Source organism: Ruegeria sp. BC7 (assembly GCF_056539165.1).
Genome location: NZ_JBQFUL010000004.1, coordinates 1 through 113,683, shown reverse-complemented (window position 1 = coordinate 113,683; position 113,683 = coordinate 1). Strand labels below are relative to the sequence as shown.

116 protein-coding genes and 1 tRNA gene (1 of these 117 cut by a window edge) are annotated in these 113,683 nt (G+C 55.6%); 39 read left to right on the top strand and 78 right to left on the bottom strand.

Annotated features, from left to right (window positions below; genetic code table 11):
* On the bottom strand, positions 1-1,087 hold the 5' portion of the coding sequence (locus tag ACR0KS_RS12970; RefSeq protein ID WP_170566179.1) for a tetratricopeptide repeat protein. Its footprint begins 659 nt before the window's first position; the window shows 1,087 of its 1,746 coding nt (coding positions 1-1,087); its start codon is at positions 1,085-1,087; its stop codon lies off the left edge, out of view.
* A gap of 373 nt (positions 1,088-1,460) precedes the next feature.
* Between ACR0KS_RS12970 and ACR0KS_RS12965 the strand changes: the two genes are divergently transcribed.
* On the top strand, positions 1,461-2,129 hold the full coding sequence (locus ACR0KS_RS12965; RefSeq protein ID WP_170566177.1) for a DUF1326 domain-containing protein: 669 nt from the start codon (positions 1,461-1,463) through the stop codon (positions 2,127-2,129).
* Positions 2,130-2,634: 505 nt separating this feature from the next.
* Here ACR0KS_RS12965 and ACR0KS_RS12960 read toward each other — a convergent pair.
* The 14 genes from ACR0KS_RS12960 to ACR0KS_RS12895 all read right to left on the bottom strand — a co-directional run bounded on the left by ACR0KS_RS12960 (position 2,635) and on the right by ACR0KS_RS12895 (position 19,452).
* The gene (locus tag ACR0KS_RS12960; protein WP_170566175.1) at positions 2,635-4,104 is read right to left on the bottom strand and encodes a hypothetical protein; all 1,470 of its coding nucleotides are present in this window, start codon (positions 4,102-4,104) and stop codon (positions 2,635-2,637) included.
* A gap of 420 nt (positions 4,105-4,524) precedes the next feature.
* Positions 4,525-6,195, bottom strand: coding sequence for an amidohydrolase (locus ACR0KS_RS12955; RefSeq protein WP_170418123.1), 1,671 nt, complete (start codon positions 6,193-6,195; stop codon positions 4,525-4,527).
* 29 nt (positions 6,196-6,224) lie between these two features.
* On the bottom strand, positions 6,225-7,445 hold the full coding sequence (locus ACR0KS_RS12950) for a serine hydrolase domain-containing protein (protein WP_170389184.1): 1,221 nt from the start codon (positions 7,443-7,445) through the stop codon (positions 6,225-6,227).
* A gap of 110 nt (positions 7,446-7,555) precedes the next feature.
* Entirely contained in the window at positions 7,556-8,587 is a 1,032-nt protein-coding gene (locus ACR0KS_RS12945; RefSeq protein WP_170389183.1) for an extracellular solute-binding protein, read from the bottom strand.
* 50 nt (positions 8,588-8,637) lie between these two features.
* The gene (locus tag ACR0KS_RS12940) at positions 8,638-9,468 is read right to left on the bottom strand and encodes an ABC transporter permease (protein ID WP_170389182.1); all 831 of its coding nucleotides are present in this window, start codon (positions 9,466-9,468) and stop codon (positions 8,638-8,640) included.
* Positions 9,461-10,417 (bottom strand): ABC transporter permease, encoded by a 957-nt coding sequence (locus ACR0KS_RS12935; RefSeq protein ID WP_170566172.1) that lies wholly within the window; start codon positions 10,415-10,417, stop codon positions 9,461-9,463. Before ACR0KS_RS12935 ends, ACR0KS_RS12940 begins: the two co-directional genes overlap by 8 nt.
* Positions 10,417-11,478: an ABC transporter ATP-binding protein gene (locus tag ACR0KS_RS12930; protein WP_170418116.1), complete on the bottom strand. Its 1,062-nt coding sequence runs from the start codon at positions 11,476-11,478 to the stop codon at positions 10,417-10,419. Before ACR0KS_RS12930 ends, ACR0KS_RS12935 begins: the two co-directional genes overlap by 1 nt.
* Before the next feature lie 114 nt (positions 11,479-11,592).
* Positions 11,593-12,369 carry a helix-turn-helix domain-containing protein gene (locus ACR0KS_RS12925; RefSeq protein WP_170389179.1) on the bottom strand — a complete coding sequence of 259 codons (777 nt, stop codon included), beginning with the start codon at positions 12,367-12,369 and terminating at the stop codon, positions 11,593-11,595.
* 879 nt (positions 12,370-13,248) lie between these two features.
* The gene (locus tag ACR0KS_RS12920) at positions 13,249-14,532 is read right to left on the bottom strand and encodes a HupE/UreJ family protein (protein WP_170566169.1); all 1,284 of its coding nucleotides are present in this window, start codon (positions 14,530-14,532) and stop codon (positions 13,249-13,251) included.
* On the bottom strand, positions 14,525-16,189 hold the full coding sequence (locus tag ACR0KS_RS12915; RefSeq protein WP_170566167.1) for a hypothetical protein: 1,665 nt from the start codon (positions 16,187-16,189) through the stop codon (positions 14,525-14,527). The genes ACR0KS_RS12920 and ACR0KS_RS12915 overlap by 8 nt, the downstream gene beginning before the upstream one ends.
* 157 nt (positions 16,190-16,346) lie before the next feature.
* Positions 16,347-17,108 carry a transporter gene (locus ACR0KS_RS12910; RefSeq protein WP_480693241.1) on the bottom strand — a complete coding sequence of 254 codons (762 nt, stop codon included), beginning with the start codon at positions 17,106-17,108 and terminating at the stop codon, positions 16,347-16,349.
* 162 nt (positions 17,109-17,270) lie between these two features.
* Positions 17,271-18,419 carry a guanitoxin biosynthesis MBL fold metallo-hydrolase GntH gene (gene gntH / locus ACR0KS_RS12905; RefSeq protein WP_170566164.1) on the bottom strand — a complete coding sequence of 383 codons (1,149 nt, stop codon included), beginning with the start codon at positions 18,417-18,419 and terminating at the stop codon, positions 17,271-17,273.
* A gap of 85 nt (positions 18,420-18,504) precedes the next feature.
* Entirely contained in the window at positions 18,505-19,098 is a 594-nt protein-coding gene (locus tag ACR0KS_RS12900) for a hypothetical protein (RefSeq protein WP_170566161.1), read from the bottom strand.
* Between the two features lie 75 nt (positions 19,099-19,173).
* Complete coding sequence (locus ACR0KS_RS12895) at positions 19,174-19,452, bottom strand: hypothetical protein (RefSeq protein ID WP_170385044.1); 279 nt, start codon at positions 19,450-19,452, stop codon at positions 19,174-19,176.
* 218 nt (positions 19,453-19,670) lie between these two features.
* On the opposite strand from ACR0KS_RS12895, the gene ACR0KS_RS12890 reads away from it, so the two are divergent.
* Complete coding sequence (locus tag ACR0KS_RS12890; protein ID WP_170566158.1) at positions 19,671-21,467, top strand: hypothetical protein; 1,797 nt, start codon at positions 19,671-19,673, stop codon at positions 21,465-21,467.
* Positions 21,468-22,069: 602 nt separating this feature from the next.
* Here ACR0KS_RS12890 and ACR0KS_RS12885 read toward each other — a convergent pair.
* From ACR0KS_RS12885 to ACR0KS_RS12855, 7 genes are all read right to left on the bottom strand, one after another.
* Complete coding sequence (locus tag ACR0KS_RS12885; RefSeq protein WP_170566155.1) at positions 22,070-22,942, bottom strand: NAD(P)-dependent oxidoreductase; 873 nt, start codon at positions 22,940-22,942, stop codon at positions 22,070-22,072.
* 14 nt (positions 22,943-22,956) lie between these two features.
* A complete protein-coding gene (locus tag ACR0KS_RS12880) occupies positions 22,957-23,919 on the bottom strand; it encodes a 2-hydroxyacid dehydrogenase (protein ID WP_170566152.1) in 963 nt (320 codons plus the stop codon).
* Between the two features lie 4 nt (positions 23,920-23,923).
* Complete coding sequence (locus tag ACR0KS_RS12875) at positions 23,924-24,118, bottom strand: hypothetical protein (protein WP_170566149.1); 195 nt, start codon at positions 24,116-24,118, stop codon at positions 23,924-23,926.
* Between the two features lie 5 nt (positions 24,119-24,123).
* Positions 24,124-25,479, bottom strand: a complete 1,356-nt coding sequence (locus tag ACR0KS_RS12870; RefSeq protein ID WP_170566146.1) for an amidase — start codon at positions 25,477-25,479, stop codon at positions 24,124-24,126.
* Positions 25,476-26,840 (bottom strand): TRAP transporter large permease, encoded by a 1,365-nt coding sequence (locus ACR0KS_RS12865; protein ID WP_170486367.1) that lies wholly within the window; start codon positions 26,838-26,840, stop codon positions 25,476-25,478. Before ACR0KS_RS12865 ends, ACR0KS_RS12870 begins: the two co-directional genes overlap by 4 nt.
* Positions 26,833-27,441, bottom strand: a complete 609-nt coding sequence (locus ACR0KS_RS12860; RefSeq protein WP_170486366.1) for a TRAP transporter small permease subunit — start codon at positions 27,439-27,441, stop codon at positions 26,833-26,835. The genes ACR0KS_RS12865 and ACR0KS_RS12860 overlap by 8 nt, the downstream gene beginning before the upstream one ends.
* An 81-nt stretch (positions 27,442-27,522) precedes the next feature.
* A complete protein-coding gene (locus ACR0KS_RS12855) occupies positions 27,523-28,617 on the bottom strand; it encodes a TRAP transporter substrate-binding protein (protein WP_170486365.1) in 1,095 nt (364 codons plus the stop codon).
* A 231-nt stretch (positions 28,618-28,848) separates the two neighbouring features.
* Between ACR0KS_RS12855 and ACR0KS_RS12850 the strand changes: the two genes are divergently transcribed.
* Positions 28,849-29,682: an IclR family transcriptional regulator gene (locus tag ACR0KS_RS12850; protein ID WP_170486364.1), complete on the top strand. Its 834-nt coding sequence runs from the start codon at positions 28,849-28,851 to the stop codon at positions 29,680-29,682.
* Positions 29,683-29,800: 118 nt separating this feature from the next.
* Here ACR0KS_RS12850 and ACR0KS_RS12845 read toward each other — a convergent pair whose 3' ends face one another.
* Positions 29,801-30,601, bottom strand: coding sequence for a glutathione S-transferase family protein (locus ACR0KS_RS12845; RefSeq protein ID WP_170566143.1), 801 nt, complete (start codon positions 30,599-30,601; stop codon positions 29,801-29,803).
* A 4-nt stretch (positions 30,602-30,605) separates the two neighbouring features.
* Positions 30,606-31,049, bottom strand: coding sequence for a cupin domain-containing protein (locus ACR0KS_RS12840; protein ID WP_170566140.1), 444 nt, complete (start codon positions 31,047-31,049; stop codon positions 30,606-30,608).
* A 43-nt stretch (positions 31,050-31,092) separates the two neighbouring features.
* Between ACR0KS_RS12840 and ACR0KS_RS12835 the strand changes: the two genes are divergently transcribed.
* Entirely contained in the window at positions 31,093-32,094 is a 1,002-nt protein-coding gene (locus tag ACR0KS_RS12835; protein WP_480693233.1) for a LysR family transcriptional regulator, read from the top strand.
* 349 nt (positions 32,095-32,443) lie between these two features.
* Here ACR0KS_RS12835 and ACR0KS_RS12830 read toward each other — a convergent pair whose 3' ends face one another.
* Genes ACR0KS_RS12830 through ACR0KS_RS12820 form a run of 3 tightly spaced genes read right to left on the bottom strand, consistent with a single transcriptional unit; the run spans position 32,444 to position 40,802 of the window.
* Complete coding sequence (locus ACR0KS_RS12830; protein WP_170566137.1) at positions 32,444-33,469, bottom strand: adenylate/guanylate cyclase domain-containing protein; 1,026 nt, start codon at positions 33,467-33,469, stop codon at positions 32,444-32,446.
* A complete protein-coding gene (locus ACR0KS_RS12825) occupies positions 33,462-33,803 on the bottom strand; it encodes an Hpt domain-containing protein (RefSeq protein ID WP_170566134.1) in 342 nt (113 codons plus the stop codon). The genes ACR0KS_RS12830 and ACR0KS_RS12825 overlap by 8 nt, the downstream gene beginning before the upstream one ends.
* A 3-nt stretch (positions 33,804-33,806) precedes the next feature.
* Positions 33,807-40,802, bottom strand: coding sequence for a GAF domain-containing protein (locus ACR0KS_RS12820; RefSeq protein WP_170566131.1), 6,996 nt, complete (start codon positions 40,800-40,802; stop codon positions 33,807-33,809).
* Between the two features lie 655 nt (positions 40,803-41,457).
* Between ACR0KS_RS12820 and ACR0KS_RS12815 the strand changes: the two genes are divergently transcribed.
* Genes ACR0KS_RS12815 through ACR0KS_RS12795 form a run of 5 tightly spaced genes read left to right on the top strand, consistent with a single transcriptional unit; the run spans position 41,458 to position 45,965 of the window.
* A complete protein-coding gene (locus ACR0KS_RS12815) occupies positions 41,458-42,591 on the top strand; it encodes an ABC transporter substrate-binding protein (protein ID WP_170389854.1) in 1,134 nt (377 codons plus the stop codon).
* A gap of 50 nt (positions 42,592-42,641) precedes the next feature.
* On the top strand, positions 42,642-43,562 hold the full coding sequence (locus tag ACR0KS_RS12810; protein ID WP_170389852.1) for a branched-chain amino acid ABC transporter permease: 921 nt from the start codon (positions 42,642-42,644) through the stop codon (positions 43,560-43,562).
* Entirely contained in the window at positions 43,559-44,536 is a 978-nt protein-coding gene (locus ACR0KS_RS12805; RefSeq protein ID WP_170566127.1) for a branched-chain amino acid ABC transporter permease, read from the top strand. Before ACR0KS_RS12810 ends, ACR0KS_RS12805 begins: the two co-directional genes overlap by 4 nt.
* Entirely contained in the window at positions 44,533-45,282 is a 750-nt protein-coding gene (locus ACR0KS_RS12800) for an ABC transporter ATP-binding protein (RefSeq protein ID WP_170566124.1), read from the top strand. The genes ACR0KS_RS12805 and ACR0KS_RS12800 overlap by 4 nt, the downstream gene beginning before the upstream one ends.
* Positions 45,279-45,965, top strand: coding sequence for a branched-chain amino acid ABC transporter ATP-binding protein (locus ACR0KS_RS12795; protein WP_170566121.1), 687 nt, complete (start codon positions 45,279-45,281; stop codon positions 45,963-45,965). The genes ACR0KS_RS12800 and ACR0KS_RS12795 overlap by 4 nt, the downstream gene beginning before the upstream one ends.
* Before the next feature lie 247 nt (positions 45,966-46,212).
* Here ACR0KS_RS12795 and ACR0KS_RS12790 read toward each other — a convergent pair whose 3' ends face one another.
* Both ACR0KS_RS12790 and ACR0KS_RS12785 read right to left on the bottom strand, forming a co-directional pair.
* The gene (locus ACR0KS_RS12790) at positions 46,213-46,566 is read right to left on the bottom strand and encodes a putative quinol monooxygenase (protein WP_010437910.1); all 354 of its coding nucleotides are present in this window, start codon (positions 46,564-46,566) and stop codon (positions 46,213-46,215) included.
* A gap of 96 nt (positions 46,567-46,662) precedes the next feature.
* The gene (locus ACR0KS_RS12785) at positions 46,663-47,424 is read right to left on the bottom strand and encodes an IclR family transcriptional regulator (protein WP_170389915.1); all 762 of its coding nucleotides are present in this window, start codon (positions 47,422-47,424) and stop codon (positions 46,663-46,665) included.
* A 70-nt stretch (positions 47,425-47,494) separates the two neighbouring features.
* On the opposite strand from ACR0KS_RS12785, the gene ACR0KS_RS12780 reads away from it, so the two are divergent.
* The 4 genes from ACR0KS_RS12780 (at position 47,495) to ACR0KS_RS12765 (ending at position 51,888) form a co-directional block, all read left to right on the top strand.
* Positions 47,495-48,850 (top strand): selenium-binding family protein, encoded by a 1,356-nt coding sequence (locus ACR0KS_RS12780; protein WP_170412919.1) that lies wholly within the window; start codon positions 47,495-47,497, stop codon positions 48,848-48,850.
* The gene (locus ACR0KS_RS12775; RefSeq protein ID WP_170412916.1) at positions 48,847-49,212 is read left to right on the top strand and encodes a 2Fe-2S iron-sulfur cluster-binding protein; all 366 of its coding nucleotides are present in this window, start codon (positions 48,847-48,849) and stop codon (positions 49,210-49,212) included. The genes ACR0KS_RS12780 and ACR0KS_RS12775 overlap by 4 nt, the downstream gene beginning before the upstream one ends.
* 3 nt (positions 49,213-49,215) lie before the next feature.
* Positions 49,216-49,680: a CoA-binding protein gene (locus ACR0KS_RS12770; protein ID WP_170389882.1), complete on the top strand. Its 465-nt coding sequence runs from the start codon at positions 49,216-49,218 to the stop codon at positions 49,678-49,680.
* A 498-nt stretch (positions 49,681-50,178) separates the two neighbouring features.
* The gene (locus ACR0KS_RS12765; protein ID WP_170566118.1) at positions 50,179-51,888 is read left to right on the top strand and encodes an adenylate/guanylate cyclase domain-containing protein; all 1,710 of its coding nucleotides are present in this window, start codon (positions 50,179-50,181) and stop codon (positions 51,886-51,888) included.
* 383 nt (positions 51,889-52,271) lie between these two features.
* Here ACR0KS_RS12765 and ACR0KS_RS12760 read toward each other — a convergent pair whose 3' ends face one another.
* Complete coding sequence (locus ACR0KS_RS12760) at positions 52,272-53,141, bottom strand: helix-turn-helix transcriptional regulator (RefSeq protein ID WP_170422160.1); 870 nt, start codon at positions 53,139-53,141, stop codon at positions 52,272-52,274.
* Positions 53,142-53,543: 402 nt separating this feature from the next.
* Here ACR0KS_RS12760 and ACR0KS_RS12755 point away from each other — a divergent pair, with 402 nt between their 5' ends.
* From ACR0KS_RS12755 to ACR0KS_RS12705, 11 genes are all read left to right on the top strand, one after another.
* The gene (locus tag ACR0KS_RS12755; protein ID WP_480693232.1) at positions 53,544-55,895 is read left to right on the top strand and encodes an arylsulfatase; all 2,352 of its coding nucleotides are present in this window, start codon (positions 53,544-53,546) and stop codon (positions 55,893-55,895) included.
* A gap of 96 nt (positions 55,896-55,991) precedes the next feature.
* Positions 55,992-57,629, top strand: a complete 1,638-nt coding sequence (locus ACR0KS_RS12750) for a DUF1254 domain-containing protein (protein WP_170566115.1) — start codon at positions 55,992-55,994, stop codon at positions 57,627-57,629.
* A 326-nt stretch (positions 57,630-57,955) separates the two neighbouring features.
* Entirely contained in the window at positions 57,956-58,468 is a 513-nt protein-coding gene (locus ACR0KS_RS12745) for a DUF1269 domain-containing protein (protein ID WP_170422155.1), read from the top strand.
* 116 nt (positions 58,469-58,584) lie between these two features.
* Positions 58,585-58,884 (top strand): DUF3302 domain-containing protein, encoded by a 300-nt coding sequence (locus ACR0KS_RS12740; protein WP_209509495.1) that lies wholly within the window; start codon positions 58,585-58,587, stop codon positions 58,882-58,884.
* On the top strand, positions 58,881-60,008 hold the full coding sequence (locus tag ACR0KS_RS12735) for an HlyD family secretion protein (RefSeq protein ID WP_170566112.1): 1,128 nt from the start codon (positions 58,881-58,883) through the stop codon (positions 60,006-60,008). Before ACR0KS_RS12740 ends, ACR0KS_RS12735 begins: the two co-directional genes overlap by 4 nt.
* Before the next feature lie 572 nt (positions 60,009-60,580).
* A complete protein-coding gene (locus ACR0KS_RS12730; protein WP_170566108.1) occupies positions 60,581-60,964 on the top strand; it encodes a nuclear transport factor 2 family protein in 384 nt (127 codons plus the stop codon).
* 136 nt (positions 60,965-61,100) lie between these two features.
* Positions 61,101-61,604, top strand: a complete 504-nt coding sequence (locus ACR0KS_RS12725) for an aggregation factor core (protein WP_170566105.1) — start codon at positions 61,101-61,103, stop codon at positions 61,602-61,604.
* 13 nt (positions 61,605-61,617) lie between these two features.
* A complete protein-coding gene (locus ACR0KS_RS12720) occupies positions 61,618-62,070 on the top strand; it encodes a TspO/MBR family protein (protein ID WP_170566102.1) in 453 nt (150 codons plus the stop codon).
* 11 nt (positions 62,071-62,081) lie between these two features.
* Positions 62,082-62,636, top strand: coding sequence for a CIA30 family protein (locus ACR0KS_RS12715; RefSeq protein ID WP_170566099.1), 555 nt, complete (start codon positions 62,082-62,084; stop codon positions 62,634-62,636).
* 263 nt (positions 62,637-62,899) lie between these two features.
* Positions 62,900-63,070: a hypothetical protein gene (locus ACR0KS_RS12710; RefSeq protein WP_170566096.1), complete on the top strand. Its 171-nt coding sequence runs from the start codon at positions 62,900-62,902 to the stop codon at positions 63,068-63,070.
* Between the two features lie 367 nt (positions 63,071-63,437).
* On the top strand, positions 63,438-64,205 hold the full coding sequence (locus tag ACR0KS_RS12705; protein ID WP_480693231.1) for a hypothetical protein: 768 nt from the start codon (positions 63,438-63,440) through the stop codon (positions 64,203-64,205).
* Between the two features lie 307 nt (positions 64,206-64,512).
* Here the strand turns inward: ACR0KS_RS12705 and ACR0KS_RS12700 are convergent, their stop codons facing one another.
* Positions 64,513-65,412, bottom strand: coding sequence for a LysR family transcriptional regulator (locus ACR0KS_RS12700; RefSeq protein WP_170566094.1), 900 nt, complete (start codon positions 65,410-65,412; stop codon positions 64,513-64,515).
* 96 nt (positions 65,413-65,508) lie between these two features.
* On the opposite strand from ACR0KS_RS12700, the gene ACR0KS_RS12695 reads away from it, so the two are divergent.
* Positions 65,509-66,156 (top strand): class I SAM-dependent methyltransferase, encoded by a 648-nt coding sequence (locus tag ACR0KS_RS12695; protein WP_170566091.1) that lies wholly within the window; start codon positions 65,509-65,511, stop codon positions 66,154-66,156.
* Positions 66,157-66,284: 128 nt separating this feature from the next.
* Here ACR0KS_RS12695 and ACR0KS_RS12690 read toward each other — a convergent pair whose 3' ends face one another.
* From ACR0KS_RS12690 to ACR0KS_RS12670, 5 genes are all read right to left on the bottom strand, one after another.
* Positions 66,285-66,488 (bottom strand): type I restriction-modification system subunit M N-terminal domain-containing protein, encoded by a 204-nt coding sequence (locus ACR0KS_RS12690; protein WP_480693230.1) that lies wholly within the window; start codon positions 66,486-66,488, stop codon positions 66,285-66,287.
* A 546-nt stretch (positions 66,489-67,034) separates the two neighbouring features.
* A tRNA-Arg gene (locus ACR0KS_RS12685) sits at positions 67,035-67,111 on the bottom strand.
* Positions 67,112-67,175: 64 nt separating this feature from the next.
* Positions 67,176-68,558, bottom strand: coding sequence for a sensor histidine kinase (locus ACR0KS_RS12680; RefSeq protein ID WP_480693229.1), 1,383 nt, complete (start codon positions 68,556-68,558; stop codon positions 67,176-67,178).
* Between the two features lie 18 nt (positions 68,559-68,576).
* Complete coding sequence (locus tag ACR0KS_RS12675) at positions 68,577-69,995, bottom strand: FAD-dependent oxidoreductase (protein ID WP_170566087.1); 1,419 nt, start codon at positions 69,993-69,995, stop codon at positions 68,577-68,579.
* A 4-nt stretch (positions 69,996-69,999) separates the two neighbouring features.
* Positions 70,000-70,731 (bottom strand): TVP38/TMEM64 family protein, encoded by a 732-nt coding sequence (locus ACR0KS_RS12670; RefSeq protein WP_170566464.1) that lies wholly within the window; start codon positions 70,729-70,731, stop codon positions 70,000-70,002.
* A gap of 297 nt (positions 70,732-71,028) precedes the next feature.
* On the opposite strand from ACR0KS_RS12670, the gene rpmH reads away from it, so the two are divergent.
* The 12 genes from rpmH (at position 71,029) to ACR0KS_RS12610 (ending at position 81,558) form a co-directional block, all read left to right on the top strand.
* Positions 71,029-71,163 carry a 50S ribosomal protein L34 gene (gene rpmH / locus ACR0KS_RS12665; protein ID WP_005980833.1) on the top strand — a complete coding sequence of 45 codons (135 nt, stop codon included), beginning with the start codon at positions 71,029-71,031 and terminating at the stop codon, positions 71,161-71,163.
* 25 nt (positions 71,164-71,188) lie between these two features.
* Entirely contained in the window at positions 71,189-71,614 is a 426-nt protein-coding gene (gene rnpA / locus ACR0KS_RS12660) for a ribonuclease P protein component (protein ID WP_170566084.1), read from the top strand.
* Positions 71,611-71,868, top strand: coding sequence for a membrane protein insertion efficiency factor YidD (yidD, locus tag ACR0KS_RS12655; RefSeq protein ID WP_480693228.1), 258 nt, complete (start codon positions 71,611-71,613; stop codon positions 71,866-71,868). The genes rnpA and yidD overlap by 4 nt, the downstream gene beginning before the upstream one ends.
* 56 nt (positions 71,869-71,924) lie before the next feature.
* Positions 71,925-73,541, top strand: coding sequence for an acyl-CoA dehydrogenase family protein (locus tag ACR0KS_RS12650; RefSeq protein WP_170566081.1), 1,617 nt, complete (start codon positions 71,925-71,927; stop codon positions 73,539-73,541).
* A 44-nt stretch (positions 73,542-73,585) separates the two neighbouring features.
* A complete protein-coding gene (gene ttcA, locus ACR0KS_RS12645; protein WP_170485560.1) occupies positions 73,586-74,479 on the top strand; it encodes a tRNA 2-thiocytidine(32) synthetase TtcA in 894 nt (297 codons plus the stop codon).
* 71 nt (positions 74,480-74,550) lie between these two features.
* Complete coding sequence (locus ACR0KS_RS12640) at positions 74,551-76,095, top strand: bifunctional diguanylate cyclase/phosphodiesterase (RefSeq protein ID WP_170566078.1); 1,545 nt, start codon at positions 74,551-74,553, stop codon at positions 76,093-76,095.
* A 123-nt stretch (positions 76,096-76,218) separates the two neighbouring features.
* A complete protein-coding gene (gene yidC, locus ACR0KS_RS12635; RefSeq protein ID WP_170566075.1) occupies positions 76,219-78,048 on the top strand; it encodes a membrane protein insertase YidC in 1,830 nt (609 codons plus the stop codon).
* On the top strand, positions 78,045-78,782 hold the full coding sequence (locus ACR0KS_RS12630; protein ID WP_170566072.1) for an MOSC domain-containing protein: 738 nt from the start codon (positions 78,045-78,047) through the stop codon (positions 78,780-78,782). Before yidC ends, ACR0KS_RS12630 begins: the two co-directional genes overlap by 4 nt.
* The gene (gene yihA / locus ACR0KS_RS12625; RefSeq protein WP_170566069.1) at positions 78,779-79,432 is read left to right on the top strand and encodes a ribosome biogenesis GTP-binding protein YihA/YsxC; all 654 of its coding nucleotides are present in this window, start codon (positions 78,779-78,781) and stop codon (positions 79,430-79,432) included. Before ACR0KS_RS12630 ends, yihA begins: the two co-directional genes overlap by 4 nt.
* Before the next feature lie 60 nt (positions 79,433-79,492).
* Complete coding sequence (argB, locus tag ACR0KS_RS12620; protein WP_170389968.1) at positions 79,493-80,356, top strand: acetylglutamate kinase; 864 nt, start codon at positions 79,493-79,495, stop codon at positions 80,354-80,356.
* 21 nt (positions 80,357-80,377) lie between these two features.
* The gene (locus tag ACR0KS_RS12615) at positions 80,378-81,064 is read left to right on the top strand and encodes a ferredoxin (RefSeq protein WP_170566067.1); all 687 of its coding nucleotides are present in this window, start codon (positions 80,378-80,380) and stop codon (positions 81,062-81,064) included.
* Positions 81,061-81,558, top strand: coding sequence for a SixA phosphatase family protein (locus tag ACR0KS_RS12610; RefSeq protein WP_170566064.1), 498 nt, complete (start codon positions 81,061-81,063; stop codon positions 81,556-81,558). Before ACR0KS_RS12615 ends, ACR0KS_RS12610 begins: the two co-directional genes overlap by 4 nt.
* Before the next feature lie 46 nt (positions 81,559-81,604).
* On the opposite strand, the gene ACR0KS_RS12605 is transcribed toward ACR0KS_RS12610, so the two are convergent.
* The 37 genes from ACR0KS_RS12605 to rplB form a co-directional block, all read right to left on the bottom strand.
* Complete coding sequence (locus ACR0KS_RS12605; protein ID WP_480534637.1) at positions 81,605-82,396, bottom strand: amino acid ABC transporter ATP-binding protein; 792 nt, start codon at positions 82,394-82,396, stop codon at positions 81,605-81,607.
* 12 nt (positions 82,397-82,408) lie between these two features.
* On the bottom strand, positions 82,409-83,713 hold the full coding sequence (locus tag ACR0KS_RS12600) for an amino acid ABC transporter permease (RefSeq protein WP_170566062.1): 1,305 nt from the start codon (positions 83,711-83,713) through the stop codon (positions 82,409-82,411).
* A gap of 1 nt (position 83,714) precedes the next feature.
* Complete coding sequence (locus ACR0KS_RS12595; RefSeq protein WP_170389960.1) at positions 83,715-84,983, bottom strand: ABC transporter permease subunit; 1,269 nt, start codon at positions 84,981-84,983, stop codon at positions 83,715-83,717.
* A 125-nt stretch (positions 84,984-85,108) separates the two neighbouring features.
* A complete protein-coding gene (locus tag ACR0KS_RS12590; RefSeq protein WP_170389958.1) occupies positions 85,109-86,125 on the bottom strand; it encodes an amino acid ABC transporter substrate-binding protein in 1,017 nt (338 codons plus the stop codon).
* A 207-nt stretch (positions 86,126-86,332) separates the two neighbouring features.
* A complete protein-coding gene (locus ACR0KS_RS12585; protein WP_170566059.1) occupies positions 86,333-87,040 on the bottom strand; it encodes an ATP12 family protein in 708 nt (235 codons plus the stop codon).
* A gap of 4 nt (positions 87,041-87,044) precedes the next feature.
* On the bottom strand, positions 87,045-87,716 hold the full coding sequence (locus tag ACR0KS_RS12580; RefSeq protein WP_170803202.1) for an HAD-IA family hydrolase: 672 nt from the start codon (positions 87,714-87,716) through the stop codon (positions 87,045-87,047).
* Positions 87,713-88,756, bottom strand: a complete 1,044-nt coding sequence (locus ACR0KS_RS12575; RefSeq protein WP_170566053.1) for an RluA family pseudouridine synthase — start codon at positions 88,754-88,756, stop codon at positions 87,713-87,715. Before ACR0KS_RS12575 ends, ACR0KS_RS12580 begins: the two co-directional genes overlap by 4 nt.
* 109 nt (positions 88,757-88,865) lie before the next feature.
* Positions 88,866-90,176: a replication-associated recombination protein A gene (locus tag ACR0KS_RS12570; protein ID WP_170566050.1), complete on the bottom strand. Its 1,311-nt coding sequence runs from the start codon at positions 90,174-90,176 to the stop codon at positions 88,866-88,868.
* A gap of 4 nt (positions 90,177-90,180) precedes the next feature.
* Positions 90,181-91,566, bottom strand: a complete 1,386-nt coding sequence (locus ACR0KS_RS12565; protein ID WP_170566047.1) for a trypsin-like peptidase domain-containing protein — start codon at positions 91,564-91,566, stop codon at positions 90,181-90,183.
* A gap of 145 nt (positions 91,567-91,711) precedes the next feature.
* The gene (locus tag ACR0KS_RS12560) at positions 91,712-92,602 is read right to left on the bottom strand and encodes a DUF2950 family protein (protein WP_170566044.1); all 891 of its coding nucleotides are present in this window, start codon (positions 92,600-92,602) and stop codon (positions 91,712-91,714) included.
* 1 nt (position 92,603) lies between these two features.
* Positions 92,604-93,917: a DUF3300 domain-containing protein gene (locus tag ACR0KS_RS12555; RefSeq protein WP_170566041.1), complete on the bottom strand. Its 1,314-nt coding sequence runs from the start codon at positions 93,915-93,917 to the stop codon at positions 92,604-92,606.
* A 133-nt stretch (positions 93,918-94,050) separates the two neighbouring features.
* Complete coding sequence (rplQ, locus tag ACR0KS_RS12550) at positions 94,051-94,473, bottom strand: 50S ribosomal protein L17 (protein ID WP_170389941.1); 423 nt, start codon at positions 94,471-94,473, stop codon at positions 94,051-94,053.
* Positions 94,474-94,591: 118 nt separating this feature from the next.
* On the bottom strand, positions 94,592-95,608 hold the full coding sequence (locus ACR0KS_RS12545; protein ID WP_058276312.1) for a DNA-directed RNA polymerase subunit alpha: 1,017 nt from the start codon (positions 95,606-95,608) through the stop codon (positions 94,592-94,594).
* Positions 95,609-95,722: 114 nt separating this feature from the next.
* Positions 95,723-96,112, bottom strand: a complete 390-nt coding sequence (gene rpsK / locus ACR0KS_RS12540; protein WP_008757289.1) for a 30S ribosomal protein S11 — start codon at positions 96,110-96,112, stop codon at positions 95,723-95,725.
* Positions 96,113-96,127: 15 nt separating this feature from the next.
* A complete protein-coding gene (gene rpsM, locus ACR0KS_RS12535) occupies positions 96,128-96,496 on the bottom strand; it encodes a 30S ribosomal protein S13 (RefSeq protein WP_170377641.1) in 369 nt (122 codons plus the stop codon).
* Between the two features lie 200 nt (positions 96,497-96,696).
* Positions 96,697-97,341 carry an adenylate kinase gene (locus ACR0KS_RS12530; RefSeq protein WP_170389939.1) on the bottom strand — a complete coding sequence of 215 codons (645 nt, stop codon included), beginning with the start codon at positions 97,339-97,341 and terminating at the stop codon, positions 96,697-96,699.
* On the bottom strand, positions 97,338-98,702 hold the full coding sequence (secY, locus tag ACR0KS_RS12525) for a preprotein translocase subunit SecY (protein ID WP_170389937.1): 1,365 nt from the start codon (positions 98,700-98,702) through the stop codon (positions 97,338-97,340). Before secY ends, ACR0KS_RS12530 begins: the two co-directional genes overlap by 4 nt.
* 109 nt (positions 98,703-98,811) lie before the next feature.
* The gene (gene rplO / locus ACR0KS_RS12520) at positions 98,812-99,285 is read right to left on the bottom strand and encodes a 50S ribosomal protein L15 (RefSeq protein WP_170389935.1); all 474 of its coding nucleotides are present in this window, start codon (positions 99,283-99,285) and stop codon (positions 98,812-98,814) included.
* Positions 99,286-99,428: 143 nt separating this feature from the next.
* The gene (locus tag ACR0KS_RS12515; RefSeq protein ID WP_480693227.1) at positions 99,429-100,289 is read right to left on the bottom strand and encodes a hypothetical protein; all 861 of its coding nucleotides are present in this window, start codon (positions 100,287-100,289) and stop codon (positions 99,429-99,431) included.
* 177 nt (positions 100,290-100,466) lie between these two features.
* Complete coding sequence (locus ACR0KS_RS12510) at positions 100,467-100,682, bottom strand: DUF1127 domain-containing protein (protein ID WP_170389933.1); 216 nt, start codon at positions 100,680-100,682, stop codon at positions 100,467-100,469.
* A 297-nt stretch (positions 100,683-100,979) separates the two neighbouring features.
* Positions 100,980-101,168 carry a 50S ribosomal protein L30 gene (gene rpmD, locus ACR0KS_RS12505; RefSeq protein WP_008757946.1) on the bottom strand — a complete coding sequence of 63 codons (189 nt, stop codon included), beginning with the start codon at positions 101,166-101,168 and terminating at the stop codon, positions 100,980-100,982.
* A 12-nt stretch (positions 101,169-101,180) separates the two neighbouring features.
* Complete coding sequence (rpsE, locus tag ACR0KS_RS12500) at positions 101,181-101,744, bottom strand: 30S ribosomal protein S5 (RefSeq protein ID WP_170356677.1); 564 nt, start codon at positions 101,742-101,744, stop codon at positions 101,181-101,183.
* Positions 101,745-101,916: 172 nt separating this feature from the next.
* The gene (gene rplR, locus ACR0KS_RS12495) at positions 101,917-102,276 is read right to left on the bottom strand and encodes a 50S ribosomal protein L18 (protein ID WP_170356678.1); all 360 of its coding nucleotides are present in this window, start codon (positions 102,274-102,276) and stop codon (positions 101,917-101,919) included.
* An 11-nt stretch (positions 102,277-102,287) separates the two neighbouring features.
* On the bottom strand, positions 102,288-102,821 hold the full coding sequence (rplF, locus tag ACR0KS_RS12490; protein WP_170389931.1) for a 50S ribosomal protein L6: 534 nt from the start codon (positions 102,819-102,821) through the stop codon (positions 102,288-102,290).
* Between the two features lie 11 nt (positions 102,822-102,832).
* Positions 102,833-103,225, bottom strand: a complete 393-nt coding sequence (rpsH, locus tag ACR0KS_RS12485) for a 30S ribosomal protein S8 (protein ID WP_155148687.1) — start codon at positions 103,223-103,225, stop codon at positions 102,833-102,835.
* A 13-nt stretch (positions 103,226-103,238) separates the two neighbouring features.
* Positions 103,239-103,544: a 30S ribosomal protein S14 gene (gene rpsN, locus ACR0KS_RS12480; protein WP_068340744.1), complete on the bottom strand. Its 306-nt coding sequence runs from the start codon at positions 103,542-103,544 to the stop codon at positions 103,239-103,241.
* A gap of 19 nt (positions 103,545-103,563) precedes the next feature.
* A complete protein-coding gene (gene rplE, locus ACR0KS_RS12475; protein WP_170389929.1) occupies positions 103,564-104,124 on the bottom strand; it encodes a 50S ribosomal protein L5 in 561 nt (186 codons plus the stop codon).
* Positions 104,117-104,428 carry a 50S ribosomal protein L24 gene (gene rplX / locus ACR0KS_RS12470; RefSeq protein ID WP_170389927.1) on the bottom strand — a complete coding sequence of 104 codons (312 nt, stop codon included), beginning with the start codon at positions 104,426-104,428 and terminating at the stop codon, positions 104,117-104,119. The genes rplE and rplX overlap by 8 nt, the downstream gene beginning before the upstream one ends.
* Positions 104,429-104,430: 2 nt before the next feature.
* Entirely contained in the window at positions 104,431-104,799 is a 369-nt protein-coding gene (rplN, locus tag ACR0KS_RS12465) for a 50S ribosomal protein L14 (RefSeq protein ID WP_008757934.1), read from the bottom strand.
* Between the two features lie 76 nt (positions 104,800-104,875).
* Complete coding sequence (rpsQ, locus tag ACR0KS_RS12460) at positions 104,876-105,106, bottom strand: 30S ribosomal protein S17 (protein WP_068340771.1); 231 nt, start codon at positions 105,104-105,106, stop codon at positions 104,876-104,878.
* A gap of 4 nt (positions 105,107-105,110) precedes the next feature.
* On the bottom strand, positions 105,111-105,317 hold the full coding sequence (rpmC, locus tag ACR0KS_RS12455) for a 50S ribosomal protein L29 (protein ID WP_010437082.1): 207 nt from the start codon (positions 105,315-105,317) through the stop codon (positions 105,111-105,113).
* Between the two features lie 287 nt (positions 105,318-105,604).
* Entirely contained in the window at positions 105,605-106,225 is a 621-nt protein-coding gene (locus ACR0KS_RS12450; RefSeq protein ID WP_170566038.1) for a 2OG-Fe(II) oxygenase family protein, read from the bottom strand.
* Positions 106,226-106,460: 235 nt separating this feature from the next.
* Positions 106,461-106,874 (bottom strand): 50S ribosomal protein L16, encoded by a 414-nt coding sequence (gene rplP / locus ACR0KS_RS12445; protein WP_170485545.1) that lies wholly within the window; start codon positions 106,872-106,874, stop codon positions 106,461-106,463.
* 12 nt (positions 106,875-106,886) lie between these two features.
* On the bottom strand, positions 106,887-107,597 hold the full coding sequence (rpsC, locus tag ACR0KS_RS12440) for a 30S ribosomal protein S3 (RefSeq protein ID WP_008758042.1): 711 nt from the start codon (positions 107,595-107,597) through the stop codon (positions 106,887-106,889).
* A complete protein-coding gene (rplV, locus tag ACR0KS_RS12435; RefSeq protein WP_039538267.1) occupies positions 107,597-107,977 on the bottom strand; it encodes a 50S ribosomal protein L22 in 381 nt (126 codons plus the stop codon). Before rplV ends, rpsC begins: the two co-directional genes overlap by 1 nt.
* 3 nt (positions 107,978-107,980) lie before the next feature.
* Positions 107,981-108,259 carry a 30S ribosomal protein S19 gene (gene rpsS / locus ACR0KS_RS12430; RefSeq protein ID WP_005980699.1) on the bottom strand — a complete coding sequence of 93 codons (279 nt, stop codon included), beginning with the start codon at positions 108,257-108,259 and terminating at the stop codon, positions 107,981-107,983.
* Positions 108,260-108,262: 3 nt separating this feature from the next.
* Entirely contained in the window at positions 108,263-109,105 is an 843-nt protein-coding gene (rplB, locus tag ACR0KS_RS12425; RefSeq protein WP_170389924.1) for a 50S ribosomal protein L2, read from the bottom strand.
* 304 nt (positions 109,106-109,409) lie between these two features.
* Between rplB and ACR0KS_RS12420 the strand changes: the two genes are divergently transcribed.
* Together ACR0KS_RS12420 and ACR0KS_RS12415 are read left to right on the top strand one after the other, a co-directional pair.
* Positions 109,410-110,249 (top strand): phage minor head protein, encoded by an 840-nt coding sequence (locus tag ACR0KS_RS12420; RefSeq protein WP_170566035.1) that lies wholly within the window; start codon positions 109,410-109,412, stop codon positions 110,247-110,249.
* Positions 110,250-110,759, top strand: coding sequence for a hypothetical protein (locus ACR0KS_RS12415; protein WP_170566032.1), 510 nt, complete (start codon positions 110,250-110,252; stop codon positions 110,757-110,759).
* A 66-nt stretch (positions 110,760-110,825) separates the two neighbouring features.
* Here the strand turns inward: ACR0KS_RS12415 and ACR0KS_RS12410 are convergent, their stop codons facing one another.
* The 5 genes from ACR0KS_RS12410 to ACR0KS_RS12390 form a co-directional block, all read right to left on the bottom strand.
* Positions 110,826-111,122, bottom strand: a complete 297-nt coding sequence (locus ACR0KS_RS12410; RefSeq protein ID WP_008757532.1) for a 50S ribosomal protein L23 — start codon at positions 111,120-111,122, stop codon at positions 110,826-110,828.
* The gene (gene rplD, locus ACR0KS_RS12405) at positions 111,119-111,736 is read right to left on the bottom strand and encodes a 50S ribosomal protein L4 (protein WP_010437039.1); all 618 of its coding nucleotides are present in this window, start codon (positions 111,734-111,736) and stop codon (positions 111,119-111,121) included. Before rplD ends, ACR0KS_RS12410 begins: the two co-directional genes overlap by 4 nt.
* On the bottom strand, positions 111,733-112,458 hold the full coding sequence (gene rplC / locus ACR0KS_RS12400; RefSeq protein ID WP_170389921.1) for a 50S ribosomal protein L3: 726 nt from the start codon (positions 112,456-112,458) through the stop codon (positions 111,733-111,735). Before rplC ends, rplD begins: the two co-directional genes overlap by 4 nt.
* An 18-nt stretch (positions 112,459-112,476) precedes the next feature.
* The gene (rpsJ, locus tag ACR0KS_RS12395; RefSeq protein WP_008756422.1) at positions 112,477-112,791 is read right to left on the bottom strand and encodes a 30S ribosomal protein S10; all 315 of its coding nucleotides are present in this window, start codon (positions 112,789-112,791) and stop codon (positions 112,477-112,479) included.
* A 184-nt stretch (positions 112,792-112,975) separates the two neighbouring features.
* Positions 112,976-113,533: a hypothetical protein gene (locus tag ACR0KS_RS12390; protein ID WP_170566029.1), complete on the bottom strand. Its 558-nt coding sequence runs from the start codon at positions 113,531-113,533 to the stop codon at positions 112,976-112,978.
* Positions 113,534-113,683: the final 150 nt, after the last annotated feature.

The following is a 113,683-nucleotide window of genomic DNA, read 5'->3' as shown; positions in this document are numbered from 1 at the left end:
TAGCGCGGGAGAAATGATCCCTTGCAGTGGAATTCCCTTCCGCGGTGCGTTGCCGTACTGCGGAAATCCCGCGGAGGTAGTAATCCCAAGCTGTCAGATTTTCGGTCTGGCGACTTACAGAGCGCTCTAATTCTGCTTTCGTCAGCTCCGGTGCTATAAGAGCTGAAATGCGTTGAACTAGATCATCCTGTACTTCAAAAATGTCGCTTAAGTCCCCATCGTATTTGTTCGCCCAGATTTGATGGCCATCAGTGCCGTCCACCAGTTGAGCAGAGATGCGCACCCGGTTACCACTTTTTCTTACGCTTCCCTCCAGAATATAGCGAGCACCAAGCTCTGACGCGACTTGCCTGATGTCCATGTTCTTGCCCTTGAAGGAGAAACTCGAGTTTCTTGCGATCACCTGAAATGATCGCCACTGCGTCAATGCCGTGATAATGTCTTCTGCTAGCCCATCCGAAAAGTACTCTTGTTCGGGGTCTGCGCTCATATTGTCGAAGGGAAGTACGGCAATAGCCGAGCGATACGTTCCAGGGTCGGCTAAAAAGGTGCGTTTTTCTACACCTTCGAGCTTGCCGTTGATATCCACTACGTAGACTTCCACAGGTTTGGTAATATTTTTGAGTTTTTTTGTCCCTTCCGAAACAAGTGCTTCGTCTATTTTCCCAGAAACAAAATCAAACACTGTTTTGCTTATAAGTACACCACCCGGCTCTGCGAGAGACTCAAGTCGCGCGGCAACGTTAACGCCGTCGCCGAGAAGGTTCTGGTCGTCAACAACAACATCACCAGTGTTGATTCCTATCCGAAACACCAGTTGGCCAGTCCGGTCGAGTCCGTGGTCTCGCTTAGAGCATTCCCGTTGAATCTCAACAGCACATCGAACAGCATCAACCGGGCTACTAAACTCAGCCAGAACACTATCCCCTGCATTTCCGAATACCCTACCGTGGTGGCCAGAAATACTAGCTTCGACGGAAACTCGGCTCTGACATAGACGCTCCAAAGTGCCTTCCTCGTCGTTTTCTACCAGACGGGAGTACCCAACAATATCTGCAACAAAAACTGTTGTAAGGCGACGCTCCAATGACAAGCTCCTTGTTCAACGGCTCCTGCAATACTGATAAGATCGGAGGACCACGCAAATGCCCTTTTCCCCAAGGTTAGGTAATCACAATCAGTTCCAACTTGACAAATCAGAAATTAAAAAAAGCGTCGACCAAACAAGTATTCGTCGTCCGGATTATCCGCACAGCGGTTGTTCAATCGGAGCAAACACCCAGCAGCGCAGTGAGCGGCAGCAATGTCCGTAAATTAGACGCTCGCTGCTATTGCGCGAATGACCGCATCGGGCCCATAACACCCGTTCCGCCTTAGCACCTTCGTCATGGCCGGTATGAACTTCCTGGATGTGCTATACTCGTGGAACCTTCGGATCGGTAACCAGGGGGGAGAGACCGATGACCGACAAATGGCTTTTCAAAAGCGAGACCTATGACAATTGCAATTGCGCCATAAATTGCGGTTGCCAATTCAACCTGCCGACGACCTATGGGACATGCGAATCCGCCTATGTTGGCGAAATCGTTGAGGGCCACTTTAACGAAACGCCGCTGCAAGGGCTCCGCTGGTCTGCGATATACAAATGGCCGGGCGAAATTGCCGAAGGTAACGGAAAGGCGCTGATCGTCATCGACGAACGCGCCACTGCTGCACAGCGGGCAGCGTTGGAGACGATCCTGCGCGGCGAAGGCTGCGCGCCTTTGAGCAACGTCTTCGCCGTTTTCGCCTCGACGTGCTCGGAATTCTGCGAGACGCAGTTCCTGCCGATACGACTGGAAAAGGATCTGGATGCCCGAACAGCCAAAGCCGAGATTCCGGGAATACTGACCAGCCGTGGGTACCCGCATATCAACGAGTTCACTGGCGAGACATTCGACATCGCGCTTGCCCGCAAGGCCGGCAGTATCGAGTTCACTTATGCAGAACTTGGCCTTGGCACGACCAAGGTCACGGGTGAGATGGAAATGTCGTTTGAGGACACGTGGGCTCTCTTTGTTGTCCACCAGTTCGACCAAGACGGGCTGGTGCGCGAACGGCCGCGCCTAACGGCCTGGCTTGGGGCGTAGGATGCTCACTTGCACGCTCTGACGGGCTGACAAGACCGTTGAGGAGTCGCTGCAGTGTCTGCAACAGGCAGAGTGTTTGCGTTGGTTTTAGGCTATATCGAAACAGGAAATGCCTGAAGCTTTTTGAAGCAGATCGGGTAAGGTAACACGTCAAACGAGGGCTCTTATGGTTTGCAATCCAGTCCCGCCGAAAGTCACTCATGTTCCTGATTTTTTCGCGCTCGTCACGTGCCCCTTCTGCCGCGAGCAGAGGATCGTTTCGCACCACGACTTACAGAAGGCCGGTCGTCCGATTGATGGAACCGCCGAATGGGCTTGTTCGCTGTGCAAAGGAATTAATCCGGTAGCGACGTCCGACTGACTTGACCTACACGCAAGCGTGTCGACGGCGTCTTTGTCCGCATGGCAGTCGTTCGGGCCATGATCGTTATGCGGCTGCTTTTGCCCAAATCGGTCGATGCTGCTGCAAAAACTACAAAGCACCGACCAAGTGTGTTGTTGCCACTTATTGAAGTGCCGCGAGGCTTCTTGCTCTGTTTGGAGAAAGATCCAGCGTCGCCTGATAAGCGACCGCAGCTTCATTGGGTTTTCCAAGCTCCATCAGCATGTCCCCGAGAAGTTCTCGTGCCGGAAGGACGTGGCCGGGTGTGACCGGGCTTTTGCCAATCTTATCCTCGAGATCAGCCGCGGCCGCCTGCTTAGCAACTGCGGTCTCAGAGCCCCCACCCGCCAGTTCAATCCAGGCTTCCACCGACATGATCTGTGCTTCGGTCAACTGCGCCCAATAGCCCTGCCCACGCTCCTTCATCACGGCGTGCAAAGACTTGAGCTCGGCAAGCGCGCTCTGCGCTGTATCGACATCACCGCTACGGGCCGCGCCGATACCGATCGCGAACCACCGCATGGCTACAGTTTGTGGAAATTTCTCCCACGGAATGACCGGATGCATCTCAGGTGACAGTGCCGCCGCGACGTCCCATTGTCCCTGCTCAAGAGGCAGCCGAACGGGTGCAGCCGCTAACGCATAAGCGCTTCCGAAACTGGCCTGATGATTTTGAATTGCGAGCATCTTGTCGACCAGTCCTGCAGCTTCCTCTGTATTCCCAAGTTGTAGGTGGCCGTAAACCATGTAGTCGATCGCATGCGCATAGTGGCTTTGTACCACGTCTTTTGATTGCTCAAGAGCTGCTTCAGCGGACCGGCTGTTCAGATCAATTGATTTTTCCCATTCTCCCGTTCGTGTAAAGATATGAGCGGGCATATGCAGCGCATGTGGAGCGCTTGGAGCCGTTTTATCGTAAATCTCGGCGTACGGCCTGCCTCGCTCCTTGAGTGGCGGATTGTCATATGCGTGGATCGCGTAGTGAATGACGCCAGGATGTTCTGGTGCCTTTTGATGAAGCGCGTCGAGCGTATCTCCCACCTGCGACTTTACTTTGATTCCGTCGGCCCCTCGCGGCGCCGTTGCAAGGCGCGCCAGCGCCGCAAACGCCGCGGTGTCCAAGTCGTCTGCATGTTGGTCCGCAGCTGCCACCTGTTTCTCCGCCCACGATTTAAGCTGAGCGCGGTAGCCTTCCTGGCTTGAGGCGTAGAAAGCCACGGCGGCGTCGATCAATGTTTGTTCAACGGCGTTTTCGGAGGACATTGACGCGAGTTTTTCCGCTGCAGCAGAGCCTCTCTCTGTTTCGGCTTCACTGGGAGTGCCCGGCCAAAGAGGATGAAAGTTCGACATCGCGATGCCCCACTGTGCCATGGCACAAGTTGGATCCGCAGACGCTGCTTTGTTGAACGCTTCTTCGGCTTGAATGTACATCATGTTGTGAATTAGATTCAGACCTTCGTTGAAAGCCTGGTCCGCTTTTGGGTTGCATGTCGTCTGGAAATTAGCATCCGCTGAGACTGCGGGCACGAAAACAAAGAACGAGCTAATACAGGCGACAAAAGTATTGCGGGCTTTGGTATGCAAATGCTGCATCTATCGTCTCCACATTAAATTTTGTCCGAAATTGTTTGAGCGTATGGCTCGGCGGCATCATACACAAAGTTGTACGATATGTCCGAACTGTCATCTGAGCGGCGATGCGCTCCGTTCGATCGAATATTTTCTTCCGCGGCGTGTCCGCGTTATCCGCTGAGCAGTCGTTCAAGCAAAGCAAACGTGCCGCAGCGCAGCTAAGGGCAGCTTAGTCCGCATTGCAGTCATTGAGTGGAATTGAGCGAGCGTCTGCCTCGAGCCCAAAGGCGACTTCGGCAATGACCGCAACATCCGTCGAAAAGGGCGGGAAGCGGTCATTCGCTGCGCTCGAGCCCAAGGTCTGCTTTGCTGCGCAATGCCGACAATCGTCGCGGCCTGAAAGAAGTTCTCTAAGCACCGATACAATCGATGCTTAGCATTTCAAGCTGTATGCGAAACGGCGCCTCCACAAACGGTCACAGCAATGCGCGCATTTGCTAATTGGTTTTCCTCAATCGAAAACAGGTCCTGTTCGAGAATGGCAATGTCGGCCAGATATCCCGACTTCAGACGGCCCTTTTGATCCTCGTTGAACTCCAGCCACGCATTGTCATGCGAATAAGCGGAAAGCGTGGCCATAAGGCTTTGACGGTTGTCCTGCCAGGGCGATGGCAGCTCATTGCAGTTTACCGCTCCGGCAATCGTCATCATTGTGTCGACGGGAACGACTGGCCAATCCGTCGAGAAGCAAATCTTGGCGCCACTCTCGCGTATTTTGTTCCACGCGAACGCAAAAGGGATTTGCTCGGTTGTCAGAATGTCTCCGGCCGAATAGGGAGAAAACAATCCTCCTGCGGGTGAATGCAATGGTTGAAGAGAGGCAACGACGTCGAGGGCTGCCAGACGGGGCAGATCCAAGGGGTCTATCACCTCGATATGCTCGATCCGGTGTCTGGAATCCCGTGCGCCGTTGGCACTGCGCGCTGCCTCGTAACCGTCCAGCGTGCGCCGAACGGCACCGTCGCCAATTGCGTGCGTGCTGAGTTGCAACCCCATTGCATCAGCGCGAATGCAGGCTTCGTTAAAGTGTTCGGCACTGAATACAGCATCGCCGAGGCTTTCCGGCTTGCCCGGATAAGGCGCGAGCATCAGTGCTGTGTAGCTGTCCAGCACGCCATCCATGAACATCTTTACGCGCCCTGACCAAACCATATCCGACGCAAAGCGTCGGCGCATTTCATCGGCCTCTTCCAAACGATCCAGAGGGTCGGTGTTCTTGAGGTGCATGGGCACCTGAACACGGATCGGAAGGCGCCCCTCGGCCTCAAGTTCACTCAGCAGCTCAAGTTGATAGAAGTTGCCGTCCATATTATGCAACCCCGTGATCCCGTGGGAAGCGCAGTGCTTCAGACCACGCAGTATGACTTCCTTATCAAAGGCGCGTTCCTCTGGTGTTGCGGGTGGCACGGGGTCCGCTCCTGTAACATACCCCAGAAGATCGCGCCCTCCCAGTCGCGACAGGCGCAGGACAGGGCCAAAAGCACCGGTTTCGTTCAGTTGACCTTGTGCGGTACCATCCCCAGCCATCACGATTTCCGAACCGGGGGGAACGAGGCCGCCGTGAAGAATGCCCGCCTTTTCCAAGGCAATTGTGTTTGCCCAGACGGTGTGGTGGTCAGCCGACATTAACGCAACCGGGCGCTCGGACAGGATGCGATCCAGATCTTGCCGTGTCGTTGTGACGCCGGGGCCAAGAATTTCGTAGTCGGCGGCGACCCCCATAAGCAAAGGTTCGTCGGGGTGCTCGGCCGCAAAGGCTCGCAATGCGTTTGTCAGAACATCCGAGCCCGTCGTTTCGCGCAGGTCCAACATGCCCAACTCGGCCGCTCCACCGAAAAGGTGGACATGGCTATCAATAAAGCCAGGCATGACGGTGCCGCCCGCAGCGTCGATGATTTTGGTTCCATTCCCAGCCAGAGTACGGATGTCGTCGGTGTTTCCAACAGCCACAATTATGCCGCCCTGAATTGCCAGGGCCGAAGCCTTCGGCGTGGCGTCGTCAAAGGTCAGGAGAGAACCGTTGAGGATGATCAGATCAGGTTTTGGCGACATGCGGCCTCTTGTGTCTGTGATGGTTTGAACTATTCAAGTGCGCGAATGATTGCCTCGCAGGCACGCACGGCATCGTGGCTAAAGGACTGGATCAGATAGTCGGGCCAGCTGGAAAGCTTGACGATAACCACGTCCGCGGTCAGGTCAATGAAGATCAGTTGACCAAAAACTCCGCGCGCCATGAACACGCCGCGCCTCGGGTCATGAACCCACCAGAACCTTCGGTATGCCCCTTGAGGGGACAGCACGTCATACGGGTCACCGTGCTTTGAAGGGTCCGATCCCGAACAAATCCCTGAAACCCAGCTTTCCGGCACCACTTGTCGGTCACCAACCTTGCCACCATCAGCCATCATGCGGCCAAAGCGGGCATAGTCCCGAAGAGTTGCGTTGAACCCGCCGTCAGCGAGTGCTGTCTTGGCTTCGTCTACGGTAAAAAAACCCGAATGCACGCAGCCAATCTTTTGCCAGATCCGGTTGGACAAGAGCGAAGCAAGGTCTTCGCCGCTCACACGTTCCAAGGCCCAGGCGATGACATCCGTCTCAATCGAGCGGTAAGAAAACGCCTGCCCATGGGGTCTTTCCCGGGGCAAAGTTAGAATAACATCCCGAATGGTAGGTTTGATTTCTCCCTTGCGAACCGGGCGCCAGCCCGACGCCACATCAACGCGTGTCATGTCACTATCTGGAAAGCCATAATCCTCGGTAAAGCGCACGCCGGATTGCATATCGAGCGCCTGATCCACAGTGCATCCGGCATAGCCGGTCCCAGCAAGCTCCGGTACGATATTGTCAAGCGGCTCCGAGAGGTCCAACTTGCCTTCACCGTGAAGCACACCGGCCAGAGAGCCGATCAGGGATTTGGAGACAGATTGCCCCAAATGTGCGGTGTCCGGAGTAAAGTCGTTGGCATATATCTCGGTTAAAAGCCGGTTACCTTTCAACACTAGGAAGCCATCCGTGTAGCTCTCAGTCAGCCAGTTCCCGACCGATAGTTGGCGATCATCAAAGGTCTGAAACTCCGTATCCAGCAGGTCACGAGGCGCCTGTATCAGTTCTCGGGTATTTGGGCCCGGACGAACATCGACCGTGGGAAACAGACTACGCATGTTCTGGAAGGTCCAGCGGTTGAAAGGGGCGAGGTCCCAGTTCTCGAGAGACGGACGTTTCTCAGGCGGGGGCGGGAAACCCTGCATGATGCCGATCTCACGCGCTGTTTTGGGCCTGGTGCCGGATTTGCTGTTTTGCATTTTCCATGCTCCCGCAAGGCGACCCAAACAGGGGCCGCAGTCAGGTTAAAAAAAACTTTGGAAGGGGTCGGCCCGACCAGAGATGGGCCGACCACAGGTGACTTTTAAGTTTATTGCTTAAGGCGGGTCCAAACCTTGTTGTACAGGTCCACAACGTCTTGGTCGCAAGGCTTCACAAAGTCGGGTACCGGTGCCCCTGCAGGCATCACGATTTCAGGCGCGTCGAGCATCTCGGCATCCATGAATGCCTCGGAACCTTTGATCCCGTTGGCATAACGCGCAAAGTTCGAGGTCATTGCAGCGTTTTCCGGGTCCATCATGAAGTTCACGAAGAGCTTTGCGTTTTCCATGTTGGGCGCGTCGGCAAGAACCGCGACGTTATCCATCCATCCGGTGAACCCCTCCTTTGGATAGGCGTACTGCAATGTCGGGCGATCCGCCCGGGCGCGCATGGCCGCGCCGTTCCAGCTTTGCGACAGGTCCACATCTTTCGACGTCAGCTTTTCGATCACCGCATAGTCCATGGTGCGCCAGTCACCCTTGGCATTTTCGAGCAGTGCCATCAGCTCTTTCATCTGATCGGGATTGGAGTTGCAGCGCGGATAGCCTAGGTAGCGCAGGCCGGCGTTGATCACATCATTCATGTCATTCAGCATGTTGATACGGCCCTTAAGCTCTTCGGGCGTATCGAAGATCAGGCCAAGCGTGTCTATGTCACCGCTGTAGACCGCGCTGTCGACCGTAAAGCTGGTCGTACCCCACTGATATGGGACCGAATACTTGCGACCCGGATCCCAGTATACATCGACCCAGTTCGGGTCCATGTTCTTGAAGTTGTCCATTTCGGAAGCGTTGATCTCGGCCAGTAAGCTTTCGCCTACCATGATCGCGATCATGTAGTCGCCAGGAACAACAACATCATAGCCGGTGTTGCCCTCTTTGACCTTGGCCAGCATGGTTTCATTGCTGTCATAGCTGTCCAGCGTGACCTCAATATCGTATTGGGCTTCGAATTTCTCGATCATCTCTGGGTTGGTGTAGTTCCCCCAGTTAAAAATGTTCAGTTTGCCTTCGGCATGCGCTCCTGCCGCGCTGAACGCCAGGGCCGAGATGGCTGCGGATTTGAGAAGAGTGTATTTCATTTTGTCCTCCGTTGAGATTGATGGCGTCCCGCAGCAGCGCGGGCTTCTTGTTATTTTCGTTTGCGTTGCAGAAAGAAGGTCAGGGCGACCATGGCTATGGTCACTCCGATCAGGATGGTCGAAACGGCGTTGACCTCTGGCGTTACGCCGCGACGGATTTGGCCCAGAATATAGATGGGCAAGGTGGTTTCACCCGGTCCGGCCACCAGAAGCGTGATGATGACGTCGTCAAGAGAGACTACAAAGGCCAGCATCGCCCCCGCCATAACACCGGGCATCAAAAGAGGCAGCGTCACATAGCGGAATGTCTGCCAGGGCGTCGCGTACAAATCGGCGGCGGCTGCTTCGTAAGTCACGGACAAATCTGACAAACGTGCGCGGATCGGCATGTAAGCAAAGGGCACGCAGAAAACTGTGTGGGCGAGGATCAGCCAGCCGATCCCGGTAACACCCGTGAGCTGGCGCAGGATCGAAAAGAAGGCCAGCGTCGCAATCGCCGTGACGATCTCGGGGATCATCAGGGGCTGGTTTATGAGCGCAATAGCCGCAGAACGGCCGCGATAAAAATCGCCACGCGTTGTCGCCAGTGCAGCCATTGTGGCAATGATGGTGGAAAACACGGTCGCGGTGAGAGCGACCTGTACCGAGATCATTGCCGACCGTCGGATGTCATCGTTTTCCAAGGCCGCCGCGTACCAGCGCAAGCTGAACTCGGTCCAGCGCACAACAGAACGGTTATCGTTGAACGAGAACACGACCAGGACGGCAATCGGTGCGTAGAGGAACAACAGAACCAGCCAGGACACGCCGGTGAACAGGGGTTGCCGGCGTAGTTCGCGCGCGTCTGTCGACGGCCGGAAGAGCGACGACAGTTTAGCCATGTCCACTCTCCTTCGAAGCACCTGCCCGCAAGCTGACAAGAAGTGCGATTAACACGACTGCCATCAGGATCAGTGCAGCAGCGGCGCCAAAGGGCCAGTTGCGGCCCGAACCGAACTGCAGGGCAATCAGGTTGCCGATCATCAGTTTCTTACCACCGCCGAGCAGTTCCGGCGTGATGTAGGCCCCAAGCGCCGGGATCAGCACTAGAACGCAGCCAGCGACAATGCCCGGACGGGTAATCGGTATAATGATGTGGCGGAACACCTGCGTGCGTGTGGCATAGAGATCATGCCCTGCCTCAAGCAGTGAAAAGTCGAACTTCTCCAGCGAGGCATAGATCGGAAGGATCATGAAAGGCAGGTAGCTGTAGACCAGCCCGGCCAGTACCGCGCCATCAGTGTACAACATCTCTATCGGCTCGCTGATCAGGCCGATGTTCATCAGCGTCAGGTTCACAAAACCCTCGTCCCGTACGATCAGAAGCATTGAGTACGTACGGATCAACAGGTTTGTCCAAAACGGCAGAGTGATGGCGAACAGCCAAAAATTGCGTTGTTCCTGCGCACGGGCCGCAATAAAGTAAGCAACAGGAAACCCAAGGAGCAGGGTTCCAATCATAGTGGTGATGGCAAGACCAAAGGAACGCCCGAAGATCTGAAGATAGGCGCTGTTAAAGGTCAGCGTGTCATCAAAAATATCCCGCTCGAACAGGAACTGCACATAGGCGTCGTAAGAGAACGTCCATTCAACGCCGCCATAGGTCCCGGGTTCAAGGAACGAGTAAACCAGGGCGATAGAGAGCGGGAACAGTCCAAAGATACCGATAATCCCGAGCGCCGGGGCCAGCAGGAAAAGCCGCGTTCTGCGCCTTTGACGCGCGCGCTCGGCCTGCGCCGCAAGCAATTTCGACGCGGCGTCCGGCTGCGGGATATGTGCAACACCGGCCATCAGTCTTCCAGCACATGCAGCATGGAGGTGTCACATTCGAGCCCGACGCGCGATCCGACGGGGCGCGGAGTGAAAACCTGGACGTGAACACTGACACCATCTTCCAGCCGCACAAGCATTTGCGACCCGGCCCCGAAATAGGTGCTGTCCACGACCTCGCCACGTAAGAGCGCTGTTTCGGCACTCTCTTCGACCACACGGATCGTTTCGGGGCGCAGAGCGACATGTACGGGGCCCGGTTCGAGCAAGGTGCTGGCAGTGTGAATCGTGAGTGGTTTGCCTTCGCCAAACCGGATTTTTGCCGCGTCTCCGTCAAAGCCAAGCAACGTAGCGTTTACGATGTTGGTGTCCCCGATAAAATCCGCGACGAATCTGCTTTTTGGGGCTGTGTATATCTCTTCCGGTGTGCCGACCTGACGTACCGAGCCTGCCGACATCACAGCGATCCGGTCCGACATCGCCAGTGCTTCCCCCTGGTCATGCGTGACAAAAACAAACGTAATGCCTGTCTCATGCTGCAGTCGCTTCAACTCGCTCTGCATTCCTTTGCGAAGTTTCAGGTCCAGAGCAGAAAGGGGTTCGTCCAGCAGCAGAACCTTTGGGCGCGGCGCCAGTGCGCGCGCCAAAGCCACGCGCTGCTGCTGCCCGCCTGACAATTGATCAACCCGGCGAGTTGCAAACTCGCCCAGCTGCACCAGGTCCAGCATCTCGGTGATGGTGCTGTCGATCTCGGCTTTCGGCCTTTTCAGCATCTCAAGGCCAAACCCGACATTGCGGGCCACACTCATGTGCGGAAACAGGGCGTAATTCTGAAACACCGTGTTCACGGGCCGATTGTTGGGTGCCAGATGGCCAATCGACTCACCGTCCAGCGCTATTTCGCCTTCGCTTGGAAGCTCGAACCCGGCGATCAGCCGCAGTAGTGTCGTCTTGCCACAACCTGACGGGCCCAAAAGCGTGAAAAAGCTTCCTGCGGGAATGGTCAGCGACACGTCCCCCAGAGCCGTCACGGCCGCCTGACCTTCGCCAAAACGTTTTGTCACATTCTTTACGTCGATCATGGTCTGATCCGGACACCCGAACTTGTTGATATGTAGAATCAGCTTAGAGCCGGGAGACTTACCCTGTGAATACCTCCAAAGGGCGGTGTGATTTGTACCCCCAAAGGGGTACGACTAATCGTTTGCCGAATGCAGAAACATTGAAAACAGGGCAGACTGGGAAGATATGTGCAACTTTCTATAGATGTTCTTGCGATGCACTTTGATCGTCGCCGGGGAAACATCCAGCAAAAGCGCAATGGACCGCGTCGAGTGCCCGCGCAAAAGGAACTGCACGACCTCGATCTCCCGATGTGTCAAACCTTTGCAAACCTTGTCGATGACCCCGTCGAAATCGACCTCGCTCTCGTCGAGTCGGCCTGACGAGGGGTTGCGATGGAAGTGCTGCTCGCAAAGCGCCGATATGATCGGATGCAAGTCAGTCAACCGTTCGACATCCCGCCGCGTGAACCGAGTTTTTCCCTCGGAAGGACCGAGAGAAAGAAACAATGTGCCATTTGCTATTGCTACGAACACCCCGATCTCGTCCGTCAGAAACAGGGATTTGTAGTAGATCCGAAAGTAGTCGGAATTGGCAAACCTGTCCGGTGTAACGTCTCTTAATACCATCACTGGTTCGTGGCGTTCACCAATGAAACGAACAACAAATGGGTCCAGCAGCCAGGCGCGATCAAGCCATCGGTCGACAACAACCGAGCGACGTTCCGAACGCACATTGTCATAGACATGTTCGGGCGCTTTTCCCGGGTTCAAAAGGCTGACAAACGCGCCCTTGAACGAAGCTGCCTCGCGCATGAGGTTCAACAACTCCGGCATAAAACTGGACGTGCCTACAGCCCTGATCGCCCCGGCGACGTTTTCCGCGTAAGTTGGCTTTTCGGACTTTCCCAAGTATCCCACCTGGCTAAAGGGCGTTTCCTGCCCAATGTGGCTAGCCGGATTTAACTTGGCAACCTTTTCGCGCAGCTATCAGCCGGGAGGGGCGTATTTTCGCACAGACTTGCTGAATCAAAGCTCAAAACCTATTCCGATACAAGATTTCAAATGTTGGAGAAGCGGAAAAAAATGACTTTAAACTATTTCTCTTTAAAGGCTTAACCTAATGATTAGCCGTCCTCTGGCCATCTTGCGCCAGTTCTGAGGAACTCTTGTTCGCCGCAAAGCATCGTGTTGCGGCTGAAACCAGTATGCTCGACGGAACCGTGAACTAAAATCCTAGTATGTCTAATCCGAGATTACCGACTGTGCCAGCATACCCGACCAGAGAGGCTTTTTTCCTGTCGCTGGAGACGAACGCTCCACTATCAAAAGCTCACTTTGTGTTCGAAGCTGCCTTTCGCTGTCAATTGCAAAAAAGACTGCTTTGGGCCGCTTGCTGCTTATGTCGCTCTCCGGCTAAGAGGCAGCTTCGTCCGCAGCGCGGACGTTGAGGTGAATTCAAGGAACGACTGCTTCGAGCCCAATTCGACAGATGCCGCGCGCTTTAAGAACGGGTGCGAACCGCGCATTGCTGCCGTTGATCATGGCAAGGACGGCCCATTCCTGCCGTTCACAATCTCCGAAGTCGCTGCATTGCAGCTTTCCTGAACCGGACATTGGTGTCGAAAGCAAACTCCATGCTCAGGCAAACGCATGTCACTTTTGGTGCGGATCGCAGCTTTGACGTCTGCCTGCATTCGCATTGGCCGCTTCCAAGCAACACTGACCGTGAGGGGATGAGTGTTCTACTAACTTCAGACAGGGTTCTTGCTTGGCTTCAGTGTCTTAAATTTAGCTTAGTAACATCTCCAGAAAGTCTTTTCCGCGCTCAAGAGTCCACCAGCTTGCAATCGTTCCGCACCCGATCGCAATCGACACCCTTAGCGACATCTCCGGAGTTGGGCCGAACCTTGCAAAAAGGGACAGAAGCGGCCAGGTCACCAGGACAATTGCCAGTTGACCAACTTCAACGCCGACGTTGAAGGCCAATAGGCTCTGCCAGATATTCGGAGACGTTACTTGCAGAATCTCGTGCAAAACGAAACTGAAGCCGAGACCGTGAAGAAGGCCCATCAGGACGGTAATGGCAAAAACCTTTCTGTTGGAGCCGATATCTGAGCTGCCCTTCGACACTGCCAGAAAAGCCGCATAGATTATGGACAAAGCAATGCCCGTTTCCACGAATGGGACAAACCATGCGCCCGATGGCACGTAGCCAAAGAAGCCAAGCGACAAGGTAGCGCTGTGACCAACTGTAAAGCCGGTGACTCGCCATAGAAGCGCATGCAATCCGTGCGCTCCGATGACCAGACAAACAACGAACAGGACATGGTCGATGCCCTCCAGAATGTGGCGCACCCCCTCCCAGACAAAGGTAACGATCCCCGCCATACTGGATCGGGAGACCTCGATCGGGTCCTTCATCAGCCCCCGTGTTCGAAAAATCAATGGATCGCCGGCACCGTAATCCAGGATGAGGTTCGCGGTCATATCCTGGTCTGGCAAACCGGGATTTAGCAGGCTGGATAGGGTGTAGGCCGAAGGTGCATGCCCGAAATTGTAGAGTATTACAATGTCCACAACCACGTCGCCGACATAGGCAGGCGGATTGGCCTGCAGGGTTGAGCCTTGAGATACGGCTTGTTTGGCTTCATTCAAAGTTGCAAAGCCGGGTTCTTGGCCCACACGATGAAGCGCAACAGATTCAACATTACCAGGAACATGTGCTTTCCGGGACTCTAAGACCGTACCAATCTCAGCGATTTGGCCGAGCCCAAGCGGGTCTACGGCGATTTCGGCGGGATCGACAAAGTGAACCACGCGGCCATCCTCAAAAGCATTGGTCGTAAATGGTGCGGCTGAGGGAAGACCGCCCTCGACTGGTTCGCCAGTCTTGTCCGCGACAAGATATGGCATCGGCACGCGCATAAAGATGCGGAGGCCGTCGTTTGTGTGTTCAACATGAAAGATGCGCACATTGAGGTTCAGAAGGAAATGCGCCTGGCTTGCGACCGCAGAAACGATCAGACAGGCAGTTACACAAACCAACAGGATTTTTCGCATACGATCAGACATCTGGTGAACGTGCCTCCAACACTGTGATGGCGGAGAGAGCCCAGTTTCCTCGGTCAGGCTGGAATTCTACCCGGGCGCGATAGTCGACGCGCCGACGGTGATCATGCCCCCAATGTGCGGCCTGTGCGTCGACGCTCCATTGTACAACGCCTTCGAACTGTCCTCTGCGGGTTATGTCGCCTTCGACAATAACGACATCCGTGACGTCGACGATTTGCGCCCGGCCACCACCGGGCACCCGGATCGTCAGGCTGGTTTCCAACTCAGTAGCCACATTAGATAGCGATGCGCCCATGACGATCGGTGCAAGCGCCAGTTTCCTATCTTCGGAGGACACTTCGAGAGCGGCTACATATGTGTTGGTCAGAAGACGGGATAGTGCATTCGTCACAATCTGTGCGTCAGATTGGCCAGAGATCGGGTTTAGGACCGGAATTGCGTGTTTCCCTGAAAAAGCGATGCCCGCAATAAGAGATATTGTTGATAGCGCCACAACGCCAATCCATATCAAGGTCTTGGATGATCGGAACGCCAACACACCTGCGCCCACGAACAAGACAACAGCCAACACCGTCCACGACGGAATAACCAAGATGCCGGCAGCTTGAACCGGCGTGACTTCGGGGTTGTTGTATCGTTTCAGATGGTTGGTCCATGTGACGACCGGTTCGTCCGGTGATGCCCAGGCGAAGAACGGGCCGGCAATGTCTGTCAGCGTTATAGGGACATTCTGGATCGTATCATCAAACATGTCCCAGTTGATTGAGGCTCGGGTTGGCATCTCCGAGATCGGATAGGTCAGTATCACCCCGACAAACGTAGTATCGGCTATCAGCGTTGGATGGCCGTCTACGACTTGAAACCCTCGTTCTCCTAAGGTCAGAAATGCTCCCCGAGCAAGTGCAGGTGGAACTACATTTCCCGAAATACTCAACGAATTTCGGGTTTTGAATGCCTTTAACGCAGCGGTTAGAATCTGCGACTGAAAAGCAGAGTCCAGCTGGCTACCCGTCGTCAATTCCTGTCCGATCCACGGCGCAAGGTCCCGAACCCGGATGAGGATCTCGTGCCGAAGTTCACGCGGCGCCACATAAAGGAATGACGAAGTGCCGTCTTGTGCCGAGCGGTTGAGATTGGGGTTTGTGAAGGCTGAAAACCACGGATCGGCCCAATCAATCGTCAGTTGCATATCTGTTTTCAGAAAACTGAACAGCGAAACCGGGACCGCGCGGTCGAAAACCATGAACCCAATTGAGGCAACGGGCGCTCCATCCTCGGCATAGGGTGGGCTCAGGATCAGAGTTTCAGGTCGCGCGCCCTCGAAACTGTAGAAAACCTCAAGATACAGAACGTCCGGATTTTCAGGCGGGCCCGGGATCGGCCTTCCGGTGAGGGGGTCGGTCATTCCGGCAAAAGGCGAGGCCCGGTCTACTCTTTGCCGACGTTTCACGGTCAGCAGGTCATACGGCAGCGGTTTCCCGTCAGCGCGCGCAATTCGAATGCTTTCCAGACCCTCGCCAGATGGCTGATGAAATTTGGCCGGGGTCGTAGGCGATGCAGACGCAAGGCTTGACTGAAAAGCGCGTTCGAATTCAGCCAAGTCCTCGGGGTAGATTTCCAGCTCAAGACGGACGCCCTCGTCCTCTATCCGAAACACCGCAATATTCCTGGCGACTTCCGCCCCGCTGTACGGGATCACGTCACCCCTTGTGGCGGTCGCAAAGACGGAAACCGCCAATACCGCCAACAGGCATCTGATTTGTGTCGACACTCTCGTCATAGGCAGTAGAAACGCCGTCACGTCCTCCTTTAAGCTACCTCGGATACACAAGTGTCGCAGACAGCCGAGCCCCCCAACCATCGGGGCCGGAGTCTGGAGAAGCCAGGTAGTAGCGCGCGCCGGCCTGCAGCGACACGCACTGTTTCCCAAATCTGACAAGCTTTGAAATCATGAGGTTCACCGGGGCGGTCCACTCGTCCGTGGTCCAATCATAAGTGGATTCGGAATTCACCGTGTATGTCCAGGCGTCCTTGGTGGTGTGCGCCAGGAAGGGCTGAAGATAGGTTGAATTGATGTCGTCGCTTTCGAATGACCAGATATGGTTGCCCAGCCCACCGATGGTCCAGGGCCCCTCCTGAACCAGCAAGACACCAGTTATCCCTCCGCCCCATTCGCCCACGCCCAGTTCACGGTTACTGGAGGTCGGCAAATAGAAGATGGGTCCGACGCCCCGTGTAAACGACGACTTGGTTGGGCTGAACCAAAGGCTTACCGTCGTATCCCCGAAACCCTGGTTGCTCCCGGACTTGCCGGAAACATCGTCCTGCCATTTGTAAGGAATGATCGTCCGAGTGATCAGCTTCAGACTATCGTTCAGGGAAAAGGGTATGACAGGTTGAATGTTCAAAGTTGTCTGATTGCCATCTTCGCTGCCGTAACCGGTGTCGTAATTGAACTGGAACGGAACCGAGATCAGCGACGCCAGCGGGTTCGACAATTGTTTGGCCAGTTCCGAGTCATCTGCCGCCGCTACGGGACACGATGCCAGGGCGGTAAGAACAACCGACAATGGCACGCCCAATCGGGCCGGTTTGGACGTCGGGGATTTGGCAAGAGCTGTTATAAATACGTTCTTTCCTTGAAACACTTTCCCTCACGCAGTCGGACAGAGACGTATCGACCTGCAATACTTGGGTTTACGGGCGCGCTAGGCGGTGACGCGCCCTCCAAGTGCGGGCTACTTGTCATCCGGCATCTTCGGCGGGGTGTAACCCTTCCACTTCCCTGCCAAAACTTTGTCGGACGGTTCCTTTTCCTTGGACCGTGGCGCGTCGATATAGGCCTGCGACACGGAAGGGGGCAGCGCGTATTCGTCAACCGATGCTTCTCGTACCACGATCTTGTCTTTGGTCACGTTGATGACTGTCAGGTCTCGGGCCAGCGTCAACTCACCGTCATAAGTTGAACGGATCCCCTCTAAGATTGCCTGATAGTTTTCCGGCGACAATACGGAGTGGTACCCCATGGCGTGGCGCGGTTTGACCTCTGCCATGACTTTCCCAAAAGCTGCCGGTTCGGTATGAACGCGCGTTGAAACATACGTGGCTTGTCCGAGGCTCCAGCCGAAATAAGGCGCCAGTGCTTTAGGCGGCAGGAATGCCTCATGAGTGGCGAGATCGGCACCTTTAGCGTATTTCACGTACCATTTGTTTGGATATGTATCGCCACCGAACACGTACTTCAGCCCGTTCCATTCCAGCGAATAGCTTACCGATCCATCCAAACTGTGAATCGCAGGCCATGACCGGATCGTCACACCATTTTCTTGGTAGACAATTTCATTTTCCTGTATGTAGTCGAATTCGGTGACTTCAATCTTGGCTCCATCGTCCGGCAATGCGCCTGTGCGACCTTCAAGATCCCAAGCGTAGGCGGCCTTACTGTTTTCAACGAAGGCCTTGATGCCCATTTCCGGAGTCGATCCGGTGGGACCATAAATCCGTAAAGGAGTGTATCGACCCGACAGCCAACTGCCGATGTGCAGCCCCATGAAGTCGCCGACATGATCGACATGCAGGTGGCTGACGAAAACTTTGTCAATTTTCGAAAAGTCTGGCCGAAGGGAAAATAGATTGCCCATCGAGCCCATTCCGATGTCGAACAGGAATACGTCGCCATTGCCAAGTTCAACGAGAAACGAAATGGATACTGCAGCCTTGGTTTGGTTCGGCATTCCAGTCCCCAGTGCGGTGATCCGCATTTCATCGGTCCCAAGGATTTCCGTATTAGGGAAATAGCTGGCCGGATACTCTTCGTCACTGATCTGCGTGGCGGTCCGGCCGGTCGGCAGGTTTTCGGCATAAGCTGCGGCGACGCCAAATGACATTGCCAAGGTTGTGCAGGCAAATGCCAAATTGTGAAGTCTTCTACCAATGCAATAAAACATATTCTCCTCCATCATTTATCTTGTCTCAGTTGCAGACGAGGCCGGGCCCGCAGTTGCAAAGATCTTTCGGGTTATCGGGGTTGTCGGCGGCACAGTGACGAACCTCGCGGCGGTCGTGCCGGCGATGCACACCTGCCACCGATCCAGGCGACATTGGTCGGCCGAAATGGTCGATGAACAGCGCCCCCGGGCCTGTGGCTTGTGGAATGTCGCCCTTGATAATCTTGACGCCTGGATAGGTCATCGTTCCCTGATCGTTCAGTGGCCGCTGCGACAACTCCACGACCACATCAACAGGCGGTTCACCATCCGCGACGATGGTCAGTAAAGCGTTGGGCGGGTCCACGGCAAAGCTGTCGTCGCCTTCGGACACCATGTCCAGAAAGCCCTGTATGCTTTGCACCCCCGCATACCGAACCGGCCTATCACAGAAGAATGTGACGATCGGGCTGACATCTGTCATCGTGATCGTGTCCGCGGTCATCGACACTGAACCCGCATTTTGCACAAACAATGCCTTGCACTCCTGGCCATCACCGTCCTGTGCGTGAGCAGTGGAAATGAGGCAGAGCACCATTGGAAATACGAAGAAAAGCGTCTGGCAGGTTCGTTTATTCATTCCCGTCTCCTTGCGTGTTGGAATTCAGGTTACGGCGTCGGGCAAGCTGCCTGTTCGGGCGACCATCGTGCCGCTTCAGTGGTGACCTTGTGCCTTAGGTCTGACCTTGGCCAAGCTTACGTATTCCATCAGCTCGAGCCTCAGATCCTCGCAAATCTGATTGTATTCGGCCGCTCGGGCTCGCCCGTTTTCTCCTTCAGCTTGAAAGCTGTGAAAGGCGGTCACTGCCTCGCCGAAGTCACGGCAAATCGCCTGAAACTTTGGATCGCTCCGCGACAAAGACACGATTGTGAATTCATCGCTGGGCGATTGCTTAACCAATTCGGAACATCCGGCAGCAAGAAAGTTTTCCACTTGCTCCCCTCCCGTCAAAGGCCATTGGCCGTCAGTGAGAATCTGTTTCCACGGTCTGTCTGCCCAAACACTCCCTGGAGACACCAAGTTAACATCCGAGGCCTGTGGATTGGGGTAACGAACATGTTCTGAACGTGTTCTGAACCTTAAAAATTCTTTTGTTTGAATGTAATACTGGACGTGGTCCGAATAACTTGGGTACTGTTGGATTAGTTTGGATGGAACGAACACAGCCGACAGATACTGCGATGGAAAGTCAGTTATCCGAGCGGAAGTCAGCGCCGCCTCTAGAACAGGCGGTGATAGAAGAACAGCTCGACCGTATGTTTGAGAGTTCTCAGTTTGGTGCGAATGACCGCCGACGCGCGTTCCTCAAATACATCGTCGATGAAACACTGGCCGGGCGCGCTGACCGGGTGAAAGGGTATTCGATTGGAGTTTCCGTTCTGGGCCGTTCCGAGGATTTCGACGCGACTTCAGACCCGATTGTACGCCTGGAAGCGCGCCGTTTGCGGCGCGAGCTGGAACACTACTACCTGACAGATGGAAGCAACGATCCCTTGGTGATTACCATTCCCAAAGGGTCTTATGTGCCGTCGTTCGAATTTCGGGATATAACTTTGTTGCCTTCTGATACGCCAGATCGGACAAACAGGCGCGGCAGAACCCGCTGGCGGGCTCCGAACTGGGTCGTGTTGCTTTTGTTGACGCTGTTGGTGGGCCTGACAGCTTTCTTGCTGTTCCAAAGGTTCGAAACTGAAAGCCCTTCTAACGATCAGGCGACCACGGACAATGACCTCTGGGGGGATTTGCCAATCGTTGCCGTAATGCCCTTCAATCCGTTGGGAAACAGCGCTGTTGCATCCGTGGCGGCCCGCGGCATCGCCGAGGATATCACAACAGATCTGGCGCGGGTACAGGGCTTGCGCGTGATCTCGTATGCGTCGACGGCCGGACTGTCCGATGGGCCCGTCGATCTGATCGACGAGGGGCGCAAGCTGGGTGCGACCCATGTTTTAAGGGGCAGTCTGCAGACCATGACGGATGGCTATCGGCTCAACATCGGTCTTGTCGAGGTGAGCAGTCGGAGCGAAATCTGGGCCGAGCGGTTCGACTACAAATCCTCTGACAGGTTCGATACCCAGACAGAGATTTCGCGCGAGATTAGTTCTATTTTCTCTATCGAATTGTTCCCCGAACTGACTTCAAGAATAGAGGATGCGCGGTGGACCCGCCGGGATGCCAGAATTCTGTATCAGCAGGCACTGGACATCATTCACCCACCAAGCGACCCTTCGAGGTTCGACGCTGCACACACATTGCTGCAACGCGTGGTGCGGTTGGAGCCGAACGCACCGCACGGTCATGCGGGGCTGGCCTTCGCAGAAGCGCATCGAACCTGGTTTGGGCTGGCTCCGAACACGGATGAAACGCACGACCTTATCAGGCAAAATGCCGATATCGCACTGGAAAAGGACCCGGCGAGTGTTCGTGCACTGTTGACGTTGGGCATTCTTGAAATCTTGATGGGAAATCCGCAACAGGCGATTGATTTCGGCGAACGTGCGGTCGAGCAGGAGCCGAGTTCCAGCCTGGCTCATGGCTATCTGGGAATGTTTCTTTTGTACGCCGGGAAATCGGATCAGGCGATCACGCCGCTGAAACGGTCGTTAAGCCTCGATCCCCTAAGCATCCGACGGCCCTACAGAAATATGCTGGGCGTTTCGCTATTCCATGCCGGGAACTATCGCGAGAGCCTGGACACGATACAGGAAAATCTGGACCTCGGAGGCCCGTTCGGCCCACACATGATGGCCTATCAGGCCGCTGGTAACGCCGCGCTCGAACAATTCGACCAAGAAGCGGAAATCATTGAAAGCCTCGCAGCCATGATCGCCGAAGGCGAGACCTTTCCGCTCAGACGGTGGCTGGAAAAGGTGATATATGATCCAAAAATGATGCAGCCGTTGCTGGACGAGTACGAAAAGGCCAAAGCGCTGGCAGAGTCGCGATAACGACCAGCAGTATTGCGTGAGTGTGTATTGTCGCGCTTTGCCTTTTTGATCTTATGTCTGGTCCAAGGGCAATCGTCGATCTATTTTGCGTCGGCAGCGAACGACCGCTTCGAGCCCGAAGCGGCCATTGCTGAGCCTCAGGCCAACGTCCGCTTGTCGGCAGAGGCAGAAGCCATTGCATAAGCTCTGCCTCGACTGATCACCTGCTGAATATCTTCGTCATGACATCCATCGATACCTTCACTGCCTTGGGTTTGTATTAGATGTCCACATGAGAGATTTCATCACACTCCCGTGCCTCAAGCTCATTCGTTAGCTTTTCGACACACTGAGCTGAGTAGTGCGCTGTGGAGGCAATTGTGAAGTAGAAACGCTGATGTGAAGGCCCGCAAAAGCGCGTAGCCGCCAGGGTGTCAAGGCCAGCATTGTAAGCACAGTGCCATCCCGCGGATACATCAACCTGTGCTGCTTTGTTGGTGCTACTTCTGCATGAACCGTTGCCAGAGGCATTCCCGCCCTGAACAATGCCGAATTGTGAAACAAACATCGAAGTTTGGGAACCCGATTACCTCGACCCGCAGGGCGCTTCAAAATTTAGTGGTTTAGTCAAGCGCCCTAAGGCGTTTGAGAAGCGAAGAGGTGTCCCAGCGACCGCCCCCAAGTTTTTGGACATCCTTGTAGAATTGATCAACCAGCGCGGTCACAGGCAGACTTGCGCCGGTTTCGTTGGCTGTATCAAGACAAATACCCAAATCCTTGCGCATCCAGTCGACCGCAAATCCGTAGTCGAAATGGTCTTCGAGCATGGTTTCGTGTCTATTGTCCATCTGCCAACTACCAGCGGCGCCCTGGCTGATAACTTCCACAACGCAACGCCCCTCAAGGCCCGCTTTCTCGGCGAAGTGCAGTGCTTCGCTCAATCCCTGAACCAATCCTGCGATCGCGATTTGGTTGCTCATTTTTGTTAACTGCCCGGCGCCACTCTCTCCGATACGCCGGCAGATTTTCGAATATACTTGCATGATAGGTTCGGCGGCGTCGTATACGGGCTGATCGCCTCCGCACATAATCGAAAGTACGCCGTTTTCTGCCCCTGCCTGACCGCCGGAGATTGGCGCGTCTAAAAAGCCCAGGCTTTGTTCTTTCGCGGCAGTGTAAAGTTCGCGCGTAACCTTGGCAGAGACAGTCGTATGGTCAACAAGTATCGCGCTCGGCGACATGCCATTGAATGCGCCTTCTGACCCAATGCAAACGTTTCGGAGGTCATCGTCATTCCCGACGCAAGTCATGACGAACTCTGCACCTTCGGCGGCTTCACGGGGTGTCGCGCGCGCAGAGCCACCATGTTCCGCCACCCACGCATCGGCTTTGGCGGTCGTTCGATTGTAAACCGTAACGTCGTGCCCCGCGGCCTTCAGGTGACCGGCCATCGGATAACCCATTACGCCTAATCCGAGGAAAGCTAGTTTTGCCATTGAAGTGTCCTATTCTACAAAAGGTCTTGGGGTGTTTTGCCAGCGAAGAACGCATCTAAGTTGTCCAGCGCGCGAAAACCCATGGCGTCACGGGTTTTCCTCGTCGCGCTTCCAATATGCGGTAACATGAAGATGTTCTCGTAAGCGGCGAACTTTGGGTTACCACCCGGTTCTGTCTTAAAACAATCAAGGCCTGCCGCAGACAGCTTTCCGGTTTCGATCGCGTCCAACAGCGCGTCTTCGTCAACAAGGGCGCCGCGGGCCGAATTTACGAGTATTGCTCCGTCCGGCAGTTCGGCCAAACGTTTGGCGTTCATCAGGTCAAGAGTTTCCGGGGTAGCAGGGCAATGAAGTGACAGGAAATCGGCGACTGGAAGCAGAGTTTCGATGTTTTCATGGTAAATTGCTCCGTTTTCCTGATCGGACGACAGGCGGGTACGGTTGAAATAATGGATTTCCATATCAAACCCACGGGCTTTTTCTGCGAATGCCCGACCCACGCGCCCCATCCCGATGATGCCGAGGCGCGCACCTGTGACTTGCTTGCCAACCATGAAAGATGGGCTCCAACTGTCCCAGGTGCCCGACCGCATCAGGCGATCGCCTCGAACCGCGTGTCGTGCCGCTCCGAGCATGAGCAGCATGGCCAATTCTGCCGTTGCATCAGAAAGGACATCGGGTGTGTTTGTCACCGCAATTCCTTTTGCCGCCAAGGCCGGAAGATCGCAGTGATCAACGCCCACGGAATGGTTTGCAACAATCTTCAAGCGCGGGTCTAGCTGCGACACGACTTCGCTTGAGAAATGCTCCGAATGGCAGGGCATCATTGCGTCGACTTTCGCACTCATGGCTATGATTTCTTCCGCAGTGCCGGGTGTGTCGGCCTCGTTGAGGATTACGTCATAGTCCCGGCGCGCGCGATCGACGGTTGCGTCGGACAGCCGGCGTGGAAGCCAAAGGACTGGTTTATCGCTCATTGGATCAGTCCTTTTTGATTGCGTCTTCCCATAAGTTGTAAAGCGCTAATGCTATGACAAAGACTGCGATGCACAAGAACGGCAGACCACCCCAAAACCCGGCAAATCCTGTCGAGATACTGTGCGCGAGACCAAGAACGAAAACCATCATCAGGCCGGTGCCTAATATGCCCATGAAAATGTTTGTCAGACGTGACATACGTTTTACTCTCCCTTTTGTTCCTGAGCTCGTAAGCTGCGTTGAACCCAGGATGCCGTGCGTAAAAGCCGGCCATCCTCTTCGATAGCCCCAATAAGCTGAACGCCGATGGGCAGGTCGTTCTGCCCGACCAGCAAAGGCAGCGAGAGGCATGGCAAACCCGCAAGTGTCCAGGTCAGACAAAAAACGGAATCGCCGGTGTGCCCCACAGTCAGTGGAACAGCTTCTCCTGTTGCTGCCGGGGCCAAGATTGCATCGAATTCGTTGAAATACTCTGCAAAAAAGCCTTGAGCAGATGCCATGACGGACAAGGCATCTTCGTATTGGGCCTCGCTTATATTTGCACCGCGGTTTATTGCGGAGTGCATCTCGGCGCTGATTTCCGACCAATGGGCATCTGAAAATTCCATCATATTCTGTCGAATTTCGAAGTCATAGATCGTTTTGTGTACGTTGATGAGATCAGCCAGTTGAGGGGATACCGAAAAGCGCTCGACCCGGCCGCCTAGGCTGTCAATCACTGCATTCAGACCATCAAGGGCATCTGCATCGAGGCGGTCGTTGAACGGAAAATCCAGCCAGGCAATGTTCGGCTCGACCGGAACGTCCGCCTTAGCGCCGGTCAACATTTCCGCGCGTGGCCGAGCAAAGCTGGCAGGATCGCTTTGGTCATATCCGGCCACCACATCTGCCAGCAAAGCGACATCCTCAAGCGAGTTGGCAAACCCCCCAACGTGATCCAAAGAAACCGACGTCCTGAAAACCCCGCTGCGCGAGATCATTCCACGGGTCGGCTTGAAGCCAAAAACGCCGCAGAACGAGGCCGGACGGATGACCGACCCGCCGGTCTGTGTCCCGATAGCCAAAGGTACGTGTCTGGCTGCTACGGCTGCGGCCGATCCGCTTGAAGACCCCCCAGGTGTTCTATTCTGGTCGAAGGGGTTGGTGGTGTCGGTCGGATGCATAAAGGCAAACTCGGTTGTCTTTGTCTTGCCCATGATGACAGCGCCAGATTCTCGAAGTAGTTCAACTAGCCTTGCATCTGTTTCAGGTTGTCGGCCCTCAAAGATCGGTGTCCCCCGCTGGGTGGGCATATCTTTTGTGTCGACAATGTCCTTCAGCGCTACGGGCACACCATGCAGCGGACCAGTTGCCCGGCCTGCCTTTCTGATGCGATCCAACTCGCGGGCCTGATCCAGCGCTAAGCCTGCGTCAAGGTAAGCCCACGCGCGCAAAACACTGTCGGTTTCCTCGATACGCTTCAGGCAGTCTTCAACTAGTGCTTCGGAAGAAAAACGTCCGTCCCGAATGCCCTCGGCGGATTGGACCGCCGAGAACAATGACAGATCATGCTTGGTCATGGCACCCAAACCCCAAATAGGTAGTCAGGCAACCAAAGCGCGATGCCCGGGAACTGGTACATGAGCACCATGCAAAGGATCACGATGGCCAGATAGGGCATCAAACCTTTGAAGATCTCCATCAGTTGGATCTGGTTCTTGAGAACCCCTTTTAGGTAGTACGCTGACATGGCCATCGGCGGCGTCAGAAACGAGGTCTGCAAGTTGAGAGCAACCAGCATCGCGAAGAAATACGGGTTGACCCCAAAGGTCTCCAGCATAGGCAGAAAGATCGGCACGAAGATGATGAGGATCTCGGACCATTCAAGCGGCCAGCCAAGCAGGAAGATGATCAACTGAGCTAGTACCAAGAACTGCCAAGGTTGCAGATTCATGCCAACGACCCAATGCTCGATAACGTCATGTCCACCGAGATACGAAAAGATCGACGCAAAGGTCCATGAACCCACGAACAACCAGCACACCATTGCGGTGGCCTTGGCAGTTAGGAAAACGCTTTGTTTAACCTTGTCCCATGTGAGCGACCTGTAAAGCATCGCTAGCACCAGTCCGCCCAATGCGCCCATTGCAGCTGCTTCAGCCGGGGTCGCCAAGCCTCCTAGAATTGAGCCAAGTACCAGCATGATCAAAACGGTTAAAGGTACAAATGATACCAACAGGTCCATATAGATCTGGCGTTTTGGAGGAATGTCGTCCTCTTGCGGCTTCGGTGCCAGCGATGGATTCAACCAAACGCGTACCATCACGTAGACGATGTACAAACCCGCCAGCAGCAATCCCGGAAAAACCGCCGCAGCATACAAACGCAATGGCGAAAGCTCAGCAATTGCGGCATAGACGATCAACATAATCGAAGGCGGGATCAGAATGCCCAAAGTACCGCCCGCGCAGATAACGCCAGAAGCGAAGCTACGTTGATACCCTGCATTTGCCATCGCTGGATAGGCCAGCAGGCCCATCAGGGTAACAACCGCGCCAACAATCCCGGACGCCGTTGAGAATACAGCACAGGTCAGAAGTGCGGCGATTGCCAGTGACCCGGGTAGGTTTCGGGCAGCCATATACAGTGAGAAGAACAGACGATCGACGATGTTCGCTCGCTCAACCACGTAACCCATAAATAAGAATAATGGGATTGCAACAAGCGTGTCGTTCTCCATCACCGAGTAGGTGTTTTGGTTGAGAAGATAGAAGATGTTGTTGTTGAAAATATCCGCGATGCTCTCTGGCGCGGACTGGTAATAGGCGTAGTACCCAAATCCAACACCCATAGCGAGCAGTGTGAATGCGATTGGAAAGCCCAGCAGCACCAAAACAATGAAGAGGCTGAGCATCAAGATGGCGACCTGAGGATCAGTCATCGTTGCGGCCTCCTTCTTCGGTGCCCGTAGTCCGAATTTTGTCGATAGTCTCTTCCATCAACATGTCCTCGGTCTCGCGCACGTCATCTAGCCGCTCAAGCCAGACACCATTTCGCATTGCCAGCCAGCATCGCGCCATTTCCGCAAGTCCTTGCAACATCAACAAGAAACCAGCAACTGGGATCAGAGTTTTGAAGAAGTAGATTTGGATTCGGGCGGGGCTGTTCCAGCTGACCTCTTCATAGCGCCAACTGTCTTTCGCTATCTCCCATCCGTACCAAAACAACGCGAACATGCCGGGGAAGAAGAAGAGGATGTAAAGAACGAAATCGACACGGGCCTGCCAGCGGACAGAGAACAATCGATACAGAACGTCGCCCCTGACATGAGCATCTTGAGCTAATGCATATGCCCCGGCCATTAGGAACAAAGCGCCGTACATTTGGACCATCATATCGAACGCCCAGACGGTTGGCTTGTTAAGCACATAACGGACGAACACTTCGTAGGACACGGAAAGTGTCAATATTAGGATGCACCATCCGAAGGCTTTGCCGACCCATTGGCTTAGCCCTTCGATGGCGTGGATTGTCTTGATCAAGGTCAGTTCCTCGCCTGTTCTGCCCGGAGTTTAGGAAGCCGCACAGCTGCGCGGCTTCCAATCTTCAGAGATCGTCAGACCTCAACCGAAATAGTGCTTGTAAGCCAGTTTGTAGTCCGGCTGGTTCAAGTTGAGGTAGTTCATCACTGTTTTTGCGTAGGCCTTCTGGCTATCGACAACTTTGGCAAAGAATGGATCTTCATTTGAGATCCGATCGACCACAACGTCCCAAGCCTCCAGTTGCGCCTGCATCACACTGTCGGGCGTGCGATACACGTTCACTCCTTGCTCTTCGGCCAGCGTTACCAAGTCATCTGCGTAACGCTTTGTGTTGTTCCAATAGAAGTTGGAGTTTTCGGCCTCTGAAGCATACTTAAGGATTGCTTGAAGCTCGGGCGCCAGAGCGTTGAACTTGTCTTTGTTGAAGGTAACTTCGAAGAACTCCTGACTTTGGTGGAAGGATGCCAGGTGATAATGCTTCGACACGTCCTGCATGCCAAAGTCGCGGTCGGATGTCGGGTTGTTGAACTCGGCCGCGTCGATAAGGCCAGATTTCATTGCGGGCTGGATTTCGCCGCCAGGAAGCTGCACTACCGACATACCCATCTCAAGCAAAACATCCGCCGCAAGTCCAACGGTACGATACTTCAAGCCGTTCATTTGATCAGAGCTTGTGATCTCTTCTTTGAACCAGCCCAACGGTTGTGCCGGCATTGGCGAGTTAAAGAAGGACACGACGTTCAATCCGAGGATCCCCATCAACTCGTCGAACAGTTCCTGCCCGCCGCCGTAGTTTACCCAACCCAGGACTTCTTGGCTTGACCATCCAAAGCACGGACCAGTCCCAAACAGCGACGCTGTCTTGGATTTAGAGTACCAGTAAGCCGGTACATAGTGCGCTGCATCCAGTACGCCGCGATGGACCGCGTCCTGCATTTGACTAGTTTTCACGACCGAGTTCACAGGCAGTAGCTCAATCGTCAGCTTGCCGCCGGACATTTCGTTGACGCGATTTACGTAAGACTGTGCATTTTCAAGAAAGATGCCGCCGCCCCAGGCAGCTTGCATCTTGAGGTTTGTTCCTTCCTGCGCATGGACCGCCGGGGCCGCGAGCGCACCAGCGCCCACAACAGCAGAGCCACGCAGAAAATTTCTGCGGTTCAAAGATTTTGTCATGTTTCCTCCCTTGACTGCGCCATCTCCGTTTTCTGCTTCGGTGCTGGCGCCAATCCGCTGTTAAGCGAATGAGGACAACGATAAATCAGATTCCAAAATTTTCAAAATATTTTGGAATGACCTTCTTTTTTCAGTTTAAACTGCTATTAAACTACTGAAATAAATTGATTAATATTTTTCATTTTTTTACTGTTACTGCCGAGCTAGAATCTTAAGCTAAGAAACAGCGCATTGGTTTCACTGATAATGAACGAACATAAAACTGCCAATCGTCGAGGACGTCCGCGACTGAAGTCGAATGAAGAGAACATCGGCGCACCACCTGTTGGGGCACTTGATCGCGGTATTCGTGTCTTGATCTACATAGCCGACACACGCTCTACTACGCTTGCTGAGATTTCAAAGGTTACACAGATACCGCCTGCAACGGCACACAGGCTTCTGACAACACTTCAGCAGCGTGGCATGGTTACTCATGATGTTGAGCAAGGCAAATGGCGTATAGGCCCGCAAGCTTATCGCATTGGCAGCACCTTTGAAGAAGGGTCAAATTTGCTGGAAGTTGCACCGCCAGTTATGAGGGTGCTGTCAGAAGAAACTGGAGAGACTGCAAATCTAGCAATCGAGGAAGGTGGGCAATTGCTCTACCTTACCCAAGTGGAATCCGACAATCCGATAAGGGCCTCTTTCAAGAACGGGACAGCGGCTTTTTTTCACACATCCGGTGTGGGTAAAGCCATCATGGCCTTTATGGACAAGGATGAGTTAGAGAGTATTTTGACGCCGCTAACACTGGTAAGTCAGACACCAAATTCAATTACTGACATAAAGGAGTTACAGGAAGAGCTCCGTAAATCCAGGCATCGGGGCTGGACGTTGGACGACGAAGAACGTTTCCCAGGCATGCGTTGTATTGCAGCACCTGTATTCGACTCTTTGGGAAAGGTTGTGGCTGGCGTTTCGATCTCGGGACCAATTACAAGATTTCCAGACAGTAAGCTCGAAACTCTGGCGGCATCGGTCGTCAAGGCAGCGACAGATATCTCAGAAAGACTGCAAAGCTAGTCTTTGGGAGATTAACTTCCCGCTAATGAGCATCCCTTTTTTAGGTGTCTGCATTGAGCCCATTTTGTCCGATGCCGCGCGGCGCATGAATTTCCGGTACTGGGCATTTAATCGATGGTTAGGCGACAAGGCCCAGCTCTTTGTCGGTGGCTGTCGCTGCATACTTTTTCCTTGGGGGCATGGGTCTCGATTGCCAAGGCGGTTCGAAGGTGAAACTTGAAACGCTGCGACCGTCAGGTAGGGCGCCGTTTCCGGCCCCGAGCGCGTAGTCGTAGTAGAGTTTGACGATCTCTTCTTCAGTCACCTGCGATGTTTCTGGATGCGCCATGCATGCATCACGCCACACTCGTACCCGGTCATAGTCTTTGCCAACGGGTAATTTGAACCCTTCGTAGTAGTCAAGGAACCAAAACCGCTTGAACATCGGGGTAAAAACTGCCTCTGCCAAACCGAAGTCCTCGAACAGGAATGGGCCAGTCGGATTATGATGACGTAGGAAATCATCAAGGTCTCGATAGAGCGCGAGGAGTTTATTCAAATGCTCATCTCGGCGCGCCTGATCCTGATTCATGACAAAGAGATAGCCCGCCATTGTGAAGGGTCCTTCGCGGGCGATCAGCATCGACTCAATGGCATGTTCGGCAGGATCACTGCGGCGTAATGGTGCCCCCGGCAGAGCCTCGTCAAGATAGCGCAGGATCACGAGGCTTTCTTTCAATATTCGACCGCCGCTGGTTTCCAGCACCGGCAAGGCTGTCGTCCCCCGGGTCTTGGCCAGCAATTCCGGATCGCGTGGCTTGGTGATGTCTACGACACGAAATTCTACGGCATCCGGCAGTCCCCGCAAAGCCAGTAGGATTTCCAGTCGCTGCGAGAAGGGACAGACGGGGATATGATAGACGATGTGTTTCTTAGTCATGTGTTCAATCCAACGGCGGGCCGGTGAAGGCCATGTTGTGCCGCTTGGCGCTCTCCTCAATGGCGGGCATGTCCTCTGGGATACGGCACTGACCGGCTGCCATGTCGAAAAAGAAACCTTCGAATCCGCCGGGCGTCAGGATCACGAGATGGCGGCAAGGTTCGTCGTCTGTCACCTTGAAGGTATGTTCCTTGCCACGTGGGATGAATACGCTTTCGCCGACCCCTGCGGAAAACTCCTCGCCTTCCAACCAGAACCTGCATGTGCCGGTGACGATTACGAAGGTTTCGTCTTCGTTTTGATGCACGTGGCGTGGAGGGCCGCTACCAGCAGGAGACCAGCTGTCCACAATAGACATAGTGCCACCCGTCTGTTCTGAGGCGAGGATGGTTTTGTATTTTACGCCGAGCCATTCGATGGCTCCGTCGATTTGGGCCAGGTCCTTCATCGTTTCTCTCCATTAGCATTGGATTGAAACGAAAGCGCTTCCGTTGACAGAAGCCTATCCGAAGGCCAACCTATCAGGCAAACCGCAATATCTAATAAAGGATATCGGCCAAGTGAATTTCGCTACACTGGACCTCAACCTTTTGCGCGTGTTGGACGCCCTCTTTAGCGAAGGCTCAACTGTGAATGCGGCCGACAGGTTAGCGATGTCGCAATCCGCAGTCTCGGGTGCATTGTCGCGTCTTCGTCATGCTTTGGACGACCCCCTTTTTGTCCGGCAGGGAAACCGTTTGGTTGCTACCGATTATGCATCCAATATTGAATCCGGTTTGCGGGAAGAACTCGAACGTCTTGAGGCTTTGCTAGCTCCGCCAGCTACCTTTGATCCGCGAACCGCTGAAGGCACTTTCCGGATCGCTGCCAGCGATTTCTTCGCGGAACTCCTGATGCCACCTTTGGGTGATCGCCTGCAAAAGTCAGCGCCCAATCTACGAGCGCAGCTGGTTGATCTGGTTCCGAATGACTATGTGGCCAGTCTAGAACGACGTAACGCTGACATTGCGCTGATCCCGGATTTGCTCCTGCCGGACTGGGTCAATCGGGAGCCACTCTTCCATTCGCCGTTCCACGTGATAGCTCGCAAGGGAAATCCAAAGCTTGAGGGGCTTCAGGAAGAAACGCAGATGCACATGGATACGTTCTGCGCACTCCACCACGTCTTGTTTTCCCCAGAAGGGAACCTGGCTGCGATGGGTGATGCTGCCCTTAATCGCGTCGGAAAACAGCGACAGGTTGCTATGACAGTACCGGTCTTTAGTGGCGTTTGCCGTGCGGTGAGCGAAAGCGACCTCATCGCGCTTGTACCCGCTCAGCTTGCAAGGAAATTGGCCAAGACATTCGAACTGAACGTGTTCGAACCACCGATGCATATTGAACCAGCGTTGATCATCGGCATCTGGCACAAGCGTTCTGACAACGCCCCGATGGCGGCTTGGATGCGTAGCCAAGTCTTTGAATTAATGAAGGGTCTGGAGTTTGACAGTTAGTTAAACTTTTCCACGTAGAACCCGTCGGATAAATACAAGTTGATGTTTGAAAGACTAAATCGGATTACACGAAACAGCCAATGCAGACATTCGCTCAGCCGCAACGAACGACAGCTTTGTCCGCAAAGCAGACTTCCATGCCCGACGCAGCGAACGACCGCTTCGAGCCCATTGTGACCGATGCTGCGCGATCAGCCGACGGCGGCTATGCGCAGAAAGCGGACTTTGCAAAGTCCGACAATATCTAGTCTCCAATCACTGAGCCACATATGAAAATCATCGGGCTAAAAGCAAAGCCACAAGCGCAACTACACCCGATGTAGTTTAGCTTGCCAGGTTGCATGAATGGTCATAGCGCATGGATATCGAACGGATCTGAGAAACCCTTGATCATTGTTCTACCAAATGTCTCCAACACATTTGCCCCTTCCAACAGATCGAAGGTTTCTTGATCAATCAAAATACGGCTTCCGGTTTTCTGCGTTTCTGCCTCGAGGCGAGCAGCAAGGTTTACGGTCGATCCTATGCAAGTGTACGTCGCTCGATTGTCCGTACCGGCATAGCCGGCGACGACTTCGCCAGTCGCTATTCCGATGCCTATTTTTAGGTCACTTTTCCCTTCTGAGCGCCTTTCGAGATTTAATATCTCAATCATGTTGTGCATTTCATGCCCTGCCGCCACCGCACTTTGAGCGGAGTTGGACAGCGGCTGCGGAACTCCGAACAGAGCCATCAAACCGTCTCCCAGCATCAGGCTGACAATTCCGCCATTGCTAGTAACAGCCTCGAACATCAATGTGTAAAAAGTGTTAAGCAGATCAATTGTTTCCTCGGGAGCGAGATTTTCAGACAAGGTCGTGAAGCCGCGAATGTCGCAGAACAGGACCGAAGCATTGGCGCGCTTGCCGCCTATGGCAAAGCCGGACTCTTGTAAGTCTTGTGCAACCTCAGTTGTTGCAAAGCGCTCTAGCAAGCGCTTCTGTTCGTCCCTGAGCCTTTTCTTTTCAAGGCAGCTGGAGACACGTGCACTAAGTAGTGTCTTATTAACAGGCTTTGGCAGGTAGTCTTCGGCACCCAATTCAATGCAGCGCACTACGTTGTCGAGACCCTCAACAGATGACGTCACTATTACCGGCAGATCGCGCAGATCAATGTCCGATTTGACAGCCTCCAGAACTTGGAAGCCGTCCATTTCTGGCATTTCAATATCCAGTAGCAGCAAGTCAAACGGTTGGTTAGACAACATCTCCATCGCAACCCGGCCGTTTTCCGCGACCGATGCTTGGTGACCCAAGAGCTCTACGCTGCGCGACAAAAGCAGGCGGTTCACCTTGTTGTCATCGACGATGAGCAAATGGCCGGGGGCGTCAGACATCAATCATGCTCCGCAACGCGGCGGCGGCAGTGGTTAGGGCTGTCTCCAACGCCGTCGCATCTGTTAGGTCTCCGGCCTCGGGCAGTTCTCCCAGCTCGACTTTCCTGGCCAGTTCGGCAAGAGCCGTCGCACCAAATGTGTTGGCATTCGACTTGATTGAATGTGCAGCACGGCGGTATCGGTCTACATCGGCCTCGCCCGCCGCCGTTTTTAATTCGCCAATCATACTTGGCGCTTCGTCGAGAAAGGTGTTTACAAGTTCGGCTGCAAAGTCTTCGCCTGTGGCGTTTTTTAGCTCCATGAAGATTTCATGATCAATTGGGCTGTCTGTCATGGATCACCTTCTTATTCTTGGGGAATTTAACAGGGCTTCGACAAGGACAGGTACGCGGATTGGTTTGGTGATATAATCGTCCATCCCTGCATCCAGGCACATCTCACGGTCCCCCTGCATGGCGTTCGCGGTCATCGCGATTATACGAGGGCGACTTCCACCCGAATGCGCTTTGTTGATACGGCGAGATGCTTCAAGACCATCCATCTCGGGCATCTGCACATCCATGAAAACGACGTCGTATTTTTGACGGTTTACGCTTTCGACAGCCTCGGCACCGTTGCTGGCCAAATCAGCGCGATAGCCCATTTGCTCCAGTAGGCGCAGTGCAAGTTTCTGGTTCACCAAATTGTCCTCGGCCAGCAAAATTCGCAGTGGATGTCGCGTTGCCATATCCGGATCTGTTTGGGGTTTGTCCTGTAGTTTGGACGGCTTTACTCGTACTTTTTTAGCCGCGAACAATGTAACCAAGGTATCGAACAGGTGGGATTGGCGCAAAGGTTTGGCAAGGTTGGCAGCAAAGAGCCCTTCCTCCAGATCTACTTCGCGCGGGCCAAGTGAACTGAAAAGGATTAGTGGCAAACCCGGTTTCTTGGCGCGAACCCTTTTGGCGAGCTCTTCTCCATCCATGTCAGGCATATGCATGTCGAGAATGGCCAAATCGAACTCGACGCCTTGTTCAAGTATGCTCAGCGCTTCTGACGGAGATTCACGCGTCGTGGTTTGCGTGCCCCATTTCTCAGTTTGAAGTGCAAGGATTTTACGATTGGTGGCATTGTCGTCCACCATTAAAATTCGCTTGCCTTCGAGTTCAGGTTGAACGCCGACAAGATTGCGGGAAGAAGACTTAACTGGCTTTGCAGGTTTTGCCTGGATTTTGAAAACAAAGGTGGAACCGCTCCCCTCGCCATCGCTTTCAGCCCACATGGTCCCACCCATAAGTTCGGCGAGGCGTTTCGAGATCGCAAGACCCAGACCAGTGCCACCATATTTTCTGGTCGTGGAACTATCTGCCTGACTGAAAGATTGAAATAATCGGCTCATGCCCTTTTGAGACAGGCCGATTCCAGTATCTCGGACTTTGAACGTCAGTTCGAGCGATCCCTGCACCTCTGCGGATTGTTCAACAGACAGAACCACTTCGCCGCTTTCGGTAAACTTCACTGCGTTAGAAAGGAGATTCAGCAGAATTTGCCGCAATCTGGTCAGATCTGCGCTAATCGCCAGGGGCAGTGTGTCATCGAACTCATAAGCCAAATCGAGCTGTTTCTCGGCAGCTTTACCGCTGACTAAATCGAGCGCGCTTTCTATGCATTCGCGCAGGTCGAACGGATGGTTTTCGATATCCATCTGCCCAGCTTCAATTTTTGAGAAGTCGAGGATCTCGTTGATGATGCCCAACAGCGCATCGCCGCTATCGCGGATGGTATTGGCATAGTCACTTTGTTCTACGTCCAAATCTGTGTCCATCAACAGCCCGCTCATTCCGATTACGGCGTTCATTGGCGTTCGAATTTCGTGGGACATCGTCGCCAGGAAGGCGCTTTTTGCTTCGTTTGCTTCTTCAGCAACCTTTCGCGCCTCTTCGGCCTCACGGAACAGACGCACGTTTTCGATGGCGATCACCGCCTGATCTGCAAATGAGTAGGCGAGGTCTATCTCATCTTTGGTGAACGCGCCGGCTGTTTTCCGAGCGAACACCAACACACCCAGACACGCCTTGCCTTTCATAAGTGGCAGCAACAGAGCTGCGCGCACTCCATGCCGGTCATAAGTAATCTGTTCGAACGGTGAGAGTTCGAGTGTATCCCAATCCGGTAGATGGAGCATCTTTTTCTCATGCAGAACCTGCGCGGGAAAGCTGGACATCGGATCCGGGTCGATAGGAAAACTTTGGTTGCCTTCAAGGGTTGCAACACCTTCTGCACTAACCCGCGCAAGCACCTCGAACGTGTTATCTTGCGCGGTCATAGCTGCAACCATATCAGAGGAGACCAACCGCACACCTGCTTCTGCGATTGCCTCGAAGACTGGCTTGATGTCGTCAGGAGATTGGCTGATTACCCGTAGAATGTCCGCACTCGCAGTCTGACGTGCCAGGGAAGCCTGAGTTTCATTAAACAGGCGAACATTTTCCAGCGCGATGATGGCCTGATCGGCGAAAGACTCGGCAATGGCGACTTCATCTTCGCTGAAAACTTTGGCCGTTTTTCGGATGAATACCAAGGCACCGAAACATTCCGTCCCGCGCATCAGAGGCACTGTCAGCGAAGACTTGAACCCTTTCCTGCGGATGATCTCTTGATCGCGCGGGGGTAGCTCATCGTATCGCCATTCGGGCAAATGCAAGGTCTTGCCGTTCTTGATTGCCTTGGACGGCAAATTGTCTTCGGGATCAATCGGCAGGCGCTCGGTCCATGTGATTTCTTCGACGCCATTGGGCGTCGCGGCGGCGATTTGCCAAAGTTCACTCTTGTTCGCCTGAATAGCAATCGACAGGTCGCAATCTATAAGGGTCGTCGCCAGCGCGACAATCTTCTCGAAAACCGGTTTGGTATCGGTTGGAGATTCAGAAATTACTCTTAACACATCCGCGCTTGCGGTTTGGCGCGCGAGGGCGGTCTGCGTTTCGTTGAAGAGTTGCGAGTTCTGAATTGCGATTATCGCCTGGGACGCGAAGGTCTCCATTTGCTTGATTTGTTTTTCGTCAAAAGCGGCCGCCGTTCGGCTCCCCATGCTGATAACACCAATTGTGTCACCGTCACGGATTAGTGGCACAGAAAGAACGGATCGGTAGCCTTCGAGATTGGACTTGAGCAGCGGATCATAGTTGGTGTCAGCTTGAGTGTCCTCAACGCAGTCGGCCCTTCCATGCAGAAGCGCACGCGCTGTGGCCGATGTTTCTCCGGGTTCAAAAGGATGCGCCTTTAAAAAATCCGCGAATTTGGCCGACACATTGTGTCCGGCAAAATAATGGTACTTTCCATCTTCAGGTGTCTTAAGCGCCACGAAGGCATCCTGTAGGCGGCAAATGCGGGACGAAACGGCCAGCAACGCTTCCAGTACAGGCTCCAACGCATCAGGAGATCGGGAAATAACTTCGAGTACTTCGCTTGTGGCTTTTTGGTACTCCAACGATTCCTCAATTTCCGCGGTTCGCGCTGTCACCTCGTCGAAAAGGTGCGCATTTCCAAGTGCAATTACCGCTTGCGAGGCAAACGTTTCGACCAAGGCTATCTGCTTGTTTGAGAACGCCCCAACTTTTGAATGAGCAAGTGAAATCACGCCGAGCGTGACCCCATCCTTTACGAGCGGAACTCCCAAAGCTGAACGAAACCCGGCGCCCAGTGCTTCTTCTTTCCAAGCATAATCCGGGTCGTGCTCAAAATCTTCAATGTACACCGTTTTGCCTGTTAGTGCGGCACGTCCTGTGGTTGTGCCCTTATCTGGAACATGCACCTGACGGGTTATGATGTCGTAGTGAGCTGCGGCGGAATTGTGGGTCGCAGCAATGTCATAAATTCCAGTATCTTCATTCAAAAGTGCGACGTAAGACGCTTCGGGTTTGCAGATGCGAACCGCCACCTGCAAAATAGCTTTGAGAACTGGATCGAGTTCATTTGGCGAGCGCGAGATCACTCCCAGCACTTCAGACGTGGCTGTTTGATAGTCGAGCGCTTCTTCAACTTCTGCGGTGCGTGCCTGCACTTCTTTAAACAAACGGGTGTTGTTGATAGCGATCACAGCCTGGGATGCGAATGTCTCTAACAGGTTGACCTGTTTTTCGCTAAACGCCCCGGGCTTCCGGTGCGCCATGACGATAACACCAACGGTCACGCCTTCGCTGACTAAGGGGACGCCGAGGGTGGTAAGGTAATCACCGATCTCCGCCGCCACTTTCCATGTGTAAGTTGGATCTTTACTCGTATCTTTTATGTAAACAGTCTTGCCATGAAGGGCCGTGCGGCCGATGCACGAGCCTTCCTCTGGGGCGATGGGGTTGTCTGACAAATAGTTGAGAAACGCATCACTCACGTTGTGGGACACGGCCACACGGTACAACCCATCGTCAGCATCCCGCATTGCGAAGAATGCATATTCTGGATCGCAAATGCGTGAGGAAACTTCCAGGATTGCATCCAGTACCCGTGGAAGATCGTTGGGTGAACGTGAGATGACATCTAAAACCTCCGACGTGGCAGTCTGGTATTCCAGTGACTGCACAACCTCGGCAGTGCGTTCCTCCACTTCCCGGAACAGGTTGGCATTTGTAATTGCGATTATCGCTTGGTCGGCGAAGGTTTCTAATAACTGAATCTGCTTGGCGGAAAATCCAGAAACCTTGGTTGACCCGACCGAAATTACACCCACAACCTCGCCATTTTTGACCAACGGGACCCCGAGCACGGACCGATATTCCCCGACGCCGCTGTCTTCCATCCAAGTATAAGACGTCTCGGTTTCGACATCTTCGATGTAGATGGTGCGTTTCGACAGAATCGCTCGCCCGCTTACACCGCTTTCATCAGGCGAAATAGGATTCGCTTTGACATATTCCGCAAAGGTCGTGTCCTGCGTAAGTATTGCAAGAACATGAAAAAGCTGATCGTCGGGGTTCAACATTGCAACATAGGCATCCTGCAACTCGCAGATGCGCGACGCTTCTTTGAGGATAGCATCGAGAACAGGCGCCAACTCATTTGGTGACGCCGAAATAACCCGGAGCACTTCGGATGTAGAGGTCTGATATTCCAAAGCCTGCGTAACTTCCGCCGTCCGGTCCTGTACTTCCCGGAACTGACGGACGTTTTCCATTGCGATCACGGCCTGAGCTGCAAAAGTTTGGACCAGTGCCACATCATCATCTGAGAAAGGCGCAACTTCACGGCGATATAGTACGATCACCCCTAGACCGGTGCCGTTCTTCATCAACGGAACTGCCAGAACCGAGCGGGCTCCTTCAATCTCAACCATCTGAACCCGTTTTGGGTCTCGGTCCTTGAAGTAAAGCGGGTCATCCGCGATATCATCCTGGCGAATAACTTGGCCATCGATCATTGGTCTGATCGCGATCAATTCAGTGCGCGTTAACGGCTCCTCAAAATCTTTCAGCGCTTCGTCAAAATCCGTTCTTGCGCCAATATTTGCCGGGATCGTTGCGAGCCCTCGTTCGTGATCAGCGATACACAAGAACGCGAGTGGCGCTTTGCACAGAAGGCTGGAGTTTTCGAGAATGCTTTGGAATACAGGTCTTTCGTCGTCGCGGCTACGGCTTATGACTTCGAGGATTTCTCGCGATGCTTTTTCGCGCTCAAGTCGTTCCTGAACCTCTCGAAATTGGCGCGTGTTTTCTATCGCTATGACTGCGTGTTTGGCGAACTCTTCGATGAATTGCACGTCGGGATCAGAAAACGGGCGGACTTCGCGGCGGCTAACCGCAATAGCACCTATCGCTTGTTGCCCCTGCATCAAGGGCACAACAACCCGTGACCTGATGCCTTCGACCTCGACCATTGTAACAGCAGTAGGATCACCCGAGCGGTAGAACTCAGTGTCGGCGATGTCCTCGACGCGTACAACCTTGCAATTTCGTATCGCCGCCGCCGCCGTGACCGAACCATCGAGAGGCCACTCTTCTCCCAATTCGACGTCGGTTCTATCGTGCCCCCATGCACCGGCCAATTGAATATGGGTTCCCGCAGCGTTGACCAAAACCAGCGCCGCTTGATCCGCGTCACAGATTTCAGTGGCCTGCTGAAGCACGGCTTCAAAGACTCGTGCGTCATTGTCCCGGCTTTTGCTGATAACACTTAGGACCTCTTGCGTCGCCACTTGGCGTTCCAGTTGAGTGTGCAGCTCTTTCATTTGACGTGTGTTGTCGATTGCAATCACAGCCTGGGCCGCAAAGCTCTCGACCAAAGAAATCTCGTCATCGGAAAAGGGTCGCACTTCACGCCGGTAAATCCCAATGACGCCTACGGGGTCACCATTTGTCGACATCAAAGGAACCGTAAGAAACGAACGGACACCTTCCTCATCAACCAGTTGCCGGCGCCAGGGATCCCCGTTGATGTAGTGGTCCGTCTGGCGCAAATCGACATTGTGAATGACGCGCGCTTCCCGCACGGACTCGGCAATTTGTAAATTTGAGTCCAGAGACCAGCGATCCTCGCCGACCTTGTATGTAGCCAATTGATCGCCAAAATGTGCCGCATATTCCAAATGAGTTCCTGCCTCATTTAGCAGGCTCAACGTGGCTACATCTGTTTCGCAAAGCCGTGCGGTGTTTTCCAAGATCGTCTGAAATACCGGCGCTTCATCATCCCGAGACCGACTGATCGTCTCCAAAACATCACGCGTGGCACTTTCACGAGCCAGACGCAACTGCAACTCGCTAAACTGCCGAACATTTTCAATTGCAATGACCGCTTGCGCGGCGAAAGTTTCAACCAGCTGCACCTGATCGTCGGAATAAGGTCGTACCTCATCCCGTGCCAACATCAGGCATCCGATTGCGCTACCACCCACTTTCAATGGAACAAAGAGATTGCTCCTGCACCCATGAGTGTCGACAATGAGTTTAAAGCGCTCATCCCCCGATTTATGAAAATCGGTGTCCCCCATATCGACAACACGTTTTGTCTCGCCACTTAGAATAGTGTCAGTCACAATGGAGTTGCCTGGCTCCATCGTGTATTTGCCGTCGAGCCAGAGTTGTTGAATATCCGTGTGTAGATTAACGCTGGCAACCAGTTGCTGACGAGCATCCCCTTTTTGCCCGAGTACCAGACCGGCAAAAAAGGCATCACAGAGATCTTTTGCTAGCGTTACAATCAGGTCGCATACTGGCTGGATGTCATCCTTGGTCTCGGAGATCGCCTGCATAACCCGCGCGGTGGCTTCAAACCGAGCCTGCTGATCATCAGCGCTGAGCCCCCTGCTTTGCGAGGATGACGACGCTGAATCAGCAGTCTTTATTGATGCCTTTTTTCCACCCACCTGCGTTCGTACCCTCCGCGCAAACTAATGAAACACGCAAGACCGGAGTTTAGAGGGCATACGATAGAAGTCACAGAGTTTCTTTGTGGGTTGTGTTCCATGCGGTTCGGGCGATGCCGGTTTGGTGTGGCCTTGGGAAGATCCGCAGAGTCATGAAGAAAGCCGCCCTATTTGCCAAAAAGGTGTCCTAAATAGGAGCTGTGTTAAACTTCCCAGAACACTCAAACATCGCTGTTGTATGTCTTCTTTGGGCTGGATACGGACTCCGGGGCCGTGAACACGAACGGCCGTTTTGTCCGCAATGCAGACATTTTGTGGCGTTCAAGGAACGTCTGTATCAAGCTGGCAGGATACTATTTGACTGTAAAAGTTGCCTCCGTGTGGCGACGCGGAAATTTAGTAAACAGCAACTTACGATCAGGGATCATGGGCTCCAATTTAGCTGCCGCCTCGCAATAAAGCCCCAAAATCTGCGGATCTAGGTACTGATAACCAATTTAAGCGTTAGAGATTCAAAGCTTGCACTGGACATTGCCTTTCTGAACAGGAAAGCATCTCAATAAAGGCTGTTTGCGAAAGCGGTCCTCGCTGCAGCAACTTCAAACACGGCCGGCAAGTGCAGCCGGTGTTAGTAGAAAACAACATGGGGGAACTTATGACGTATAAATCGATTGCCATTGCCGCATCCATCGGGTTGCTGGCCACAGGGGTATTCGCTGAGACCAAGGTCGGTATGATTACTACTCTGTCTGGTGGCGGAGCCGGCTTGGGGATCGATGTGCGCGACGGTTTCATGCTGGGTATCAAGCAATCCGGGCGGGATGACATCGAAGTCGTCGTCGAAGATGATCAGCGAAAACCCGACATCGCCGTACAGCTTGCTGACAAGATGATCCAATCCGAGAAGGTGGATATCCTGACGGGTATAATCTGGTCGAACCTCGCAATGGCGGTTGTTCCAGCGGCAACGGCCCAAGGTAAGTTCTATTTGTCGCCGAACGCCGGACCATCGGCGCTGGCCGGTCAGGGCTGTCACGAAAATTATTTCAACGTCGCCTGGCAGAACGACAACCTGCACGAAGCAGCCGGTGCCTATGCCAACACAGCAGGGCATAGCAATAGCTTCATTCTCGCCCCGAACTATCCGGCGGGCAAGGACGCTTTGACTGGATACAAGCGGTTCTTCCAAGGCGATCTTGCCGGTGAGATTTATACCGAGCTTGGTCAAACGGACTATGCGGCCGAGATTGCTCAAATCCGTGCGTCCGGCGCAGACAGTGTCTTTTTCTTCCTTCCGGGTGGAATGGGGATTTCGTTTCTTAAGCAATACGCGGACAGCGGCGTTGATCTGCCCGTGGTGGGTCCGGCATTTTCGTTCGATCAAGGCATCCTTCAAGCCGTCGGGCCTGCAGCACTTGGGGTTGTGAATACTAGCCAATGGAACAAGGATATCGACAACCCAACAAATGCCGCGTTCGTTGAAAGCTTTTTGGCCGAGTACGGGCGGCTTCCGTCTCTCTACGCAAGCCAGGGCTTTGACACGGCACAGTTGATCGTTTCGGCGCTAGGATCGGCTGACGTCTCGGATCAAGACGCGTTCAGAGATGCATTGCGTGCGGCCGACTTCGACAGCACACGTGGCGACTTTGCGTTTGGTCCAAACCACCATCCAATTCAGACTATCTATGCGCGCGAAGTGATTCAGGAAGGAGATGTATTCACCAACCGGATCATTGGTGTGGCGTTGGAAAACCACTCGGACGCCTACGCGGCAGACTGTAAAATGTAATCGAAGGGCCGCCCCCAACTCCGGAGCGGCGGCCCGTTTTCGCTCGAACCGTGACTTTAATCCTTATCGCCGAGCAGATTCTGAACGGAATACAGTTCGGTTTCATGCTCTTTCTCATGGCAGCTGGCCTGACGCTGATCTTCGGCGTGATGGGCCTAATAAATCTTGCGCACGGATCACTCTACATGGTCGGCGCTTTTGCGGCTGCGGCGGCCGCTGCGGCGATGGGGTCTTTCTTGGCGGCTGTTGCGGCTGCCATTGCTGCCGCAGCTATGGCCGGGGTCATCGTCGAATTGGCAGTCATTCGTCGGCTCTATGCCCGCGATCATCTCGAGCAAGTGCTTGCGACTTTTGCGCTGATACTGATTTTCTCCGAGGGTACGCGATGGCTCTTCGGTTCATTCCCGCTGTTTCTCGAAATTCCGAGCTATCTGTCCGGTCCCGTTTCATTGCCGGGCGGGATTCAGTATCCGCTATATCGCCTTGTACTCATCCTTGTAGGGCTTTTGGTTGCGGTTGGGTTGTGGCTATTCATCTCACGGACCCGCATTGGCATTCAAATTCGTGCCGGAGAAAACGACCGCGAAATGATTGCAGCACTCGGTGTTGATATTGGTAGCTTGTACACGTTTGTCTTCGCGCTCGGAGCAGCGCTCGCCGGTTTAGCGGGAGCACTTGTAGGTGCCATCCAATCGGTCCAAATCGGAATGGGTGAGCCGATCCTGATCCTTGCTTTCGTCGTCATAGTGATCGGGGGCATCGGGTCTATTCGGGGCGCGCTTATCGGCAGTTTGCTGGTTGGATTGACCGATACCCTGGGCGGCATCTTCCTGCCGGAACTGTTCAAACTATTTGTAGCGCCGGATGTTGCGACGTCGACTGGGTCGGCATTGGCTTCGATGTCAATTTACGTTCTTATGGCCGGCGTGCTGATCTGGAGACCCACCGGGCTGTTCGGGGCGCGCGCATGATCCCGGAGAAAGCACTAAACGCCATTCTCATGAGCCTTCTTCTTTGTGTGCCGCTTTGGGCTTGGTTCTCGGATGAACCTTTCACAATTACATTGGCTACCCGCGCGGTCATCTTCGCTCTGGCTGCGGTTGGTCTCAATGTCGCGCTTGGGCTGGGAGGCCTTGTGAGCCTCGGGCACGCGGTCTTCTTTGGGATTGGCGGCTATGCGATGGGTATTCTGGCGTTTCACGCGCAGACGTATTCGCCATTGATGGAATGGCCGTTCACGATTTCTGGAACCAAGCTCATGCCTGTGATTTGGTTGGTGGCAATACTGTTTTCAGGTGTTGCCGCCTTTGTAATCGGGCTTCTGTCGCTACGAACTTCCGGCGTATATTTCATCATGATCACGCTGGCTTTCGGGCAGATGTTTTTTTTCTTTGCAATCAGCTGGCCCGCTTATGGCGGAGAAGACGGCCTTTCCATCTACATTCGAAATTCGTTCCCGGGGATGAACACGATTGATCCCATACAGTTCTTCGGGATCTGTTTTGCTATTCTGAGCTTAGTCCTTTGGCTAAACGTGCGGCTCGTAAAATCGCCCTTTGGACTTGCGTTAAACGCGGCGCGGCAAAGTCCCGAGCGTGTGGAGGCGGTTGGGCTTGATCCGTTTCGGCTGAGACTGATCGCATTGGTGATTTCCGGCATGATCTGTGGGCTGGCGGGGGCGCTTTTTGCCGATCTTAATCGCTTCGTCAGTCCGACGATGTTCAGCTGGCAGATGTCAGGTGAACTGATCGTTTTCATAATCCTCGGAGGACTGGGCCGGACGTTCGGGCCTGTCGCAGGCGCGACTCTGTTCGTCGTACTCGAGAATGCGCTTGGAGGCATTAGCGAATATTTCCTATTCTTTCTTGGTTTGCTTTTGTTGGTGGTCGTCCTTTTCGCCCGCGGCGGCCTTTACGGCGTCATCACGGGAAGATCTGACCGATGATGCGGCCCGTGTTGCAAGTTGAAGGTCTCACTCGACGCTTTGGCGCCCTGATTGCAAACGAGGACGTGACATTGGACCTTAGGCCTCGCGAAGTTCACGCCGTGATCGGCCCAAACGGGGCTGGTAAATCAACGCTCATCGCTCAGATCTGCGGCGGCCTGAAGTCTGACGCAGGTTCGGTTCGCCTTCTGGGCGAGGATATCACCGACGAGACCACGAAAACCCGGGCAAGGCTAGGGCTCGGACGCACGTTCCAGATTTCCGCTCTTGCGTCAGAGGACACCGTCTTGCAGAATGCCATGCTGGGCGCGCTTGGGGCTAAAGGACGACCCTGGCAATTCTTCCAACCCGTTCTTGGCAACAAAAACTTGCGAGATCACGCAGAGAATGCATTGCGTCGCGTGGACCTGATCGACTTTGTAGATAAACGAGTAAACGAACTCAGCCATGGTCAGCGCCGCCAACTGGAAGTCGCAGTTGCGCTGACCATTGAACCAAAGGTGTTCATATTGGATGAGCCAATGGCCGGTTTAAGCGCGGAAGGCACGCAGCTACTCACGGACCTGCTGAGCGACTTGCGAAATCAGGCCCCGATCCTGCTTGTGGAACACGACATGGATGTCGTCTTCAAATTGGCTGACCGAATAACAGTTCTTGATTACGGGCGTGTGATTGCCACCGGATCAGTCGAAGTTATTCGTGAAAATCCAATAGTTCAGCGCGCCTATCTGGGAGAGAACCTATGAGCCTTCTTTCCATCTCGGACCTAGTCGCAAGCTATGGCAAAAGCCAAGCCCTCTTTGGCGTTGATCTGACAATCGAAGCGGGCCAAGTCGTCGCCCTTATGGGGCGCAATGGCATGGGCAAGACAACCACCGTTCGCGCTATTTGCAGAATGATCGGAAGCAAGGGCTCGATGGTTTTTGCCGGCACCGACATTCGCAGACTGTCGAGCCACCAGGTGGCAAGGTTGGGCATCGGCCTTGTCCCCGAAGGCCGCCGCGCATTTCGCGATCTGACGGTGCGTGAGAACCTCGTAGCTGTGTCCCGGCCTGGCCATTGGGATATAGAAAAGGTGGTTGCGCTTTTCCCGCGTCTCAGCGAACGCGCCGATCAGCTTGCGGGCTCATTGTCAGGCGGGGAGCAGCAAATGCTGGTCATCGGGCGCGCATTAGTTACCAATCCACGCTTGCTCATATTGGATGAGGCTACGGAAGGGCTTGCGCCAAATATCAGGCGAGAAATCTGGGTGACCGTGGAGCAACTGAAACGTGAAACTGGTCTTTCAATTCTGGTAATCGACAAATCGCTTAGCGAATTGCGAGCGGTCTGTGATCGAGCGACAATCCTTGAGCGAGGCAGATCTGTCTGGTCAGGCGCAATGGGTGATCTGGACAGTGAAGTCAGCCAGCGGCATCTCGGCGTTTAGTTGGTACAAATGCCCAAGCCTTGACAGCTACCACTCGGCCACCAAGTCGTTTTTGATGGTTCGACGCGAATTCAGAATAGTTGTCAATAAGCGAACCGCATTGCTTTCGTCGGGATGAGATGGCTGCTTTGTCCGCGTAGCAGACATTCAATGAATTCTGCCGAACGTCTGCTCCGAGCCCAAAGCGGACAAGCACCAAATCTCATAATTTTCTCGTACCGGTGGTAGTTTCAAACGTCGGTCAATTTTACCATAGTAGCAGGCTTGCTTTTTGCGCCTCGAAACCTTTTGGCGTCGGAAAAAGCGAGCGCATCCTAGCAACAAGTTCGATCTCTCCATCCAGCATCTTTCGGACAGTGTTTAACCAGTTATTGAAGGTTTCAGATTCCCAATGATCCTGGACTGCGGCTTCGTTCCGGAACACTTCGTAGAAATAGAAACGATTTGGGTTTGTTTCATCCACCATAATATGAAACTGGAAAACTTCGGGTTCTTCACTGACAACATTTTGCGCTTGGAAGATGCTGGCGTCCAAAAAGGGCTGCCGATACTCAGGTTTTACGTTGATCACGAAGAACCCACCAAACATTGCATCGTCCATATTTGTCTCCCTCATTGACCTGAAAGCGGCGAAGGTCGCAAAACACACCTGTCCTGCTGGATGGTATAAACCTAAAGCACTGCGATACCCATGAACCTAAGCGGATATCCTTTCTTCATCTGCTTCACCCCATCCTAGCGCGCGAGCAAGTTCGTGTGACATTGTGGTAAGTGTATGGCCAATCTTTTCTCGCTCGGAAGGTGTAAACACCCGAAGAGACGCCGTAGCGCCGATTGAAAGCGTCGCACCAACACCTGTCTTGGTCAGCGTTGTAGCGACAGAACTGATTCCGCGCTCGAGCTCTTCAACACATTCGGCATACCCTTTGGCTCGAATGACATCGAGTTCCGCGGCCAGATCCTTGGGGTCTGTAATCGTGCGATCTGTGTACTGCTTAAGCTGCCCATCCAATCGGTCTTGAGACAGCAGTTCAGGCGAAACGGCGGCGATTGCCTTGGCGCAAGAGCACGCGTGCATTGGTCGTTTGCCCATACCTGGATGAAGAAAAGACACGCCCGTCTGCGGTGTCTCCACATGAATAATCTCGACCCAATGGCCCCGTAGCCGAGACAAGAAAAATGCAGCGCCATAGTCATTCGCGGCGCCAGATAGGACAGGCGCAATCACTTGCAAAAGAGCGGGATCAGAGTGATCGCTCAACGTGATACGCTTTAGCCTATTCCCAATCGCGAACTCTCCGCGGGTTGGTGATTCAAGGAGGCCGGACGAAACAAGGTCTTGAACCAGCCTGTAGGCCGTCGGTTTAGGTATATCGGACTGAGCACATATATCCGCTACGGACGCACGTCCTTTTTGACCCACGATTTCCAAAACCAGCGCTAATCGTTCGAGATGCATTTTTCTCACTTTATGATAATTGATTTTTCGATATACGATACAATTTGGGGAATCAAGGGAGGAGCATACGATGGATGGACAATGCTGTGGACCGGGCTTCAAGAGTCCGCAAGAAGCCATCAAAGCCCCCCGAGAAAAGCTACTCTACACGATTGCCATCTACACCGGGACAGGGATCCAGAAACCTGATTACCTTGCTACAGTGGATGTCGACCCTGACAGCCCGACCTATTCTCAGGTAATCCATAGGCTGGAAATGCCGGGGATTGGGGACGAGCTTCACCACATGGGGTGGAACGCCTGTTCGTCCTGTCACGACGACGGCTCGATGTCCCGCAAATACCTGATCCTGCCGGGCGTACGCTCTAACAACCTTCACATCGTTGATACAGCCACTGACCCGCGTGCGCCGCGGTTGCATAAGGTCATCGACGGGGCCGAAATCAAGGCCAAGGCAGATTTATCGGGCCCGCATACGGTGCATTGTTTGGGCTCGGAAATTATCATTTCCTTCCTTGGAAATGCCAAGGGTGAGGCTCCTGGAGGCTATCTGCATCTCGACAAAGAGTTCAACATCGTCGGTCGCTGGGAAACCTCGATGGGCGATATCAAATTCGGCTATGACTTCTGGTACCAACCACGCCACAACGTGATGGTCAGTTCCGAATGGGCTGCGCCCAATACCTTCATGCCGGGCTTCGATCTGGAAGAAGTGGGCCATCTAAAATATGGGCGGGAGCTGCATTTTTGGAATTTCGAAAAGCGCGAACCGGTCGAAAGTTTCTATTTGGGTGAAGACGGGCTGTTGCCACTGGAAGTCAAGTTCCACCATGACCCCGACAGCACGCATGGGTTCTGTGGCGCAGCTCTTTCGACCAATGTGATCCATTGGTGGCAAGACGATGCTAAAAAGTGGCAGTGGGAAAAGATCATCGACGTGGAAAACGAGATGCACCCCGAATGGCCGATCCCGTTGCCGGGGGTAATGTCGGCGATCCTGATCTCGATGGACGACAAATACTTGTACCTGAACAATTGGCTGCATGGAGATATGCGCCAGTATGACATCACCGACCCGCATAATCCTAAGCTAACCGGCCAAGTGTTTATGGGAGGTCTTTTGGGTAGAGCTCCGATAGTTAATGGGGTTGAGGTCGCGGGTGGTCCGCAAATGTTCCAGCTCTCTCTCGACGGACGAAGGCTTTATGTCACGACTTCGCTGTTCTCGACTTGGGATAACCAGTTCTATCCCGAGATCCGCGAAAAGGGCGGGGTTATGGTGATGATCGATTGCGACCCTGAAAACGGTGGCATGAAGATCAACGAGGATTTCATTGTGGACTTTGGCAAAGAACCGAATGGGCCATCGCGCTGTCACGAGAGCCGGTATCCGGGCGGTGATTGCACAAGCGACATCTGGCTATGACTGTGTATACCGTGACGATCGCGAACAGAGATGGCGCGCAATACTGTGTGGATGCGCGGCGTCCACTTCTGGAAACGCTGAGAGAACAGGGCGTCGACTTGCCTTTTGGGTGCAAGTATGGCGGCTGCATTACCTGCGCGGCAAAACTACAGAGTGGTGCGATCGATCAACGCCGACAGGTTGCGCTGAATAATCGGCAAATCGCGAACGGCTATGTGATCCTTTGCGTGGCACGTCCGACATCCGACATCACGCTTGAGATCGGGGTCGAGAGCCATGACAATCTGTACCGCAATCCGTTTCTCGACCCTCTAAAACCCCACGAACTCAAGGCTGACATTGCGACGCCGAAGGAAGGTTAACCGATGCCCGAAGCAGATATCGACCGCATCTACGATTACGACCCCAAATACCTCGCCGACATCCTGCAGTCGGTTAAAACCATTGCAATGGTGGGGGCTAGCGCGGACAAAACGAAATTCAGCTATGGCGTTCTGCGACAGCTGAGTGAAATCGGCTATGATATTCTACCGGTGAATCCTAACCCGAATGTTTCGGAAATTAGAGGGCTCAAGGTCTACCACTCGCTGGAAGAGATCGACAAACGTGTTGATATGGTAGACGTTTTTCGTCCAAAGGAAGAGTTGTATGCCTTTGCCGAGAAGGCTATCGCAATCGGGGCAAAAGTTCTTTGGGGTCAAATCGGTGTGTACGACGACAAAGCAGCGCAACTCGCCGAAGCGGCGGGCCTTAAAGTCGTGATGAACCGATGCCCCAAGATTGAACTCTTCCGCCCTTTTTGGAAGCCGCGCCTGGACCTAAAGATATGATGGAAATTCGATTGGTAGCGGCCTCCTCAGCATCCAATAAGGGTGCCAATTGAGATATTGTGCTTACGGAAGAGAAGACACATAATCCTGCCCGCTTTACGAAATCCGCGTACTCTAAACCCAAGAATGGCCGTTTTATATATAGAACCAACGGCCACCTTGTCCGCGAACCGGATATTCAGGCTACGTCCCAGCGCCGCGCAGCGGCGAACGGCAGCTTTGTGCGCTCTTCGGACCTCCGTCCCTCTTCCAGCCTCACTCATGCAACGAGTATCTCCTTTGACGGGCCGCACCGCGGCGACAGAGGTCAAGGTCAAACGGCCGCTTTTGGTCGTCCTCGAAGGGCAGGGCGCCTTGTGATCACACATGCTGCACGGGCTCCCGTGTCTGTTGAGAGCCCAAAGCGATCGCGCTTTCTTGATGGGACCACTTTGCTCTAAATACCGGGCTGACAGTGCTCTCTCTGCAGGCTAGCTTCCAACAAGCGGGGAGAGAAACATGGAAAAGAGGCTTGCGGCTGTGCTGGCGGCTGATGTCGCTGGATACTCGGCGTTGATGGATCAGGATAGTGACGGAACACTCAAAGCGCTTAAGGCTTTCCGTGAGGATCATCTAATGCCCGCTTTGGCTATTCATGAAGGGCGATTGATCAAAAGCATGGGTGACGGCTGGATTGCTGAGTTTCGCTCCGCATCGGCTGCGACAGAATGCGCGATTGCTGTTCAGACGGCTGACCGACCACAGGAGATTCAAGTCCGCATCGGCATACATACAGGGGAAGTAGTTTCGGAAGGCGATGACATATTCGGTGACGGTATCAACATAGCTGCCCGTCTCGAGGCATTAGCGGAACCGGGGCAGATATTGCTTTCAGACGCAGCACACAACAGCCTAGACCGGAAAGCCGCCGCCTCGTTCTCTGGCGGTCGGAAGACTGAGTTGAAGAACATTGCACGCCCAGTTGGCGTGTGGCAGTGGCCTGTCGGTTCGACGGCTACAAGTGCAACTGTCAAATCTGAGAAACCCGGTATTGCCGTGCTGCCGTTTGACAATATGTCAGGCGACCCGGAACAAGAGTTTTTCGCTGATGGAATTACCGAGGACATCATAACAGAGTTGTCTCGTTTTCGTTGGTTGATGGTCGTAGCGCGAAACTCATCTTTTACTTTTAAAGGTAAGAGCACCGACATTCGCGAAGTTGGGCAGGCGCTCGGCGTGAGGTATGTGCTTGAGGGTTCGGTAAGGCGCGCAGGCCAGCGTCTACGGATAACAGGACAGCTAATTGATGCAGAGAATGGCAGTCATCTTTGGGCCGATCGTTTCGATGGGATGCTGGACGATGTTTTTGACCTTCAAGATCAGGTCACGCAGGAAGTTGTTACGGCGATCGAACCGTCCGTTCGCCATGCCGAGACAGTTCGCGCTCGGGCGAAACCGACAGAAAATCTCGACGCTTATGAACTTTATCTTCGGGCCCAGTCACATTTTCACCTGCTGACGGACGAAGACAACCGTGAGGCCATTCGCCTTACGCGTCTGGCGTTGGAGCGCGATCCTGATTATTCGTCGGCAGCTGGATTACTTGCGTGGTTGCATATCCAAAGAATGGTGCAGGGACTGAAACCGATTGACGAAGGGCCGAAGGCAGCTGTTGCTGCAGCAGAACGTGTATTGTTGAGCGATCGCGCAGATGGAATTGCGTTGGCCTACGCCGCACACTCGATCTCTATGCTTGCACAAGACTTGCCGCGAGCTCGCGCAGTTTTCAAACAAGCATTGGCCGAAAATCCAAACGCTGCGACCGTTCACATGCTCGCTAGCATCAATCTGAGTTTTCTCGACAGACCCGAAGAAGCCCTGGAACACGCGACACACTCAATCAATCTCAGTCCGAAAGATCCGATGCGGCACGCAGCCTATGTTGGGCAGGCCTCCGCATTTTTCCAACTTGGCCGCTATGCTGAAGCCGTTGAGGCCAATCGAAACGCCTTGGCCATTAGGGCGAAATTCGTGATTACGCATCTCATGCTCATCGCATCCTTGGCTCAAAACGGAGACCTAGAGTCAGCGAGGTCTGCGGTATCTGAACTGAAGGAGCTTCGTCCGGATCTAGACATTAAAGAACAAACGAGACTCCCCATTTTCAGGGTTCCCGAATGCTCGGAGCAATGGAGGGATGGATGGCTAAGAGCAGGCCTTCCAATCTGAGAAAACAAAATCAAGCAGGCTATGCAGCCCGGCGGCTTCGTCCGCAACTCTGCCGTTCAGCAGATTTCTGCAAACGTCGGCTGTCGTTCAATGCAGACCTTCAGGCGATATTCCTCGGAATGACCACCAACAATGACCGCTTTCCGATCCTAAGCCGTCATCTGACTAAAAGACTCAGATGACCGACTTGAGCCCAAAGCGGACCTTCGAACTCGACGCGGCAACAGGCAGAACTAAGCGCGAAACGGAAATCGCTCCACTGCTATCTAGCAGTAATGGTGTCTCAAAGTAAGCCTTTCGCGTACACGTTGAATGCTTCTGGTCGGTTGTCTCGTGGCTATAAACTCCACTGCTCAATGCCTTTTGCTAGCCAGAGAAGAGGGTCAGGTGCCTCCGCGCGACCGGAACTCTGATGGAGAGCACCCCTCCCACTTTGAGAAGGCCGTAGAAAAGTTCTGCCGGTGCGAAAAACCAATGCTTTGAGCGACCTCGTCAATTTCGCGGCCTTGCCGTAAAGCCTCTCGCGCGATGGCATGGCGCGGGCCATCGCGGAGGCGATCAAAACGGCTGCCCTCTTTTTTTAGGGCATCCTGGAGGGTTCTGAGCGGTTTGTCGAGAAGGTTAGCGACTTCGGTTTGCGCAAGAGGGCGCTGGTTGGTGCGCAATGACGCGTATTGCAAATGAGTTACGAGGTCGGACATCTCACAGGACGCATTGGGCACTTCGGGCGCCTCTGCCATGGCCAAAAGAAGGAGATCGGACAGGTCGGGCCTGGAGTGTTTGAGCGGCGTCCGCAAGAGGTGATCATCGAACTCAACTGTTCCGATATCACCCTCCGAAACCTGGCTCACGCCACTGAGAAATGTTGTGTGGTGAGCGCGCGCTCCGGGATAGCTCACCCGGATATGCGCGCTGCGTGTGCCCGTGCGCTGGGCGAGAAGGTTGCAGATCAGTCCGATTGTGTATTGCACATCGAGCGAGGCTTCCGGGCCCACGCCGAAGGGGTGAACGTACGTGAACCGACAACGATCCCTTCGCACTCGGAGGCCAACACTGACCCCGGGAACGATATAGGGAACCGTGTCGCGCAGAATGCAGAGGGCGGCCCAGATAGTCTCAGAATGAATGACGGCTTTGCCGAAAAGCCCCATATCCGCGAACTCTTGGTCCATACCTGCCCTCAGCATGATCCCGCCAAGATCATCGAGGTGGTCGATGCGGGCGAGGCCCTCTAGGTAGGTGCCGTCGGGCATCCAACGCTCCGCCTGATTCGGAACATCGAGCCCCGCTACCTCTGCGGAGAGACCTTTCCCCAGACCAAACATGGGATCAGACAGGCACTTAAACAAACCCAGCAACAGGCCCGCACGGACCTGTCTCGAGTCGTCGGGACGGCAAAACGATCGATCTTCCCGTGTGTTTGAAGACAATAGTTGTTTCCTTGGGCGCTAGTGTTGATTCTTAGACTAAGCGATTTGTGCCTACAACACTGCAGCAAAAAGAACTCGACGCGGCGCCTCCCGGACATGTCCTACGAAGAGCGCTGCCAAAAGGTAGCGGTTTCATTCTGGCTCGCGCTTCATGCCGCGCGACATGGAAGCAGTCTGACAAAACGAGGTGCGTCGCGCAGTTCAAATCAAAAGGAGGAGACAGCCGTGAAACTTTTTGAACTGACTAGGTTGCCCATGGCGCTCTTGGCAGGAACGCTCGCCCTGACTGCCGCGCCAGCTGTGGCCCAAGATGACTGGGATCGCTCGGTCTTGCCGGTCCCAATGACTGAGTTTGGTGGCCATATCGCGCTCCGCACCTCGGACTCGAGTCTCGATTTTCCGCGGCAGGTGTCCGCACCCGAGGGTGCGCCCAATGTTCTCTTGATCATGCCGGACGATGTGGGCTTTGGCGCGCCGACTGCCTTTGGTGGTCCCGTGCCAACCGAAGCCTATGATCGGCTTGCCGAGGATGGCCTCCTGTTCACCCGGATGCACACGACGGCACTTTGCTCTCCGACCCGATCGGCGCTGATTTCCGGGCGCAATCACCATTCCAACTCAACCGGCGTCATTATGGAGCTGGGCACTGGTTTCCCGGGCTACAACTCGCTGATGCCAAAAGAGAACGGCACCATTGCCGAGATCCTGAAAGGCAACGGGTACAACACCGCTTGGTATGGCAAGAACCACAACGTGCCGGACTGGCAGTCGAGCCAGGCCGGGCCGTTCGACCTGTGGCCGACGGGGCTTGGTTTCGAGCAGTTCTTTGGCTTCATCGGTGGCGACACAAGCCAGTTCACGCCCGCGATCTTTGACGGCACCAAGCCGATTGAGCCGCCGAACACCGATGATTACCACCTGGATGAGGACATGGCCGACCGGGCCATCAACTACATCCGGGAACAGCACGCGCTCGCACCGGAAAAGCCCTTCTTCGTCTACTACGCGCCGGGCACAAGTCACGCGCCGCACCACGCCCCGCAAGAGTGGATCGACAGGTTCAAAGGCCAGTTTGATCAGGGCTGGGACGCCGTACGCGAAGAGTCCTTCGCGCGTCAGAAAGAGCGCGGCATCATTCCACAGGATGCTGTGCTTACGCCGCGTCCGGAACAGCTTCGTGCCTGGGATTCGCTGAATGATCAGCAGAAAGAGCTCTATGCCCGCATGATGGAGGTCTATGCCGGGGCGCTGTCGCACATGGACTACCAGATCAACCGCATCATCGACGCGGTCGAGGAAACCGGCGAACTCGACAACACGTTGATTATCTACCTGATGGGTGACAACGGCGCGTCGGCTGAGGGCAGCCCGGATGGATTGCTAAACGAGATGACGTTCTTCAACAACATCCCCGTGCCCTTCGAGGACACGTATGCGCGCATCGGTGAGCTGGGCGGACCGAATACGTTCGGCCACTTTCCCTCGGCCTGGGCGCACGCGATGAACACGCCGTTCCAATGGACAAAGCAGGTGGCCAGCCATTTTGGCGGGACCCGCAACGGCATGATCATCCGCTGGCCCGCTGGCATTGAAGCGCGGGGGGAGGTCCGTGATCAGTTCCACCACGTTATCGATATCATGCCGACAATCCTCGAAGCGGCTGGCCTGCCAGCACCGACCTCGATCAACGGGGTGGCCCAGTCCGAGATCGAGGGCACCAGCATGATGTATGCCTTCGATAACGCGGAGGCACCCTCAACCCGCCGGACCCAGTATTTCGAAATGCTGGGCAACCGCGCGATCTACAGTGACGGCTGGATGGCGACCACCACACCGCCGGAAGCCCCCTGGGTCAGCGTGGTAAAGCCGACCGATGTAATCACCGAGTGGGATTGGGAACTCTATAACGTTGCCGAGGACTTCACCCAGGCCAACAACCTTGCCGCGGAGAACCCCGAGAAACTGGCAGAGTTGCAGCTTCTGTTCTACGGCGAGGCAGCAAAATATGACGTGCTGCCGATTGTCAGCAGCAAGGTGGAGCGCATGGATGTCTCGCTGCGCCCCAGCCTGACGGCGGGTCGTACAGAGTTCACCTACTACGACAACATGACACGCATTCCCGAAGGCACCGCGCCCGACTTCAAAAACAAGTCGCACACCATCACGGCGCATATCGAGATCGCTGACGGGGACAATGACGGGATGCTCGTCACCCAGGGCGGCCGGTTCGGCGGCTGGGCGCTCTACGTGCTCGATGGCAAGCCGGTCTACACCTACAATGTTGCCAATCTTGAACGTTACAACATTGAGGGCGACCCTCTGTCGGCTGGCAAGCACACGATCCGCTACGAGTTCGAGTATGATGGCGGCGGCGTCGGCAAGGGCGGCATGGGCAAGCTTTTCGTTAACGATGAACTCGTTGGCGAGGGTCGGGTCGAGCGCACCATGGGCTTCCGAATCTCGCTCGATGAGACATTCGACATCGGCTCCGACGCGGGCGAACCCGTGAGCGAAAGCTACCACGTGCCCTTCGACTTCCCCGGCACGCTGGAGAAGGTCGAGGTCAAGTTGCGGTAACCGAGGTGTTCAGGTGTGGACAGGGGCATCAGCCCCTGTCTGCGCAACGAAGACATCAACAGCTATCCCTCAAATCGAATCTGGAGAACACTCTTCATGACAAGAAGAACCACCATATCCATCGCGATAATTCTGGCATTGTCGGTATCGGGATTGAGCCCGGCTTACGCTGAGGTCGAATACGAACCCATTCCAGAATTTCTCACAACGCCTGACGAGGTAGAATCGACGCGTCTCGGAACTCTGACGTTCAAAGACGGCTATCCGACGGGAGACACAGCCCAGAAGGTGCAGGATGAGCTCGACTACCTTCACGGGATTGAGACCTTCATGAACACGATCCAGGTCGTATCGATGCACGGCTTCTACAAAGGCTTTCTCGACATCGGCGTGCAGCACAACGAAGTGCTGCTGTTCGAAGAACTGATGGACGCGCATTCGCTCTTTCTCACGGCGAATGCCGACACACCCTATTTCCTGTCATTCATCGACCTGAACGATGGCCCCATGGTTGTCGAGACCCCGCCTAATGTGCTGGGCATCTTCGATGACATGTGGTTCCGTTGGGTCATCGATTTCGGCTTCCCCGGCCCTGACCGCGGTGAAGGCGGCCGGTATTTGCTGGTGCCCCCGGGATATGACGGCGTACTGCCCGAAGGCGGCTACTATGTGGCCCATTCCCGCACGAACCGGGTCTTCATGCTGGGGCGTGCGTTCCTTGAGGACAATGACCCAAAGCCACCGATGGACACGGTCAAAGAATACACCAAGATCTACCCCTATGTTCCGGGTGGAACGGGCACGAGCATCGGGTCATTTCTGTTGGGCGAAGCGCCAATCGCCGGTGTAACCACGGAACATCCTTCTCCTCGGTTCGTCAACGGCACTGGCGTGTCGTTCAACACCATCCCACCGAACGATTTCACCCATTACGAGTGGCTTCACGAAGTGATCCAGATGGAACCTGCCTCTTCGTTTGATGTCGAGCTTGCAGGGCAAGCAGCTGCAATTGGCATCGTGAAGGGTGAAGAGTTCAATCCGGATGAGCGGATGAGACGGATCCTTGATGAGGCAGTCGCGGTCGGCAACGCCGGGGCCCGTACCCTTGGCATGGGCGCACATCCCAGGGACCATTTCCGATACTACGATGAGGACACGGCCTGGTGGGCAAGTCTTTGGGCAGGTGGCTATGACTTCATGAACCCGCCGGGTGTGGTCGAAGACGGAGAGATCAAGCCGTTGGAGGACAAAGGCGCGCGCAAGTATCATTCGCGGACGTCGTGGTTCTACACCGCTACTGGCGTGACACCGGCGATGATCATGCGGCTCGAAAACATCGGCTCGCAGTACCTGATTGCCAATGTCGATTCCGATGGTAACCCGTTCGACGGCGCCAAGACCTACAAGCTGGATCTACCGCCGGACATTCCCGCGGCGCGCTTCTGGTCGATGACGGTCTACGACAACCAATCACGCGGGATGCTGCAGACATCGCAGCGCTATCCGCGTGCGGGCAGTCAGACCTACCCGAGCCCGGCAGCCGTGGAAAACGAGGACGGTTCGACAACCATTTGGTTCGCGCCGGAACAGCCGGAAGGTGTGGAGCGGGGCAACTGGATCGAGACCGATCCGAAAAAGGGCTGGTTCACCTTCTTGCGCCTCTACTTCCCCGAGAAGGCGTTCTTCGACAAGTCCTGGCGGCCCGGTGAGTTCGAGCTGGTAAGCGGCGACTGATCGCCGTCAGGCGGGGGCGGCGTCCTGCGCCCCTGCTGCTCTTTTAACATGCAAGGTCAACTCTGATGTTAGTCAATCAACCATGCCGTCACTCAAAGTCGCAGCTGTTTTCTTTAAGTCCGAGCCTAAGGGGCGCATGCTGAGTTCAATGATGGATCCTATCGGTTGCCGAGTATTCACCGTGTCGAGACCGTCGATGTCTCCGTGAAATGAACCCGGCTTGGATACGATTGGGGCGTTCGATTTACTCCCGATCACAACGCAAACGGTAAGTTTATCAAAGACGTCGCGTTCACTGGCTTCAAAATTTCAAAGGGAGAGAACCAATGTCCAACCTTGTCATCATACTTTTTGAAGGCCGTCATGCCGCGGACGAGGCACTACTTCGCGTCGCGAAAATGTCGAAGGAATGGGAGGCCGACATTAATGAGTTCATAGTGATTACGCGGAATGAAGCTGGCGACATCCGGATCAAGAACTCTGACACGCTCACCGCGACTGGTATGCTCGGCGGAGGTGCGATGGGTAGCCTGACAGGCGTAATGATTGGTGCGCTGGCAGGCAATCCGGCGGCTGGCCTGCTACTTGGGGCGGCTGCTGGAACCGGGATGGGAACACTGGCCGGAGCCCTCGATCAGGCCGATGACGAAGACCGTCTGGCGGCTATGCTCGGTTCCAAACTGAAGCCAGATACCTCTGCGCTTGCAATGATCGGCTGGACCAGCCGTCCGACAAAGCTGCTCAACGAACTCGAGGGCCTCAAGGGCGAAGTGATCGAAACATCCTTATCGGTCAGTGATGAAAAAGAGCTGCGCGCCGCATTGAGTACGCAAGCCTAGCCATAGGCTAATTGACCGTCGATCGTGCGGATCGGCCACACTGATCCGCATAAAATCTGTAACCGCTCGAACTGTCCGCCATACTTTGCTGAAGGTCCGGTGGTCGACACAAGAGGTTGGGGCTGCTGGAGAAAATCGAAATGAGTGGATTGGATATTTTTGCGTGGATCGTGCTGATTGTGTTGATCCTCACATTTCTGGTCGGGTTCATTTACCTGGCCATGTTGCCAGGCAAAATCGCCACAGAGCGCAGTCATCCACAACGGGACGCGATCAATGTCGCAGGTTGGGTCGGAGCTCTGACTTTTGGGGTTTTCTGGCCGCTCGCTTTGATATGGGCTTTCACAAGGTCGCCATTGTCAAAACAGATTGAATCGAGCGGGGGCAGACGTGCGGATTCAGGAGAGACCGCATGATTGTCTTTCTAACCCTAGCTTATGTCGCGGTTTTGTTCGTTCTCGTAAAGATGAAGGTTCTACCCAACACCAAGGCCACATGGCTTTCAACGATTGTGTGGATGGTCGTGCTGTTGATCTTTCTTTTCATTCCAATGCAGTGGGGCGCTCCTTCAGGACCGATAAAGGTCCTAACACGCGCCACCCAGATTGTTCCGAATGTTGCGGGACAGGTGATCGAAGTTGCAGCGAAACCAAACGTTCCGCTGGAAGAAGGTGAAGTACTTTTTCGCCTCGATCCGGAGCCCTTCGAGATAGCCGCTCGACAGGCGGAAGCCACCCTGGCGCGGGTTGAGGCACAGGTTCGTCAGGACCAAGATGCGCTTGCCTCAGCACAAGCCCAATTACGTCAGGCTCTTGCGCAACGGGACCTCGCAAAACTACGTTTTGAAGATGACAGCAGGTTGGCCGTCAGCGGTACGATCTCTCAAAGCCGACTCGAATCAACAGAAGCCAGCCTGGAAGCTGCGGAAGGCGCTGTAGATCAAGCTCGATCTGCCGTGTCACGTGCCGAGGTGGAAATCAGTGCCCTCACAGATGACGGTGAAGTCGCGAAACTGGCTGAGGCCAGAGCGTCCCTTAACCAGGCTGAATGGAATCTTGAACAGACGATTATCCGTGCGCCATCAGAGGGATACCTGACCAATCTCGCGATTACTGAAGGTCAGCGCGTGGCTACGTTTCCCTTTGCTCCAGCGGGAGTGTTTGTCGACACAGCCGAAAAAGTTGTGATCGCCGAAGTCCATCAGATTTATCTCCGCCACATCGAAGTGGGTCAGCCTGTCGAAGTGGCTTTCAAAACAATGCCAGGTGTGTTGATAACAGGTACCGTCGAAACCGTGCTCGACATTGCCTCGCAAGGGCAAGCGCAGGTGACCGGTACGGTGTATCAGGCAGGTCAGATCGCGAGCGAACCGTTCATTGTAAGGATAGTTCTCGACGATCCAAACATCCTAGATGAGATCCCGCCTGGTGCCGCCGGAATCGCGGCGATTTACACAGAAAGCGCGTCCGCCACACATGTTATTCGTAAGGTCATCATTCGGATGAACTCAATCTTGAACTACATCCGCCCGGACATTTAGAAGTTCAATAGTTGCGAAGCTTACTTGCTACTTGGCTTAAACAAACACTTTAAGCGGAGATTTCTAGACTGTGGTTTGGTGATCCACTTTGGACCACTGAGAGGCATTTGAATGATTTTCGTAATGTCGGCTTTGTCCGCGGAGCCGTCATTCATGCCTGGCGCAGCGAATGTTCACTTCGAGCCCTCTTTGAGCATTGCTGCTCGGTGCCCCAACGACCGAAATGCACTGAAAGCTAACTTTGCAATGTTTAGTTAACGGCCCATCACAGCCGTCTGGACTACGATCGATCAATCCTGCTTACCGAGGAGACCAGAAAATTGAGCTAACGATGTTACACGCAGCACAGGCCCCGGAGAGCCGAGACGCACGAAAGCGGGCTGTGCAATATTGATTTTAAGGCGTTCAAGCGACAAAAATCTCCGCCCGTTTCTTAACCAGAGTTTTTTGCGCCACAACTGGTACTCACAGTAGAATTGGACCAGCCGGATGAGACTGTTGAAGATTGCTTGCTCCCAAGGATTGCGGCAAACAACTGTTGTAGCGGTACAAACGTCGATTTGGAGATCAGAATGCCGGACCTCGAAACCAACAAAAACAATGTCATCGCTTTTTATGAAATGATGTTCAACGAGTGCCGACCTGCAGAGGCGATAGCGATCTTTGTTGGCGAAACCTATACACAACACAACCCGCATGTTGGCGACGGCAAGCAAGCCTTTATCGACTATTTTGAGCGCATGGCTACCGAATACCCGGGAAAGCGAGTGGAGATCAAAAGAGCGTTTGCAGAAGACGACCACGTTGTTCTGCATTGTCACCAAATCTGGCCCGATGGTCTCGAGTATGCAGGGATCGATATTTTTCGCCTGGATGCTGAAGGTAAGGTTGTCGAACACTGGGATGTTCTTCAGGAACTTCCAGCAAGCAGCGCGAATGACAATGGCATGTTTTAACTTAACCGTTCTGACAGTGTTGCAAGGAACTTAGAAAACTCCCGCCGACTGAACCACGATGGTGAAAGGGTGTAAGTCTGATCCAAGAAACCCGTCGAAGCGTATCTATCAAGAACCTTTCAGCAAGGATATACATATGCTCTCGAAGAGTACTCTTGCGGCGACCCTCGGACTTTTTGCAGCCACCTCGCTTCAAGCCGGCGTTCAAATTCGTTTTATAGAGGGCGCGCCCAGAGACCGATTTATTTTGACCAATGTCGGAACGTGCGAAGTAGAAGCCTCGACCCTCAAAATTGACTTGTCGCGATCTGCCGGACGCCTGATTTTCGACGTTACCGAAAAAGGCGCGGGTGTGGAGGTCTTTCAACCGCTCGAATTCGTAGAGGGCGCCGATGCCCTGCGTCAATTTCCATCGGTTGTGGACGGGCAAAGTACAATTGAGCTGGAGATTGCGTCCCTTGCCGCCGGGGACAGGCTAGCTTTTACCATTGATGTAGATGACACCATCGGACAACGCGAAATCACTGTAACAGGCTCGGAGATCGAAGGCGCCACCGTGTCATATTCTGATGCGGATGAAACCAGTACTGCGACTTTCTCTTCCGATGCACTCGTCAACGTGACGACCAAGGACTGCTGACAGCTGTCTCACAATGTCGAATTGGTTCATACGCATAGCATTTCTTGCGCTTACGTTGGGAGGCGGCATTCTAATTGGGACACTGACCGCCCCTGGCAATTGGTACGCCCAGCTTTCCAAACCTGAATTCAATCCACCAAACTGGATATTTGGCCCGGTCTGGACTGTGCTCTATGTCTTGATCGCCATGGTCGGTTGGCGCCAGTTTGAAACAGACCGAAGCTCGACCACCATGAAGCTGTGGTGGACGCAGTTGGGCCTGAACTTTTTGTGGTCCCCAACCTTTTTCGTACTGCAAATGCCGTGGTTGGCCTTTGCGATCATTTTCACGTTGCTGATCGCAATCGTCATGTTCATCACTCAGGTCAGGCACACTGATCGTGTCTCTGCACACGCCTTCTTGCCCTACTTAGCGTGGGTGGCTTTTGCGACGGTCTTGAACCTCTCGATCGCGATATTGAATTGAGAAAGAACGAAATGCTTGGAAACCTCGCTAGTCTTTTTTCAAGTCTTGTAATCATCGGATCTACAATGGCACGGGCTGATGAAAATCTTGCAGAAGACTTCTCCAAATCTCCAGAGACGCGTTGGGACTACGTTGCCGACACCGTCATGGGAGGAGTTTCTTCAGGGGCGGTTCAGTTTAGTTCGGAAGGTGATGTTGCATTTGCGCGGTTGACCGGAACCGTCAGCACAGAAAACAACGGAGGCTTCATACAGCTCCGACACAAGTTGCCTGAGAGGCCAGACTCAAGTGTATCGGGCGTCAGACTATTGGTGCGGGGCAATGGCGAACAGTACTTTGTTCACCTCAGGACACGTGGCACTGTGCTTCCGTGGCAATACTATCAGGCCGAGTTCGCAACTTCTGACGCATGGACCGAAATCAATCTACCGCTGTCAGATTTCAAGGCGTCAGGCGCCATATTGCGGGCCACTCCGGTTGCTGATGAAATCACCTCGGTTGGAGTTGTAGCCTACGGCCGCGATCACGAGGCTCGCGTAGATGTCAGCGAGATTGGTTTCTACTGAGTATCTCACAAAAGAGGTATGCGATCTGCAAGTAGGTCATTCCGACACTGTTTGAGATCGAAACATACCAATACCTGAACACGTATGCGCTGTTTGTTCAATTTAGGTGCTCAACATGTCTGTACAGAGCGAACTTTCGGTTCGCGCTGCTTTGCGAACTGACACCTCCGTAGACCATCTGCAATTAACAAAACTTAATTAAAACAAAGTACTTTCAGCAAAGAACAACTCCCACATGAAGTTCATCTAAAGGAGTGAGTATCATGAAGAGGATTGCAGCTTTGGGTCTTGTTGCCTTGACATTTTCATTTGTTGGCACTGGTGCGTTTGCGAAGTGCCACTTTGGGAACGATGAGGTAACCGGGATGGAAACGATTATCTGTGAGATAGACGGAGACTTTTCCAGCTGGGGTACAATGATCGCTGAAGCTTGAGCGTTTCGAGGTAATACATCAAACGTTCTGCGACACAGGATAGCTTACATCAAACTCTGAAATTGGTAACGCCAGAACCAAGAAACACCCAGCGGCGAGAGTAGTCACGCAACACACCGTCCTATTGTTGTTGCCCGACACGGGACCTCGAGTGCCGCTACGATTCAAGACAGCGCTCTAGTTCTCTTCCTTGGTTTCCATCGCTGAAACCTAAGATTCACGCGATCTAGCGCGGATTCTTGGCGTACTTTGTCTCTCTGATCGGTCGATGTGACGACGGCTGTTGTCTAGGAGTTCAGTCTTTCTTTGTATTGACCCGTCACGACATTGCCCCACCTTTTTGATTCAGTCTCTAGGAGCATCCTGAGTGTTTGTGAGGACCACCGCATTATTGATCTTTGCTATGTCTATCCCGGCCACAGCATTGCAGCTTAGCGAAACTGGGCGCTATGAGCTCAATCAACCCGCAAGTCTTGATTACGATCCAACCTTTTGCGGGCTGTGGATTGCAAACGAAGGGCCCGAAGCAATTCTCGTTACGTTGCAAGGAGAGGAGTTGCGCCGAATTTCCAGTGATCTCTTCCGGATCAAAGCAATTGCTATCGAAGGGGATCACTTGTTGGTAGGCGACGGTCTTGGCAGCCTCCAACGTGTCACTAAGGAAGGAACCGCTCTGGGAACTCCCTTTGAACTCGAAGGTGGGTTTGCGGATACCGAGGGGATCGCGATCAATGCTAAGGGGCAGATTGTGACTGTAGAAGATGATCCTGAACGACTATCCTGGTTCACTTCAGAGGGGGCTTTGACAGCGAGGCTAGACACCATGAAGCTCTCTCCCCCCTTGAGCGAGGCGCAGGGAATCGCGATTGACCCACGCACTGGCCACATGTTGATCGTAGATGACTGGGAAGGCTCAAACAGCCTGTACGAGTTCACGTCTGATGGCCAACTGCTCGCCCAGCAAAGCTTGTTGGAGTTTGGAACCGACCCAGAAGGCATCGCCATCAGACCAGGCTCCAACCAATTGTTCGTGGCATTCGACGGTGGCGCAAAGATTGTGATATTTGACTACACGCCTACCTTGCCTGAAGGATCTCCGCCGCTGCCCCCGGGCGGAGATTGCATGATGTTCTGAGATTTTGACTTCGTATTCTGGGTGACGCCGGTTTTTCCTAGTCCCGTTCGCTGTCTAAAGCTTCGCGTATGAGCGTCATATTTGGTAGGGAATTATGAAATTAATCGGACCCGAGCTCGGACATAACTGGAGCCAGAGCTTCCGACATACGCTCGGTACAAGCTTTCAAAAACTCCGCGCCTTAACCGCTGCATCGTATGTCGCGAACGGCTGTATTGTCCGCTTAACAGGCATTCATTGAATTCTACCGAACGGCTGCTTGGAGCCCAAAGCAGACTCCAGTTCACGACACCAGACCAGCTCACGTTCAATAATTTGTCTGCGAGCCGAGATGGTCTGCAAGCTGATCAAAAACCAACCTGATCCTTCGCGCTGTTTGTAACTCAGAGTGTGTGGCCAACCAGATAGGAAATTTGAATGGCTCGCGTTCGGGCAGAACACGCTCCACACCGGGTGTAAGGGCCGCCACATCGTCTGACATAACACTAATGCCGAAGCCTTGGCGCACAAGCTCCCATGACACTATCCCACTCTGCGATCCAATCCGAAAATTCTTGCGGGTTACTTCGATGCCAGCCGGATTGAGAAATCCAATCATCGTGTCAACATCGCCAAAGCCGACGAAATCCAGCTTAGCAAGTTCGTCTTCATTTCGTGGTCGCCCAACCTGTTCGAGGTATGAAGGGGCAGCGTAAAAATGTGCCGTCGCTTCTGCCACGAGCTTTGCAATCAGGTCCGGCTGTGTCGGGCGCACATGCCGAATTGCGATATCTGCCTCGCGCCGCTGTATGTCTCGTATGTCATTTGCTGCGACAACGTCGATCTCAAGCCGCGGTGCCGCGAGCCTGATCTGTTTGAGAATAGGCGGTAGCTGATAGGCTGACATCACGTCGGAAGCAGTGATCCTGACTTGCCCTTCAACTGCTTGTGACTGGCTTGTTGCGGTCAGAGAAATTCTGTTCGCGACACTTGCCATTTCACTGACATGCACCAAAAGCTCAGCACCGGCTGTTGTAAGATTAAGCGACTTGCCAACCCTTTCAAACAAGGTGACGCCAAGCGCCTGTTCCAGCGCAGCGACCTGACGACCGACGGTTGGCTGGGTCTGCTCAAGCACGCGCGCCGCGGCGGAAAACGAGCCTTCTTCTGCCGTTGCAAGAAAGGACCGAGCCTGGTTCCAATCGAAATTGATAGCCTTCCAATTCATGCAATAATGCATAACAGTTCTACAATATCTGGCAATTTAATAAATCGGCGTTTTAAGATATTGGCTTCGGTGACACCAAAGGAAAAGAGAAACGATATGGCTGCATTGTCCAAAGATGCCGCATTTTGGAGCAAGATTTCGCGCAAATATGCGGCTGATCCTATCCGAAATATGGAAGGGTATCTGAACACGCTCGAGCGTACAAAGTCCTACCTGAAAGCCGAAGACCGCGTGCTGGAAATCGGGTGTGGGACGGGGTCAACCGCGCTGCTGCTGGCACCGCAAGTGGCTCAGATAACTGGGTCCGATCTCGCACCGGGGATGATCGAAATCGCCAACGAGAAACTCGCTGAAGAAGAGTTGGAGAATGTAACGTTCAAAGTGGCCGAGGTTCTGCAGCACGATCCTAACGACGGTTCTTACGACGCTGTCCTCGCACATAATCTACTGCACCTTGTACCCGATATGGGCCATGCACTCGAACACATTGCGACCCTTACAAAACCCGGTGGGGTATTCATTTCCAAGACCGTTTGCGCTCCAGAGAGTGGAGGGTACAAATATGGCATAATCAGCCGAATAGCGATCCCGATTATGCAGTTACTCGGGAAAGCTCCGTTCGTAAATATTGTATCCGTTGCTGAACTCCAGCACGCCATTGAACTTGCGAGCTTCGATATCGTCGAGACAGCGGATCAAGCCGGGTTATTGCCGAGCCGGTACATTGTCGCGAGAAAGCTGTGAAACAGTATTCGCGCCATAATTACTTTGCATGCAAGGGACAGCTCGGGCCATCAATTGAGTATAATGATGAAAGATGGGATTTCATTTACACGCCTTTCGGTGTCTGGCGTCAGCACCAATGGGACAGTTTAGGCTGATTTGATAAGAGAGGGTTTATCAGGGTACTGCGACTCATACCCCGCCTTGTGGTCCTTCCACACGTCAGAGACGTATTTCAGGAACAGCATAGTCAGGACATAGTCCTTGTAGATCGACGGATCGACTACGCCACGGAAGGTATCACATGCGCCCCATGCGGCCTTTCTGATCTCGGACAGTGTTACTTGGTTCATTCTCGACTGCGCCGCAGAGCAACAAAAGCTCAGCGCCTCTCTACTCAAATTGTTGGTTTGCCGCGACCATGAGTTAAGTCTCGAAAGGATTCAATTGGCTGTTTGCAAATGGCAGCTACGCACCTTTTTAGTCACATCACCTCCTGAAGCTTCAAGCGGCAGACGGCAAATTGCTGTAGCGCAGCTTTGATTGGATTGCGCAGGTTGAAGCAGTTGGTGAGCGACTTCCGTAGTACAATTTTAGTTAACCTGATAACAGTAAGGTTTTTGGGGCGCACACAGAGGTTGCGCTCTCGCGTAAGTGGCTGCCTTATGTGCTTCAAGTCTTCAGGAGTTTTGTCACTGAGGATGTTACCGAGTTTTCGGAAACCTGCTAAAAAGCACCGAGAATGTTATTCGGCTGCTGCCCAGCGGAATCTGAGAGATTGGGTGAAAAACACCACATTTCACCCAGCGCGGTTGCCTCAAAGTTGCCTTGTGGTAAAACCACTCGAAATGATCAAGCGGTCGCGGCGCCTTAAGCATATGATATTTATAGGAAACCAGTGGCGGACCGAGGAGGATTCGAACCCCCGACCCCTTGATTCGTAGTCAAGTACTCTATCCAGCTGAGCTATCGGTCCGCGTTGGTGAGGCGCTATGTAGACCCGGTATTCGGGACGTGCAAGCTGATTCTTCAAAAATATTTCAAAAAGTCCCCTCACCCCGTGGAAGCCTTATTTCAAAGGTTGTCCCTTGAGGTCCAGTTTCGGCTAGAACCAACTCTCCGCCGTGCCCGCGCACCAACTCTTGCGAGATAGCAAGCCCAAGTCCAGAACCACCTTTGCGCACCCCTCCCTGAAACGGGGTGAACAAGTTCTCGCGCGCTTTCGGCGGCAGGCCCGGGCCTGTGTCGGTGATTTCGATGCACCAATTTGCCTCATACTCGCAGCCTTTGATGGTGATCTTGCCCGGCTTGCCCGACGTGACCAAAGCCTGACGCGCATTGCGCACGAGGTTGAGTATGACCCGGAATATCTGCTCGGGGTCAGCACGCGCCACAAGGTCCTCGGGCACCTCGTTGACAATTTCTACGCAGGCATCTGCGACAGCCAACTGTTCGCTGGCGACAACGTCGTCGGCAACGCTGCGCAGGGGCACCATGGTAAGTGTCGGCGCGGGTTCCTCGGCGCGACCAAAAGCCAACGTGCTTTCGCACAGCGACACCGCACGGGTGATCGAGTTCACCAGTTTGGGCGCCATACGCCGCACCAGCGGGTCATCGCTGGCCTCGATCCTGTCAGTGAATAGCTGCGCCGACGTGAGGATGTTGCGCAGATCGTGGCTGACCTTGGCGACCGCGCCACCCAATTGCGCCAGACGCTCGCGTTGCTTCAGGGCTTGCGTCAGTTCCTTCTGCAACTGCTCCAGAGCCTCCTCAGCCTCGCGCAGTTCGGTCACTTTCGAGTTGGGAGAGATGATGCCCCGCGCATCCTCAGGCGCACCGGCATAGCGCTGCATATAACCCACGACACTTTTGATTGGCTTCACCAGCACAACGCGCACGGCCAGAAACAGGAAAAACGCCGTGATGATCGAAATTACGAAAGACAGCCCCAGAATACGCAACCCGTAATCTGTCATCGCCATGCGCAGCGGCTCGCTGTCCGTCGTGACTTCAATCAGCAGGCCCGCGTCTTTCACCGGCTCTCCGATCACGCGGATCACTTCGTTTTCAGGAGTAAACAGCCGAGCCATTGCGTCGCGTATCAATATCCACGGGGTGGCATCGCGCAGGTCATATGTGTTGGTGATCTGATCGGGAATGGGCGAAGACAGCATCAACTGCCGCACCTCATCGCGCCGCAGCACCACGTTGTAGACACCCGCATTGACCAACAGCTCGGCCTCAAGATCATCGGCCAGCATATCATCCGCCAGCAACGCCAGGGATGCGATCTGGGCACGCTCAAGACGGTTGAGAAGAAAGTCCTCGCGAAAACGCGCAATCGACGGGACAAAGATCAACACCTCGGCCAACATCACGAAGACCGTAGTCAGGATCAGAAATCGGCCCGAAAGCGAGTTCAATCTGCTCTCCCTTCCCGGTCAGGGCATCCAACGCTGGACCAGCCCGACCACTCGTTTAACCATTTGATTCTCAAACAGCCTTGGCGAGAAATAGGCACCCGCCACCCGTTTGTTAAGCTCTCCGATCGTCGGATAGGGCGAAACCATCGCGGCGATCTGCCCCATCTTGAGGTTATTGGCCAAGGCCAGCGACCACAAGTTGATCAATTCGCCCGCCTGATGCCCCACGATTGTAGCCCCTACTGGGCGGCCTTTCACGACCATGACCTTAATAAAGCCTCTCGTCTTACGCTCGGAAATGGCGCGGTCGTTGTGGTGATAATCAAACCGGGCGACTTCCACCTTGCCGCCATGCTGGGCGCGGGCCTGCGCCTCGGTCAGGCCGACCTGCGCCAATTCGGGGTCAGTATAGGTGGCCCAAGGGATATGCGCAGTTTTCGCCTTTGAGGGCAGGCCGAACAGGGCCGAACGGATGATAACCCCCGCATGATAGCCGGCCACATGGGTGAATTGCATCCCACCGGCCACATCTCCGATGGCGTAGACCTTTTTGTTGGTGGTGCGCAGGGCGTCGTCCACCTTGATGCCCGTCCGCGTCGGTTCGATCCCAGCGGCCTTTAGGTTCAGCCGGTCGGTATTGGCCTTGCGCCCTGCGGCCAGTAACAGGTGCGAGCCCGAGACTATCTGCCCCGACTCGGTCACCACTTCGACCTTGCCGTCCGAGCCGCGAATCTGCGCCACCATAGCCTGTTCATGGATCTCGACACCTTCGGCGCGCAATGTATCCAGTACGATCGCCGCCGCCTCAAGGTCGTCCTTGCCAAGCGCCTGCATCCCCTCGATCACGGTCACTTTGCAGCCCAGACGGATATGGGCCTGCGCCATCTCCATCCCAATGGGGCCGCCGCCGATGATCAGCAGATGCTCGGGCTTGTCGCGCAGGTCAAATATTGTCTCGTTGGTGTAATATGGCACCTGATCCAGGCCGGGGATCGGCGGCACCAGAGGCGATGAGCCGGTCGCAATCACCACCCGCCGCGCGGTGATCAGATGATCGCCCGCCTGCACCTGCGTGGGTGAGATGAACTGACCATACTCGCGGATTACCCGGACGCCGAATCCCTCGAACCGTTCCTGACTGTCCATCGGCTCGATCTGCGCGATGACGTCTTGCACGTGGTCCTTGACGGCGGCATAGATCACCTGCGGCACCACATCCGCCACGCCCAGCGCCGAGGCGTGGGCCTGACCATAGGCCGCCTTGCCGCTGGCGATCAGCGCCTTAGACGGCACACAGCCAAAGTTCAGGCAATCGCCTCCCATTTTGTGACCTTCCAGCAAGATCACGTCTGCACCCATCTGGCTGGCACCGGCGGCGACGGACAAGCCACCCGACCCGGCACCGATCACCAGGATATCTGTCTTCAGGTCTTGCATGAGGTCAGGCGTCCTTCTTACCACGTATCGCTTTGATAACTATCGGCAAAGCCGCCAACGCGCACAAGCCGATGATCGGACCAATCACAAAGGGCTCCCACAGCAGTGACACATCCGGCGATTCACCCCGGTCGAACACACCACCAAGACCAACGCCGATCCAGGTGTAGACGATGCCGCCGGGAATAATGCCCAGCGCGGTAGTGATCAGGAAGTTGCGGAATTTCACCCCCACCAGCGCGGGTACAAGATTGGCCACGAAAAACGGCACCACCGGCACAAGGCGCAGCAGGAACAGAACCGAGATTTCATTCTCGCGCAGCCCATCCTTCAGCTTTTTGACGGTACCTTCCGAAGATTCCAGTCGTGCGGTCAGGGTTTCCCCCAGCCCCCATCGCGCGGCCAGAAATATCACGCAGGCGCCGATTGTCGCAGAAAAGACGTTGAAGACGGTTGCTGCAAACAGGCCGAACAGAAACCCGCCTGTCATCGAGGCTACCGCCGCGCCGGGTAATGAAAACGCGACAATCACGATATAGATCGCGATAAACGCCCCTGCCATGGCCCAATAATGGGTGTCGCGCCACGCCAGCAACGCTTCGCGGTTATCACGCAGAGTTTCAAAGGTCAGGTAGTCGCCCAACGTGAAAAACCCCACGGTCGCCACGGCGAGAATCACCAGCAAAGGAATATGCCGCGCAAGCCCAGTGCGCGGCGCCTGAGTCGTATCGCTCATGTGGCTGTCCGGTTTTGTGCGTTTCATTCTGCTTCCAACATGCGCTGCCTGATCGATGGGAAACAGAGGCCTCACGCTGCCTTGATGTTGACGGCAGGTAATGTGAGGGATTAGGGCACCAAAACAGCGATTTTGAAACCTTTCGGTACGCGCAGATACAGAATTGTTGCAAAAGGCACGAAAACCCCCACCTTGGGGTTTGACTTACCCCCCGCTACCCAGTAGAGGACGGGCTTCGAACACTAGGGCCAGGCGAATCCGCGCCGCACCCGACCGCTATAGATTGGAGACGGAGCGATGAAACGCACCTATCAGCCTTCAAACCTGGTTCGCAAACGCCGCCACGGTTTCCGCGCGCGCATGGCTACCAAAGCCGGCCGCAAAATCCTGAATGCACGTCGCGCACGCGGCCGCAAATCGCTGAGCGCATAAACCGCTCACCGATCAGGTTATGAACATGACGCCGCCGGAGGCCCCTGAGGATGGTAATAACCAACCGAGGGTAAAGCCCCCGGCGGCGTCCGTTTGCACGCCTGAAACTCTTATCGTTCTCAAAAAGCGGTCCGATTTCCTGAAAGCCGCCCGCGCACGCAGGCAGGGAACGCCGTCGATGATGGTTCAGGCCCGCAAGCGCGCCGATGATGAGGCCGGCGGAATTCGCGTCGGCTTTACCTGCTCCAAGAAAGTTGGCAATGCCGTGGCACGCAACCGCGCCAAGCGCAGATTGCGCGAGGCCGCACGCGCGGTTCTGCTGGCCCATGGAAAGAACGGCTGGGACTACGTCCTTATCGGTCGTGCCGAGGTCACCGCAGGACGACCCTATGACGCGCTGCTGGGCGATTTGCGATACGCGCTGCGCAAAATTCACAGCGCGAAGACGTGACACTGTTTTCCCATATCCTCGCCCTGCCTATCCGAATCTATCGGTTGGTTTTCAGCCCTTGGGTCGGGTTTAATTGCCGGTATCAACCGACCTGTTCGGCCTATGCCCTCGAAGCGTTGGAAAAGCACGGCCCGATCAAGGGAACTTGGCTGACCGTCCGGCGCATTGGTCGCTGTCACCCTTGGGGCGGAACCGGCTATGACCCCGTGCCAGACTGTTCGGACTGTGAACGCCCGACGCGCGATCCGCAGTAACACTTGACCCGTTCCGATCCGCGCTGAACAGTTGACCCATTCAGCCGGAGGCCCGAATGACATCCCAAGCGCGCCACACCCTGCCCACGCATGAAGTCGTGAACCAACCTCCCACGCGCGGCGATAGCGACCTTTGGGGGACTGACCCGGTTCTGCGGAACCTTCTGCGTAGCTTCGGAGGGCGCGCCGACCCTGTATCGGCCTATGGTGACATACTCGGGCTCGCCGAAACGCGCGAATTGGGGCGCGAGGCCAATCGGCACCCGCCGGAACTTGTGCCGTTCGATCAAGGTGGCCGTCGCATCGACGAAGTCAGGTTCCACCCTGCGTATCACCAGATGATGCAGATCAGCCAAACTGCTGGCTACGCAGCGCTGGCCTGGGACGGACAGCCCGGTGGCCACACGACCCATGCGGCTATGGTATATTTGGCCAGTCAGGTCGAACCCGGACATTGCTGCCCGCTGACAATGACCTATGCCGCAATTCCCGCGATCGAAGCCGACGCGCACTTGGCCTCGATCTGGCGTCCAAAACTGTCCGCCTTCGGATACGACAAGACAGCCGAACCAATAGCCAGCAAAACCAGCGCCACGCTGGGGATGGCGATGACCGAGAAACAGGGCGGCTCGGATGTGCGGGCCAATACCACAACCGCCACACGAGACGGAGATCACTGGCGGTTGCGCGGGCACAAGTGGTTCTGCTCGGCCCCTATGTCGGACGGGTTCCTGACCTTGGCGCAAGCTCCGGGCGGCTTGACCTGTTTCCTTGTCCCCCGCTGGTTTGAGGGCGAACGCAACGCGATCCACCTGATGCGCCTGAAAGACAAGCTGGGGAATAAGGCAAATGCCTCGTCCGAGATCGAATACCACGACGCGCTGGCTTATCAGCTTGGCGACGAAGGGGCCGGAGTTCGCACGATTCTGGAAATGGTGCATCACACCCGGCTGGACACCGCCATCGCCCCCGCCGGATTGATGCGCGCCGCTTTGACCGAAGCCCACCACTGGGTCGTGCATCGCAGTGCTTTTCAGCGCCGATTGATCGACCAGCCGCTGATGCGCGCCGTTCTTGCCGATCTGGTGCTGGACTGGGAGGGCGCACTGACGCTGGGACTGCGCGTCGCCCAAGCGTTTGATGGCACCTCTGCCGAGGACCGCGCTTTGGCCCGCATCGGTGTCGCGCTGGCCAAGTTCCTAAACAACAAACGCTGTCCCGTCGTCGCCGTTGAAGCCATGGAGATTCTGGGCGGGATGGGATACGTCGAAGACACCCCCCTGCCATTGATCTACCGCGAAGCCCCCCTGAACGGTATCTGGGAAGGGTCGGGGAACGTGATCTGCCTCGACATCCTGCGAACCTTGGCGCGAGAGCCGCTGGCCGCCGAGGTTCTGCAAGCGGAACTAAACGCCGCGATGGGTGCGGATCGGGAATACGACGCCGCGCTAAAGGCACATCGCGACCGATGGCCGGGCATCCCACCCGAAACCGAGGCACGCTGGTTCGCAGAACGCACAGCGCTTTTGTTGACCGCGTCCCAATTGCTGCGACATGCGCCCGGCCCCGTGGCCGATGGCTTTGTCGCCACCAGAATCGCTGAACACAGCGGTCGGATCGCAGGGTCGGTCGCGGGTCTGGATACGAACGCGCTACTCGGGCGCTTGGAATGACCCGCCCACTTGCCGGGTTCCGCCAACTATTGTAGGGGCTGCGCATGTTTGACGAAGCTGACGATATCCATCCGCTCTTTGCTGGCGCGCCCTCGACCACCGAGTTCAAGAAGCTGCGCAAGCGCATCGTGCGCCAGACCCGCGAAGCGATCGAACACTACGGGATGGTGGATTCTTCGGCCCATGACAAAGACGGCAAGCCCCCTCGCTGGCTGGTGTGTCTGTCGGGCGGCAAGGACAGCTATACCCTGCTGGCCGTTCTTTATGAGCTGAAGTGGCGCGGCCTGCTGCCGGTTGATCTGCTGGCCTGCAATCTGGATCAGGGGCAACCCGGCTTTCCCGCCACCGTCCTGCCTGAGTTCCTAGAGCGGATGGGCGTTCCCCACCGGATCGAATATCAGGACACCTATTCCGTTGTCATGGACAAGGTTCCGCAGGGCCGCACCTATTGCGCTCTGTGCTCGCGCCTGCGCCGGGGCAATCTGTATCGCATCGCGCGAGAGGAAGGTTGTTCAGCCGTTGTGCTGGGCCATCACCGCGACGATATCCTCGAGACGTTCTTCATGAACCTGTTCCACGGCGGACGCCTGGCGACGATGCCGCCCAAGCTGGTGAACGAAGAAGGTGATCTGTTTGTCTATCGTCCTCTGGCACATGTGGCCGAGGCCGATTGCGAGAAATTCGCCAATGCAATGAACTATCCCATCATCCCCTGCGACCTGTGCGGCAGTCAGGATGGGCTGCAACGCCAGCAGGTAAAACAGATTCTTGATCAGTGGGAAAAGAACAGCCCCGGTCGCCGACAAGTGATGTTCCGCGCGCTGACGAACGCGCGACCTTCGCACCTTCTGGACCCAAAGCTGTTCGATTTCGCAGGTCTGAGCCTGAACACTGACAAAAATGACGAAAATGAGGACAAAATTCCTCGGTTGCGTTAACGACTGACTCAGAATGGTTTTCTACGGTTACCCTGAGCGTGCGATGCCCAAGGGAAAGGCCCGGAAAACTGATGTGGAAACATTTCTCTATTAACAGAGCTCTCGACTTTCTCGCCACCGCTTTCAGCGGCCCGTCTGCTTTGGCATTTGCACCGGCGATTTGTCTTGCGGCGTTTTGGATTGGCGGCGAACGTGCGCTTGTTACCGTGGCGCTGGCCCTGCCCTTCTTGATTGCGGCGCTCACGGCTCTGACACCCAAATCGGGTCCGACCTCTGACCACCGTGGCGAGGCGGGCGGCTTTTTGGCGATAGACACATTCGCCACCGAGATGGAGACTTTCTTTGAAGCCAGCCGAAATACGCACCAGGAATCCGCCTGCCTCATTGTCGCATTGGACGGGTTTGCAGAACTTTCGGATCTTCACGGAAACGCAGCAGCCAACCACCTGACCCAACAGTTCTTTAGCCGTGTTTTGTCTGCAATCCGTGCAGGCGACATCACAACGCGGCTGGACCAGAATTCGGTCGCCATCGGGCTGCCTCCGTCGAATCATCTGAACCTTGAGGCATGCATACAGATGTCGGGTCGCATACAGGCTGCCATTGAAGAACCCATCACCCTGAACGGGACCGGCATCTACCTGACGTGTTCGATTGGCTTCAGTCTTTTGTCCAGCGTCCCTGAGGATGGGTTTGAAGCCTGGATAGACGCTACAAGTTCCGCTCTGGCCGAAGCGCAGCGGAACGGCCCGTCCACTATCCGCTCATACTCCAGCGAAACTCGTCGCCGGTCACGCATCCGGGCCAATCTTCGCAAGGAATTCGAGGCAGCGCTTGAGAGTGGTGAAATCCGCCCCTGGTTTCAGCCTCAAATATCAACCGATACCGGGCAGGTCACCGGCTTTGAAGCCCTTGCCCGTTGGGAACATCCGCAAAAAGGCGTGTTGGGTCCGCAGGTATTTCTTCCGTTCGCCGAGCAAGCCGGCTTGATGGAAAAGTTTGGTCAGACCATGCGTCACCATGCATTTGCCGCTATGCGAAAATGGGACCACGCAGGGGTTGCTGTGCCGCGAATTGGCGTCAATTTCGCATCCGACGAGTTGCGTGATCCTGCCCTGATTGATCGGTTGAAATGGGAACTGGATCAAAATGACCTGACCCCGGACAGGCTCGCCGTGGAAATTCTGGAAACCGTCTTTTCAAGACGCCCCGATGACGTGATTACGCGCAACGTGACAGCTCTATCCGGGCTCGGATGCTGTATCGACCTGGACGATTTCGGCACCGGCCACGCCTCGATTGCCTCGATCAAGCGTTTTGACGTTTCGAGGATCAAAATCGACCGGTCATTTGTAGCCAAAGCCGATCGGGACGCCAGCCAACAGCAGTTGGTCAGCGCGATCCTGACGATGGCAGAGCGACTGAATGTCGAAACACTGGCCGAAGGCGTGGAAACTCAAGGGGAACACGCGTTGATGGCGCAACTGGGCTGTGATCACGTTCAGGGGTTCGGGATCGGCAAGCCGATGCCATTTGAAAAAACTCTGGACTGGATCACAGCGCACCAGAACAAGGTTAAGGGTGTCCCCAAGATCGGGCGTCAAGCGGGCTCGTAAACGCGAAATTACGCCAAAAAAGCCTTATACGCGACGACAAGACGGGCGATTCCGCTTGACCTTTGGGGCTGCACTCTGTTGAACCCACCGGGTGTCTTTCACTGCTTAAGGTGGCTGTCCCAGATGGACGATCAGAATAAGAATCTCATCCTCGCAACCGCGCTCAGCTTTGTCGTGATCCTCATTTGGTTCGTGCTATTCCCACCGCCCGAACAAGTGACTTCGACCGATCAGAGCGAAATCAGCGCAACTGAGGCCAACGAGGTTCAGACGCCCAGCGCTGCAGGAACCGGGACAGCGGGTGAAGCGACCGCCGCCGCCGAGGAAACCCTGCCCGAGGCACAAGCCCCAAGGGTTCAGATCGACACACCTCGTCTTGAGGGCAGCCTGTCCCTGTCGGGCGGTCGCATCGATGAGCTATTCCTGAAGGACTACAAGGTTTCGATCGAAGATGGTGCTCCGATTGTTGAACTTCTGTCTCCGGTTGGCTCCGAGTCCGCCTATTACGCCCTTTACGGATGGGCGCCGGGTGCAGGTGTCACGGGGTCTGACGTTCCGGGTCCAAACACGCTGTGGACCCTCGAAGAAGGCGAAACACTGGGCGTCGACACTCCGGTCACCTTGAAGTGGGACAATGGAAACGGCCTGACCTTCCGCCGCATGATCTCGGTGGACGAGAACTATATGTTTGAGGTCACCCAATCCGTTGAAAACAATACCCAGGCCGAAGTCGGCATGGCGCCCTATGGTATTCTGGCCCGCCATGGCATCGGCGAGGACGGCGATCTGCCCGAGCTCAAGAACTTCTTCATCCTGCATGAAGGCGTGATGGTCATGGCCGACGGCGTTTTGGATGAGATCGACTATGGCGATGTCCGCGATTTCGACATTGACCCCAATGAACGCGCACAAGCCGAGGTTTTCCAGGTCAAAGAAGGCGGTTGGATCGGGTTTACCGATCACTACTGGATGACCACCCTGATCCCCGAGGAAGGCTCGGCCTTCAAAGCCGCCGCGAAGTATGACGCGCGCCGCAAAATCTATCAGACCGAGACGGTTCTGCCGACGCTCACAGTGGCGCCTAACGCAACCGAACAGGTAACCACGCAGCTTTTTGCTGGCGCGAAGGAATGGGAAACCATTCGGGAATATCAGGCCGACGGCGTTCAGAAATTCATCGACAGCATCGACTGGGGCTGGTTCTACTTCCTGACCAAGCCGATCTTCTGGCTGCTGCACAACATCAATGCGCTGATCGGCAACATGGGCTGGTCCATTATCGGCCTGACCCTGATCATCAAGGCGATCCTGTTCCCGCTGGCGTTCAAATCTTACGTCTCGATGGCGAAGATGAAAGAACTGCAGCCGCAGATGGAGGCCCTGAAAGAGGCTGCGGGCGACGACCGCCAAAAGATGCAGCAAGGCATGATGGAGCTGTACAAGAAGGAAAAGGTGAACCCCGCCGCGGGCTGTTTGCCGATCCTGATGCAGATCCCGATCTTCTTCTCGCTGTATAAGGTGATCTTCGTGACGATCGAACTGCGTCAGGCCCCGTGGTTCGGCCCGTTCCAAGACCTGAGCGCACCTGATCCGACCTCGATCATGAACCTGTTTGGCCTGCTGCCCTGGGGCGGCCCGCAGCCTGACACGCTGATGGCGCTGGTCTTCATTGGTATCCTGCCGCTGTTGCTGGGTATCTCGATGTGGCTGCAGCAAAAGCTGAATCCGGCACCAACCGATCCGACTCAGGCGATGATCTTTGCCTGGATGCCATGGGTGTTCATGTTCATGCTGGGCAGCTTTGCCAGCGGGCTGGTGGTTTACTGGATCGCGAACAACACGATCACGTTCACTCAGCAATACCTGATCATGAGAAGCCAGGGTTATAAGCCCGACGTGTTCGGCAATATAAAGTCCAGCTTCAAACGCACGCCGAAGACGGATGACAAATGACGGCAGAAGTAACCAGCCTCTGGCGGCATCCCATCAAAAGCCACGGCCATGAGACTGTCGAAACCGTAACACTGAACCCCGGGCAGACCATGCCCGGGGATCGTGTTTGGGCGGTCGCGCATGAGGCATCCAAAGCAGATGGTTCGGAATGGGCACCTTGTGCGAATTTCAGCCGTGGTGCCAAGGCACCGCAGTTGATGGCAATCACGGCCAGGCTGACAGGTGATACGGTGGCGCTCAGCCACCCCCAGCGCCCTGACCTGAGTTTTCAGCCAGACACGGAACAAGATGCTTTCCTTGAATGGGTGAAACCTTTGATGCCGGCCGACCGTGCCGCCTCTGCGCGTATCGTGCGCGTACCCGGACGGGGAATGACCGACAGTGACTTTCCATCGGTCAGCCTGTGCAACATGGCCTCGCACCGGGCGGTTCAGCAGAAACTGGGCAAGGAGCTGTCCATCAGACGCTGGCGCGGCAATATCTGGTTCGACGGCCTGCCCCTGTGGGAGGAAAGTGAATGGCTGGGTCGCGAGGTTCAGATCGGACAGGCCGTGTTCCACGTGCGTGAGCGGATCACACGCTGTCTGGCCACAACCGCAAACCCGGACACCGGCGAACGGGACGCGGATACCCTGGGCGCGCTGAACAGTTGGAACCACCAGGAATTCGGCGTTTACGCCGAGGTGATCCGAGGTGGAGAAATCAAAACAGGCGACACGGTACAGGTTCTATGACAACGCTTCCTTTCCCCCTTGCTGAGACATCAGACGAATTCTCGCTTGAGCGCGGGCGCAAACTTTTTGCCGGCCCGTCTGAATTTGTCAAAGGCGTCGTGGCGATGAACGGCCTGCCCGCCCCGGACCGGCTGGAGGTCTGCTTTGCCGGTCGTTCCAACGTCGGCAAGTCCAGCCTGATCAACGCGCTAACCGGCACCAAGGGTCTGGCCCGTGCCTCGAACACGCCGGGCCGAACACAAGAGATCAACTTTTTCACCCAAGGTCCCGAACTGTATCTGGTTGACTTGCCGGGTTATGGCTATGCCAACGCGCCGCTCAAGGTGGTGGAAAAGTGGCAGCGGCTTTTGAAACAGTATCTGAGCGGTCGACAGACCCTGCGCCGGGCCTTTGTCCTCATTGACTCGCGCCATGGGGTAAAACCCGTCGACGCCGAGATCATGAAGCTGCTGGACACCAGCGCCGTGACTTTCCAATGCGTGTTGACCAAGGCCGACAAGGTCAAGGCCAACGACCGTGAGAAAGTTCTGGGTCAGGTGCGCGGCGCATTGTCCAAACACCCGGCGGCATTCCCGGAGATCGTTCTGACGTCGTCCGAAAAGGGGGATGGCATCCCCACTCTCCGCTCGATCATCGCCAGTTTGGAATAGCTTCACCCTTGGCAGCGCGGGGCAAAGGTCCTAACACGGGGCCTCAGAGGAACAGCAGCCATGAAGACACGAGATATGAACCGGGACTGGATCGCAACCGCAGCAACTTTGAACAGCGCACTGCCGTATTTGCAGCGCTACGACGGCGCGATTGTCGTAATAAAGCTGGGCGGCCACGCGATGGGCAGCGACGAAGCAATGGAAAGCTTTGCCCGCGATGTGGTTCTGATGCGTCAGGTGGGTGTGAACCCCGTTATCGTGCATGGCGGCGGGCCAATGATCAACGCCATGCTGGACAGGCTGGACATCCAATCCGATTTTGTGAACGGCAAGCGGGTGACGGACAAGGCCACCGTGGAAGTAGTCGAGATGGTTTTGTCTGGCCTGGTAAACAAACGTATTGTTCAGGCGATCAATGGACAGGGCGGAACCGCCGTTGGACTGTCGGGCAAGGACGCCAACCTGATGATCTGTGATCAGGCCGATCCCACGCTGGGTTTTGTCGGGTCTCCGTCCGAAATGAACCCCAAGATTCTGCACGATTTGTTCTCGCATGACGTGATCCCGGTGATCGCGCCGCTGGGCGCAGGGCGTGAGGGCGAGACGTTCAATGTCAACGGAGACACCGCTGCCGGGGCCATCGCTTCGGCGCTGAAGGCAGATCGCCTATTGCTGCTAACGGATGTCTCAGGCGTCAAAAACGCGGCCGGAGAGGTTGTGACCGAACTGAAGGCTGGACAAATCCGCGAAATGACGCTGGATGGTACAATCGCGGGCGGCATGATCCCCAAGACGGAAACAGCACTGGACGCGTTGCATAACGGCGTGCGGGCAGTCGTCATTCTGGATGGTCGTGCGCCCAATGCCGTTTTGCTGGAACTGTTTACAGAGCACGGCGCCGGATCGCTGATCCGCCCAGACTGACCCTTTGGCACCGGAGGAGACATGGAAGCCCATCCCCCAAACTCCTCAGAAGCGTCGCTTGCCAGCTATGAACATGTCGAACAAGCCGCTAAGGGCGCAGGGCTGATCCTTATGGGCGCGACCCACCCGCGTGTGAGCGGCACAAAAGATCTGGATGCGGGTACCCTTGTTCTTCTGGGCGCTGGCCCTGAATTCTGGCCGACCCTGAAATCTGCGCCAGAATGGGCGGGGGATGATCCGGTGGACAGGTGGTCCCTGCGGGTGGTCGGGCAAATTGCGCAGGAATTGGGTGCTCGGGCATATTTCCCCTTCGGCGGACCGCCTTACGCACCCTTTATCGATTGGGCGCTGAAATCTGGTCGAACATTCAGCAGTCCGGTAGGCGCGTTGGTGCACGACACGGTGGGCATGATGATATCCTTCCGCGGCGCGTTGCATTTTTCGCATGAATTCCGCATCCCCGAAGCCCCTGACACATCGCCTTGTTCCGACTGCCCTGCCCCCTGCACCAGCGCATGCCCAGTCGGTGCCCTGAGTGACAAGGATTTCTACAACGTATCCTCCTGCCACGCCCATCTGTCGACTGACGCCGGGCAGACCTGTATGACGGGCGGCTGCCTCGTGCGGCTGTCATGTCCGCTCAGCGCCGGAGCCGGACGTGACCCAGAACAATCCTCGCATCACATGAAGGCCTTTCACCCCTCATGAGCTTAACCTTGATCCTAATGCGTCACGCAAAATCCAGTTGGAATAGTCCGACGCTGGCAGATCATGACAGGCCACTGAACAAACGCGGCCGAAAATCCGCGCCGGCTATTGCAGCTTGGCTGCGCGATAACGGCTGGCTGCCGGATGAGGTGCTGTGCTCCAGCTCGGCCCGAACGCGTGAGACTTGGGATCGGATGGATTTGCAGGCCGACAAGGTTTGCTTGCATCGATCACTCTATCACGCCGACCCCGAGGACATGTTGAACGAATTGTCGGGCGCGACTGAACCAACGGTGCTGATGCTGGGTCACAATCCCGGAATCGCCGAATTCGCCCATCGGATCGTGCATAACGTACCAGAGAACCTTCGGTTTCAGGACTACCCCACTTGTGCGACGACCGTGATCCAATTCGATATCACCGACTGGGCCGATATCGACTGGCACAGCGGAGATGTTCTGGGCTTTGTCACCCCACGCGAGCTTCTGGAATAGAAAAAGGCGAGGCCAAAGCCCCGCCCTTTCGTAATTTTCGACCAGATCAGTGACCCAGAATTTGGCTGAGGAACAGCTTGGTTCGCTCGCTTTGTGGGTTGTTGAAGAACTCCTCCGGTTCGTTCTGCTCCACGATCTGACCGGCATCCATAAAGATCACGCGGTTGGCGACCTGACGGGCAAAGCCCATCTCGTGCGTGACGCACAGCATGGTCATGCCTTCCTCGGCCAGTTCGATCATGGTGTCGAGCACCTCTTTGATCATTTCCGGGTCCAGCGCTGATGTCGGTTCATCGAACAACATGATCCGAGGCATCATGCAAAGCGAGCGCGCAATCGCCACACGCTGCTGCTGACCACCCGACAACTGACCGGGATATTTCAGCGCCTGATCCGGGATTTTAACCTTTTCCAGGAAATGCATCGCGCGCTCTTCGGCCTCTTTCTTGGGCGTCTTGCGCACCCAGATCGGGGCCAGAGTGCAGTTCTCCAGAATGGTCAGATGAGGGAACAGGTTGAAGTGTTGGAACACCATCCCAACCTCGGACCGGATCTTGTCGATGTTCTTGAGGTCATTCGACAACTCGGTCCCGTCTACGACGATCGTGCCCTGCTGGTGTTCTTCCAGCGCGTTCAGACAGCGGATCAGGGTGGACTTACCCGACCCCGACGGCCCCGCGATCACGATCCGCTCGCCCTGATTGACGGTCAGATTAATGTCGCGCAGCACGTGGAACGATCCGTACCACTTGTTCATGTTGCTGATTTCAATGGCGACCTCGTCGCTCACCTGCATTTTAGAGCGGTCGATTTCGCGTTCGATTGCAAGTTCAGACATGTGTTGAACTCCTTAACGATGGCCAGTCTGAAGCTTGCGCTCCAGATACATGGAATAACGGGACATGGAGAAGCAGACGACGAAGAACAGTGCCGCGATGAACGCGAACAGTTCCCAGTAGATGCCGTTCCAGGCGGTGTCGGCACGGATGGCGGATGCCAATCCGATTACGTCGAACAGCCCGATAATCGACACCAGAGTCGTATCCTTGAAGATCCCGATGAATGTGCTCACGATGCCCGGAATTGAGATTTTCAGGGCTTGCGGCATGATGATCAGTCGCTGTGCTTGCCAGTAGTTCAGGCCCAGACTGTCGGCCCCTTCGTACTGACCGCGCGGCAAAGCAGCCAAGCCACCCCGGATCACCTCAGCCATATACGCGGCCGAGAACAGGGTCATCATGATCATCACCCGCAGGATGATGTCAAAGTTGGTGCCCGGCGGCAGAAACAGGTTCAAAAGCAACGACGCCACGAACAACAGAGTGATCAGAGGCACGCCACGAATGAACTCGATAAAGCCCACGCACAGGTATTTGACGATCAGCAGGTCGGACTGACGGCCCAGCGCCAGTACGACGCCGATGGGCAGCGAGACACCGATTGCCACAACGCCCAGCAGGATCGCCAGCATGAAGCCCCCGAACTGACGGCTTTCCACCGCTTCGATGCTGATCGGGATGATCGAGGCCATAGCGCTGGTGAAGAAGCTAGAGATCACCAGCCACCAGATCACGGCGGCCGCAACCGCAAGGATGATGCCGATCAGGTTGCTCAGCTGTTTGCTGAAGATGGTGTAGACACCCCAACCGACGACAAAGCCCAGCGCCGCCGATACCGGCCCCCAAATGGTTCCGCCCCACATCAGCCAAGGCATGAGGAAGGGGTAGATCGCCGAAAAGATCAGCATCTTGGTGGGAACACGATCCGAATACAGCACCGGAGCCAGCGCCACCAACAGCAGCAGCAAGGAAACGATCGGGCGCCAGTACAGATGGCTTGGATAGAAACCGAACAACAGCTGTAGCCAACGGTCATTGATCACAGCCCAACATGCATGACCATGCGTCGAACCCCAATTGGCCATCATGATCTCACGACATTCGTTCAGCGAATCGGCGTTCCAGACTGACTGGAATATCCAAGGCAAAACGCCGGCCAGAACGTAGTAGATCGCATAGAGCGACACCAAAGTCAGGATCGAGTTGAACCAGCTTGAGAACAGGTTGTGCTTGACCCAGCCAAGCAGGCCGACCTCGGAAGCGGGTGGCGCCTGTTCCGGCAACATTTCCGTGCGGACAAATGAAACATCACTCATATTACCGCTCCACCAGTTTGACACGGTTGTTGTACCAGTTCATCACAGCCGAAATGCTCAGCGAGATGGACAGGTAAACCAGCATCAGCAGCAGAACACATTCCAGCTCGCGGCCGGTCTGGTTCATGGTGATGCCACCCAACGTACCCGTGATGTCCATATATCCAACCGCGATCGCCAGCGACGAGTTCTTGGTCAGGTTCAGATAGTTCGAGATCATCGGCGGGATGATCACCCGCAGCGCCTGTGGCAGGATCACCAGTCGCATCGTGCGACCCGGGCGCAGGCCCAGCGCGGATGCGGCCTCGGTCTGGCCCTTTGAGATGGCCAGAATACCAGCGCGCACGATCTCGGCGATGAAGGCTGCCGTGTACAGCGACAAGGCCAGCCACAGCGCAATCAGCGAGTTGCGCATATGCGTCCCGCCCGAGAAGTTGAACCCCTTCAATTCCGGGTAACCGAGGTGGAAACCCAAAACACTCAGCAGGATAATCATCGGTACAAAGAGAATACCAAGCTGGATGTGCCAAATCTTCGGCCGATCGCCGGTGGATTCCTGTTTTGCCTGTGCCCATGCTGACACTTTGCGCATGGTGAAAATACTACCACCCAGCACGATCAGGACAGCAATCAGGTCCAGCGACACATCAAACCGCAGGCTTGACGCGCCGAACAGGTGAATGTCTCCCAGGCTGCGCGAGAACAGAAACTCGGGGATATAGACCCCGCGGTTCGTGATCGCGACCGAGTCGAACAGTTTCATCGTCGCCTCGGGATCTTCGCCCCGGAACGCCCTTGGCGCGGGCAGGCTTTCGATCAGAATGGCCATCGCCAGAACGATCCACAGCAGAACCGGCACGTTGCGGAACATCTCGACATAGACGGTCATGATCCGGGCGATAAGCCAGTTGTTCGACAGGCGCAGGACGCCGACCAGAACACCAACAATAGTGGCCGTGATACAGCCAAGAACAGCCACAACCAGCGTGTTCAGCAGGCCGATAAAGGCCGCGCGTAGATGGCTGTCGCGCGAGTCGTATTCCAGCAGACGTTGGTTGATGTCATAGCTCGCCGGTTCTCCGAAGAAACCGAACTCAACCGGTTTGCCCAGAGCCTCGAGGTTCTGAATGGTATTGGAAATGATCCAGGCTGCCAGAAGCATGAAACCGATCAGAGCAATGACCTGAATGGTCGCAGATCGATACCGCGTATCATAAAGGAGCATGGACAGCCGGAACTGCTCCTTTGGCGGGTCAGTGAGAGTCGTCATGACCTATGTTTTTCCCCGTGCATCCCGGGTGCTCGGCAAGGTTTTTCCCTGCTCAAATCTATCCGGGCGTGTTTCTTATGGAATGAAAAAGGGCGCAGGTTGCCCCGCGCCCTTTCCCGTAGATTTTAGCGGAAAGGCGGTGCGTACAGCAGGCCGCCATCAGTCCACTGCGCGTTCAGGCCGCGCGCCAGACCGATCGGAGTTTCTTCGCCGATGTTCTTGGCAAAGACTTCACCGTAGTTGCCGCCCGCTTTAATCGCGCGCTTGGCCCAATCTGCGTCCAGACCCAGCATTTCACCCAGCGTGCCTTCGCTGCCCAGCAGACGATTGATCTCGGGGTTGTCAGTGCCAGCCGCCATCTCGTCGATGTTGGCCGATGTTACGCCCAGTTCTTCAGCCGAGACCAGCGCGTTCAGAGTCCAGCGGACAACGTCGCCCCACTCGTGATCGCCGTGACGGACCAGCGGGCCCAGAGGCTCTTTCGAGATGATTTCGGGCAGCAGGACGTGATCACCGGGGTTCTCGAACGTGGCGCGGGTTGCGGCCAGGCCCGAAGCGTCTGTGGTGTAAACGTCACAAGCACCAGCCAGGTACTGCTGCTGCGCTTCGGCGTTGGTTTCGATCGGAACCGGTTCATAGCTGATGTTGTTCGAGCGGAAGAAGTCCGCCAGGTTCAGCTCGGTAGTGGTGCCGGTCTGGATACAAACGGTGGCGCCGTCCAGTTCCTTGGCCGAGCTTACGCCCAGCGCCTTGGGCGCCATGAAGCCCTGACCGTCATAGTAGTTCACACCGGTAAATTCAAACTTCAGATCGACGTCGCGGCTGAAGGTCCAGGTGGTGTTACGAGCCAGCATGTCAATCTCGCCCGAGGCCAGCGCGGTAAAGCGTGTCTTACCGGTGGTCGGAACGAATTCAACGGCGCTTGCGTCGCCCAGAACGGCTGCAGCGACTGCGCGGCACAGCGAGACGTCAAAGCCTTGCCATTCGCCATTCGCGTCGGGTGCGGCAAAGCCAACCAGACCGGTGGTCACACCGCAGTTCAGCTTACCGCGCGCTTTGACATCATCGACAGTCCCCGCTGCCGCTGCGCCAGCAGCCAGGCCGGCAACGGTTGCCACGCCCAAGATTACGGATTTTTTCATTTTTACCTCTTCCTGATTTTCCGCCCCGATCAAAGGACGGTTCTGTCCGGCACCTTTGGCACCAGAAAGGTTTCCCCAAAGGTGTCTCCCCTTTAGTGGGCTTGAGTTTGGGCGCAATCATAAACAAACGTCAAGGGTCGGATCAGCGAAAACGATAAGTCGATCCGCAGATGTTTGCAGGAGCGGCGTAAAATCAGGCGTCAGAGATCAAATCGAGACGTCAAAAAACCGTTTAGCGTGTAGGAAAGCGGCTTTTTTGACCTCGGCCGCTGCGTCCGCTTCGTCGTCATGACCCCACTGTTCGATCTGCCATATCTCGTCCAATCGGGAAATTTCCCATATTTCCTCGGCGCCGCGCCAATCTGTGGCTGCGGCAAACCCAAGGATCAAGGACCCTGATAGGCTGACCAGATCGTGAAACGCTGCCAGTTGGAAGTCATTGAAATCATGAACACGTTCACGCAGCGCGGCCAAGGCAGACGCGTCCTGCGGCCGGTGGAGAACGCCGGCAACGGGCAGAAGGCGCGCAGACAGCGCCACGGCAGCCCAATCCAGCGCGGGATCCCACTGCGCGGCCTGCCGTTGCTGCAACTCCTGCGGGTGCGCAGCCCGATAGCATAGCAGGTCCGAATCGCCGTAGTCGGCCAGCATGTCTGCAACCTCGGCGTGCTGGTGTTGCACTTTGTCGATGGCGGCGTTTGCAGATCGAGTAAATGGCATCGTTGTCGGATCGACTTCTTTTTCCTGCGCATCCCATTCCGCAGCGATTTCCTGCGCCATTGCACGGGTTGGCACGATCAGCCCGGCCTTGGCAGGCGTTTTGACCCCGCGACCGTCCAGTTCCACTGTGTATCCGCCCTTAGCGTCAACAATCGAACTTTCTGTCCAGAATCGTTTCGGTTTCCAGTCACTCATATCTTCAGGCCCAGATTTCGTTCAGCACGTTTGGCAATTGGTCAAAGGTTTCAATGATGCGGGTCGCTGACTCCAAGGCGGATCGGTCGTGATAGCCCCAGGTTACGCCGATGCCCGGAACGCCAGCGGCGCGCGCCATATCCATATCGAACCGCGTGTCCCCGATCATCACCGTGTTGCCAGCCCCAACGCCAGTTTTCGCGCACGCCGTTTCGATCATCGACGGGTGGGGCTTTGACGGGTGGTGATCTGCAACCTGCCGCGTCACAAAGTATCGCTCCAACCCGTGCGCTTCGATCAATGCTTCAAGGCCACGCTGGGATTTTCCCGTAGCGACGCCCAACAATACCTCAGGTATAGCGTGCAAGGCCTCAATAACCTCGCGCGCACCGGGATAAAGTGGCGAACTGGCCGCGCCCTGCGCGACACGGTGGGCGTGGTAGGCTTGCTTGTAGCCATCGACCAACCGTTGCTGGACTTCAGTTGCGTGTTCATTGGCGAGTTCTGAAATGGCAACCGGCAGAGAAAGCCCGACGATGGACAAAATGGCTTGCCGGTCCGGAACCGGCAGGGACAAGGCGTTGAAACTGGCGGTCATCGCGGCAACGATACTGCCCTGACTGTCGACCAGAGTGCCGTCCACGTCGAACAGCACCAGACGCAGCGGTGCGCTCATTGCAGTTCCTCGAACGGATCGTCGGCGGCCAGATCCTCGGTCCAGCCGAACGTGTCCCAACTGTGTTTCATATGATCCGGCAACGGAGCCTTAACAGTGATCGTCTTGCGCGTCACCGGATGCTGGAACGACGCCTGCCGAGCATGCAAGTGCAGCTTTTTGCTGATGATCCCGCCGAGCTGCGCACCCCAACCGTCGCCAAGGTTTTCCTGACCCGAGCCACCATACTTGCCATCACCAATAATCGGATGCCCAATCGCGGCCATATGCGCCCGCAACTGATGAGTTCGACCGGTGATCGGCTCCATGGCCACCCATGCGGCGCGCCCTGCCACCCGGTATAGAGTGGCATAGAGCGTGTGCGCCCGTTTCGCGCCGGGTGTGTCGTTGACCTCATTCAGGTGAACGGCGACCATCTTTTCGCCTTCGCCCTGCTTTCCGTGGCCTGATGCCTTGACCAGACCGGTCTTAATCTCGCCCAGATACGGCGTCGGCACACCGGCAACCAACGCCCAATAAATCTTGCGCGTATCGCGGTGGCGGAAGGCTGCGGTCAGGCCCTTGGCGGCCTCGCGCGTGCGGGCCATCAGCAGAACGCCGGATGTGTCCTTGTCCAACCGATGAACCAAACGCGGGTTTTCGTCGTAGCCAAACCGCAGCGCTTCGGACAGGCTGTCAACATGGCGGGTCTGGCCGCTGCCGCCCTGCACGGGCAAGCCGTGTGGTTTGTTCAGCGCCAGCACGTGATCGTCGCGGTAGATCACGCAGGATTGGATCATCTTGGCGTCCGCGTCAGAAATCCGGCGTTTGACCTCGGCCGGTTTGTGATCGACGTCGGGCAAAGGTGGGACGCGCACAACTTGTCCAGCCTCAAGCCGGGTCGAGGCTTTGACCCGGCCGCCTTCAACGCGCAATTCACCCTTGCGGCACATCTTCTCGATACGGCCCTGACTGACATGAGGGAACAGACGGCGCAGCCAGCGATCCAGCCGCTGGTCTCCGTCACCTTCTGCCACGGTGATCATCTGTACGCCGCTCATGCCGATATCCCCTGCGTCGCGCGGTGATCCCGTGCGAAATGCGTGTCTTTCAGTGCCATAGAAAACATGCGCGTCTGTGGCGTGCCCGACCGCAAGAGTCAAGCAGGCGTTAGCCGTTGCGCTGCGCGCGGAGCTTGGCGAAGTATTCCAATCGCTTTTTCAACTCGCGCTCGAAGCCGCGTTCGACGGGCTGGTAGAGATCCGGCCGCTGCATGCCGTCCGGGAAATAATTCTGACCGGAGAAACCATCTTCGGCGTCGTGGTCATAGGCATAGCCCGCGCCATAGCCCTGATCTTTCATCAGGGAGGTCGGCGCGTTCAGAATATGTTTGGGCGGAGGCTCGCTACCGGATTGTTTGGCCAGCCGCATGGCGGCCTTGTACCCCACATAAGCCCCGTTCGACTTGGGTGCCAAGGCCAGATAGACCAGCGCCTGCGCCAAGGCCAGTTCCCCTTCCGGGCTGCCAAGACGTTCATAGGTTTCCCAAGATTGCAGACAAATCGCCTGAGCCTGCGGGTCAGCCAACCCGATATCCTCAACCGCCATCCGAGTGATCCGGCGCGCCAGATATCGAGGATCCTCACCCCCCGTTAGCATCCGCGCAAACCAGTACAAAGCCGCGTCGGGGTCGGACCCCCGCACTGATTTGTGCAGCGCCGAAATCAGGTTGTAGTGTTCATCACCGGACTTGTCGTATTTTGCGGCCCGACGCATCAGCCTTGTGGACAAAGCATCCGGGTCCAGCGGCGCGTCGACCTGCCATGCCGCAACCTGTTCGACCAGATTCAACAGAGCCCGACCGTCACCATCCGCCATTTCCTGAAGCGCTTCGCGCGCGGTACCCGTCAGCGGCAACGCCCGGCCCAGCTCTTTTTCCGCGCGTTGGGTCAGATGCTCCAGATCAGACAGGCTCAGACGTTCGAGCACCAGAACCTGCGACCGGCTCAGAAGGGCTGCGTTCAGCTCAAAAGAGGGGTTTTCGGTCGTGGCTCCGACCAACAGGATCGTTCCGTCTTCCATATGCGGAAGAAACCCGTCCTGCTGCGCCTTGTTGAACCGGTGAATCTCATCCACGAACAAAAGCGTGCCCTGCCCGTTCTGACGCCGTATCTTCGCCGCCTCAAAGACCTTTTTCAGATCGGGTACGCCGGTAAAAATCGCGCTGATCTGAACGAAATGCAGGTCCGTTTCCTGTGCAAGCAACCGCGCGATCGTCGTTTTACCGACACCCGGCGGCCCCCAGAATATCAGGCTCGACAAACTACCTGACGCCAACATGACGCCCAATGGCGCGTCCGGGCCCAGAACCTGCTGCTGCCCGATCACCTCGGACAGCGCTTGCGGCCGCAGGCGATCCGCCAGCGGCCGGTGAGGGCTTGCCGCGGGCTGGGTGGACCCGGTATCGAACAGATCGCTCATTGCGTCACAATCGGAACCGCAAAGACACGGTGCGCCCACCGCGCAGGATGTCGAACTGCAACCTGCGGCCCGGATCGGTTAGCGCGCCGACCAGATCGTCAGGATGTTGAATCCTCTGACCGTTGACGCTGTTGACCACGTCCCCGGCGCGCAGACCGGACCGCCCTCCATAGGGGCCGGCATTGACCACGACGACCCCGGTCTGCGACAACAGCAAACCCATCCGCGAGATCACCGCCGGATTGATGCGCGACACTTCCAGCCCGGGCATGACCGTTTGATCATCCAGCGTGGTCTGGTCCGCTGACGGTGTTTCCGGCGCTTTGATCAGCGCGATCTCAATCTCTGCGCTGCTGTCGCCGCGCAACAAGGTAAGAACCGATGTACCGCCGACACCTGCCACAGACATCCGAAACTTCATCTCGGCGGGTGAGTTCACCTCATCCCCGTCAACATGGGTCACAACATCTCCAACGCGCAAACCGGCCTCGGCCAATGGGCTCAGCGCGTGCAGGTCCGAGATCACGACGCCCTGCGGAATGACAAGCCCCAGAGACTCGGCGATGTCGGCGCTCATATGCTGCCCGGCCATTCCTGCCCAGGGGCTTACAAAGCTGTCATTGCCAGATTGCGCTTGCCGAAGAAACGCGGCCACCAGATTAGCGGGGATGGCAAAGCCGATGCCGTTCGACCCGCCGGATCGTGTTAGGATAGACGTGTTGATCCCGATAAGATCCCCGTTCACGTCGATCAGTGCACCGCCCGAGTTACCCGGATTGATCGCAGCATCCGTTTGGATGAAGTACCCGCGTGCATTGCCGGTTGCCGTGCCCGTGCGCGCCAGCCCTGAAATAATCCCCGAGGATACGGTCTGCCCGACCCCGAACGGGTTTCCGATGGCCAAAGCCAGCTCTCCAACCTCGACCTGATCGGAATCGCGCATTTGAAGGTATGGCAGGTCCGTCGCATCCTCCAGCCGCAGAATGGCGATGTCGCTTTCCTTGTCACCCAACACGACCTGCGCCGAATATTCACGGCGATCTGTTGTTACGACGCGAATCTCGGTTGCCGTTCCGACGACATGGTAGTTCGACACCACGTAGCCATCGTCTGACAGGATCACACCGGACCCCAATGAGTTCTGGACCCGTTGGCGAGGCTCCGAGAACCCGCGACCGAAAAAGTCCTGAAAGAACGGGTCAGAGAATAGGGTGTTCGCACGCCCCTGACGTATGATCTTGGCGTAGATATTCACGACCGCCGGCGACGCCTGCTTGACGACCGGCGCAAATCCCAATGAGATTTCGGCCTGTGATTGGGGAACACGGGTTTCTGCCGCAGCAAGAGACGCACACGCTATGAAAAGTGCGGAAAGGGACGTGCGGAGCATTGTTTCCTCGACCTGCAATTCTCAGATGGATATGCGGCTCCGCGCGCTGTAATGCAAGCACCGACGCACGAAGATGGCCGCTTCAGTCGCTAAGCGCGACTGCTTTGATGGGTTGCAGGTGACCTCGGCGTTCCCTAGCGGCGCGTCACTCTACCGGCGACCAATCAGGGCCGGGGTCATAGGTCTCGATGTCTGCGCTCAGGTCCAGTGTTTCCGGCCCCAAGTCAGCCTCGTAGACGATCCCGTTTTCACCCACCAGGAACGAGTGAATTCCCGTCTCGCCATAGTCCGCCGGAACCGCAAGCATTGCGTGGCCGGCCACGAACTTGTCACTGACCATATAGGAATAAGCCCCACCGGGGGCATTCGGCCCCTGCCCCTGCAGGATCGTGTAATAGTAGCCAAGAAACGGCTCAGCGTCGTAATCTGCTTCGCCGTCGCTCCATCCGGATGCTGCGGCCCTTGCAAGGGCTGCCCCGACGAAACTGTCCTCATCCGGCCAAAATAGCCCGTTGCGCATGCCCGGATCGGCAATGATGGTGCGCGCAAATTCCATGACGCCATCGCCGTTGTGATCAACCAGTCGGAACGCCGCCTGCAGATCAACATAGGCTTCGAGCAGGTCGATTACTTCCAGCTCGTTCAGACCAATCTCACGCGCGGCGATTTCTTCAGCGCCCGCTTCGATGTCAAACTGCCAAGCCTCTCCGCTGCGCAGGATCGGGATGGGGAAAGGCCAGCTATCCTCGCCCAACAGGATCACGACCCCGTCGTCTTCGGGCTGAAAGCGATAGCCTTCGGCGTACATGGCCAGCACCTCACGCCGCCTTTGCTTGTCTTCGGCGGGATCGCCGGACCCGATCAGGTCTTCGGCTTCAGGCCCAAAAATTTCCAGCAGAGCATTGTGGTCATCCGCCCTAAGAGCATCCACAAACGCGTCCAGAGCCGTCTGAGGCGTGTCAAATCGCGCACCCTCGGACATCGCCAGGCCAGCAGATGCGAGAAGAAAGAATACAGAAACAACCGCTTTGCGCATATTACCTTCTCCGTGCTCCCTTGGCCGCATGTCCACGTTTCGACGCGCTTTTGGCCCTGTTACCAGAGGATTTCTTTCTCATGGCCGCACCCTTGGCGGCCGATGGCTTGCGCTGAGTCGTCGCCGGTTTCTTGGCCTGAGGCTTCTTGACGCTTTGCGGCTTCTGCTTGACCGGTTTCTTGACGGCGTCCGGCCTTTGCTTGGTGCGGTCAATGGCCTGCTGCTTGGCGGCGGCCCGGTCCCCGTCTACGTTGCCACGGTTCACCTTCGGCAGTTGCTTGCCACCGCCACGGTTGGCCAACGCGCTTCCGGCCACGGCCCCTGCGCCAGCCCCGGCCGCAACAGCAGCGGCGCGATCACGACTGATATCCGCCGCACCGGATTCCCGGCTCAGCTTGGCCCGCAGCTCATCCGTCCGCCCTTCCGGTCGGTTGACAGGTAGATCGGCGCGCCCGCCTTCGGGCCTTTTGTGATCCGAAATCTTGTCGCGCGCCTGTTCTTTCCGCTCGGGGTCCGGGGTCCAGCCGATATTCGTCCGGTCGCCTCGGTCGATCTCGTTTCCAATATTGATATTGCCGTCCACATCAATGTCGATGTCGGGGTTTCTGACGATGGGCTGGCCATTCCACCCACCGCAATTCCGGCAGCCCCAATAGTCATTCCAATCGTCATCGTCGTCGAAGATTTCGTCAATCAGTGCGACAGCTCCGAACGTCAGCAGCGCGGTTCCAATCACGTCCCCGGTCGAGGGGCCGGTGTAAACGGTCTGCGGATCATATTGCGGGACGTAAACCGTTTCCGTGTTTGTCGGGGTGATCACAACCGTTTCGTCTTCGGCCACTTCAACGGTCTGTTCCGGCCCTGAGATCAGCGCACCGCTGTCAATCGCCTGATCCCGCATGACCTGTACGGCATCCATCACGTCATCGGACTGCGCCAGCATCGCGGTCCCCATAGTCTCGGTCCAGTCGATATGCGTGGCCATCTGCCCAACGACTTCGGGGAAGGCCGTTGCCAGCACACTGACGGACGGATCCCATCCCATGGCGTCGATCTCGGGCTCTAGCTCTGTCGGATCACGATCCGCGTTGTCCAGCAGGAACCGCTCGGCCTTTACGATCTCAAGCGGTTGGGTGGCCGCTACGAATATCTGGATAAGCAACGTGTCGGGATATAACGCGACCGGCGCGACCAGCGTTTGCAGTTCGGCGTCGGTCAAAAGGGTATCGTCGGCCTGCGCGTCCTGCGATGCCTCCTGCGCGAACACAGAAACGGGTGCGCAAAGTCCGAGTACTAAGACAAGATATCTAAACATATTGCGATCCTTCAATTGGACCAAGGATCGCCCAAGTTAATGATTCTGGCAACAAATCCGCTTTTGGGGCCGCCAGAACGAAAAAACCCCCACGCCTGTGGCGCAGGGGTTTCATTCAGAAAGACGGGCTTTCTTATTCTTCGTCTGCGGCTTCTTCAGCAGCAACGCGGGCCTTGTCAGCCGCGCCTTTGGCGTCGAGATCACGATCAACAAACTCGATGATCGCCATCGGTGCCATGTCGCCATAGCGGAAGCCTGCTTTCAGGATGCGGACATAACCGCCCTGACGCTCAGCGTAGCGGGGGCCCAGAACGTCGAACAGCTTGGCGACGTCTTTGTCTTCTTTCAGCCGTGCTGCGGCCTGACGGCGGGCGTGCAGGTCGCCGCGCTTGCCCAGAGTGATCAGCTTTTCGATGATCGGGCGCAGTTCTTTTGCCTTGGGCAGAGTTGTTTTGATCTGCTCATGCTCGATGAGCGAGCCAGCCATGTTCGCAAACAGAGCCTTGCGGTGCTCATGAGTACGGTTCAGGCGGCGGTAACCACGTGCGTGACGCATTGTTCAATTCCTATCTTGCGTTTTTGCTTTGTCTGGCCGGCGATGCGTGTCACCGGCTCTCCTTGGGGCGGAAGTGCCCATACAGTCCCCGGCAGCCCGGGCATTGGGGAAGACGCGCTTAGAACGCGTCTTCAAATTTCTTAGCCAGATCTTCAATGTTGTCGGGCGGCCAGTCCTCGACATCCATGCCGAGGTGCAGACCCATGCCGGACAGCACTTCCTTGATCTCGTTCAGCGACTTGCGGCCGAAGTTCGGGGTGCGCAGCATCTCGGCTTCGGTTTTCTGGATCAGGTCGCCGATGTAAACGATGTTGTCGTTCTTCAGGCAGTTTGCCGAACGGACCGACAGTTCCAGCTCGTCCACTTTCTTCAGCAGCAGCGGGTTGAACTCCAGACCGTCGTCTTCGTCCTGGCGACCAGCCGATTCCGGCTCGTCGAAGTTGACGAAGATCGACAGCTGGTCCTGCAGGATACGAGCGGCAAAGGCCAGCGCGTCTTCCGGCGTGATCGAACCATCGGTTTCGATCTTCAGGGTCAGCTTGTCATAGTCCAAAACCTGACCTTCACGGGTCGGCTGAACGTCATAGGCAACCTTCTTGACCGGCGAATAGATCGCGTCGATCGGGATCAGGCCAATAGGCGCATCTTCGGGCTTGTTCTTCTCAGCCGAGACGTAGCCCTTACCGGTGTTGACGGTCAGTTCCATGAACAGGTCGGCGCCATCATCCAGGTGGCAGATGACGTGATCGCGGTTCAGAACCTCGATGCCGGCGCTTTCGCTGATGTCGCCTGCGGTAACAACGGCTGGGCCTTTGGCATTGATCGACAGGCGCTTGGGACCTTCGACTTCCATGCGCAGGGCAACCTGCTTGAGGTTCAGGATGATGTCAGTGACGTCTTCGCGGACACCTGCGACCGACGAAAACTCATGCAGAACGTTGTCGATCTGAACGCTGGTGATGGCGGCACCTTGCAGACTGCTCATCAGAACGCGGCGCAGCGCGTTGCCCAGAGTCAGACCAAAGCCACGCTCCAGCGGTTCGGCAACCAGGGTTGCCTGACGCGCTGGGTCGTTGCCCGGCTTGCCTTCCAGCTGGGTCGGCTTGATCAATTCTGCCCAATTCTTATGGATCATGTAATCCCTCCATTCCTGTCCGCGCCCCATGACCAACAAGGTGCAGACGCCCGAGGTTCAAAATGACGTGCTGGGGCCGTGCAAAAACACAGCCCCAGCTCAATTCAAAATCGCTTAGACGCGGCGGCGCTTCGGCGGGCGGCAGCCGTTGTGAGCGATCGGGGTCACGTCACGAATCGACGTGATGTTGAAGCCCACTGCAGCCAGCGCACGCAGAGCCGATTCACGACCCGAACCGGGGCCCTGAACTTCGACTTCCAGCGTCTTGACGCCATGTTCCTGCGCCTTTTTGCCTGCATCTTCTGCAGCCATCTGAGCGGCGTAGGGGGTCGATTTCCGCGATCCTTTGAAGCCCATGGTGCCAGCAGACGACCACGAGATGGCGTTGCCCTGCACGTCCGAGATCAGGATCTTGGTGTTGTTGAAGGTCGAATTCACATGGGCGACGCCCGATGCGATGTTCTTACGCTCTTTGCGCTTAACGCGAGTCTTATCACGTGCCATCAGTCAGACCCTCCCTTATTTCTTCTTACCAGCGATGGCCTTTGCGGGGCCTTTGCGGGTACGAGCGTTGGTGTGGGTGCGCTGACCGCGAACCGGCAGGTTGCGGCGGTGACGCAGACCGCGATAGCAGCCCAGGTCCATCAGGCGCTTGACGTTCATCTGAACTTCGCGGCGCAGGTCGCCTTCGACGGTGAAGTTTTCGTCGATAAACTCGCGAATTTTCAGAACTTCGGCGTCGGACAGTTCGTTAACGCGACGAGTCGCTTCAATGCCTACGGCTTCGCAGATCGCTTTGGCCGAGGTGTTTCCGATACCGGTGATATATGTGAGGGCGATAGGTACCCGCTTTGCAGTCGGGATGTTTACGCCGGCAATACGTGCCACGTGTCACTTTCCTTTTCGTTGCGGTTCCGTAGCTCCAGAACCTTTTTTCACAACGCTTGACCTTGGCAGTGTCGCCAGCGGGCCCAGCATTATTCGAGGTGGTCGGGGCAGTTGGGACGAATCCCGCCTGCGGTCTTGATTCCCCAAGGGGATGGGGGTCGATATGGGCTTTTGGCGGTGCCGTCAAGCCCATTTCTAGATCAGCTCAGAATCGCCTCGATCGAAGCGGTGACTTCACCGATTTCCGCCAGGCCGTTGACCGGGCGCAAATCACCCTTGGCGTAGTAGTATCCAATCAGCGGCGAGGTCTTTTTATAGTACTCCATCAGGCGCGTGCGCAGACTTTCTTCGTTGTCATCCGCGCGGCGCTTGAAGTCATTTTCCTTGCCGCAGTTTGTGCATTTACCATCAGCAGGGATCGGTTTTGTCTTGTCGTTGTAGACTTCACCACACCCACCGCAGGTCGAGCGCGCAGTGATACGTTCAACAAGCGCCTCATCGTCCACCCGCATCTCGATCACTGTGTGCAGCGACTGACCCAGCTTGGTCAGCAAAGCCGCCAGCGCGTCAGCCTGCGCCAATGTCCGGGGGAATCCGTCAAAGATGAAACCGGCACCTTTTTCGGTGGTCAGCTTTTCTTCAATCAGGCCGATTACGATTTCGTCGGTCACAAGCTGGCCCTTGGCCATCACCTCGGCCACGCGGTTGCCCATTTCGGTGCCGCTGTCCTTGGCTTCGCGCAACATGTCGCCAGTGCTCAACTGCACCATGCCCCGAGTTTCAACCAGGTGACGCGCCTGCGTCCCTTTGCCTGCCCCCGGGGGGCCCAATAAAATGATGTTCATCGACGAGCGGGTCCCTTCCTGCCGCGTTTCTTACCCTTGCCGCGCAGTTGAGACTTTTCGATAAGCCCTTCGTACTGGTGCGCAAGCAGGTGGCTCTGAACCTGCTGGATCGTGTCCATGGTTACAGAGACGATAATCAGAACCGAGGTGCCGCCGAAATAGAACGGGATGGCAAACTGGTTCCGCAGAATCTCAGGCAGCAGACAAACCGCCGCCAGATAAGCCGAGCCCAAAACCAGAACGCGGTTGACCACGTATTCCAGATACTCGGCGGTTTTCTTGCCCGGACGGATACCCGGCACAAAGCCGTTCTGCTTTTTCAGGTTGTCCGCCACATCGTCCGGTTTGAACGACACGTTGAACGTGTAGAAATAAGCAAAGAACACGATCATCGAGGCGAAGAACAGCAGATACAGAGGCTGCCCGGGGCCAAAGTTGGCCAGAAGCCACGACATGATCGGTCCGCTGGTCGCGCCTGACGAGAAGGTCGAGATCGTTACCGGCAGCAGCAGCAGCGAGCTGGCAAAGATCGCCGGGATCACGCCCGCAGGGTTCACCTTGACCGGCAGGTGGCTGGAGCCGCCCTCATAGATTTTCATACCGGCCTGGCGGCGCGGGTATTGGATGTGGATCTTGCGCAAGGCCCGCTCCATGAAGACCACAAAGGTAATCACGGCAATCACCATCACGATCACACCGATGATCACGGCCGGGCTGATCGCACCCGAACGGCCCGAGGCAAAGAACTGCGCCAGCGCTGCTGGAACCTCGGCGATGATGCCCACGAAAATGATCAGAGAGATACCGTTGCCGATGCCACGCGCGGTGATCTGCTCACCCAGCCACATCAGGAACATGGTGCCACCGACCAGAGTGATCATGGTCGACAAGCGGAAGAACAGGCCTGGATCGGTGGCCAGATCGCCCGATTCCAGCGAAACCGCCAGACCATAGGCCTGAACGGTGGCCAGTGCCACTGTGCCGAAACGGGTATACTGGTTGATTTTCTTACGGCCCTGCTCGCCCTCTTTCTTAAGCTGTTCGAGCGCGGGAACCATGGATGTCAGCAGCTGCACGATGATCGAGGCTGAAATGTAGGGCATGATGCCGAGGGCAAAAATACCCATGCGCCCCAGCGCCCCGCCGGTAAACATCGAAACCATGCCGCCGATGCCCTGCCCCGCCTGCTCCATGAACTCACGCAGTGCTTGGCCGTCGATGCCGGGTACCGGAATAAAGGTGCCCAGACGGTAGACGATCAACAAACCCAGCGTGAACAGGATGCGGTTGCGCAGATCGGTGGCTTTGCCAAGGGCAGACCAGCTTGTGTTGGCTGCCATTTGTTCTGCTGCTGATACCATAAATCGGTCTCTCTTATGAAAACACCGCCCGGAACCGTTTTCCGGCTCGGGCGGCGTCTAGGAAAACTCTGAGGTCTATGTAAGCGGGTCTTGCCCCGCTCACAAGCGCTTACTCTGCCGCAGCAGCTTTTGTGACCGTCAGTGAACCGCCCGCTTTCTCAACTGCCGCAACGGCAGCTTTCGACGCACCGGTCACTTCCAAGTTCAGCTTGGCGCTGACTTCACCCTTGGCCAGAACACGGATACCGTCCAGCTTGCGGCGGACCAGACCGGACGCAACCAGAGCGTCTTCGGTGATCGCAGCCTTGGCGTCCAGCTTACCGGCGTCGACGAATTTCTGGATCAGGCCCAGGTTGATAACGGCGAATTCCTTGCGGTTCGGCTTGTTGAAGCCACGCTTGGGCAAACGCTGGTACAGCGGCATCTGGCCGCCTTCGTAGCCGTTGATGGCCACACCCGAACGGGATTTCTGACCTTTGATACCACGGCCACCCATTTTACCTTTGCCGGAACCGGGACCACGGCCAACGCGGGTCCGTTTCGGTGCAGCGCCAGGATTATCGCGCAATTCGTGCAGTTTCATATCGCTTCTCCTAAGCCGGATGTGACCCCCGAAGCGTGATGGGCCAAACACGGCATTTCTTGGTTTTGATTCTCGTGACCATAAGGCCACCGCAGGCGTATAGGCGTGTTGACTTCAGTTGGCAAGCCCACAGGAGGCAAAGGTCACCCTTGCGACGCGGCCTCAAGCTCTTCTTTCGTCGTGACCTTTTTCAAAGGCGCGGCGTGGGGATCGATTCCGTGCTTGGCCACCAATTCGCCAATCATACTTTCAGGATGCGGTATCCCATCAAATCGGTTGCGTATGAAAGCGCGCATACGACGGCCGTAGAAGTGAATTGACATGGTGTTTTCAGTCAGAAAACGCTGGGCGTTTCCATTGGCTCTTACCATTGCCCGTCTGTCCCTGTAGGTCACGGGGTAAAGAACCTCCTGCGGCCGCGAGAAACGGGCTTCGTTATTCTGCTTCAACAGCCAGGTCAAAGCCTTCGGCCCCCAGATCCCCCAAGGCATTTCGCTGGCATGAGGGTGCTCGCCCGCCCTGGCCCTCTGGATAAGAGGCAACCGCTGTTTCGGCGAAAGCCAATGCGGAATACGATAGGGATGGTTGGTATAGTCAATCAGGTCGTGCAAGGTTGCGCTGTCCGAAGGCAGCGCAAGAACACCGCCATTGATCTCATGCGCTGCGAGCCAACCGTGAAGGTGGCCGTTTTCAGTAGTAAAAGGCTTGACGCAATAAGCATCCGTGTCTGCCCAGATGATATCTGGAACCTTCGCCAACATCTGAACGCGAAACTTGTCGGAATGAAGGGCCGGACTGCCTGTGCGTTTGTGAAGGATGACCTCCTCGTCAGGCAGAATTTCACGCGCATCGCGCTGCTCGACACCCTCGGGGACATTGGAGACCGGACCGTATGTGTACAACCGCACGTGCTGGCCCACATCGAGAAACGACTTGATGCAGAGCTGCTCTAGAAAACTCAACTGGCCGTCGATCCACAGCATGCCAATCTGATATTCTTTCACCCGCTCTCGCCCCTTGAACTGTTCTGCACCGCGGCCTCAGCCGGCCTATCGCGTGTTTGGCCCATTTTGGATTAAGCCGCAACGGTCTGTAGAAAATCTGATCGATCCTGCTTTGAGCCACCCCCAAAAAACAAAAGAGGCGCCTCTCGGCGCCTCCTGATCCTACGGTATTCGCGATTACGAACAGTAAACGTGTTCGCGCGCGATATCCTTGATGTCACAACGGCGGACACCGATGTCATTCAGTTCACGGTCGGTTAGACCCTGAAGTTCCGAATAGGTCCGGTTGTACTCTGTGCGCAGGGCATATGCCTCTTTCACCTTGATGAACAAGGTTGCGATGCGGGCGCTCAGGCCAAAGCCTTGGCGGGTAAATGTTGCTGTGTTTGCCATGTCTCGATTCCTTTAAAAACCAGAGCGTATTCTCCGGCCAGTGTTTGTGTTCCTGTTTGGGACCGAGCTCACATATGATCCGGTGTTATCGCCAACAACCGAAGTTTCGGTCTAGCCGTTATGCGTTTGGGACATGGCCCTTCGCCCTGAAAACAGAACCGAAGTTCCGATAGTTTGCTTTTCGCCGCGATGCCCATTGGGACCACAAGCGTTTCTGGTGAAAGTATCCGGGACGGAAAACAAAAAAGCGCCCCCGAACGTATCGGAGGCGCTTGCAATAGCTCGTCGAATTTGCGCTTAGCCGCGCTCTTCGATGATCTCAACCAGATGCGGGATCTTGTTGACCATGCCGCGGACCGAAGGAGTATCCTCCAGTTCACGGGTCTTGTGCATCTTGTTCAGGCCCAGGCCGATCAGAGTTGCGCGCTGTTCGGCGGGGCGGCGGATCGGAGAACCGATCTGCTTGACGACGATGGTTTTTGCCATGACTCGCTCTCCTTACGCTTCGGCTTCAGCCGGTGCTTCGTCCCGCTTTGGCAGGATGTCGGCAACTTTTTTGCCACGACGTGCGGCAACCGAACGCGGGCTCTGCTCTTTTTGCAGACCGTTGATGGTGGCGCGGATCATGTTGTACGGGTTCTGCGAGCCCAGCGACTTGGACACAACGTCCTTAACGCCCAGCATTTCAAACACGGCACGCATCGGACCACCGGCGATGATACCAGTACCTTCAGGTGCGGTGCGCATAACCACTTTACCGGCGCCATGACGGCCCTCGATGTCGTGGTGCAGGGTCCGACCTTCGCGCAGTTGCACGCGGATCATCTGACGCTTGGCTTGCTCAGTCGCCTTGCGGATGGCCTCAGGTACTTCTTTCGCTTTACCTTTGCCAAAGCCCACGCGGCCTTTCTGATCGCCGACAACCACCAGAGCGGCGAAGCCAAAGCGCTTACCACCTTTTACGGTTTTCGACACGCGGTTGATTGCGACCAGACGATCTGCAAATTCCGGTGCTTCTTCACGGTCGCGGCCACGGCCCCGACGGTTTTCACGTTCTGCCATTTGGCATCCCTTTTCTCATGTGGCGCATACGGCGCCGTTTCTTCAATCCAAGTGAGCCCCGACAGTTGCCGAGGCCCCCGGATCATCGGGGCAGCCGTCAAGCTGCCCTCGTTCTTAGTATCGCGCATCTTGATCCGAAAACCGGTTCCCACTTTTCGGGATGCGCTGGGTCTTAGATCTTCAGACCACCTTCACGCGCAGCGTCGGCGACAGCCTTCACTTTGCCGTGGAACAGGAAGCCACCGCGGTCGAAATAGGCTTCTTCGACGCCTGCCTTCTTGGCACGCTCGGCGATAGCCGCGCCCACTTTGGTGGCCGCTTCGACGTTGTTCTTGCCAACAACACCCAGATCTTTTTCCAGGGTCGAGGCTGCGGCCAGGGTCACGCCACGAACGTCGTCGATCAGCTGAACGCTGATGTTCTTGTTCGAGCGGTGAACCGACAGGCGTACGCGGCCCGCGTTGACTTTGCGAAGTTTGTTCCGAACGCGCAGGCGGCGCTTCAGAAACAGGGTTCTTTTGCTGTTTGCCATTGTTTGCGTCCTTACTTCTTCTTGCCTTCCTTGCGGAAGATGAACTCGCCCTTATAGCGGATGCCCTTGCCTTTGTACGGCTCGGGACGGCGCCATTCGCGGATTTTGGCCGCGACTTCGCCCACCTGCTGCTGGTCGATACCTTCCACAACGATCTCGGTCTGCTTCGGCGCGGTGATGGTGACACCTTCCGGAGCAACGAAATCAACATCGTGGCTGTAACCCAGGTTCAGTTTCAGGGTGTTGCCCTGCATCTGAGCCCGGTAACCAACACCCTGGATCTCCAGCTCTTTTTTGAAGCCGTTTGTCACGCCTTCAACCAGATTGGCGACCATGGTGCGGCTCATGCCCCACTGCTGGCGTGCCCGCTTGGACATGCCGCGAGGGTCAATCTTGACCACGTTGTCTTCAACCGACAGCGTCACGTCGTCGGTGGCGGTGAAGCTGCGGGTGCCTTTCGGACCTTTCACTTCGATGGTCTGGCCGGACACAGAGGCGGTAACGCCGCTGGGCAGCTCGACCGGTTTTTTACCAATACGAGACATTGCAGACCTCCTTAGAAGACGGTGCAGAGCACTTCGCCGCCAACATTGTTGGAGCGAGCGTTTGCGTCCGACATCACACCTTTCGGAGTGCTGACAATCGACACGCCCAGACCCTGACGGACCTGCGGAATGTCATTGACGCCCATGTACACGCGACGACCGGGTTTCGAGACCCGCTTCAGTTCGCGAATAACAGGGGTGCCTTCGTAGTATTTCAGGCTGATTTCGATGGCCGGATGACCGTTTTCACCGGTCGTGTTTTCATAGCCACGGATGTAACCTTCGTCCGCCAGCACGTCCAGAACCCAACCGCGCAGCTTGGAAGCCGGGGTGGAAACGGTGGACTTGCCGCGCATTTGCGCGTTGCGGATACGGGTGAGCATATCGCCGATAGGATCATTCATATCTATGTCTCCCTTACCAGCTCGATTTCACCATGCCGGGGATCTGACCAGCAGAACCCAGCTCGCGCAGCGCGATACGGCTGACCTTCAGCTTACGGTAGTAAGCGTGGGGACGACCGGTCAGCTGACAACGGTTGTGCAGACGGGTGGCCGAGCTGTTGCGCGGCAGTTTCGCCAGTTTCAGACGCGCTTTGAAACGCTCTTCCATCGGGCGGCTCTCGTCATTCGCGATTTCTTTCAGCTCGGCACGCTTTGCGGCATATTTGGCCACCAGGCGTTCGCGCTTCTTCTCGCGTTCGATCATTGCTTTTTTAGCCATGTCTCAATCCTCGCGGCGCTTAAGCGTTGAAGGGCATGTTGAAAGCTTTCAACAGGCTCTTTGCTTCAGCGTCGGTTTTCGCTGTGGTGGCAATTACGATATCCAGGCCCCAGACCTCGTCGACCTTGTCGAAGTCGATTTCCGGGAACACGATGTGCTCTTTCATGCCCATGGCAAAGTTGCCCTGACCATCGAAAGACGGCTTAACACCGCGGAAGTCACGAACGCGCGGCAGCGCGATGGTGATCAGACGATCCAGGAATTCATACATCCGGTCACCGCGCAGGGTCACTTTCGCGCCCAGCGGCATGTCTTCACGGACGCGGAAACCCGCGATCGACTTCTTCGCCTTGGTTGCAACGGCCTGTTGGCCAGCAATTGCAGTCAGATCCTCGACAGCGGCTTTCGCTTTCTTCGAGTCTTTGACGGCCTCAGCGCCACACCCGATGTTCAGAACGATTTTTTCCAGCTTGGGCAGCTGCATGTCGTTCTTGTAGCCGAACTCTTCTTTCAGAGCGGCACGGATGGTTTCGGCGTACTGAGCTTTCAGACGCGGAGTGTAGGTTGCGTTATCAAGCATCGATCACGTCCCCTGTGGTCTTGGCGAAGCGGACCTTCTTGTCGCCTTCCATGCGGAAGCCAACGCGGGTTGCTTTGCCGTTCTTGTCCAGCAGCGCCAGGTTCGACAGTTGGATCGGGTTTGCCTGGGGCAGACGACCACCTTGCGAAGCTTGCGACTGGCGGGTGTGACGGATGGCAATGTTGATGCCTTCGACAACAGCTTTACCGGCTTTCGGGTCAACCGAGGTGATAGTCCCCTCTTTGCCCTTATCCTTGCCGGCCAGCACGACGACCTTGTCGCCTTTGCGGAGTTTAGCAGCCATGATTACAGCACCTCCGGAGCCAGCGAGATGATTTTCATGAAGTTCTTGCCGCGCAGTTCACGAACAACGGGGCCAAAGATACGGGTACCTACGGGCTCGTTGTTGTTGTTCAGGATGACGGCGGCGTTGCGATCGAAACGGATCGCGGTGCCGTCTTCGCGACGGACTTCCTTGGCGGTGCGCACGACGACGGCCTTGCGGACGTCACCTTTCTTTACGCGGCCGCGCGGGATGGCTTCCTTCACCGAGACGACAATGATGTCGCCGACGGAGGCGTATTTACGCTTGGAACCACCCAGGACCTTGATGCACTGAACTCGGCGTGCGCCGGAGTTGTCAGCGACATCCAGATTGGTCTGCATCTGGATCATGTGGTTTCTCCCGACCTGTGGGGGCTGGTCTCGTTAAATCCCCCAGGGTTTCGACAAATGGGAAAATCCCGGAAACTTACGCTTCCAGAACTTCCCAACGTTTCGTCTTCGATTTCGGCGCGCATTCGATGATGCGGACTGTGTCGCCGACCTTGAAGGCGTTCTTTTCATCGTGAGCCCGGTATTTCTTGGACTTACGGATGGTTTTCTTCAGAACCGGATGCGTAAAGCGGCGCTCGACGGATACGGTTACGGTCTGTTCGTTGGCGTCGCTGGTCACGGTGCCTTGCAGGATACGCTTGGGCATCTGATTACTCCTCGGATGCCGCAGCAGCGGCCTTTTCGTTCAGAATGGTTTTGACACGGGCAGCATTGCGGCGGGCCGCTTTGATACCAGCAGTGTTTTCCAGCTGACCGGTTGCCTGTTGAAAGCGCAGGTTAAAGCTTTCTTTCTTCAGGTTGGCCAGTTCCTCGCGGAGCTGGTCCGGGGTCTTGTCACGCAGTTCTTGGGCGTTCATCGCCTTTTCCTTTGCTCAAAACACCAGAAGGCCCCCTGACAGGGTCACCTTGGACCTGGTGGATGAATGATAGACATGCGAATCCCCCGACTCGGCCGGGGGACTTGCAGGATGCCGCCGTATAAGGGTTTAGCGGGTGGGTGGCAAGAGGAAGTTTGGGCGCATAGCACAACGCATCCAAACCAGGCTTTTCATGACTCTTCCGAGCACTCGGTAAAGGGGGGCAATATCGTGCGCACCAGATAGAGCCTCCAGAGCTAAGAGCGACAGCCGCAGCGGATCGGACCTCACTCCCACTTATAGTTAAAACTGACGGAAATCCGCTCTTCCTCGGCCATGTTCATTGGCACCTCATGGCGCAGCCAGCTTTCCCACAGCAGAACGTCCCCCAACTGCGGCTTCATGTAGATGAACGGCTGCAAGTCCCGCCGACCAGCTTTGATCCGCGTCGGCGCGGCCATCATGCGGCCCGAACGGGGATCTTCCAGCTTCAGCGCGCTCGCCCCTTCGGGCATCGCCACATAGGTCGTGCCCGAAATCACACTGTGCGGGTGCAGGTGACTGGAATGCATGCCGCCTTCGGGCAGGATGTTGATCCACAGGTCTTCCAGCTTCAACTCGCCTTCGCCCAGATCAAACTCCAGATCCTTGGCAAAGGCGGCCACGTGCTGATCCAGCGCCTTGACCAAGTCCGCGAAAATCGGGAACCGCCAAGGCAGATCAGTCAAAGAGGCATAGCTGGTATAGCCGGGATAGCCGTTTTCTTCACACCATTCCTGCCCGGCCTCGTCATCCTCGGCGATGACAAGGCAGGAGCTTTCCAGCTCCTCTGAGTCGATCTTGGGATCAAACTCGGACAACGCTGCGCGATAGAGACGGGTTACAAAGAGAGATTCAATCTGTGCCATGGCCTTCTCATAAACCTGCGCACCAAAGAAGGCGATGGGTAATATGCGAGGCTCTGCCTCGCGCTCCGGGATATTTATAGCCGGATGAAGCATGGGGGTCCTCAATTCATCTGGCTGAAAATATCCCGGGGGAGTCGCGGCTTGCCGCGGCGGGGGCAGAGCCCCCAAGAAAAACCCCCGCCGGTTTCCCGACAGGGGTCTGTTTTGTTACGAACGGAGCCTGAACTCCAATCGTTTACCAGTCTTCGCGAACAACGACGCGAGTCTTGATCGGCAGCTTCATCGCAGCCAGGCGCAGGGCCTCGCGGGCGATGTCGTCATTGACGCCGTCGATCTCGAACATCACGCGGCCAGGCTTGACTTTGCATGCCCAGCGGTCGACCGAACCTTTACCTTTACCCATACGAACTTCGATCGGCTTTGCAGTGACCGGAGTGTCGGGGAAGATGCGAATCCAGACGCGGCCCTGACGCTTCATGTGACGCGTCATGGCACGACGTGCAGCTTCGATCTGGCGTGCAGTCACACGCTCGGGCTGCAGGGCTTTCAGGCCGTAGGTGCCAAAGTTCAGATCAGAGCCGCCCTTGGCGAGGCCCTTGATCCGGCCTTTGTGCATCTTGCGGAATTTTGTACGCTTTGGTTGAAGCATATCTTTCCCTCCTTAGCGACGACCGCCACCAGCACCACGAGGTGCAGGGCCGTCCTGGAGTTCCTGTGCTTTACGGTCACGTGCCTGCGGATCGTGCTCCATGATCTCACCTTTGAAGATCCAGACCTTGATCCCGATGATCCCGTAAGGAGTCATCGCTTCGGCATGTGCGTAATCGATGTCGGCACGCAGGGTGTGCAGAGGCACGCGGCCTTCGCGGTACCACTCGGTCCGTGCGATTTCGGCGCCGCCCAGACGGCCAGCGACGTTCACCCGGATACCCAGGGCGCCCATGCGCATGGCGTTCTGAACCGAGCGCTTCATTGCGCGACGGAACGAAACACGACGTTCCAGTTGCTGAGCGATGGACTCGGCAACCAGCTGCGCGTCAAGCTCGGGCTTGCGCACTTCGACGATGTTCAGGTGCAGTTCGCTGTCGGTCATACGAGCAAGCTTTTTGCGCAGAACTTCGATGTCTGCACCTTTCTTGCCGATGATGACACCGGGACGTGCTGTGTGGATCGTCACGCGGCACTTTTTGTGCGGACGTTCGATGATCACACGTGCAACACCGGCCTGCTTGCACTCTTTGTTGATGAACTCACGGATCTTGAGGTCTTCCAGCAGAAGATCACCGTAGTCCTTGGTGTCGGCGTACCAGCGGCTGTCCCAGGTGCGGTTGACCTGCAGGCGCATGCCGATCGGATTTACTTTATGACCCATTAGGCTTGCTCCTCAACTTGACGCACCTTGATGGTGATCTCCGAGAACGGCTTCATGATCTTGCCGAAACGGCCACGGGCACGCGGGCGACCGCGCTTCATGACCAGGTTCTTGCCAACCCATGCTTCGGCGACGATCAACTCGTCAACGTCCAGGTTGTGGTTGTTTTCGGCATTCGCGATTGCGGATTGCAGGCACTTTTTAACGTCCTGCGCGACACGCTTGTTCGAGAAAGTCAGGTCGGTCAGAGCCTTCTCAACTTTCTTGCCGCGGATCATTTGCGCAACCAGGTTCAGTTTCTGCGGGCTGGTGCGAAGCATGCGGGTTTTCGCCATTGCTTCGTTTTCAGCCACGCGGCGGGGGTTCTTTTCCTTGCCCATGACTTACTTCCGCTTCGCTTTTTTGTCTGCGGCGTGGCCATAATAGGTACGGGTCGGCGAGTATTCACCGAACTTCTGACCGATCATGTCTTCCGAGACGTTGACGGGGATATGTTTCTGGCCGTTGTACACACCAAAGGTCAGACCCACGAACTGGGGCAGAATGGTGGAACGACGCGACCAGATTTTGATGACTTCGTTGCGGCCCGACTCGCGCGCTGCTTCGGCTTTTTTCAGCACGTAAGCATCGACGAAAGGACCCTTCCAAACAGAGCGAGACATAGATTAACGTCCCTTCTTCTTGGCGTGCCGCGAGCGGATGATCAGCTTCTGGGACGCTTTGTTCTTGTTGCGGGTACGCTTACCCTTGGTGTCCTTACCCCACGGAGTAACCGGCGTACGGCCACCCGAGGTACGACCTTCACCACCACCGTGCGGGTGATCGATCGGGTTCATTGCGACACCACGAACCGACGGACGCACACCCTTGTGGCGCATACGACCGGCTTTACCGAGGTTCTGGTTGCTGTTGTCGGGGTTGGACACGGCACCAACGGTGGCCATGCATTCCTGACGGACAAGACGCAGTTCGCCCGAGCTCAGACGGATCTGAGCGTAGCCACCATCGCGACCAACGAATTGCGCGTAAGTACCGGCCGCACGTGCGATCTGACCGCCTTTGCCAGGCTTCATCTCGATGTTGTGGACGATGGTACCGATGGGCATACCCGAGAACGGCATTGCGTTGCCCGGCTTGATGTCGGCCTTTGTCGACGAGATGACCTTGTCACCAACAGCCAGACGCTGCGGAGCCAGGATATACGCCTGCTCGCCGTCTTCGTATTTTACCAGTGCGATGAATGCGGTCCGGTTCGGGTCATATTCGATCCGCTCGACGGTTGCCGCGACATCAAATTTGTTACGTTTGAAGTCAACGATCCGGTAGAGACGCTTTGCGCCACCGCCGCGGCGGCGTGAAGTGATCCGTCCGGTGTTGTTCCGGCCGCCCGATTTGGTCAAACCCTCTGTGAGAGACTTGACCGGACGTCCTTTCCAAAGCTCCGAACGGTCGATCAGCACCAGCCCGCGCTGGCCCGGCGTCGTCGGCTTGTACGACTTGAGTGCCATGCTTTCTGTCTTCCGTTTAGCAAGTGCGAGGCGCTGCCCCGCTATGTGATAGGCCCCCGTAGGTGCCAAGGGTATAGGGCCCCGAAGGTCCCCGGTTACAAATATCAGAGGCCCCGGAACGAATCCGAGGCCGCAAGATTGGGAGCGTGTAACAGGGTTGGGGGTGGGTGTCTATAGGGGGCAACGCCCAATTTGATCTGTCGATGGTCGCAGGCAATTAAAAATAGAGTGCCGATCTCACTATTTCCAGTTTCTTAACCAACTGATCACAGTTTCGTGGCAAACTCTCACCGGGACACATGCCATGATCGTAGACCAAATCACATATCAAAAGGCGTTTCAGTCTTACCTTAGAAAAGGCATCCCAATCGAACGCTTGCTCAAGCAGCAGCCACCCACCACCCACTACACTTGGAGAACACGCGGCGATGGAAAGGTACGCTCCAGCCATGCCGCAAACGATGGGCGCGTTTTCGCTTGGGACAATCCACCTGCGACCGGGCATCCCGGCGAAGACTATGGTTGCCGCTGTGTGGCCGAACCATATTACGCCGCAATCGAAGAAAAAATAATCATATCACTTTCAGGTATTTCCGATCACCGCGCACCTTGGCGCAATCAGGATTATGTAGACCACTATTTTCTCGGAAATGGTCAGGGTGTGACACTGTCTCAGATCGGACAACTCCGAAACATAAGCGAAGCCTTCGATACCTTGCGGGGTGAAGCTTTGAAACAGCAACTCGCGAGCGAGGCACGAAAGATTCGAAATGGCGTGGTAACATATCACTTTGAAAACGCCTATGACCTGACTTCTGTTTCTTTCAGCATCGGAGATACTGTGATTGGAGGGAAGTTTTCGGGCCACCGCCAAGAGCAACACGGAGCACTAGTGCTTAATGGCTCACTCGACTTCTATCTGCGCGATGAATTTGCGGATTCCTTGGATGTTGGGATCGAGGTTTTTGACATTCCCGAAATGGTGGAGGATTTTTTTTCCGATCTGATTGATCAAAGGCTTCAAGGAATGCTCCGGCAGCGCAAAGAACGCGTGAGATATGGCACTCCCTACTCAATTGCAGGCAAGTGGAACGCAGTGGTGACAGGCCAGTTTTACCGCGACCCTTCTAAGAGCCACTATTAGATGTTGGGAGTATTCCTTAGAGGAACCGTTTTGCTAGGGACAGCTATCCTTTTGCTTGCGACCCTTGGTATGTTGGCGCTTGCTGCACTCTATTCGAACAAATTCGACACTTGCGTGCAACTCCCCAGCGGGGCCAATCTCAGCTATGAAGCCCATGCAGATTTCAGCCGCCCCTATTTTTTTCCCGTGGCCGTACTCAGGCAAAGCGACGGCACCATCATTGGGCGCGAAATATTCCCGATACGCACAACTGAAATCGCTACTTATGGTACAGCTTGGCCCGACCACAACGGGCCAGCGCTTTTCACTTTTATCTGGCACAAGGATCACGGGTTGGTACGCAGGGACCAGACACCAAAGTTGTTTGACCAACTCCAATCAGATTTGGGAGACAAAACTCTAGGCACACCACGGGATCTGAACGTGAATACGCTCTGGCTGATGACGCGCCTTCAGAACTTCGCCCATCTTCAAGGTAACGATTGCAAAACGCGCCTGATTACTTGGTGACATCGGCGCAAAGAAAAACCCCCGCTTTCGCGGGGGCCTTTATCTCTCGCCACAAACGTGATCCGATCAGAGACCGGTGGACACGTCGATGGTGTTACCCTCTTCCAGGGTCACATATGCTTTTTTGACGTCTTTCCGACGACCCAGCTGGCCGCGGAACCGCTTGACCTTGCCTTTGGTAACGGTGGTGTTCACCGCCTTGACCTTCACACCAAACAGCGCCTCAACGGCCTCTTTGATCTGCGGCTTGTTGCTGTCGATCGCCACTTCAAAGACAACCGCGCCGTTCTCGGACGCCATGGTCGACTTTTCGGTGATGATCGGCTTGCGGATCACGTCGTAGTGTTCTGCCTTCGCGCTCATTTCAGACGAGCCTCCAGTGCTTCGACAGCCGCTTTGGTGAGCACCAGGGTGTCACGCTTGAGGATGTCATAGACGTTTGCGCCCATCGACGGCAGGATATCCAGACCTTCGATGTTCTTCGACGCTTTCAGGAACCCTTCGTTCACGGTCGCGCCGTCGATGACCAGAGCGCGTTTCCAGCCCAGGTTTGCAACCTGTTTGGCCAGTGCAGCGGTCTTGCCTTCGGCTTCGGCGTTCTCGATCACAACCAGTTCACCTGCCTTGGCTTTGGCCGACAGAGCGTGGCGCAGGCCAAGCTTGCGGAACTTCTTCGGTAGGTCGTGACCATGCGAACGTACGACCGGACCTTTGTAGATACCACCACCACGGAAGATCGGCGCGTTACGGTCACCGTGACGTGCGCCACCGGTGCCCTTCTGGCGATAGATCTTCTTGGTCGAGTAGCTGGTTTCCGAGCGGGTCTTGACCTTGTGGGTGCCGGCCTGCGCGTTGTTGCGCTGCCAACGGACCACACGGTGCAGGATGTCCGCGCGCGGCTCGAGGCCGAACAGGTCCGCATCCAGCTCGATGTTGCCGGCTTTGCCGCCGTCCAGTTTGATTACATCAAGTTTCATGCTTCACCACCTTCCGCGGGAGCTTCTTCCGCAGGTGCTTCAGTTGCGGCACCTTTCACGGCTGCCGGGAAAGGCAGGCCTTCGGGTGCTTTCTTCTTGACGGCGTCCTTGACGGTAACCCAGCCCGATTTCGGTCCAGGAACGGCGCCTTTGATGAAGACCAGATTCCGGTCGGCGTCGGTTTTGACGACTTCCAGGTTCTGGGTGGTTACACGGGCAGCACCCATGTGACCGGCCATCTTCTTGCCTTTGAACACCTTGCCCGGGTCCTGACACTGACCGGTCGAACCGTGCGAACGGTGGCTGATCGAAACACCGTGCGAAGCGCGCAGACCACCGAAGTTGTGGCGCTTCATCGCACCGGCAAAGCCTTTACCGATCGAGGTACCCGAAACGTCAACTTTCTGACCTTCCAGGAAGTGTTCCGCCGAAATCTCGGCGCCCACATCAATCAGGCCATCTTCGGAGACGCGGAACTCGGCCAGCTTACGCTTGGGCTCGACCTTGGCAGCGGCATAGTGACCGCGCATGGCCTTCGAGGTGCGTTTTGCTTTGGCAGCACCGGCGCCCAGCTGAACGGCGGTGTAGCCGTCTTTGTCAGCGGTACGCTGTGCAACGACCTGCAGGTTGTCCAGGTGAAGAACGGTCACAGGAATCTGCTTGCCGTCTTCCATGAACAGGCGGGTCATGCCAACTTTTTTTGCGATAATACCAGAGCGCATAATCTATACCCTCCGATCTTACGACTGCAGCTTGATCTCGACGTCCACACCAGCAGCGAGGTCGAGCTTCATCAGCGCGTCAACGGTCTGGGGGGTCGGATCAACGATGTCGAGCAGACGCTTGTGCGTGCGGATCTCGAACTGGTCGCGGGATTTCTTGTCAACGTGAGGGCCACGGAGAACCGTGAACTTCTCAATCTTGTTCGGCAGCGGGATCGGGCCGCGCACGTTCGCGCCGGTCCGCTTGGCAGTGTTGACGATCTCTTGCGTGCTGGCATCCAGAACGCGATAGTCAAATGCCTTCAGCCGAATACGGATGTTTTGGCTTTGCATAGATACAGCCTTTTATCAGGCGTTGAGGTTGAGAGGAGGACAGACGCGCATCGCCAACCCTCATCGAACCCAAAAGGCGGGAATCACCCCGCCTTGATGTTCTTATTGAGAACTCGCGCGTATTAGTGGGGTTGGTGGGGTTTGGCAAGGGGTTTGTTTTGACTGATTGAACGCAAGGGGCGCTCTACTTTCCACCCCTTTTGCCCAGGCACGGCTTTTCGATGTCCCACAGGCTATTCTCAATATCCGCAGCAAGCATTTCTGCTTGGCTACTTTTCACGTAGAAAACCTCAACTTTCACTTGCGCAGAAATGTCTTCTGCCCATTGCCCCAAATTCATAGCAAATGTTTTACCAGGGGCGCGAAAGAGATGGTCTTTTAACCTTTTCACTATGTCTCGCGAGGTTCCGACATAGAGCACGGGTGAATCCCAGATAGTTTTGTTCAGTTGTGGGAGTTCATAACTACGCTCTGTGCCTTGAGCTACATGGAACGCGGCTTGGAGCTTGGCCCGTTCCAGCGTGTCTTCGACACTTATCTTGTAGAAGCACCTATTGCCTGAACAAGGCCCGAGTCTTTCACGCAACCATTTCCCCGGCACTCTTGACCGTACTTCATAAAGGTCGGCGAGCTGCTTTGTAGAGGCCGTAAACTCAAATACACTGGAAAATTCTGCCTCGTCTAATGCGCGGGCTCTTTCGCTCAGGTTTGTTCGCGCGTGGCAAACTGCTTTTTCAAACATAAGATGGCCTACTATGCGGTAAATTCAAAAAAAGGCCGCCCCGTGAGGAGCGGCCTTCTTTAGTTTAACCGATGTGCCGGGCTGAAGCCCGGCCTACCGATTATTCAATGATCTTCGACACAACGCCGGCGCCGACGGTGCGGCCGCCTT

Excerpts from the sequence above, each read along its gene's own strand:
- ACR0KS_RS12610 (WP_170566064.1), top strand. The coding sequence starts at position 81,061 with ATGAGCTTAACCTTGATCCTAATGCGTCACGCAAAATCCAGTTGGAAT.
- rplV (WP_039538267.1), bottom strand. The coding sequence starts at position 107,977 with ATGGGCAAGGAAAAGAACCCCCGCCGCGTGGCTGAAAACGAAGCAATG.
- ACR0KS_RS12410 (WP_008757532.1), bottom strand. The coding sequence starts at position 111,122 with ATGAGCGCGAAGGCAGAACACTACGACGTGATCCGCAAGCCGATCATC.
- ACR0KS_RS12955 (WP_170418123.1), bottom strand. The coding sequence starts at position 6,195 with ATGTCGCCAAAACCTGATCTGATCATCCTCAACGGTTCTCTCCTGACC.
- rpmC (WP_010437082.1), bottom strand. The coding sequence starts at position 105,317 with ATGAACGCCCAAGAACTGCGTGACAAGACCCCGGACCAGCTCCGCGAG.
- rpsQ (WP_068340771.1), bottom strand. The coding sequence starts at position 105,106 with ATGCCCAAGCGTATCCTGCAAGGCACCGTGACCAGCGACGCCAACGAA.
- rplN (WP_008757934.1), bottom strand. The coding sequence starts at position 104,799 with ATGATCCAGATGCAGACCAATCTGGATGTCGCTGACAACTCCGGCGCA.
- ACR0KS_RS12730 (WP_170566108.1), top strand. The coding sequence starts at position 60,581 with ATGCCGGACCTCGAAACCAACAAAAACAATGTCATCGCTTTTTATGAA.
- ACR0KS_RS12420 (WP_170566035.1), top strand. The coding sequence starts at position 109,410 with ATGATCGTAGACCAAATCACATATCAAAAGGCGTTTCAGTCTTACCTT.
- ACR0KS_RS12775 (WP_170412916.1), top strand. The coding sequence starts at position 48,847 with ATGACTGTGTATACCGTGACGATCGCGAACAGAGATGGCGCGCAATAC.
- rplE (WP_170389929.1), bottom strand. The coding sequence starts at position 104,124 with ATGCTTGATAACGCAACCTACACTCCGCGTCTGAAAGCTCAGTACGCC.
- ACR0KS_RS12605 (WP_480534637.1), bottom strand. The coding sequence starts at position 82,396 with ATGTCTGAACTTGCAATCGAACGCGAAATCGACCGCTCTAAAATGCAG.
- yihA (WP_170566069.1), top strand. The coding sequence starts at position 78,779 with ATGACAACGCTTCCTTTCCCCCTTGCTGAGACATCAGACGAATTCTCG.
- ACR0KS_RS12960 (WP_170566175.1), bottom strand. The coding sequence starts at position 4,104 with ATGCAGCATTTGCATACCAAAGCCCGCAATACTTTTGTCGCCTGTATT.
- ACR0KS_RS12825 (WP_170566134.1), bottom strand. The coding sequence starts at position 33,803 with ATGACAGACAGCCCAATTGATCATGAAATCTTCATGGAGCTAAAAAAC.
- ACR0KS_RS12585 (WP_170566059.1), bottom strand. The coding sequence starts at position 87,040 with ATGAGTGACTGGAAACCGAAACGATTCTGGACAGAAAGTTCGATTGTT.
- ACR0KS_RS12945 (WP_170389183.1), bottom strand. The coding sequence starts at position 8,587 with ATGAAATACACTCTTCTCAAATCCGCAGCCATCTCGGCCCTGGCGTTC.
- ACR0KS_RS12800 (WP_170566124.1), top strand. The coding sequence starts at position 44,533 with ATGATGCGGCCCGTGTTGCAAGTTGAAGGTCTCACTCGACGCTTTGGC.
- secY (WP_170389937.1), bottom strand. The coding sequence starts at position 98,702 with ATGGTATCAGCAGCAGAACAAATGGCAGCCAACACAAGCTGGTCTGCC.
- rplR (WP_170356678.1), bottom strand. The coding sequence starts at position 102,276 with ATGGCAAACAGCAAAAGAACCCTGTTTCTGAAGCGCCGCCTGCGCGTT.
- ACR0KS_RS12745 (WP_170422155.1), top strand. The coding sequence starts at position 57,956 with ATGTCCAACCTTGTCATCATACTTTTTGAAGGCCGTCATGCCGCGGAC.
- ACR0KS_RS12940 (WP_170389182.1), bottom strand. The coding sequence starts at position 9,468 with ATGGCTAAACTGTCGTCGCTCTTCCGGCCGTCGACAGACGCGCGCGAA.
- ACR0KS_RS12845 (WP_170566143.1), bottom strand. The coding sequence starts at position 30,601 with ATGACTAAGAAACACATCGTCTATCATATCCCCGTCTGTCCCTTCTCG.
- ACR0KS_RS12750 (WP_170566115.1), top strand. The coding sequence starts at position 55,992 with ATGACAAGAAGAACCACCATATCCATCGCGATAATTCTGGCATTGTCG.
- ACR0KS_RS12885 (WP_170566155.1), bottom strand. The coding sequence starts at position 22,942 with ATGGCAAAACTAGCTTTCCTCGGATTAGGCGTAATGGGTTATCCGATG.
- ACR0KS_RS12510 (WP_170389933.1), bottom strand. The coding sequence starts at position 100,682 with ATGGCAAACACAGCAACATTTACCCGCCAAGGCTTTGGCCTGAGCGCC.
- ACR0KS_RS12785 (WP_170389915.1), bottom strand. The coding sequence starts at position 47,424 with ATGCATCTCGAACGATTAGCGCTGGTTTTGGAAATCGTGGGTCAAAAA.
- ACR0KS_RS12415 (WP_170566032.1), top strand. The coding sequence starts at position 110,250 with ATGTTGGGAGTATTCCTTAGAGGAACCGTTTTGCTAGGGACAGCTATC.
- ACR0KS_RS12865 (WP_170486367.1), bottom strand. The coding sequence starts at position 26,840 with ATGACTGATCCTCAGGTCGCCATCTTGATGCTCAGCCTCTTCATTGTT.
- ACR0KS_RS12930 (WP_170418116.1), bottom strand. The coding sequence starts at position 11,478 with ATGATCGACGTAAAGAATGTGACAAAACGTTTTGGCGAAGGTCAGGCG.
- ACR0KS_RS12790 (WP_010437910.1), bottom strand. The coding sequence starts at position 46,566 with ATGGACGATGCAATGTTTGGTGGGTTCTTCGTGATCAACGTAAAACCT.
- rpsN (WP_068340744.1), bottom strand. The coding sequence starts at position 103,544 with ATGGCTAAAAAAGCAATGATCGAACGCGAGAAGAAGCGCGAACGCCTG.
- ACR0KS_RS12880 (WP_170566152.1), bottom strand. The coding sequence starts at position 23,919 with ATGAGCGATAAACCAGTCCTTTGGCTTCCACGCCGGCTGTCCGACGCA.
- ACR0KS_RS12760 (WP_170422160.1), bottom strand. The coding sequence starts at position 53,141 with ATGCCCGACGGCACCTACCTAGAGGGCCTCGCCCGCATCGACCACCTC.
- ACR0KS_RS12710 (WP_170566096.1), top strand. The coding sequence starts at position 62,900 with ATGAAGAGGATTGCAGCTTTGGGTCTTGTTGCCTTGACATTTTCATTT.
- ACR0KS_RS12595 (WP_170389960.1), bottom strand. The coding sequence starts at position 84,983 with ATGACGACTCTCACTGACCCGCCAAAGGAGCAGTTCCGGCTGTCCATG.
- ACR0KS_RS12695 (WP_170566091.1), top strand. The coding sequence starts at position 65,509 with ATGGCTGCATTGTCCAAAGATGCCGCATTTTGGAGCAAGATTTCGCGC.
- ACR0KS_RS12630 (WP_170566072.1), top strand. The coding sequence starts at position 78,045 with ATGACGGCAGAAGTAACCAGCCTCTGGCGGCATCCCATCAAAAGCCAC.
- rpsS (WP_005980699.1), bottom strand. The coding sequence starts at position 108,259 with ATGTCTCGCTCTGTTTGGAAGGGTCCTTTCGTCGATGCTTACGTGCTG.
- ACR0KS_RS12870 (WP_170566146.1), bottom strand. The coding sequence starts at position 25,479 with ATGACCAAGCATGATCTGTCATTGTTCTCGGCGGTCCAATCCGCCGAG.
- ACR0KS_RS12805 (WP_170566127.1), top strand. The coding sequence starts at position 43,559 with ATGATCCCGGAGAAAGCACTAAACGCCATTCTCATGAGCCTTCTTCTT.
- ACR0KS_RS12735 (WP_170566112.1), top strand. The coding sequence starts at position 58,881 with ATGATTGTCTTTCTAACCCTAGCTTATGTCGCGGTTTTGTTCGTTCTC.
- ACR0KS_RS12570 (WP_170566050.1), bottom strand. The coding sequence starts at position 90,176 with ATGAGCGATCTGTTCGATACCGGGTCCACCCAGCCCGCGGCAAGCCCT.
- yidC (WP_170566075.1), top strand. The coding sequence starts at position 76,219 with ATGGACGATCAGAATAAGAATCTCATCCTCGCAACCGCGCTCAGCTTT.
- rplP (WP_170485545.1), bottom strand. The coding sequence starts at position 106,874 with ATGCTTCAACCAAAGCGTACAAAATTCCGCAAGATGCACAAAGGCCGG.
- ACR0KS_RS12830 (WP_170566137.1), bottom strand. The coding sequence starts at position 33,469 with ATGTCTGACGCCCCCGGCCATTTGCTCATCGTCGATGACAACAAGGTG.
- ACR0KS_RS12690 (WP_480693230.1), bottom strand. The coding sequence starts at position 66,488 with ATGAACCAAGTAACACTGTCCGAGATCAGAAAGGCCGCATGGGGCGCA.
- rpsJ (WP_008756422.1), bottom strand. The coding sequence starts at position 112,791 with ATGCAAAGCCAAAACATCCGTATTCGGCTGAAGGCATTTGACTATCGC.
- ACR0KS_RS12780 (WP_170412919.1), top strand. The coding sequence starts at position 47,495 with ATGGATGGACAATGCTGTGGACCGGGCTTCAAGAGTCCGCAAGAAGCC.
- ACR0KS_RS12935 (WP_170566172.1), bottom strand. The coding sequence starts at position 10,417 with ATGGCCGGTGTTGCACATATCCCGCAGCCGGACGCCGCGTCGAAATTG.
- ACR0KS_RS12950 (WP_170389184.1), bottom strand. The coding sequence starts at position 7,445 with ATGCAAAACAGCAAATCCGGCACCAGGCCCAAAACAGCGCGTGAGATC.
- ACR0KS_RS12390 (WP_170566029.1), bottom strand. The coding sequence starts at position 113,533 with ATGTTTGAAAAAGCAGTTTGCCACGCGCGAACAAACCTGAGCGAAAGA.
- rplO (WP_170389935.1), bottom strand. The coding sequence starts at position 99,285 with ATGAAACTGCACGAATTGCGCGATAATCCTGGCGCTGCACCGAAACGG.
- ACR0KS_RS12815 (WP_170389854.1), top strand. The coding sequence starts at position 41,458 with ATGACGTATAAATCGATTGCCATTGCCGCATCCATCGGGTTGCTGGCC.
- ACR0KS_RS12855 (WP_170486365.1), bottom strand. The coding sequence starts at position 28,617 with ATGACAAAATCTTTGAACCGCAGAAATTTTCTGCGTGGCTCTGCTGTT.
- rpsE (WP_170356677.1), bottom strand. The coding sequence starts at position 101,744 with ATGGCAGAACGTGAAAACCGTCGGGGCCGTGGCCGCGACCGTGAAGAA.
- ACR0KS_RS12965 (WP_170566177.1), top strand. The coding sequence starts at position 1,461 with ATGACCGACAAATGGCTTTTCAAAAGCGAGACCTATGACAATTGCAAT.
- ACR0KS_RS12720 (WP_170566102.1), top strand. The coding sequence starts at position 61,618 with ATGTCGAATTGGTTCATACGCATAGCATTTCTTGCGCTTACGTTGGGA.
- ACR0KS_RS12450 (WP_170566038.1), bottom strand. The coding sequence starts at position 106,225 with ATGGCACAGATTGAATCTCTCTTTGTAACCCGTCTCTATCGCGCAGCG.
- ACR0KS_RS12560 (WP_170566044.1), bottom strand. The coding sequence starts at position 92,602 with ATGCGCAAAGCGGTTGTTTCTGTATTCTTTCTTCTCGCATCTGCTGGC.
- rplQ (WP_170389941.1), bottom strand. The coding sequence starts at position 94,473 with ATGCGTCACGCACGTGGTTACCGCCGCCTGAACCGTACTCATGAGCAC.
- ACR0KS_RS12700 (WP_170566094.1), bottom strand. The coding sequence starts at position 65,412 with ATGAATTGGAAGGCTATCAATTTCGATTGGAACCAGGCTCGGTCCTTT.
- ACR0KS_RS12565 (WP_170566047.1), bottom strand. The coding sequence starts at position 91,566 with ATGCTCCGCACGTCCCTTTCCGCACTTTTCATAGCGTGTGCGTCTCTT.
- ACR0KS_RS12920 (WP_170566169.1), bottom strand. The coding sequence starts at position 14,532 with ATGTCTGATCGTATGCGAAAAATCCTGTTGGTTTGTGTAACTGCCTGT.
- ttcA (WP_170485560.1), top strand. The coding sequence starts at position 73,586 with ATGTTTGACGAAGCTGACGATATCCATCCGCTCTTTGCTGGCGCGCCC.
- ACR0KS_RS12715 (WP_170566099.1), top strand. The coding sequence starts at position 62,082 with ATGCTTGGAAACCTCGCTAGTCTTTTTTCAAGTCTTGTAATCATCGGA.
- rplC (WP_170389921.1), bottom strand. The coding sequence starts at position 112,458 with ATGCGCTCTGGTATTATCGCAAAAAAAGTTGGCATGACCCGCCTGTTC.
- ACR0KS_RS12670 (WP_170566464.1), bottom strand. The coding sequence starts at position 70,731 with ATGAGCGATACGACTCAGGCGCCGCGCACTGGGCTTGCGCGGCATATT.
- rpmH (WP_005980833.1), top strand. The coding sequence starts at position 71,029 with ATGAAACGCACCTATCAGCCTTCAAACCTGGTTCGCAAACGCCGCCAC.
- ACR0KS_RS12840 (WP_170566140.1), bottom strand. The coding sequence starts at position 31,049 with ATGAAGGACCTGGCCCAAATCGACGGAGCCATCGAATGGCTCGGCGTA.
- ACR0KS_RS12590 (WP_170389958.1), bottom strand. The coding sequence starts at position 86,125 with ATGAAAAAATCCGTAATCTTGGGCGTGGCAACCGTTGCCGGCCTGGCT.
- rplB (WP_170389924.1), bottom strand. The coding sequence starts at position 109,105 with ATGGCACTCAAGTCGTACAAGCCGACGACGCCGGGCCAGCGCGGGCTG.
- ACR0KS_RS12600 (WP_170566062.1), bottom strand. The coding sequence starts at position 83,713 with ATGAGTGATGTTTCATTTGTCCGCACGGAAATGTTGCCGGAACAGGCG.
- rpsH (WP_155148687.1), bottom strand. The coding sequence starts at position 103,225 with ATGAATGATCCTATCGGCGATATGCTCACCCGTATCCGCAACGCGCAA.
- rpsK (WP_008757289.1), bottom strand. The coding sequence starts at position 96,112 with ATGGCACGTGATAAGACTCGCGTTAAGCGCAAAGAGCGTAAGAACATC.
- argB (WP_170389968.1), top strand. The coding sequence starts at position 79,493 with ATGAAGACACGAGATATGAACCGGGACTGGATCGCAACCGCAGCAACT.
- ACR0KS_RS12650 (WP_170566081.1), top strand. The coding sequence starts at position 71,925 with ATGACATCCCAAGCGCGCCACACCCTGCCCACGCATGAAGTCGTGAAC.
- gntH (WP_170566164.1), bottom strand. The coding sequence starts at position 18,419 with ATGTCATTTGGCGTCGCCGCAGCTTATGCCGAAAACCTGCCGACCGGC.
- ACR0KS_RS12555 (WP_170566041.1), bottom strand. The coding sequence starts at position 93,917 with ATGTTTAGATATCTTGTCTTAGTACTCGGACTTTGCGCACCCGTTTCT.
- ACR0KS_RS12725 (WP_170566105.1), top strand. The coding sequence starts at position 61,101 with ATGCTCTCGAAGAGTACTCTTGCGGCGACCCTCGGACTTTTTGCAGCC.
- ACR0KS_RS12770 (WP_170389882.1), top strand. The coding sequence starts at position 49,216 with ATGCCCGAAGCAGATATCGACCGCATCTACGATTACGACCCCAAATAC.
- ACR0KS_RS12900 (WP_170566161.1), bottom strand. The coding sequence starts at position 19,098 with ATGAATAAACGAACCTGCCAGACGCTTTTCTTCGTATTTCCAATGGTG.
- ACR0KS_RS12890 (WP_170566158.1), top strand. The coding sequence starts at position 19,671 with ATGGAACGAACACAGCCGACAGATACTGCGATGGAAAGTCAGTTATCC.
- ACR0KS_RS12615 (WP_170566067.1), top strand. The coding sequence starts at position 80,378 with ATGGAAGCCCATCCCCCAAACTCCTCAGAAGCGTCGCTTGCCAGCTAT.
- rnpA (WP_170566084.1), top strand. The coding sequence starts at position 71,189 with ATGACGCCGCCGGAGGCCCCTGAGGATGGTAATAACCAACCGAGGGTA.
- ACR0KS_RS12640 (WP_170566078.1), top strand. The coding sequence starts at position 74,551 with ATGTGGAAACATTTCTCTATTAACAGAGCTCTCGACTTTCTCGCCACC.
- ACR0KS_RS12795 (WP_170566121.1), top strand. The coding sequence starts at position 45,279 with ATGAGCCTTCTTTCCATCTCGGACCTAGTCGCAAGCTATGGCAAAAGC.
- rpmD (WP_008757946.1), bottom strand. The coding sequence starts at position 101,168 with ATGGCAAAAACCATCGTCGTCAAGCAGATCGGTTCTCCGATCCGCCGC.
- ACR0KS_RS12580 (WP_170803202.1), bottom strand. The coding sequence starts at position 87,716 with ATGAGCGCACCGCTGCGTCTGGTGCTGTTCGACGTGGACGGCACTCTG.
- rplX (WP_170389927.1), bottom strand. The coding sequence starts at position 104,428 with ATGGCTGCTAAACTCCGCAAAGGCGACAAGGTCGTCGTGCTGGCCGGC.
- rplF (WP_170389931.1), bottom strand. The coding sequence starts at position 102,821 with ATGTCTCGTATTGGTAAAAAACCGGTCGAGCTGCCCAGCGGCGTTACC.
- rpsC (WP_008758042.1), bottom strand. The coding sequence starts at position 107,597 with ATGGGTCATAAAGTAAATCCGATCGGCATGCGCCTGCAGGTCAACCGC.
- ACR0KS_RS12675 (WP_170566087.1), bottom strand. The coding sequence starts at position 69,995 with ATGCAAGACCTGAAGACAGATATCCTGGTGATCGGTGCCGGGTCGGGT.
- rplD (WP_010437039.1), bottom strand. The coding sequence starts at position 111,736 with ATGAAACTTGATGTAATCAAACTGGACGGCGGCAAAGCCGGCAACATC.
- ACR0KS_RS12545 (WP_058276312.1), bottom strand. The coding sequence starts at position 95,608 with ATGATCCATAAGAATTGGGCAGAATTGATCAAGCCGACCCAGCTGGAA.
- ACR0KS_RS12530 (WP_170389939.1), bottom strand. The coding sequence starts at position 97,341 with ATGAACATCATTTTATTGGGCCCCCCGGGGGCAGGCAAAGGGACGCAG.
- ACR0KS_RS12875 (WP_170566149.1), bottom strand. The coding sequence starts at position 24,118 with ATGTCACGTCTGACAAACATTTTCATGGGCATATTAGGCACCGGCCTG.
- ACR0KS_RS12765 (WP_170566118.1), top strand. The coding sequence starts at position 50,179 with ATGGAAAAGAGGCTTGCGGCTGTGCTGGCGGCTGATGTCGCTGGATAC.
- ACR0KS_RS12575 (WP_170566053.1), bottom strand. The coding sequence starts at position 88,756 with ATGAGCGGCGTACAGATGATCACCGTGGCAGAAGGTGACGGAGACCAG.